Below are 104,786 nucleotides of genomic sequence, written 5' to 3' on the forward strand. Positions count from 1 at the left end.
CCACGGCCGTGACCCTGGTCGTCGGCGGCTGCTCGCATGGCGCGAGCACGACCGCCGGCCCGTGGCCCCCGGATCCCGGGCGCGGGCCGTGCGCCGTGGCCAAGCAGACCGACGTGCCCGCGACCATGCGGGACGGCACCGTCCTGCGCGCCGACGTCTACCGCCCGAGCACGTCGGAGAGCGTGCCGGTGATTCTGATGCGCACCCAGTACGGCAAGGACGGCGCGCAGGCCGGCACCCGCTACCAGCCCCCGGACTGGTTCGCGTCGCACTGCTACCTCGTCGTCGTGCAGGACATCCGCGGCCAGGGCGCCTCCGGCGGCACGTTCAGCGAGTTCACCCACGACCAGGCCGACGGCTACGACTCCGTCGAATGGGCGGCGGCGCTGCCGGGGTCGAACGGCAAGGTCGGCATGTACGGCTCGTCCTACGTCGGCGCGACGCAGTGGCTGGCCGCCGTGACCGCGCCGCCGCACCTCGTCACGATCGTGCCGGCGAACACCGCGTCGGACTACTACGACGGCTGGACCTACGAGGGCGGCGAGTTCCGGCTCGCCTTCGTGCTGCCGTGGGCCATGGAATCGATCGCCACCACCGCCGCTCAGAACCGCGGCGACCAGGCGACCGTCCACGAACTTGCTTCTGCGGTAAGGGATCCCACCCGGTGGTTGGACTTCCGACCGTTCAAGGACCTGCCGCCGATGCAGCCCGACAACCCCGCGGTGGCGCCCTGGTACTTCGACTGGATCCGGCATTCGACGAGGGACGACTTCTGGAAGCAGGTCAGCATCCGCGACCGCTACCCGTCGGTGCGCGTGCCGGTGATGCACTTCGAGGGCTGGTATGACGCCTTCCTCGCCGGCGGCGTGGAGAACTTCGCCGGAATGGTGGCCCACGGCGCGACCGCCGACGCCCGGGCGAACCAGCGGCTGATCATCGGCCCGTGGGATCACGTCGACTGGGGCCGACCCGACTCGGAGCCCGCTCCGATGCTGAAGTCGATCGGCGCGGTCGCCAACAGCCCGGTCAACGAGCTGATGCTCGACTGGTACGACCACTTCCTCAAGGGCAAGGACAACGCAGTCGGGGGCACGCCCCGAGTGGACTACTTCCTGATGGGCGCCAACGTCTGGAAGACCGCGACGAATTGGCCACTGCCGCAAACCCGTCCGACGACGTACTACCTGTCCGGGGCGGGAGGCTCGGACCGCACGGGGGAGTTGCGTGACGCCGCCCCCGGCGCCGAGGCTCCCGACGTCTACACCTACGACCCGCGCTTCCCTGCGCCCAGTCTGGGTGGGCACTCCTGCTGTGGAGCGCAATCCGGACCGCAGGGACCCTACGACCAAACCCCGGTCGAACAGCGATCCGACGTGCTGGTCTACAGCAGCCCGCCGTTGTCGCGCGACGTCGAGGTGACGGGAGCGGCGACGGTCGACCTGTGGGCCCAATCATCGGTTGCCGACACCGATTTCACCGCCAAGCTGACGGTGGTCAAGCCCGACGGCACGGTCGTCAACCTCAACGACGGGATTCTGCGGACGTCCTTCCGCGACTCGTTGTCGAACCCGACTCCGGTGCCGCCGAACCAGCCGACGAGGTACCGGATCCAGATCTGGCCCACCAGTTACCAATACCGCGCCGGGGACCGGATCAGGGTGGAGATCTCCAGCAGCGACTATCCCCAATTCGCACCCAACCCCAACACCGGTGAGCCGTTCGGCCAGAGTGCCGCCACGGTGGTGGCCACGCAGACGATCCTGCACGACGCCGCCCATCCGTCGAGCATCACGCTGCCGGTGATCCCGGCGGGCTGATCGCCTACAGCGTGGGCGCCAGCCCGAACTTCTCGAACAGCAGGCCGTCCTGCGCGTGGAACGCCACCACGTGCGACACCCTGCCGGCCCGAACGCTCAGCACGTGCAGCTGAAATGCCTCGTGGGCGCCGGTCTCGCGGTTGAGCATGTACAGCGCGGCCGCGGGCTGGCCGTTGGCGGTGGTGGCGACGAACCGCATGTCGCCGGCGCCCTGCGCGGGACAGTGCACCGTCGACAGCGTGACGATGTCGGCCGGACCCCGATACCAGCCGTCGAAGGGGGGCATCTCGAAGATCGCGTCCTCGGTGAACAGCTGCACCAGCTGATCCATGTCGTAGGTCTCGAAGGCGTTGACGTACTTGGCCAGCATCTCCCGAGCCTCCGGCGACTCCGGCGGGGCGATGTCGTCGTCCTGGCTCGGTGAAATCTCGTCGAGCTGCGCGCGGGCCCGTTGCAGCAGGCTGTTGACCGCCGCGGTGGAGGCGCCGATGGCCTCGCCGACCTCGGCGGCCTTCCACTGCAGCACCTCGCGCAGCAGCAGGACCGCACGCTGGCGGGCCGAGAGGTGTTGCAGCGCAGCGATGAACGCCAACCTCACCGAGTCGCGGGAGGCCACGATGACCGACGGGTCCGACGGATGCTCGTCCGGGGCATCCGGCAGCGGTTGCAGCCAGGTGACCTCGGGATGTTCGGCGATGTCGGCCGTGGGATCGGCGTTGGGGGCGCCCAGACCGCTGGGCAGCGGGCGACGCTGCCGTCCGTCGAGCGCGGTCAGGCACGTGTTGGTGGCGATGCGGTAGAGCCACGTGCGGATCGACGAGCGGCCCTCGAACCCGTCGTAGGACTTCCACGCGCGCAGGTAGGTCTCCTGCACCAGGTCCTCGGAGTCGTGAAGAGACCCGGTCATGCGGTAGCAGTGCGCAAGAAGCTCCCGCCGGTACCGCTGGGCGTCGGCGAGGAAGGCGTCCTTGGAATCAAATGTCTCGGCGACCACACTCACGAACCAGAGCCTACCGAGGGGGTGTGACGAGCGACACCGTCGTCGTCTGAACCGTTCAGCGGGGCCCGCTAGTCTCCCCTGATGGCCACAACCCGCAGCGAACGCAGCTTCGACGGTGTCGGCGGCATTCGGATCGTCTACGACGTGTGGACGCCCAACACCGAGCCGCTCGGCGTGGTGATCCTGTGCCACGGTTTCGGCGAACACGCCCGGCGCTACGACCACGTCGCGCAGCGATTCGGCGAGGGCGGTCTGATCACCTACGCCCTCGACCAGCGCGGACACGGTCGCTCCGGCGGCAAGCGCGTCTTCCTCAAGAACATCTCCGAGTACACCGACGACTTCCACCATCTGGTGGGCATCGCCACCGCGGCTCATCCCGAGCTCAAGCGCGTGGTCCTCGGCCACAGCATGGGCGGCGGTGTCGTGTTCACCTACGGCGTCGAGCATCCCGACGACTACGCCGCGATGGTGCTCTCGGGGCCCGCCGTGTACGCCCAGGACGGAGTGTCCCCGGTGATGACCATCCTGGCGAAGGTGGTCGGCAGCGTCCTGCCCGGACTGCCGGTGGAGGAGCTCCCCGCCGACGCGGTGTCCCGCGACCCCGACGTCGTCGCCGCCTACGAGGCCGATCCGTTGGTGCACCACGGCAAGCTCCCGGCGGGCATCGCCAAGGCGCTGATCGGCGTCGGCGAGACCATGCCGCAGCGCGCGGCGTCGCTGACCGCACCGCTGCTGGTGGTGCACGGCGGGCAGGACAAGCTGGTCTCGGTCGGCGGCAGCCGTCGACTGGTCGAGTGCGTCGGCTCGACCGACGTGAACTTGAAGGTGTACCCCGAGCTCTACCACGAAGTCTTCAACGAGCCGGAGCGTGCGGTGGTGCTCGACGACGTGGTGTCCTGGATCGAGGTCCACCTGTGAGAGCGCTCCTCGGCGTGCTGGCCGCACTGTTCCTCGTCGTGGGGTGCTCCTCCTCCTCCGGCGGCGACGGCGCAGCGCCGGCGCCGCGACAGGGCTGGGTCGAGGACGACGTCGACTTCACCGCCGACGGGCTGACCGTCTACGGCACCTACCGTCACCTCGCGGACGCTCCGCCCGGGCCGGCGGCGCTGCTGATCTCGGAGAGCGGAAACACCGACCGCAACGGCGACAACGCGGTGGCCGGACCGGTCGGCAACATGCGACAGTTGGCGGAATACCTGTCCGGCAAGGGAATCAGCACGCTTCGGTACGACAAGGTGGGCACCGGCAAGACGGGGCTCGGGCCGTACGCGGCACGCCCGGCCGACGTCGGCAGCGCGGTCTACGACCTGGGTGCCAAGGCCGCCGTCCGCTACCTCGCGGGCCAACCGGGCACCGACAAGGCGCACCTGTCGGTGTACGCCCTCGGCGAGGGCACGGTCCACGCCATGTCGCTGGCGAACGACGCGGCTCCGGACGCCCCGAAGATCCACTCGCTCGGTCTGTTTCAACCGTTGGCGGGCCGTTACCTCGACATCATCACCGGACGCGTCCGCACCGGGCTCGACGCCGACGTCGCGGCCGGAGCCAAGACGCGCCAGCAGGCCGACGCGGTGCTCGCGACGTGGGACGCCGCCGTGGTCGAGGCGCGCACCAAGCGCACCGCGCCCGCGCAGATGCCCGAGGGGCTCGGTGCCGTGCTGAATCCCTCCAACGTCGGAGCGGTCGTCGAAGCCGACCTGATCGATCCGCTGGTGTCGGCCGCCGCCCTGCCCGCGGGCATGCCGGTGCTGGCCACCTGCTCGGACTCCGACAGCCAGGCCACCTGCGCCGCCGAGCAGCCGCTGTTCGACGCGCTCGCCCACACCGCGCTGACCGCGGTGCGGCTCACCGGTGTGAACCACGTGCTGCGCGACGACCCAAGCGACAACGTCGGGAACTACTCCAAGAAGGACCCGCTCTCGCCTCAGCTGGTGACCGCCCTGGACGGCTTCGTCGGCAAGTAGTGACTAGACTTCGGCCATGACCAGAACCGTGGTTGCCCAGGCGTACGGCGGGCCCGAAGTCCTTGCGCTGCAAGACATCGAGCTGCCCGACCTGACCGAGGGGCAGGTGCTCGTCGACGTCCGGGCGGCGGGTACCAACCCGTTCGACGTCAAGTCCTACAGCGGCGACATGGGCGACGACCCCGCGAGGTTGCCCCTGCCGGTCGGCCTGGAGGTGGCGGGTGTCGTCGCTGCGACCACGCCGGGCGCCGCCGGATACACCGGACCACTGACAGTCGGCGACGAGGTGATCGTCACCAACATCAACGGCGGATACGCCGACCAGGTCGTCGCGAACGCCGCTGACGTGGGCCACAAGCCCGACAACCTCGCCTTCGAGCAGGCGGCGGGGCTGCTCCTGGCCGGCGAGACGGCGTGGCACCTGTTGACCAACACCCGGGTGGGGACGGGCGACACCGTGCTCGTCCACGGCGCCAGCGGTGGCGTCGGGCTGATGGCGGTGCAGCTCGCGGTCGCCCGCGGCGCGCGGGTGATCGCCACCGCCAGCCCCGGCAAGCACGATCAGCTGCGGGAACACGGCGCGGAACCGGTCGCCTACGGCGACGGGTTGGCCGACCGCGTCCGGGCGATCGGGCCGGTCGACGCCGCGCTCGACCTGGTCGGCACCGACGAGGCCCTCGACACGTCGGTGGAGCTCGTCGCCGACCGCTCCCGGATCGCGACGATCGCCGGTTTCGCCCGGGCGGGGGAACTCGGAATCGCGGTGCTGACCGGTGCCGACGGTGGTCAGGCGATCCGCGACGCCGCCAGGCCCGAACTAATCGAGCTGGCGGCGTCGGGGCGGCTTCGGGTCACCGTCGACCGGGTGTATCCGCTCGCCGAGGCGGCGGAGGCGCACCGGTATCTGCTGGCCGGCCACGCCCGCGGAAAAGTCGTACTGGTCCCCTAGCGTGACCTTCCATGAGTGACGACAAGATGCTGGCGCGCATCGCAGCCCTTCTGCGCCAAGCCGAGAACACCGACAACCCGCACGAAGCCGAAGCCTTCATGTCGGCCGCGCAGCGGCTCGCGACCACCACGTCGATCGACCTGGCGGTGGCCAGGGCGCACTCGGCGACGCGCACCGCCGCACAGACGCCCGTCCAGCGCACCATCACCATCGGCGAGGCCGGCAGCAAGGGCTTGCGCACCTACGTCCAGCTGTTCGTCGCGATCGCGATGGCCAACGACGTGAAGTGCGACGTCGCGTCCAACTCGACGTTCGTCTACGCCTACGGCTTCGCCGAGGACATCGACGCCACCCACGCGCTCTACGCCAGCCTGGTGGTGCAGATGGTGAAGGCGTCGGACGCCTACATCGCCACCGGTGACCACAAGCCCACCCCGACCATCACCGCCCGGTTGAACTTTCACCTGGCGTTCGGCGGGCGCGTCGGACAGCGGCTGGCCGAAGCCCGCGAGGAGGCCAGGCAGGCGGCCACCACCGGTCGCGACCAGCAGCCGGGAACCGCGGTAGCCTTGCGCAACAAGGACATCGAACTGAAGAGCTTCTACCGCTCGGCGTCGAAGGCGCGGGGTACCTGGCGTGCCACCAGTGCCTCGGCGGGTTATTCGTCGGCGGCCCGGCGGGCCGGGGACCGGGCGGGTCGACGGGCCCGGCTGGGCCCGAGCACCGAGCTCGCCGGGGCGCGAAAGCCCTTGGACCGGTAGGGGATCGGTGCCGCGCGACTCTCAGCGCTCCAAGGTCTACGCCGCCGAGCAGTTCGTGCGGACCCTCTTCGACCGCGCTGCCGAGCGGGGCGTCCGGGCCGTCGACTTCTTCGGCGCCCAGCTGACTCTGCCGCCGGAGGCGCGGTTCGCCTCGACGGACTCGGTGCGGGACTACGTCGACGAGGTGATGGCCCTGCCGTCGGTGCGGTCGCGGTGGCCCGCCGCCGAACCGCTGACGGTCCGTGCGCGCCGCGGAGTGACCGCCGCGCACTACGAGTACGACGGCGGTGTCGCGACCATCGCGGTCCCCGACCGGCAGAGCACGTGGGCGCTGCGGGAACTGGTGGTCCTGCACGAGGTGGCCCACCACCTGTGTCGATGCGAACCGCCGCACGGCCCCGACTTCGTCGCCGCGCTCTGTGACCTGACGGAGACGGTGATGGGCCCGGAGGTCGGGCACGTGCTGAGGGTGACGTACGCCAAGGAAGGCGTACGGTAGCCAGCCATGACCGAACCCGACCCGCGCGCCCTCGACGCGATGTACGGCGAGTTGTTGCACACCGAGGACGCCGCGCTGGCCGCCGCGCGCGAGAGTGCCGTCGCCGCAGGCATGCCCGCGATCGAAGTGTCCGCCCAGCACGCCAAGCTGTTGACCCTGCTGGCGACCGTCTCCCGCGCCACCCGGGTGCTCGAGATCGGCACCCTCGCCGGCTACAGCACGATCGCCCTGGCGCGCGGCGTCGGGCCGGCCGGGCGCGTCGTCACGTTGGAGTACGAGCCCCGGCACGCCGAGGTGGCCAGGGGCAACCTGGCCGCCGCGGGCGTCGACGACCGGGTGGAGATCGTCGTCGGTGCCGCGCTGGACACGCTGCCGACGCTCGCCGAGCGGGGTGAGCGCTTCGACATGTTCTTCGTCGACGCCGACAAGGAGAACAACGTGGCGTACGTGAACTGGGCGGTCGAGTTGGCCACCCCCGGCGCGGTGCTCGTCGTCGACAACATCGCCCGCTTCGGCCGGGTGCTCGACCCTGCGCCCGACGACCGTCAGGCGCAGACCGTGCGCGACATGTTCGCGATGATGGGCGAGCACCCCCGACTGGACACCGCCGCCATCCAGACGGTGGGTACCAAGGGTTGGGACGGGTTCGCCGTCGCCGTCATCCGACCCTGAGCCCGGTTTGAGTCGGGCGTCTGACGTTCTTCCCGCAACGCCGCGCGCACCGGCGGGGTTCTTGTAGCGTCGAAACGTGCCGCCTCGGAGGAGGACACGCAGCATCGCGCCCGTGACCGTCCTGGTCACGCTCCTCTTCGTGGCCGCGGCCGCCCTGCGGGGATACGTGCCAGGGGCCGACGTCGGTCCCCGCCGGCCGTCGGGCGACAACCCGGTCACCTCTGCCGTCGTCGTCGGACTGCTGATGGCCTCGGTGGCCGTCGTCGCGGTTGCGGTCGTCGCCCAGTTGCGCAACCGCGGCATCACCCCGACCCGGGTGGCGAGCCGACCGGACTGGCTGCGCGGTGACCGGCGGCGCCCGTCGTGGCGGGTGGCGCTGATTGCGGTCGGGGTGATCGTCGGCTGGCTCCTGCTGTCGACTCTGTTGGGCCGGCTGGGCCCGGGTCTGGGGGACGACGCCGACGGTGCGGGTGCGGCGCCGACCGCGACCGACGCCGCGCAGCACGCCACGGATGCGGGCGGGGCCACGCCGGCCACGCCACTGCCCCCTGACCCGGGGACGGGCCTGTTGGGCTACTTCTACGCCGCGACTGCCGTCTTCGTCGTCGTGCTGGTGATCGGAACGATCGTCGCGGCGCGCCGGCGTGGTCCGCTGCCGCCGAGCGCCGCCGACGTCGTCCGCCCCGACGGTGGCGTCGACGCCGGCTCTCAATCCCTCGCTCTCGCAGCCGAAGTCGGGCTCGCCGAAGTCGAGGACCTCAGCCGGGAACCGCGCAAGGCGATCATCGCCTGTTACGCCGCGATGGAACGCCAGCTGTCGCTGCTGCCCGACGCCGCGCCGCGTGACTTCGACACCGCATCGGAGGTGCTGGCCCGCGCCGTCGACCATCACGCCCTGGCCCCAGACAGCGCCACCCAGCTGGTCGACCTCTTCGAGGAGGCCCGCTTCAGCCCGCACGTCATGAACGAGGGCCACCGCGACGCGGCGGTCGCGGTCCTCACCCAGGTGTTGGACGAGCTTCGGAGCCGGGTGTGACCAGGATCGGCGTGGTGGCGATCGTGGTGGTGCTCGGCGTCCAAGTGCTGGCATTGGCCCATCCCGACCGGCACGTCGCGCTGTGGATGGGCGCGGCCGCCGCCACGGTCGCGCTGCTGACGGTGCGCTGGTTGGCGGTGCGCGACGGTGGGTCGGCGGTCGACGACTCCCGGGCCCGCGACCCGGCCGAGACGTTGCGTCGCTGGCGGTCGAAGACCGAGATCATGATCGCCCGGGCCGACTCCACCCGTTCGGACTGGGACAAGTATTTGCGGCCCATGCTCGCGCGGCAGTTCGAGCTGGCCACCGGGGCGCGAAAGGGCAAGGACCCGAGGATCTTTCGCGCGACGGCCATTGCGCTGTTTGGCGAGCAGCTGTGGGTGTGGGTGGATCCCGACAACGTGTCCCGCACCGGCGTGGAGGAACCGGGGCCCGGCCGCGCGGTCCTCGACGACGTGCTTCGGCGACTGGAGGGAATGTGAGCCTGCCGGTGACCACCACCGCCGCCCGCTGCGAGGCGGTGCTCGACGAGATCCAGCGCGTCGTCGTGGGCCGACGACCCGCGCTGACACTGATCCAGACGGCGCTGCTGGCGCGTGGGCACGTCCTCATCGAAGACCTTCCCGGCCTTGGCAAGACGCTCATCGCGCGGTGCTTCGCCGCGGCGCTCGGGCTGGAGTTCACCCGGGTGCAGTTCACGCCAGACCTGCTGCCCGCCGACCTGCTGGGGTCGACGATCTACGACATGCAGTCGGGGCGGTTCGAGTTCCGCCCCGGCCCGATCTTCAGCAACCTCCTGCTGGCCGACGAGATCAACCGGACGCCGCCCAAGACGCAGGCCGCGCTGCTGGAGGCGATGGCCGAACGTCAGGTGAGCGTCGACGGGATCACCCACCACCTGCCGGATCCCTTCATCGTGCTGGCCACCGACAACCCCATCGAATACGAGGGCACCTACCCGCTGCCGGAGGCGCAGCTCGACCGGTTCACCATCAGGCTGGAGCTGCGCTACCTGACCGAGCGGGACGAGGCCGCGATGCTGCGGCGCCGGCTGGACCGTGGGTCGGCCGAACCCGCCGTCGCCCAGATCGTCGACGCGGCAGACCTTCTCGCCATGCGGGAGTCGGTCGAACAGGTCACCGTGCACGACGACGTACTGCAGTACGTGGTGTCGCTGGCGACGGCCAGCCGCCAGCACCCCCAGGTGGCGGTCGGTGCGAGCCCGCGCGCCGAACTGGACCTCGTTCAGCTGGCCCGCGCCCGGGCGTTGCTCCTGGGCCGCGACTACGTGATCCCCGAGGACGTCAAGGCGTTGGCCGTGCCCGCCATGGCGCACCGGATCAGCCTGCGTCCCGAGATGTGGGTTCGGCAGGTGCGTACTTCGGACGTCGTGGAGGAACTGCTGCGTCGGCTGCCGGTGCCGAGGACCCGCGGGGCGACGTGATCGAGACGCGCTCGCTTGACGTCGAATTGCGTTGGCGGGCATCGTCGCTCGCGCTGTCGCTGGCGTCGTGCGCGGCAGTGGCGCTGGCGGTGGCCCTGATCGGGTCGCGGTGGCAGCTCGTGGTGTTCGCCGCCCCCCTGATCGGTGTACTGGTGTCACTGCGGTGGCAGCGACCGGTGCCGACGGTTCGGGTGCACGCCGAACCAGGCCTGCTGCGCTGCTTCGAGAACGAGGAGGTCCGCCTCGAACTGTGGGCGAGCGCCGACGACGGGTCGCCGGTGCACCTGACCGTCGACGCGGCCGCGGGTGCGGCGCTCGAGGTGACCCGCCGACCGACGGGCCGGTTCGAGATCGTGACCTCGGCGCCGCGGTGGGGCCGGTACCCGGTGACCGTTCGGGTGCACGTCGCCGGCCGGGGCGGCCTGCTCGCCGGATCCCCCACGGCCGGGCGCGTGGCGGTCGCGGAGGTGTTCGTATTTCCCGTCGCCCCAGCACAATCCACCGCACTGCCCCGGACCGAACTGCTGGACCGCCTCGGCACCCATCTGACCCGGCACGTCGGCAGAGGTGTCGAATACGGCGGCATTCGGGCCTACGTCCCCGGCGACCAACTGCGCACCGTCAACTGGCCGGTCAGCGCTCGCCGCGGCAGTCTGCACGTCACCGAGCGGCTGAGCGAGCGCGCCACCGACGTCGTCGTGCTCGTCGACGGCTACGACCAGCCGCCGGGACCCGCCACCGAGGCGACCGAGCGCACGATGCGCGGCGCCGTGCAGGTGGTGCAGAGCGCGCTGCGCAACGGGGACCGGGCGGGCGTCGTCGCACTGGGCGGGCGGACCCGGTGGCTGAGCGCCGACATCGGCCGTCGCCAGTTCTACCGCGTCCTCGACGCGATCCTCGGAGCGGGCGCCGGCCATGAGACCACCCCCGGCACGCTGGCGCCGCGGGCCGCGATGCCGCCGGGTGCCGTCGTCGTGGCGTTCTCGACCCTGCTCGACACCGACTTCGCCCTTGCGCTGATCGACCTGTGCCGCCGGGGCCACGTCGTGGTGGCCGTCGACGTGCTCGACGGCGCGCCCTTCGAAGATCTCGACGACCCGCTGATCGCCCGAATGTGGTCGATGCAACGGGCTTTCATGTACCGGGACATGCGGACCATCGGCGTCGACGTCGTCGGATGGTCGACGGACGGCACCCTCGACCAAGTGATGGGCCTGGTGCCGAGGCGCCGCAAGCGCGCGGCGGCGAGGAGATGACGTGACGCGCCTGCTGTCCCTGGCCTTCGGTCTGCTGATGGTGGCCGCAGGCACCGTCGAGAGTGCCGGGCCCGCACTCGTCCTGGCGGCGGTGGCCGTCGTCGCGCTGGTGGTGGGTCTGTTGATCCGGCTCGCGGCGACGCTTGCGGTAGTGGCCGTCGCCGGGGCGCTGGCCCTCTCGGAGCCGTCCCCGGTGGTGGCGGCGATCGCAGGCCTGGCGGCGAGCGCGTACCTCGTGGTCCGGCACGCGGAGGGGACCGGCGCCGCGTGGGTCCTGACCGCGCCGACGGTGTTGGGCGCGCTCGGCCTGACCGCGGTGACGGTGCTCGGCGCGACCGTTCCGTTCGCTCTGCCGTGGGTGCCGCTGGTCGCACCGCTGGCCGTGGTCGCCGCGTACGTGATCGTGCTCGACCGGTACGCCGGGGATCCGGGACGGGGTAGCCCGCTACGCTGACCAACCCATGACAGGTGTCAAGCCCGACCGACCCAGCTGGATGGCCCGCCTCCTGGACTTCGAACGCGACGGCGACGTGTTCGTCGCCCCGCAGCCGCCGGCCGGGCCGGGCACCCGACTCTTCGGCGGGCTGATCGCCGCCCAGTCGCTGGCCGCCGCGGGGGCGACCGTCGAGCCGGACAAGCATCCGCAGTCGCTGCACCTGTACTTCGTGCGCGGCGGCGAATACGGCGTCGACGTCGAACTGAACGTCGTCCGCACCCGGGACGGGCGATCGTTCGACACCCGGCAGGTCACCGCCGTGCAGCACGGCAAGACCATCCTCGAGATGATCGCGTCGTTCCACCGGCCCGAGGACGGTGCGGACTGGCATCCGACGCCGCCGTCCGGTCTGGACTTCGAGGCGGCCGTCCCCAAGACGCCGGACCTGGGGTTCGCGGGTCGATTCGAGATGCGGGTGCGGCCCGACGACGACTCGCCGTTCGCGGTGCCGCCGTTCTGGATCCGCACCAAGGCCCGCATCGACGACTCGCCGCTGGTCCAGGCGTGCGCGCTGACGTTCATGTCCGACTTCGGCCCGGTTCCGGTGGCGCGGCCCCCTGGCGCACCGATCGGCGCCGACGTCGGCTACGCCGCGAGCCTGGACCACGCGGTGTGGTTCCACCGCCCGTTCCTGCCGCACGAGTGGCACCGCTACGAGGTCCGGTCGCTCAACAACAGTGACTCCCGCGGCCTGGTCGTCGGCTCGATGTACGACGGTGCCGGCGCGCTGGTCGCGAGCACCACGCAGGAGGCGTTGTGGCGCCTCTGAGGGCGCGATCGGCCGGGCTGGGACACTGTGGGGTGTGACCACACCAGGCCCTCCCGGCACACCGAGCGCGCCGGCGGCACCCCCGACCTGTTACCGCCACCCCGACCGGTCGACCTACGTCAGCTGCGCGCGGTGCCAGCGCTACATCTGCCCTGACTGCATGGGGTCGGCGGCGGTCGGGCACCAGTGCCCCAACTGCGTCGACGACGGTGCCAAGTCGGTGCGCAAGCCCAGGGGCAACCTCGGCGTCAAGCCCGTCGTGACCTACGCGCTGATCGCCGCCAACGTGGTGATGTTCGTCCTGCAGATGGCGGTGCCGGGGCTGCAGCAGGCGTTGTTCCTCTGGCCCGGGGGAGTGGTGGCCTACGACGAGTACTACCGGCTGCTGACCTCGGCGTTCCTGCACGACGGACCCACGCACATCCTGTTCAACATGTGGGCCCTGTGGGTCATCGGCCCCGCGCTCGAGCGGTGGCTGGGGCGCACCAGCTTCGTCGCCCTGTACTTCTTGAGCGCGCTGGGCGGATCGGTTCTGGTGTTCCTGCTGACGCCGGTCAACGTGCCGACGCTGGGCGCCTCCGGCGCGATCTTCGGCCTGTTCGGCGCCACGTTGGCGCTGTCGCGGAAGCTGAACTTCGACATGCGCTGGATCGCCGGGCTGATCGTCGTCAACCTGGTCATCACGTTCGTCGTGCCGGGGATCAGCTGGCAGGGACACGTCGGCGGCCTGCTGACCGGCGCGGCGCTGGGCGCGGTGTACGCCTACGCGCCGCGCCAGAACCGCATGCTGATCGAGACGGCGGTGTCGGTGGCGCTGCTCGCGGTGTTCGCCGCGCTGGTGTGGTGGCGGGCGTCGAGCCTCTTGGCTGGCGTCGGATAGTTAGGGCGTGCCGCCGCAGCGGTTCTTGAGGTCGACCAGGGGCTGACGGATCCCGGTGATGTCGTTCTTGGTGTCCGGGTGGGCGTTCAGGTAGTCCTGCATCTGCGTGTGCACCTGGTCCTTCGACAGCCCCTCGAGGCTGGTGACGAACCAGTTGTAGTCGGGGTGGGTGAACAGATATGCCGAGGTCGACGCGTCGACGCCGGCGCGGACGCCCTCGAGGTCGGCGGCGCTGCAGTTGGGCGGGTTCAAGGCGGGGTCCTCGTTGGCGAACGCGGACGGCAGCGTCCCGAGCAACGTGGTGCCGATCAGCCCGCCGGCGAGGAGTGCTCCGCCGGTGAGGCGACGCGCGAGGCGTCCGGAGGACGACGGGGCGGGGGAACCGGTAACGGACATGATCATGCTCCTTATGTGTGTGCGCACTGAGTTTGCCGTGGCGTAAGCCACCTTGCATGTCTTACGAGTCAATTCACAGGCTATTCGCTCATCCCCCACAGCCCCCAAGCGGGTGGTTCACATGTCCCCATGCGTCACCGTTCCCGGAACCCGTTGATAACGAGCCGATTACACCGCGCGTGGGCGGCGCGGCGTGGCGTTTTCGCGCTGCTAGCTTGCGCTGAACGGGTAACTCGAACAGATGGGATCCAGCCGTGTTGGCGACGATCGTTGGTGGGCTACGACGCCGATGGGCGCGGCGACTGGCCGTGTCCGCATTCCTCGTCGCGATGATGCCGGGCGTGGTGGGCCCGGTGGGACTGGTGCCGACGGCGTCGGCGTTCTCCCGTGAGGGACTTCCGGTGGAGGGACTTCAGGTGCCGTCGGCGGCGATGGGCCGCAACATCCTGGTCCAGTTCCAGGGCGGCGGCCCGCACGCCGTCTACCTCCTCGACGGTCTGCGCGCTCAGGACGACTTCAGCGGCTGGGACATCAACACCCCCGCGTTCGAGTGGTTCTACCAATCCGGGCTGTCGGTCGTCATGCCCGTCGGCGGGCAGTCCAGCTTCTACAGCGACTGGTACCAGCCGGCCAAGGGCAGCAACGGCACGTCGACCTACAAGTGGGAGACGTTCCTGACCCAGGAGCTGCCGGCGTACCTGGCTGCCAACAAGGGCATCTCGCCGACGGGCAACGCGGTGGTCGGGCTGTCGATGTCGGGTGGTGCTGCGCTGAACCTGGCGGCGTTCTACCCGACGCAGTTCATCTTCGCCGCGTCGCTGTCGGGCTTCTTGAACCCGTCGGCGGGTCTGTGGCCGACCATGATCGGCTTCGCCATGAAGGACGCGGGCGGATACAACGCCACCGACATGTGGGGCGTGTCCAGCGATCCGGCCTGGCGGCGCAACGATCCGATGGTGAACCTGCCGACGCTGGTGGCCAACAACACCGCCATCTGGATCTACTGCGGCAACGGCCGGACCTCCGATCTGGACTCCGCGGGCGACTTCGGCGTGCAGTACAGCGCACAGTTCCTGGAGAACATCACCATCAACACCAACAAGGACTTCCAGAAGCAGTACCTGGCCCTCGGCGGCCGCAACGCCGTGTTCAACTTCCCCAACGACGGCACCCACAGCTGGGGTTACTGGGGCGCTCAACTGCAGGCCATGAAGCCCGACCTGCTCAGGGTGCTCGGCGTCGGCGTGGCGCCCCCGCCGCCGCCTCCGGCCCCGCCTGCCGGGTAGAACCCGTCCGGGTCGGGTAGAAGTGACGCATGGCCAGCGTCGACGTATCGGTTAAGTCCCAGCTCGCACCCGACAAGGCGTGGAAGTTGGCGTCCGATCTCGGCCGCTTCGACGAGTGGCTGACGATCTTCGGCGGGTGGCGCAGTCCCGTGCCGGAGGTGATCGAGAAGGGCACCACGGTGTCCTCGCTGATCAAGGTGAAGGGCTTCCGCAACACCATCCACTGGGAGGTGACCAACTACGACGAGCCCCACCGCATCGAGATGTGCGGCCGCGGGTTCGGCGGCGTCCAGATCTCCCTGCGCACCGACATCAGTGACAACCAGCCCGGCACGACGTTCCACCTCGTTGCCGACCTGAGCGGCGCGGTACTCAACGGTCCGGTCGGCGCACTGGTCGCGCGGGTGATCAAGGGAGACGTCAAGCGGTCGGTGGAGAACTTGGCGAGCCTGCAGTAGCGGTCAGTCCTCGCGGAAGGTGACGTTGTCGGACAGTGGGCTGCGCGGCACGTCGAGCGTGTTGGCCGGGAAGTCCGGGTCCGGGTAGCCGATCGACATCCCGCACAGGATCCGCATGTCCTCGGCGATGCCGAGTTGATCGCGGATCACCTCCGGATAGCCCGCGATCGACACCTGCACGCAACTGCCGATGCCTCGCGCGGTCAGTGCCAGCATGAAGTTCTGCAGGAACATGCCGACCCCGAGGGCGTCGGCGTACCCCAGGTCGTGGTGCATGCAGACGACGGCCCCGAGCGGCGCCCGGAAGAACTCCCAATTCCTCAGCACCGCAACCCTTCTGGCGGCGGCGTCGTGCCGGGCGACGCCCATCGTGCCGTACAGGATGGCGCCGAGGTCGCGCCGGAAGTGGCTGAACTCCTCCGGCAGCGGCGGCACCTTGGGGTCACCCTTGGCCGCCTCGTCGAGAAGGGCCTCGACCAGCCGGTCGCGGGCAGGCCCGGAGTTGAACACCACGCGCCACGGCTGGATGTTCGAGTTGGAGGGGGCCCGCACGGCGAGTTCGAGCGCTTCGATCACCAGGTCCCTTGGTACGGGCTCGTCCCGCAGGAACAGTCGGGTCGAGCGACGGGCGCGAATGGTGTCTTCGAGGTCGTACATCGGTCTCCCTAGATCGTGGCGACGCCAAGTCCATGGTCGACATGGTGCGCCACGAAGTCCGTCCCGGCCGGAGGATCGGCGATGTGACGCGCCAGTCCGGGCCCGGCGGGTGGCGACGGACGTCACGTTGTGAAGTGCGCCACCGTCGATAGCCTGGTGGCAAGGACATCGTCGAGGCATCCACCAGGGAGCAGGACATGGCAATTCGGGTACTGCCCTACGTCACCGTCGAGGTCGACGACCACCTCCGCCGCCGGGTGCGATACGCCGCCGAGCGATTGCGGATCAACGTCCGGTCCCATCTGCTGAGCGCGGCCGACGACGTCGACGCCGCGGGCGACAAGGTCCGGGGTTTGTGCGACGCGGCGGTCAGTCGCGTCGACGAGGTCGTGGCGAGGGTCGGCGACAGAATCGATCCCGCTGCACGTCAGAGCGCTGACGAGGGCTCTCGGGTCGAAGCGGGTTAGCGACACCTCTACGGTGTAGTGACGGGGTAGGTCACATCGCCAAAGAAGGGTGTCGAGGACGTTGTTGGGCCATGGGCTGGTCGTCCTCTTCGCGCTGTGCTCGGCCGTGTGCATGGCCGTCGGCATCGTGGTGCGCCAGCGTGCCACCATGGACCTGCCCGCCGATCAGAGCGTCAGCACGCGCATGTTTGCCACCCTGCTTCGACGACCGCTGTGGTGGGTGGGCACCGGGGTGGCGGTCGCCGGCTACGTGTTCCAGGCGCTCGCACTGGTCAAGGGTTCGCTGATCGTCGTCCAACCGCTTCTGGTGTCGGCCTTGCTGTTTGCCCTGCCGCTGAGCGCACGGCTGGCCGGCCGCCGCGTCACCCGTCGGGAATGGCTGTGGGCGGCGCTGCTGACGGTGTCGCTGGCCTTCTTCGTCCTGCTCGCCCGCCCCGGACCGCCGGACCGGCCGGCACCGCTGGTGATCTCGGCCGCGGTGTCCCTCGGCTGCGTCGTGCTGATCGCCGCCTGCATCCTGATTGCCCGGCGGATGGAGGGCGCGCGCCGGGCGGTGCTGTTCGCCGTGGGCGTCGGCGTGCTGTTCGGGGCGGTCGCCGTCGTCACCAAGTACGTGATGCACCTGCTCGACGAGCGGGGGGCCGCCGGATTGCTGGCCACCCCTGCGCCGTACGCGTTGGTCGCGCTCGGCATCATCGCGACCCTGTTGCAGCAGTCCGCCTTCCACGCCGGCGCGCTCCAGACGTCGGTGCCCGCGATGCTCGTGCTCGAGCCCATCGTGGCCGTGGCTCTCGGCGCGGTGCTGCTCGGTGAGGAACTCGACGTGAGCGGCTATCAGCTCATCGCGTTGGCCCTCGCCGTCGGCGCCATGACCGCGGCGACCTTCTCACTGGGGCGCGGTGAGGGCGCCTACGCCGCCGAACTGGAGATCGAGGCCGCCCGCGCGGGGCCCGAGCAGGTCAGGCCCGCGTCGAGGTGATGTAGGTGACGCCGTTCATGGTGGGGCCGTCGTCGTCGCTCTCCGGGATCGCGTCGAAACCGTGCGTCGCCAACAGCTGACCCATCGGCGTGCCCACCGACGTCCAGCCGCGGGCGTCGAGGTAGTCGCCCACGTCGTTGCGCTCGCCGACGAAGGTGAGGTCGCTGAAGTCGAGGTCGAAGCCGTGCTCACGCCACTTGGCCGTGGACTCGCGCATCCGCTCGCGCGCCTCCTCGGAGTCGAACGCGGCGGTGTCCGGCACGGCCTCGCTGCCCAGCCGGCTGCCCGGCGCGCTGAGTGAGGTGACGGCGTCGAGCAGACGGTCCTGCGCCTCGGGGGGCAGGTAGCCGTAGAGCCCCTCGGCGATCCACGCCGAGGGCTGGCTGGCGTCGAAGCCGGCCGCCTGCAGCGCGGCGGGCCAGTCGTCACGCAGGTCGACGGCCACCGTGCGAAGGTCGGCCTTGGGCGCCGCGCCGAGCCCGGCCAGCGTCGTCGTCTTGAACTCGATGACGGCCGGCTGGTCGATCTCGTAGACGGTCATCCCCGCGGGCCAGTCCAGCCGGTACGCGCGGGCGTCCAGGCCGGAGGCCAGGATCACGGCCTGCCGGATGCCGGCGGCGGCGGCGTCGGCGAAGAACCCGTCGAAGTACCGCGTGCGGGCAGCCATCGCGGCGGGCATCTGTGCCAAGCCCCAACTCGTGCCGCCCGTGTCCACGTCGGTGGAGGACAGCTCGCCGCTGGCCCAGCGGGTGAGGAAGTCGACGCCGACCGCGCGCACCAACGGCTCAGCGAACGGGTCGTCGATCGCGCCGTCGCGGGCGGCAATTGCCCTGGCCGCGGCCACCATCGTCGCGGTGGTACCCACGCTGGTGGCCAGGTCCCAGGTGTCGTCTTCGGTGCGAGTCATCGCCAACCTCTCGAATTGATTATTTAGTCAGTGTAACGACTAGCCCCAAACATGGTCTTCCTCACAGGAAACTGCCAGGTCAGGCATTTGGGGCATATCTTTAGTTTTGCTAACGTTGTACGCATCGAGTCAGGCAACGGAGCCTGCCGAATCAGGTACTTCAACCGTACGTAGTCATTTCTAGGGGTCTTCCATGTCGAACAACAGCCGCGAAGCGCGCCTCGAGCGCCGCATCGCCGACCTGTACGCCGACGACGAGCAGTTCGCCGCCGCAAAGCCAGATAGCGCCGTCAGCGAGGCCGCCGGTCGACCCGACCTCCGCCTCTCCGACGTCGTCCGCACCGTGATGGAGGGCTACGCCGACCGGCCTGCGCTGGGCCAGCGCGCCGTCGAGTACGTCACCGAGGCCGGCCGCACCACCGCGACGCTGGCGCCGCACTTCGAGACCGTCAGCTACGGCCAGCTCTGGGAGCGCGTCCAGGCGTTCGGCGCCGCGCTGCAGCACCAGCCCGTCGAACCCGGCGACCGGATCGCCATCCTCGGCTTCACCAGCGTCGACTACACCGTCGTCGACACCGGCGCCTCGCAGCTGGGCGCGGTCTCCGTGCCGCTGCAGACCAGCGCGCCGCAGACCCAGCTGCAGCCGATCGTCGCGGAGACCGAACCCGTCGTGATCGCCTCCAGCGTCGACTACCTCGACGACGCGGTGGAGCTCGTCCTCACCGCCCCGACCCCGCCCGCCCGCCTGGTCGTGTTCGACTTCCAGCCGCAGGTCGACGACCAGCGCGAGGCGCTCGACGCGGCCAAGGCCCGCCTGCAGGACACCTCCGTGGTCGTCGAGACCATGGCCGAGCTGCTGAGCCGCGGTCAGACGCTGCCGGCACCCCGCTCGGTCGTCGGCGAGGGCGACGACCCGCTCGCGCTGCTCGTCTACACCTCCGGCAGCACCGGCGCCCCCAAGGGCGCGATGTACCCGGAGAGCAAGGTCGCCAACATGTGGCGCGCCGCCGCCAACGCCCACTGGGACGAGAACCAGGGCGTCCTCCCCGCGATCACGCTGGCCTTCCTGCCGATGAGCCACGTCATGGGCCGCGGCATCCTCTACGGCACCATCGCCAGCGGCGGCACCGTCTACTTCGCCGCCCGCAGTGACCTGTCGACCCTGCTGCAGGACCTCGCCCTGGTTCGGCCCACGCAGCTGAACTTCGTCCCGCGGATCTGGGACATGCTCTACCAGGAGTACGTCAGCCAGGCCGATCGCGGCGCCGACATGGCGGAACTGCGCCAAAGCCTGCTCGGCGGGCGGTACGTCAGCGCCATCACCGGCTCGGCGCCCATCTCGCCCGAGCTGAGGGCATGGGTCGAGGAGTTCCTCGACATGCACCTCGTGGAGGGCTACGGCTCGACCGAGGCCGGCGCCGTCTTCGTCGACGGCGTGATCCGGCGCCCACCGGTGGTCGACTACAAGCTGGTCGACGTTCCCGAGCTGGGCTACTACGGCACCGACGTGCCGCACCCGCGCGGTGAGCTGCTGGTCAAGTCCGACCAGCTCTTCCCCGGTTACTACAAGCGCCCCGAGGTCACGGCCGAGGTGTTCGACGCCGACGGCTACTACCGGACCGGTGACATCGTCGCCGACCTGGGCCCCGACCAGGTGCAGTACCTGGACCGCCGCAACAACGTGATCAAGCTGGCCCAGGGCGAGTTCGTCACCGTGTCCAAGCTCGAGGCCGCGTACACCGACAGCCCCCTGGTGCGCCAGATCTACATCTACGGCAACAGCGCCCGGCCCTACCTGCTGGCCGTGGTCGTGCCCACCGAAGACGCTCAATCTCGTTACGATGCAGACGAACTGAAGTCCGCCATCAGTGCCTCGCTCAAGGAGGCCGCGCGCACGGCGGGCCTGCAGTCCTACGAGGTTCCTCGCGACTTCCTCGTCGAGACCACCCCCTTCACCCTGGAGAACGGCCTGCTGACCGGCATTCGCAAGCTGGCCTGGCCGCGGTTGAAGGAGCGCTACGGTGCCGAGCTCGAGCAGCTGTACGCCGACCTGGCCGACGGGCAGGAAGGCGAGCTGAGGGCGCTGCGGCAGAGCGGCGCCGACCGGCCCGTCCTCGAGACCGTCAGCCGGGCCGCGAGCGCGCTGCTCGGTGCGGCCGCCGCCGACGTTCAGGCCGACGCGCAGTTCACCGATCTCGGTGGAGACTCGTTGTCCGCCTTGACCTTCGCGAACCTGCTGCACGACATCTTCGGCGTCGACGTGCCCGTCGGCGTGATCGTCAGCCCGGCCAGCGACCTCGCGTCCATCGCCGCCTACATAGAGGCGCAGCGCGCGGGCGGGTCCAAGCGGCCCACCTACGACGCGATCCACGGTCGTGACGCCACCGTGGTGCGCGCCGCCGACCTGACGCTGGACAAGTTCGTCGACGCCGAGACACTGGCCGCCGCCACGTCGTTGCCCGGCCCCAGTTCCGAGGTGCGCACCGTGTTGCTCACGGGCGCAACGGGATTCCTGGGCCGCTACCTCGCCTTGGAGTGGCTGGAGCGGATGGACCTGGTCGACGGCAAGGTCATCTGCCTCGTCCGCGCCAAGGACGACGCCGCCGCACGCGCCCGGCTCGACGCGACGTTCGACAGCGGTGATCCGAAGCTGCTGGAGCACTACCGCACGATGGCCGCCGACCACCTCGAGGTGCTCGCCGGTGACAAGGGCGAAGCCAACCTCGGCCTCGACGACGCCACCTGGCAGCGGCTGGCCGACACCGTCGACCTGATCGTCGACCCGGCGGCACTGGTCAACCACGTCCTGCCGTACAGCCAGCTGTTCGCGCCGAACGTGCTTGGCACCGCGGAACTCATCCGCATCGCGCTCACCACGAAGATCAAGCCGTTCGTCTACGTGTCCACGATCGCGGTGGGTGCGGGCATCAACCCGGCCGACAACAACGAGGACGCCGACGTCCGCGTCGTCAGCGCCACCCGCGCGGTCGACGACGGCTACGCCAACGGGTACGGCAACAGCAAGTGGGGCGGCGAAGTGCTGCTCCGCGAGGCCAACGAGCACTACGGCCTGCCCGCGTCGGTGTTCCGCTGCGACATGATCCTGGCCGACACCACCTACACCGGTCAGCTCAACCTGCCGGACATGTTCACCCGCATGATGCTGAGCCTGGTGGCGACGGGCGTTGCGCCGCAGTCGTTCTACCAGCTGGGCGCCGACGGTGGTCGCCAGCGGGCGCACTACGACGGGTTGCCGGTCGAGTTCATCGCCGAGGCGATCTCGACGATCGGTGCGAACGTCACCACCGGGTTCGAGACCTTCCACGTGATGAACCCGTACGACGACGGCATCGGCATGGACGAGTTCGTCGACTGGCTGATCGAGGCCGGGTACCCGATCCGTCGCATCGAGGACTACGGCGACTGGCTGCAGCGCTTCGAGACCACGCTGCGGAGCCTGCCCGAGAAGCAGCGCAACGCGTCACTGCTGCCGCTGCTGCACAACTACCAGTCTCCGGAACATCCGGTCAACGGTTCGATCGCCCCGACCGACAGGTTCCGGGCGGCGGTGCAAGAGGCAAAGATCGGACCCGACAAGGACATTCCGCACATCTCGGCGCCGGTGATCGTCAAGTACGTCACGGACCTGAAGTCACTGGGCCTGCTCTGAGTTCGAGTTCCTCCCCCGTCGAGTGTGCCGTGGGATCGCGATTCGACGACGAATCCCGATCCCACGGCACTTTCGACGTCGTGGGAGGGGTGGGGCTCAGGGGTTGATGGTGTTCTCGCCGACCTGGCGTCCCCAGACGTAGTCGACGGCCAGCGGCTGACCCAACTCGAGGTGGTTGTACGGCGCGATCGACGCGCCGGTGTCCATCACCAGATACGGCATCGGCCACAGGTCCCTGGTCACCGGTTGCCAGCATCCCGGCCGACCCTCGGGACCGCCGCGGGCGTTCACCCGCGGCAGGTTGTCGGGGTAGACGTAGGGATTGCCGGGGCCGACGAGCTCGTCGCGCAGCTTCAGTGAGAAGCCGTTGCCGCCGCCGAACTCCGAGAACGCCGGCTCGACGTCGTGATAATTGCGGATGGTGCAGAACAATTCGGGGCTGTACTCGTCGAGCAGCGCGCTGGTGGGCACCAGGTCGGCGACCCCGCGAACCAGATACGGGGCGCCCTTCTCGACGACGTCGGCGGCGGTGTTGCCGAAGCCGACCGCCGCCATCAAGGCCGCGTCGAGGTCGTCGCGGCGCTCGTTGAGCGTGCGCGCGGTGGTGACCGCACCCGCCAGGCTGTCGAATAGGTCTGGCGCGCTGGCGGAGTAGACGTCGGCGAGGTCGGCCAGATTCCGGGTGTCCTCGTGCACGCGTGGCAGCAGCGGGTTGACGTCGGCCAGGATCACGTTGCCGTTCTCGACGGACTCGCCGAAGCGGGTCCCCAGCCCGCTCAACGCCTGCGCGGTGGCGGTGAGCGTCTGGTTCAGCTTCACCGGGTCGACGTGCTGGGTCACCGCCACCACCGTCTCGAACAGGGTGTTGAACTCGGTGCTCGTATTCGTCGAGCGGATCGGCGTGCCCGCGCTCACTCGCTCGGCCACGGGCGTGGCGGGTGAGGACAGCGCAATGTACTTGTTGCCGAACACCGTCGACGCCTTGATCTCCGCGTCCACGTTGGCCGGCAGCAGCTCGACGTCGCCGGGGGCGACGTCGAGGGCGATGCTGGCCATCGTCGCCCCGTCGACGGTCACCGCGTCGACCGTCCCGACGCGACCGATCTCGACGCCGTTGAAGGTCACCTTCGACCCCGGATCCATCGACAGACCCGAACGCGGAGAGAGCAGCGTCAGCTGGGTGGTGTCGGAGAAGACGCCGCGGAATTGGCACCACACCAAGACGAGTACGACGCCGACGACGAGGAAGAGCACGGCCGCCGACGTCTTGACCGGAGGGTCGTGGCGCCAATGCCGGAAGCGGGGCTCCAGTGCGGCCACGGGCGAGCGCATCCCCAGCTCCCTTCGGACCGTCGGCTCCCGGACGGTGCGACGGCAGAAGTGTCCCAACCGGTTGGTGGGGGTGCAAGCATTGCGCCGTAAATGCGGCGCTGATCACGTCACGCGCCAGATCATGGCCTAGGACACAGTGTTCGGCGGTTCCCCGTTAGAAGTTGCCGAAGCCGATCAGGCTGTGCACCTGCGGAAGGGTCGCGATGGTCGCGAAACCCGGTGCGGCCGCGCAGACCGCGGGAATCGCATTGAGCACCTGCATCGCGGTGGCGACGTTCGCCGAGTTGACGTGCTCGATCATCGAGGCGTCCCGTTCGAAGCTCGCCAGGGACAGGAAGTGCGCCCGCATCGAGGGTTCGCCCTCGATGGTGAGCGTCCACCCGTGTTGCGGCTTTGGCCAGTGCCCGGGGTACTCGTTGCCGACGGTCCACAGCGTCTCGATCTCGACCAGTGGCCGACCCTCGCGGCGGCCCACCCAGTTCCACCGCTGACCCCCGGTGGTGCCTGCCCGCAACACGTGGTCGAAGATCTCGTGGTCGCGCTTGGCGGCGACGGCGTCGACGGTCGCCGTCACCTCGTCGATTCCGGCATGCAGTGCGTCGGCCAGCAGCCACACCTGTTCGGTGAAGATCGAACTGTTGAACGCCAGGAAGTCGTTTGCCGTCGCGGAGATTTCGTCGACCGGATGGCCGAAGCGCATGTTGTCGAACGTGATCGCCGTGCTGTCGTACCCCGACCAGTCGGCCCGCTCCTGCAGCTTGATCTTCTCGATCGTCCGGCTCATGCCCGACAGCGCCAACGGCAGAGCGCCCGAGAGGTTGCCGGGGTTGAGGCCGCACCCGTGCACACTGGTGCCACCCTGCAAGCAGGCGGCCAGGACGCGGTCGCGGTCCCGGAGGCGAATGCGGTTGGGGTGGAACAGAAACGCCGTCGTCACGACGTTCTTGCCACTCGCCAGGATCGAGCACACCTCGGCGATCGAGGTCAGCCTCGGGGTGTACACCACGCAGTCCGCCTCGATGGCCAGGGCGCGGTCGTGATCCCGCGTGGCGACCACTCCGACGGGCTCGCGACCAATCAGGGTGCCGGCGTCGACGCCGTCCTTGTCCTCGGAATGAACCTTGACGCCCACCAATTCGAGGCCGGTGCGAGGATCGAGGATCGTCGCCAGCGCCTCCTTGCCGACCGCGCCGGTGCCCCATTGGATGATGCGTAGTGCCATCCGATCACAGTGGCACGTCGGCCCGGGGCACGTCGAGGTTTCGACGACCGGCCGCAGGTCGTTCAGGCATGCCACGACGACCAGCGCGTCACCGTCACGGTGACCACCGGACCGTCGAGCGCGACCCGTTCGTACTGGGCGTACTTCCGACGCAGCGCGGCATAGCCGACGGCCATCTGCTCGCCGCTCTCGTGCACCGTCGCCAGCCCGTCGGCCCGGACCCACCACAGCTGCGCCCAGTCGTCGTCGTAGTGCTCGACCAGCAGGCTCACCCGGGGATTGGCGGCGATGTTCGCCAGCCGGCGCAGGCGCTGCGTCGACTTCCGCTTCGCGTCCACGGCGGTGTACAGCGTCGTCTCGTCTCCGGCGGTCCGCACCGTGAACACGATGGGCACCAGGTGCGGCGCACCGTCCTCGCCGACCGTGGCGAGCACCGCCACCGGCGCGCTCGCAAACCGTGTGACGGCGTCGAAGTCGCTCACCGCGAGGGCATTTGGGGTCTCACGCTCATCGGCGAGCGGGTGACGTTGATCTCGGGCTTCTTGGGCGGCCGGGTCGGCTGACGCGCGATCACCGGCGCCCGCTCGATCTCCGAGGCCGACGGTGGTGGCGGGGGCGGTGGTGGTGGCGGTGGGGGAGGGGGCACCTCGGCCTCGCTGGTGGCGGTCGGGGTGCTCGACGTCGTCGGTGCGACCGAGGTCTGCTCGACGGGCGCGGTGTTCTCGCCAACGGACCCTTGAAAGGCCAGCAGGACCACCGAGACCACCAGGGCGACGGCCGCCACGGACACCGCGGCGACGACGACGGCCGTGTGCCCGGTGCGGTACCACGGCGCCGGGGCGGGCTTGAAGTTCCAGGTGCTCGCGTCGAACGCGTTGAACGTCTGTTCCTCCGCCGCGGTCGGCGGAGGGGGTTCGACCCACTCGACCCGGGGCTCGGGATCCTCGACGTAGTCCTCGGCCGGCTGGTCGAAGAGGTATCCGAATCCGGGATCCTCCGGTACGTCCGGCTCGGCGGCTTCGGACGGCGGGTAGGCCAAGCGATCCGTGTCGACTGCCTCGTCGACCGGATCGTCCAACCTGGCCTCCCCCGAGGCCTCGCCGTCCGCCACCCCACGATGTTAGGCGGCGACCAGCAGTTATGGATGACCGGATGCCAAATTGGTCCGGCGCGTCGAAGATCCCTCCACGACGGGAGAGAGACGGCCGAGAACGGCTGCCGACCTGCGGGCCCAACGGTAAGGTCCCCCCTGATCGATAGTTCGACGTGGTTCGTTCACCGTCGCGACCAGGCGTGGTCACCTCAACGCCACCGTCGCGCATCCCGCCCATAAGAAGGTTCGCGAATGAAGAAAATGCGGCTCGCCGCCAGCGCCCTGGTCCTCGTCGTCGCGGGCGGCCTCGTCGCGTGCGCACCACCGGAGTCAAAGGACAAGGGCGAGAAGACCTCCTCCGGCGTCAACTCGAGTGAGGCGACCTCGGCCGCCGACTTCGGTGGCGAGAACATGTCGGGACTGATCGACGCCGCGAAGAAGGAAGGCGAGCTCAACGTCATCGCCCTGCCGCCGGATTGGGCGAACTACGGCGCCATCATCAAGGCGTTCGGTGACAAGTACGGCATCAAGGTCAACTCCGCCCAGCCCGACGCCGCCAGCCAGGACGAGATCAACGCCGCGACCCAGCAGAAGGGCAAGTCGACCGCCCCGGACGTCTTCGACCTCGGACAAGCCGTCGCGTTGGCCAACACCGCGATGTTCGCGCCGTACAAGGTGGCGAAGTTCGACGAGATCGGTGCGGAGATGAAGGCGCCCGACGGCACCTGGGTCAACGACTACGGCGGCTACGTGTCCATCGGCTACGACTCGGCCAAGGTGCCGGAGATCAAGAACGTCGACGACCTTCTCGGCCCCGACTTCAAGGGCAAGGTCGCGCTCAACGGCGATCCGACGCAGGCCGGCGCGGCGTTCTCCGGCGTCATGATGGTTGCGCTGAGCCAGGGTGGGTCGCCCGACGACGTCGCCCCCGGCGTGACGTTCTTCGGCAAGCTCAAGCAGGCAGGCAACTTCCTGCCCGTCGACCCGACGCCCGCCACCATCGAGTCCGGCCAGACGCCGGTTGTCATCGACTGGGACTACCTCAACGTCGCGGAGACCAAGAAGCTGCCGTCGTGGAAGGTGATCGTCCCGCCCAACGCCGCGCTCGCGGGCTACTACTACCAGGCGATCAACAAGGACGCTCCGCATCCCGCGGCGGCCCGGCTGTGGCAGGAGTTCCTCTACAGCGACGAAGGGCAGAACCTCTATCTGCAGGGCAGTGCGCGTCCGGTGCGGGCCGACAGCATGGTCACCGCGGGCACGATCGACCTGACCGCCTACCGGGCGCTGCCGCCGGTCGACGGATCGGCGGTCTTCGTGACGCAGCAGCAGAGTGACGCCGCGAAGAAGTACCTGGAAGCCAACTGGGCCAAGGCGATCGGCTGATCGCCCTGGCCAAGATCCGCAGTCGCCTCGTCGACTCCCTGCCACTGCTGCCGTTCTTCGCGGTGGTGGGGATCTTCCTCATCGTCCCGACGGTCACCGTCATCACCAGCGCGGTGATCGACGACGGCAGGTTCTCGCTCGCCCGGCTGAGCGCGCTGTTCTCCGAGACGGCGCTGACCGCGCTCGGCAGAAGCGTGTTCCTCTCGGGCAGCACCGCGGTGCTCGGCGCCGTGTTCGGTGCGCTGCTCGCGTGGCTGATCGTGTCGCGGCCCGCCTCGTCGATGATCCGCCGCGGTGTCATCTCGCTGTGCAGCGTGCTGGCCCAATTCGGCGGTGTGGCACTGGCATTCGCGTTCCTCGCGACGATCGGGCTGAACGGCGTTCTCACGCTGTGGGTTCAGCAGCACTTCGGCTGGAACCTGGCCGGCTCCGGATGGCTGTACGGGCTTCCGGGGCTGGTGCTGGTGTACACCTACTTTCAGATTCCGTTGATGGTCATCGTGTTCCTGCCCGCCCTCGAGGGCCTGCGGGAACAGTGGCGGGAAGCCGCCGTCAGCCTTGGTGCGTCGACCTGGCAGTACTGGCGGCAGGTCGCCGTGCCGCTGCTGACCCCGGCGTTCCTCGGTGCGGTGCTTCTGTTGTTCGCCAACGCCTTTGCCGCCTACGCGACGGCCGCGGCGCTCGTCAGCCAGGGCAGTCCGATCGTGCCGCTGCTGATCCGCGCCGCGCTCACCAGCGAGGTGGTGCTTGGTCAGTCGGGCTTCGCCTACGCGTTGGCTCTGGAGATGATCGTCGTCGTGGCCCTGGTGATGGGGGCCTACAGCCTGCTGGTCCGGCGCACGTCGAGGTGGCTGCGATGAGGTGGCTGCGATGAGCACCCGCGTGGCCAAGGGTGCGCTGTGGGTGGCGTTCGGGTTGTTCTTCCTCTTCCCGCTGTACGCGATGGCCGACTTCTCCACGCGCAATCTGCTCAAGGGTGGGCGCACGATGGCGGCCTGGGCCAACCTCGTCACCGACGAGGCGCTCTACCAGTCGATCATCACGTCGCTTCTGCTCGCGGTGCTGACCGTGGTGGTGATGCTGATCCTGTTGGTGCCCACCATGATCTGGGTCCGGCTGCGCACGCCGTGGGCCAAGGGCGTCGTCGAATTCCTGTGCCTGCTGCCGCTCACCATCCCGGCGCTGGTGGTCGTCGTCGGCCTGAAGAACGTCTACCTGTGGGTGACGTACTTCTTCGGCGAGTCCGCGTTGACCCTGACCTTCGTCTACGTCGTGGTGGTGCTGCCGTTCTCCTACCGGTCGATCGACGCCGCGCTGTCGGCGATCGACCTCGGCACGCTGTCGGAGGCCGCGCGGTCGCTGGGGGCGGGGTGGACGACCACCATCGCGCGCGTCGTCGTCCCCAACATCTGGTCGGGTGTGCTGTCCGCGGCGTTCATCTCGGTGGCCGTGGTGCTCGGCGAGTACACCATCGCGTCACTGTCGGGCTATCAGACCCTGCCCATCCAGATCGTCGCGCTCGGCAAGACCGACGGCCCCACCTCGGTGGCGGCGTCGTTGGCCACGTTGCTGTTCGGTTTCGTTCTGCTTCTTGCACTTTCACTGGTCACCCGACGGAGGCGTCACGCATGAGCACCACTGGCGGCGGGGTGGCGGTCGAGCTGACCGACCTCACCCGAACCTACGGCAGCGTGAAGGCGCTCGACGGTCTGAACCTGAAGATGGAGCCCGGCGAGTTCGTCGCGCTGCTCGGCCCCTCGGGATGCGGCAAGACCACTGCGCTGCGCATCCTCGCCGGGCTCGACAAGGCCACCTCCGGCACGGTCACCGTCGACGGCCGCGACCTGACCTCGGTGCCCGCCAACAAGCGGGACATGGGGATGGTGTTTCAGGCCTACAGCCTGTTCCCGCACCTCACCGCGGCGGAGAACGTCGAGTTCGGGCTCAAGATGCGAGGCAGTGCGAAGGGCGAAAGAGCCACGCGCGCAGCGGAGATGCTCGAGCTCGTCGGCCTGTCGGAGCACACCCACAAGTACGCCTCGGAGATGTCGGGCGGTCAGCAGCAACGGGTCGCGTTGGCGCGTGCGCTGGCGATCCGCCCGCGGGTCCTGCTGCTCGACGAGCCGCTGTCCGCGCTCGACGCGAAGGTGCGCACTCAGCTCCGCGACGAGATCCGCCGGGTGCAACTGGAGGTCGGGACGACGACGCTGTTCGTCACCCACGACCAGGAGGAAGCCCTCGCCGTCGCCGACCGCGTTGGTGTGATGAGCAAGGGCCGCCTCGAGCAGCTCGCGCCACCCGCGGAGGTGTACGCGAACCCCGCCACGCCGTTCGTCGCGGAGTTCGTCGGCCTGAACAACCGCGTGCCCGCCCGGGTTTCGGATGGCCGAGCCAGCGTCTTCGGCGCCGAGCTGCCCACGCTGACGGGCTCGATCACCTCCGGGGCGGGGACGGCGATGGTGCGGCCGGAGTCGGTCACGGTCACCGCCGACGAGTCCGGAGCGGAGACGGTGCGGTCGGTGGCGTTCCTCGGTCCGATCTCACGCGTGTACGTCGAGCTGGCCGACGGCGCCGTCGTGCACGCTCAGCTGAGCAGCTCACAGGCGAGGGAGTTCAGCCCCGGGCAGCGGGTCGCCGTGGGGGTTGCGCCCACCGACGTGCTGGTCGTGCCCGCTGCGGGCTAGACGTCCCCTCGAGTGTGGGTGTCGTGCACGCAATTTCGAGACTTCGCGTACGCGACCCCCACAGTCGCCCGTGACTCAGACGTCCTTGACCGGCTCGATGCCCAGGTCGCGATAGGTGACCAGCGCCGCGAACGGCACGTTGCGACGGGCGAATCTGCCCGCCGCCACGTCGCCACGGTCGACCATCGGGATGACGCCGCTGACGACGGCGCCCGCCGCGACGACCCGGTCGAACGCGATCTCGGTGGAGCCGCCGGTGCTGATGACGTCGTCGACCAGCAGGACGCGCATGCCCGGCTCGATGCGGGTGCCCTCGATCCACTGTTCGCGGCCGCGCTGCTTCTGCTCCTTGCGGACCGAGAACCAGGCCTTGCCGGTCACCATCGCGATGCCGTGCGCGAGGGGATCGGCGCCCATGGTCAGCCCGCCGACGGCGTCGTACTCGATGCCGGTCTGCGTGGCGAGGTCGGCGACCGCGCGGCTGACGACGGTGAGTCGCTCACCGGTGTCGATCGCGAACTTGCCGTCGATGTAGTCGTGGCTCAGCTGGCCGCTGGCCAGCTTGAAGGGTTCGTCGCGACGTTCGTAGCCGCGGGTGCGGATGAGGTCGAAGGCGGCTTGCCAGGTCTCGGGGCGGTCGGACACGCACCGATCGTAGGGCAGGTCAGCCTTCTCGCGCCCGCCGCGTCAGTTCCACCGTGGCCGCCCGCAACTGGTCGGGGGAGTCGAGGCGTTCGGCGAAGCCGACGCGCGGGTACGCCACGCCGCGGTCGGTGGTCACCTTGAGGTCGAGCCCGTAGCGGTCGACGCCCGTGCAGGTGGCCGCCGTGGTGTCCGGGTAGCCGCCGAGCGTCCTGGCCATGGCGGCCAGGGCTTCGGCGTGGTCGGCGTTGAGGTGTTCGACGGCGCCCGCGGCGATCGCCTGCACCGGGTCGGGTTCGGCCGTCGCGTAGTCGGGCCCGGCGGCGGAGTCCATGCGCCCGTACCCGCCGACCCAGCGCACCCGGTCGACCCGCAGCACCCACAGCGTGAAGTCGCTGTAGTCGACGTAATACTTCGCCGCGGGAACGGCGTCGAGGTGGGCCTGGCGGGCGGCTGCCTGTTCGTCCCCGACTGGCCGCTCGACGACGCCGGCCAGGGTGATGCGGGAGTTGGCGAGCGGATCGGTGTCGGTGGCGGCGGCGACGATCGCGATGCTGGCCCGCGGATCGCCGGCGAGGTTGCGGCCGTGCTCGGCGAGGTTGGAGACGCACAGCACGGGCGCTCCGCCGAGCAGTCCGTAGGTGACGAACGACGCCCACGGGTCACCCGTGGCCGTCAGCGAGGCCAGGGTGCCGGTGTTGGTCGACGCCGCGATCGTGCGGGCCTCCTCGGCGGCCGACGGTCGGGTGGTGTGCACCGCCGCGGCCAAGGGGGGCGGAATCGACGGGGCGTCGCCAGGATCGCCGTGGTCGCGCAAGGTATCACCGGATGCCACGTCCGCACCCTACCGTCGCGCGGGCCGGGGTTTGCCGACGACGGGGTGCCTGCTGGTTCGCTGGCCGGGGCCGGCCGTCCAAAGATCGACGTCACAGGGGTCTCGTGTGCAACAATCAGGTGGTGGTATTTCACCAGCTCAGACGTTAAATTTAGCTGAAAAGAGAGCGTTGTGCCGAACGCTGTGCTCCGAGTGTCGCGAGCCGTCGCCGCGCTGATTGCAGCGTTGCTGATGAGCTCTATCGGCATGGGTGTGGCGGGCGCGGATCCCGACGACGGCGGCACCCCCACCGACCCCGGCACGGGCGGCGAGACTCCTCCTTCGAGCGAACCCGAGCCGACCACGGGCATTCCGCCGGCCGGGACCCCCGCGACCCGGCCGCCAAGCATCTTCGACATCCCGCAGACGATTGCCACGCAGCTGCGCGACATGTTCGGCAAACCACTAAGCATCTTCGGCAACGGCCGGGTTCCCGGGACCCTGACGGTGCCCGACACCGCGGCCGGTGGTGCGTCCACCGGGCGCAAGCGCGACAAGCCGACGACCGGTGAGCTTGACTCACGGCCGGACCCGGCGCCGCCCGACGTCGTCTCGCCGGCGACCCGCCGCAGCGGGAGCACGGTCGAGGTGGCGCTTCCGTTGACGCCGCCGATCACCGTCCCGGTGCCGTCCGTCCCCGTGCCCGGCTACGAGAACGTGCGGTGGTCGCTCAACCTGACCGACCCGTACGCGGCCTTCACGTCGGTCGGGCAGACGTTGAACACGGTGAACTCGTTGCTGAAGGACGCCTACGCGCCGTACGACCCGTTCCGCCCGCCGCCACCGGCCCCGACGCCGGCCCCGACGTTCCGCATCATGCAGGAGGAGCCGTCCGTCGTCGACGCCGGCGACGGGACCGGTGCCACGGTCCCGCTGTCGACCGGGTCCTCCGGTCTGCCGGTGCTGCAGGCGCCGGTGGTGGTGCCGCAGATCCGGGTCCCGACGCCACGGCCGATCAGCGGGTCGGCGCCCGCGGGCGTCCGGGTGCTCGCGGTCGGCTCGGCTGGCGTGCGGGCGCCCGCGGTCAAGGGTTCGGTGGCGCAGACGGGATCGATCCCGACCGACCGGTTGCCGCCGGCATCCGCCTCGTCGGCGACGGGCGCCCCCGCCCCACGGCAGGGCTACCCGCGCTACCTGCGCACGGCCCGCGCCAACGAGCTGGCGATGGTCGCGATCCCGGGGCTCGCCGGCCTGCTGGCCCTCACGTTCGGTGGCGGAGTGATCGGATACCGCCAGGCCAATTCCGGGCGCTACCTGCGCACCGACGCCGCCCGCTTCCTGACTTGAGCTTCCGGGCTGATTCAAGCGCACCGGCCGTGGGTAGCTTTGAAGACTGATGACTGAGGCGATGAACCTTCCGTTCGACCAGTGGCTCCCAACCCAGCGGTGGTACGCCGGGCGTGGCCGCCAACTCTCCGAGGTGCGGACGGGCGAGGTGGTCCCGCTGCGGGGCGATCTCGACCTCGTGCTCCTCGACGTCGAGTTCACCGACGGCACGTCGCACCGCTACCAGCAGCTGGTGCGCTGGGACGGCGGAGCGGACGGGCCGGGCGCCGCGACCATCGGCACGTCGGGCGTGCACACCGGTTACGACGCGCTCTACGACCCCGACGCGGCCAAGTTCCTGCTGACGCTGGTCGACGAGTCCGCCACCGTCGGCCCGCTGCGCTTCGTGAAGGAGCCGGACGTCGAGCTGCCGTTGCACCTCGACGGCCGCGTCATCGGTGCCGAGCAGAGCAACACCAGCGTGGTCTTCGGCGACGCCGCGATGTTCAAGGTGTTCCGTCGCGTCACCCCCGGCGTCAACCCGGACATCGAGCTGAACCGCGAGCTGGCCCGCGCGGGCAATCCGCACGTCGCGCGGCTGCTCGGGTCGTTCGAGACGACCTTCGACGGGGAGTCGTACTCGCTGGGCATGGTCACCGAGTTCGCCGCCAACTCCTCGGAGGGCTGGGACATGGCCACCGCCAGCACCCGAGACCTGGCCTCCGGGGGAGCCGACTTCGCCGAGGAGTCCTATCGCCTGGGGGAGGCCGTCGCCTCCGTGCACCGGACGCTGGCCATGACGCTGGGGACCGAGCAGCAGCCGTTTCCCGTCGAGGCCCTGCTGGAGCGCCTGAACTCCGTTGCCGCGATGGTGCCCGCCGTCGAGCAGTACCGGGACGCGGTCGAGGAGCGGTATCGGAAACTCGCCGGGGAGTCGCAGACCGTGCAACGCGTGCACGGCGACCTGCACCTCGGGCAGGTGCTGCGCACGCCGGAGCGCTGGTTGGTGATCGACTTCGAGGGTGAGCCGGGGCAACCGCTCGAGGAACGCCGCCGGCCGGATTCGGCGTTGCGGGACGTCGCCGGCGTGCTGCGGTCCTATGAGTACGCGGCCTACCAGCGGCTGGTCGACGGGTCCGCGAAGAACGACGAACTGGCCGCGCGGGCCACCGCATGGGTGGATCGCAACTGCGCGTCGTTCTGCGACGGGTACGCCGCCGCGGCGGGTACCGACCCGCGGGACTCCGGCGGAACGCTTGCCGCCTACGAACTCGACAAGGCGGTCTACGAGGCCGGCTACGAGGCCAGGTACCGCCCGGACTGGCTGCCCATCCCGATGGCGTCGATCGCCCGGTTGGTGGGCAGCGGGTAGCCGTTAGGCCAGGGCCGCGACGGCTGCCTGCGCAGGCTTCGGCGACCAGTCCGTCCGGTACAGCCCGAAGGTGTCGTCGGGGTTGCCGCTGCCGGTGTTGCGGTCGCGGGTCGTGTAGACGTAGGCCGGTCCGGCATACGGGAGGGTGCGCCACTTGGCGAGGAAGTCCGTGAGGTACGCCGCCTGGGTCGCCTCGTCCACGCTGGAGGTCGGCTCACCGTATTCGGTGGCCCAGATCTTCTTGCCACCGTCGCCGTTGGACGCCATCCGGTCGTGGATCGCGCCGACCTGCAGGAGCGGGGAGTTGGGCAGGTCGCCGCCGGCGGAGAACATCGTCGTGTACTGGTACGGGTGGAAGGACAGCGCGTCGAAGGAGCCCTTCGCGCCGGCGGCGTACATCTGGTCGACGAACGTCACCGGGTCCATCGTCAGGGCGAAGAACGACACCACGGAGCCGACGACGCCGCCGACGACGAGCGCCGACGGGTCGGCGCCCTTGATCTTCGGGTACGCCGCCTTGAGCAGGTCGGCGTAGACGGCCGGTTCGGGTCCCTGGGGGCCGGACGTCCACGACATCGCCGCGTTCGGCTCGTTCCAGATCTCGTAGGCGCCGACGCGGCCGCGGAAGTGGCTGGCCGCCGCGGCGGCGAAGTCGCCGTAGGTACCGACAGACGCCGGGGGGCTGGAGACGGCGGCCAGCCCGGGTGCGACGGCCCACCCCGGCGACGACACCAGCGTGCCGAGCACCGACATCCCGCGGGCGTTGGCGGCGTTCACGATCAGGTCGGTCTGGCCGAAGTCGAACTGCCCGGGGTTGGGCTCCATGCCCGCCCACGGCATCATCACGCGCACGTTGCGGACGCCGGTGGCCGTCATGAGGTCGAAGGTCCGGTTCACGTCGTCGGGTGACATGCCGTAGATGTCGGAGTCGGAGATGCCGACGGTGCGCGACGAGGTGTTGATGGACGCCGTCTCGACGAACGGAATGGTTCGCGACGTGGGTTGCCACGCCGTCGCGGCAGTCGCCGACACTGCGGCGACGGTCGCCATCGCAGCGACGATCTTCAAGACGTTGCGCACACTGTCCCCCATCTCAGGCCGAGGCTCGGCGAGTCGAACCTAGCAAGAAGCTCCGTACGAGGAGTTTCGTCCGTCACCGGTGGCCGCGTTACCGGGTGTTTCCCGGCGACGTTCGGCAGCAGTCTCACCGCTGCTTCACAGGTTGGCCGAATGTCGGAATGCCTCACTGTCAGGTGTGACGTTCGCGCCGGGGACCGTGGTCGACCCCCCGACCCGCCCCATCCCCGAGCGGGAGCCAGACCGGGTTCGGCTCGTCACCGGGGAGCGGGTCCGCCTCGGCCTCCTCCTGGCCGGCACCGCCGTCCTCTACCTGTGGAACGTCACGATCAACGGGATGGCCAACCAGTACTACGCCGCGGCCGCGCAGGCCGGCTCCGGAAACTGGGAGGCGTTGCTGTTCGGCTCGCTGGACGCCCACAACTTCATCACCGTCGACAAGCCGCCGCTGTCGCAGTGGGTAATGGGACTCTCGGGTCAGGTGTTCGGCTTCAGCAGTGCCAGCATGCTGGTCCCGCAGGCGCTGATGGCGGTCGGCGCCGTCGCCCTGCTGTACGGCGCGGTCCGCCGGCTCGGCGGACCGGGCGCGGGCCTGCTCGCCGGTGCGGCGCTCGCGGTGACGCCGGTGGCGGTGCTCATGTTCCGCTTCAACGACCCCGACGCCGCGATGGTCCTTCTGATGACGGCAGCGGCCTACTGCACCGTGCGCGCGCTGGAGCGCGGGTCGGCCGGATGGTTGGCCGGCGCGGGGGTGGCTCTGGGCTTCGCGTTCCTGGCCAAGATGCTCGAGGGTGCCATGGTGATGCCGGCGCTGGTCGCCGCCTACCTGGTCGCCGCGCCGATTCGCCTGCGCGCCCGACTGCTGCACCTGCTGGGCTCGGCCGCGGCGTTCCTGCTCTCGGCCGGCTGGTTCGTGGTGCTGACGATGCTGTGGCCCGCGTCGTCGCGGCCCTACATCGCCGGGTCGACGGACAACGACTTCATGAACCTGGTGCTCGGATACAACGGTCTGGCAAGGGTTTTGGGGCGTGATCGCCAGGGCGGGAGCATGTTCGACGGCGGGCACGTCGGGGTCGCCGTCCTGGGCGGCGTTGGCGGTCACCCGCAGGGCCTCGGGCGGCTGGTGTCCGGTGAGTTCGGCTTCGAGATCGGTTGGCTGGTGCCCGGTGCGGTGCTGGCAACGGTGCTGACGGTGGTACTGCGGGGCAGGGCGCCGAGGACCGATCCGGTGCGCGCCGGCGCGGTGCTGTTCGGTGGGTGGTTCTTGGTCGACGGCCTGGTGCTCAGCTTCATGCACGGCACCGTCCACCCGTACTACAGCCTTTCGATCGCGCCGCCCGTCGCGGCGATCTTCGCGATCGGGGTGTGCCAGGCCTGGTCGCGACGCGAAATGCCATGGAGCCGAGCCGCACTCGCTGCACTGCTGCTGGCGGCCGGGCTCTGGGGCTGGTGGCGGCTCGGCGGGGGAGCGGTGTCGTCGTCGGCGTTGCGGTGGGCCGTCCTGGGCGCGACGACGCTCGCGTCGACGGCCCTGCTGTGGTCGTGGACCTCCGGTGGTCGGATCGGTCGGCGGTACGTCGCGCCCGCTCTGCTGACCGTGGCGTTGACCGCGGCGCTCGGCGGGCCCGCCGCCTACGCGGTCGCGACAGTCGCCGCGCCCCATCAGGGCATCGGGCCGTCGGTCGGCCGCCCGGGGACGGGGTTCGGCGGCGGCCGCACGATGGGCAACCCGCGCCTCGACGCGCTTCTCGAGGAGACCGACACACCGTGGTCGGCGGCGGTGGACCGGTCGACGTCGGCCGCCGGGCTGGAATTGGCAACGGGGACGGCGGTAATGGCGATCGGCGGCTTCTCGGGCACCGACCCCACTCCGACGTTGCAGCAATTCCAGGACGACGTGGCCAACCACCGGGTGGCGTATTACCTCGCGCCGCCGGGTTCGGGCCGCATGCCCTCCGCCGTCACGAACGGCAAGCGGGATCACGGGGCCGCGGACGTCGGCTCACGGGCGCACTCCGACATCCTGCAGTGGGTCCGCGACCACTTCCCCGCCACCACCGTCGGCGGGGTCACGGCCTACGACCTGCTGGCGCGGCGGCCGGGCCCTACCTGACCAGGCGCCGCAACAGCGACGACGCGGTGAACACCCCCAGCGCCGCGGCGACCAGAAGAACGCCGACGTCGAGCAGGGTGTTGCCGGGCATGCCGATGAGCAGCGCCCGCAGCGCGTTGACCTCGTAGCTCAGCGGATTCACCGCCGAGAGCCAGCGCAGCCACTGGGGCATCACCTCGACCGGGTACAGCGCGTTGGACGCGAAGAACAACGGCATCGTGATGGCCTGGCCGATGCCCATCAGCCGGTCTCGGTTGCGCACCAGGCCCGCCAGCGTCATCGACAGACACGCGAAGAACGCCGACCCGAGCACCACCACGGCCATCGCCCCGAGGATGCGAATGGGATTGGCGGTCAGGTGAATTCCCATCAGATAGGCGATCACCATGACGCCGACCACCTGCGCGACCGACCGCACGCCCGCCGCGAACGCCTTGCCGGTGATGAGGGCCGACGCGGGCGCGGGGGTGACCATCAGCTTCGCAAGGATGCCGGCGTCGCGGTCCCACACGATCTGAATGCCGTAGAAGATGGAGATGAACAGCGCCGACTGGGCGATGATGCCGGGGGCCAGGAAGGCCAGGTACGGTACGCCCCCGGTGTCGATGACGTGCAGCCTCGAGAACGTCTGCCCGAAGATCAGCAGCCACAGGGCGGGCTGCACCATGCGGGTCACCAGTTCGCTGCGGTCGTGGCTGAGCTTCTGCAACTCGACGAGTGCGAAGGCTCCCATGCGGCGCAGCAGTCCGCCCGCCCGTCGCACGCCGCGCGGCGCCCTGATCAGCTCAACTGGCACGGCGCGCAGCCCTTCTGCTGGAGCGGATTTCGTTCAAGCCGCGCTTGGCGGCATCCTCGGTCAAGTCGGATCCGGCGTAGTGACGGAACACGTCTTCGAGCGTCGGGTCGGGGGACGCGTCGGAGCTCAGCGCGGACTTGAGGTCGTGTGGCGACCCGACGGCCTGCAGCACGCCGTGGTGCATGAGCGCGACGCGGTCGCACAGCGCGTCGGCCTCCTCCATGTAGTGGGTGGTCAGCAGCACCGTCATGCCGTACTCCTCCTGCATGTCGGCCACCTGCGACCAAACGCCGTCGCGCGCAATGGGATCCAGTCCGACCGTCGGCTCGTCGAGGATCAGCAGCGACGGCCGGTTCACCAGTGCCTGGGCGAGTTCCAGTCGGCGCACCATGCCCCCGGAGTACGTGCCGGCGAGATTCTCGGCGACGTCCAGCAGCTGCATGGCCGCCAGCGCCTCGTCGACGCGGGCTCGGCGCTGTCTGCGGGGGACGTCGTAGAGCCGGGCGAACAGGTCGACGTTCTGTCGACCTGTCAGGGCGGATTCGATCGAGAGTTGTTGCGGCACATAGCCGAGGTTGTGTCGGATGTCCATGGTGTCGCGGCGGGCGTCGAGCCCGAAGATGCGTACCTCACCCTGCTGGACGGGGGTGAGCGTGGTGAGCACCCGCACCACCGATGTCTTGCCGGCGCCGTTGGGGCCCAGCAGGCCCAGCGTCTCGCCGGCGTGGACCTCGAGGGTCACGTCGTCGACCGCGGTGAAGTCGCCGTAGCGGTGGGTCAGATTTCGGCACTCGACGGCCGGTGTGGTGGTCATGCTTCCTCCTCGTGCAGCAGACGGGTGACCTCGGCCAGTACCGCCAGGCCGTCCTGAAGACGGTCGCGCTGACCGGCGTCCAAGCGCGCCAGCACGGCGCCGAGGGCGGCCCGCCGGCCGGCGCGGGATTCGTCGGCGACCCGTTGGGCCGACTCGGTGAGGCGCAGGCGGCCGACGCGCCTGTCGTCGGGGTCGACGGTGCGCACGAGCAATCCGTCGGCGCAGAGCCGCGAGACCAGGGTGGACGCGGTGTTGGGGGCGAGCCCGAGCTCGGTGGCGGCGTGCCGCACGGAGATGTCGGGCTGGCGACCGACCAGCCGGAGTAATTCGGCCTGCGACTCGGGGAGTCCGGATCCGATCCGCGGTCCCCCGCCGGAGCGGCGGACCTGGCGACGAAAGCGGCCCGCGGTCGAGAGCAGTTCGGCCGCGAGGTCGGTGCTGGTGCGCATCCCGCCACAATACCTCTGTCGCAGAGGTAACTACCGACGGGAGGGTTTACCCGCATCGGACGTCGGGAAGAATGGCGGCATGTCCACATCCGATTTCGACGACTTCCCGCTGTCGCAGTCCGAAGAACTCGACTCCGACGAGATCCGCAACGACGACGGCGACGAGGTCGCCGATCCACCCGAGCGGTGGATCGAGGCCAAGGACGACGAGACCCTCGACGAGCGGTTGTCCGACGAGGTGCCCGACGTGACGGCCGAACTCGACGACGAGGACGACGACGACGCGACGGACGCCCACGACTCCGACGCCGGCGGCGGGCTCGAGCTGGTCGCCGACGACGAACTCGACCGGCTCGACACGCAGCGGCACGGCAGCGAGCAGGGTCAGATCGACGGCACGCCCGAGGACGGCACCTCCTTCTTCGACATCGTCGAGTAGGGGGCGAGTAGCCGCGTCCCCCGATGGCCCGCGTCACGGCGGGCCATCGGGGATGCGTCTAGTCCGAGTCCTCGGAGCGTTCCTCCGCGGCTTGCAGCACCATCACCGAGCGGGCCTCCACGCTCACCGAGGCGGCCGCCGACACCGGCCTCGACCCCTCCATGACGGCGCCCTCGACCGTGTAGATCACCGGCTGCCACGCGGTGCCGAATTCGCTTGGCGGAAGGGTGAAGTCGATGGGCTCGTGGTGGGCGTTGAAGCACATCACGAACGAATCGTCGGTCACCCGCTGGCCACGCGGATCGAGGTCGGGAATGCCCTGCCCGTTCAGGTAGACGGTGATGGACTTGCCGAAGCCGGAATCCCAGTCCTCGTCACTCATCTCCGACCCGTCGGGTGCGAACCACGAGATGTCCGGCAGGCGCTCGGACCCGCGCACGCGGACCGGACGCCCGTCGAAGAACCGCCGCCTGCGGAAGATCGGATGCGCCGCCCGAAGTGCGGCCACCGACTGGGTGAACTCGATCAAGCTCTGATCGGCCGTGCTCCAGTCGATCCAGGTGATCTCGTTGTCCTGGCAGTACCCGTTGTTGTTGCCGCCCTGTGTGCGGCCCAACTCGTCGCCGTGACAGATCATCGGAACGCCCTGGGACAGGATGTTCGTCGTCAGGAAGTTGCGCACCTGTTGGGCCCGCAACGCGAGGATCTCCGGGTCGTCGGTCTCACCCTCGACGCCGCAGTTCCAGGAACTGTTGTTGCTCTCGCCGTCGTTGTTGCCCTCGCCGTTGGCCTCGTTGTGCTTTTCGTTGTAGGACACCAGGTCCCGCAGCGTGAACCCGTCGTGGGCGGTGACGAAGTTGATCGACGCGACCGGCCGGCGGGCGGTGTGCTCGTAGAGGTCGGCAGACCCGGTGAGCCGCGACGCGAACTCGCCGAGGCTGGCGTCCTCCCCGCGCCAGAAGTCGCGGACGGTGTCGCGGTACTTGCCGTTCCACTCGGTCCACTGCGGAGGGAAGTTGCCCACCTGGTAACCGCCGGGGCCGACGTCCCATGGCTCGGCGATGAGCTTCACCTGGCTGACCGTCGGGTCCTGCTGGACGAGTTCGAAGAACGTCGAGAGCTTGTCGACGTCGTAGAACTCGCGGGCCAGCGTGGAGGCGAGGTCGAAACGGAAGCCGTCGACGTGCATCTCGGTCACCCAGTACCGCAGCGAGTCCATGATCAGCTGCAGGGCGTGCGGATGCCCGGCGTTGAGGCTGTTGCCGGTGCCGGTGTAATCCATGTAGTAGCGCTTGTCGTCGTCGACGAGCCGGTAGTACGCCGCGTTGTCGATGCCACGCATCGACAGGGTGGGCCCCATGTGGTTGCCCTCGGCGGTGTGGTTGTAGACCACGTCGAGGATGACCTCGATGTTCGCCTCGTGCAGGGCGCGCACCATGGCCTTGAACTCCTGGACCTGACCGCCGGGCGTCGCGCTGGCGCCGTACTTGGAATCCGGTGCGAAGAAGCCGATGGTGTTGTAGCCCCAGTAGTTGCTCAAGCCCTTGTCGATGAGGGTGGAGTCGTTGGCGAAGTGATGCACCGGCATCAGCTCGATCGCCGTGATCCCCAGCTCCTTGAGGTGGTCGATGATCGCCGGGTGGGCGATCGCGGCGTACGTGCCGCGGCTGCGCTCCGGGATGTCGGGATGCGTCTCGGTCAGGCCCTTGACGTGGGCCTCGTAGATGATCGAGTCGGCGTACTCGTGCTGCGGCGGCCGGTCGGTGCCCCAGTCGAAGAATGGGTTGATCACGACGGACTTGGGCATGCTGGCCGCCGAGTCGTCGTCGTTGCGGCTGTCGGGGTCGCCGAAGTCGTAGGAGAACAGCGACTGATCCCACTGGAAGGTGCCGTCGATGGCCTTCGCGTACGGGTCGAGCAGCAGCTTGTTCGGGTTGCAGCGCTGCCCGGACGGCGGATCGTACGGGCCGTGCACGCGGTAGCCGTAGCGCTGGCCTGGCTCGACGTCGGGCACGAAGCCGTGCCAGATGTAGCCGTCGACCTCGGGCAGCTTCAGCCGGGTCTCGACGCCGTCGGCGTCGAACAAGCACAGCTCGACGAACTCCGCGGCCTCGCTGAAGACGGCGAAGTTGCTGCCGGAGCCGTCGTAGCTGGCGCCCAGGGGATAGGCCTTTCCTGGCCACATCTCCCACTGCATCTGGTCCTTGGAAGGGGAGTCGGGCTGGGACGCCGGAATGACGGCGGGCGTCGCGGTGTCCTTGGAACTGGTGGCGGGCGAGCTGGGTGAGGCCAAAGTGCACACTCCGTGTCGGGTGAAGATTGAACAAGGCGACGATACGGTGCGATCGGCCGCGGGAGCATGGCGGGCGAGACGCACGGATGTGAGGTATGCCGGTTGGCTACCGGGGGATGATCTGCCCGTTTACCGGGGTGGGCAAACCGACGGTGGGCGCCCGTGTGGTCACGGTCACCCGGGATCGGTCACGCGATGACGACGCCGGCGGACCGCAGCGACTCGACGGCCGCCGCGGTCGTCGTCGGCGACACCCCCGCGGTGAGGTCGACCAGAACCCGGGTGCTGAACCCGGCCGCGACCGCGTCGGCGGCGGTGGCCTTGACGCAGTAGTCGGTGGCGATCCCGACCACGTCCACGGCGTCGACGTCGTGGTCGCGCAGCCAGTCGGCGAGCGAGGTGCCGTGGTCGCAGTGGAACCCCTCGAAGCCGCTGTACGCCGCCGAGTAGTGACCCTTGTGGAAGACGTCCTCGAACGCCGACGGGTCGAGCCCGTCGTGGAACTCGGCACCGGGCGAGCCCGCGACGCAGTGCGGTGGCCAGGTGTCGCGGAAGTCGGGGTCCTCGGAGAAGTGCGCGCCGGGGTCGACGTGGTAGTCCATCGTGGCGACGACGTGGTCGTAGTCGTGCCCGGCCAGCAGCTCGGTGATCCGCCGCGCCACCTCGGCCCCGCCCTCGACGGCCAGCGAACCGCCCTCGCAGAAGTCCTTCTGTACGTCCACGACGATCAGCGCGCGCATGGCCCCAGTATCCCCGATCAGCCGCCGAACAGCAGGTACAGCCCGGTGAACGTGTAGCCGACCATCACCAGCATCATGGCGAGCTGTCCCGTCACCTGGTGCCGCTTGGGCAGCAGGCGCAAGGCGCGGTCGTGCGCGGCGATCACGCCCGCGACGTGTCCGCCGACCACGAAGGCGACCTTCAGCGTCGCCAGCACCGATGGGTGCGCCGAGAGGAAGTAGTACGGCTGGACGTCGGGGAGTCCGATGAGCCGCAGCACCGTCTGCTGGCCTCGTTCGACGAGGTAGGTCAGATAGTGCGCGAACACGTACCCGATGACGATCGGGATCAGCGAGTGCGCCATCAGCCCGGGCAGTTCGCGTCGGCGCTGGGCGTCCACGCCGCCGGTCGCGCGGGCCGCCAACCAGAACGTGGTCGCCACCACCCCGGCGAAGAGCAGGAGGCCTGCGGTGCGGACGAGGACGGCGACCGCGGGCGTGCTGCCCGACGCGTCGTCGACGAGGTTGCGCCACTGCGGCATCGCCGAGAAGCTGTCGAACGCCGTCGACCCCAGCAGAATGGCCAGCACCGCGACCGTGCCCGGCCGCACCGGCATCGACGGCAGATGGTCGAAGGGGTTGCCGATCGCGATGCGCCCGTCGGCGTTGCGCCGCACCGGTGACAGGCGCGAGGCCACCACGCCGTACACCTCGAACGGGTCGGCGCGCGCGTTCCACCTGGTGCCGAACGCGCACGCACCCGCGAACGTCACCACCACGTAGACCAGCAGCCACACCTTCACCGCCACGAGTGATCCCGGGTCCGGGCTGGCGAGTTCGAGCCACACGAAGGCGAACAGCCCGACGGCGCCCGGCCAGTAGCCCAACCACTCCGGGTACGTCAGCGGCGGGGGGCGGCGCGCCGGCGGCAGCAGGCGGTAGAGGGTGCGCACCGGCGACAGCGCCCGCCACACCGGGCCGATCGTCAGCGACACCGCCACCAACCCGACCCACATCAGCACGTAGAAGACGCCGGGCAGCGCGTTGTCACCGTCCTGCGGGCCGACCACCGCGGCCGCCGTCACCCACGCCGCCAGCAGCAGCCCCACGATCGCCACGGTCCGGCGCGTCGCCGATGCGTCGCCGACCGTCGTCACCCACTGCGGAAGCGGGCGGCCGGGGGTGGCGGCGTCGAATCGCGGCTTCTTCCATGCCAACACCACCACGGCGAAGGTGAAGGTCAGTGCCCACGCCGCGCCGATCAACGCATAGGTGTAGGGGATCGGCAGATCGTTGGAGCCGCCCAGGCCGTGCGCGAGGATCACTGCACGGCGATGGAGGCGATCGTGCGATTCAGCTCGTGCAGTTCGACGTCGACCTTGCCCGGCACGGTGACGGTGAACTGGAACGACTGACCGGACTTCGGCTCGACGGCGAAGGTGTGCTCCGGGTTCGAGTGGACGTGCAGTTGGTCGGCTGCGTCGCTGTCGACCCGCACCACGATGGGGTCGCCCACCTTGGCCTGAAGCTGTTCGTTGGTGGGGGTTACCTTGCCGTCCTTGATGGTCACGTCGACCACCACCTGCTCCGGCGGTGCCTGCTGGTCCGACATCTGCGGGGCGGCACCCGAATTCGAGCTGACGGGCGCGTTGCTCGCGGTGTCACCTGATTCGTTGGATCCGCCACATCCGGCAAGCAAGAGCGCGGTGGTGGCGGCCAGGGCGGCGAGTGTCGTCTGCGTGTTCACGGTGTCCCATCCTGGTCGGCGGTGGCTGAAGGTCCGCTGTGGGTGGCTTCCTCGTCCTCCTCGTCGGCCAGGCGACGGTCTCGCCGCGCCACCCAGATGACCACGGCGACCACCAGGATCGCCGGCGCGAACGCCGGAATGGCAAGCAGCGCAGAGTGATCGGCAAGGATCACCACGTCGGGCGATCGGCTCATGCCTGCGCTGACGGCTCGAACTCGGCCTTGCTCTCGGTCGGCTCGTTCTTGTTGAGTCTGCCTGCGCCCCAAGTGAGTCCGGCGATCATCATCAGGGTGCCGACGAGCACGACCAGGCAGCCGATCAGCCAGAGCGCCTGCGGCGTATCGGGGTTGCGCTCCCGCTGCAGGATGGTGATCTCCGAGACGAACGGCCGCGTCATCTGCGCCTCGGCGGGCACCTCGGGCGCTCCGATGCCGGGATCGCCGTGCAGGTAGATGGGCACCGCGGTCATCGTGCGACCGTCGTGGACGCGCAGCAGCGTCTTCCACTGGCCGGAGACCGGCATCGGCGCGGTCGAGCGGTAGTGCCCCGGGCCGACCTTCTCGAGGTGGTCGACGAAGATGCCCCGCTGGTTGGCGAGACCGCCCTGCCAGCCCAGCACCGACACCCAGTTGGGGTCCTCGCTGATCAGGTCCGGCGGGTTGATCCGGATGTCGGCGGTGGCCATGCGCTGATCGCCGATGCTGGGCGCCTCGGTCATGGTGAAGGAGGCGGTCGCGTTCTGCGGGACGTCGTATCGCAGACCGTTCGCGGTGGCACCTGCGATGGCGATGACCGCCAGCGTGACGACGCCGATGCCGATCGCGCGGCTGGGCAGCTTCTGGTTGGTCAGCACCATGCCGACCATCGCGCCGCACACGCCGACCAGCGCGGCCACCGGCACGGCCATGGCCAGCGCCTCGGGCCACATGCTGGTCGGCCAGGAGTACCGGTAGACGGCGTCGATCCAGAACGACTCCAGCCACAGCCCGACGGTCGCGACGCCGATGCCGGCGACGAGACCGAACAGCATGGGCTTCCTGATCAGCGGGGTCAGCGCGATCACCTCGACCACCACGGCAGCGCCCAGGTAGAGGGCGAACCAGTTGATCGGGGCGCCGAGGACGGGCCCGACGATGAGCGCGACCAGTCCGCGCAGTGCGACCGCCAGGATCGCCGCGACGACGGCCGCCCCACGGCCGAGCATGATCCTGGCGGACACCAGGGCGAAGGCGCCTGCGGCGGCGATGAGCATCGGCTCGAACACCTGACGGAACTGCATGACGCCGAAGTCGAACTCGATCTGGTACACCGACAGGCCGATGACGATGCCGCCGAATGCCAGGTACTGGATGAACTTGATGCCGGGACCGTCCTTCGGCTTGTCCTCTCCGACGGCGCGGCGGCCCTCGTGCTCGAGGAACAGTGCGGTCAACGTGGAGAAGCCGGCGCCGCCGATCAGCATGAGGTGAGTGGGCCCCCAGAGCGTGACGTCCTGGCCGAAGATGCGGTGCCAGACGTCGTCGAGCGGGAACCCGATCAGCGCATACAGGCCACAGCCGGCCATCAGGATGCCGCCGACCGGGGCGTACCAGTGCCGGGTGATGCGGACGGCGGACGGTCCTGGCTTGTCGTAGGGCAGCACGCAGGCCAGGCAGCCGGCCACGAAGAGGATGAACAGCCCGAACAGGATGAAGTAGTGCGCGGGATTCGCCAGGGGGCCGGGGTCACGTCCCTTTCCGATGTGGAGGCTGACGTCCCAGATGAAGCCGAAGAGCGCCGTGATGATGGTCGTGATGAACAACGCGATGGGCAGCGCCACCCACGCCGGCCGGTTGAACTTGCGGCCCGCCCATTCGCCGAGATCGTGCAGCCAGGTGATCTTGCGCATCCGGTGCTGGTAGCCGATCCAGAGCAGCGCGGCGCCGACGACGACGCTGGCCACCGACAGGCCGATGACCTCGTTGAGGGCGGCGCCGCCGCCCTCGGTTCCCTGCGCGAGATACGAGAACGACTGCACTGTCATCTCCCCCTGTCGAGTGGTACGGACGACGGAACCCTACCCATCGGTAATGTTGCCAGACCCGCCGAGGCGATACCAGGGGTACCGCAAACCTCGGTCGTCATTTCTTCCTCGGGGGCTTGAGCACCTTCATCGCGAGGTTCATCACCGGCGCCGGCACGCGGTCGCGCGCTTCCAGGGCCCGGTTCGCCGCCCTGGTCCTGGCCGGGGTGCCGCGGCCGAACCAGGCGTTGAGCGGCCCGCCCGTCGGTTCCAGGTCGACGTGCATCGGGGGCCTGCCGTCGGCGGCGCCCAGCGCGTTGGAGATGACCATCCGCTGGATCTCGCTGGTGCCCTCGAAGATCGTGTACAGCTTGGCATCGCGGTACCACTTCTCGACCGGGTGGTCCTTGATGTAGCCGTATCCGCCCATGGTCTGGATCGCCCGCTCGGTGGTCTTGACCGCGAGTTCGGTGGCGGCGAGCTTGGCCATCGATCCCTCGCCACGTTCGAACGGCACGCCCGTCGCCGCCATCCAGGAGGCCCGCCAGGTCAGCAACCGCGCCGCGTCGAGCTGGGTCGCCAGGTCGGCCAGCGGGAAGGCGATGCCCTGGTTGTCGATGATCGGGGCGCCGAACGCTTCGCGGTCGTTGGCGTAGCGCGTCGCGTATTCGAGTGCGGCCCTGCTGATTCCGAGCGCCTGGGCGGCGACCATCGGCCGGGTCTGCTCGAGCGCGCCGAGCGTGGCGGACCCGGAGTGCTTGCCGCCTTCGACGGCCTCGCGGGCCTTGGCCAGCTTGTGTTCGAGCTTCTCGTGGCCGCCCAGCAGGTTGGCGGCGGGCACGCGGACGCCGGTGAACTTCAGCTCCGCGGTGTGCGACGCGCGGCACCCCAGCTTGTCGAGCTTGCGGACCATCTCCAGGCCCGGCGTGCCGCCGGGCACGATGAACAGCGCCTGCCCCTTGTGCCCGAGGTCGGGGTCGACGTTGGCGTTGACGACGTGGACGTCGGCGATGCCGCCGTTGCCGATCCACATCTTGTGGCCGTCGATGATCCAGTCGTCACCGTCCCGGCGGGCGGTGGTGCGCAGGTTGCGCACGTCGCTGCCGCCCTCGGGTTCGGAGATGGCCAACGCGGCCAGCTTCAGGTCGCCGGGACCGCCGAAGCACTGCGGCGCCCACTCCAGCATCTGCTCCGGCGAGGCGGCCTGCCCGATCGCGGAGAGGGCGAGCGCGGGCATCACGACGGCGAGGCCGATGCCCGCACACCCCCAAAAGATCTCCTCCATGAACATCGGCAGCGACAGGCCGGTGGGGTCGCCGATGAGGTCGCGGTAGAACAGCGGACTGTAGAAGCCCCGTTGCGCGGCCTCCTCGAGCACGGGCCACGGAAACTCCTGGCGGGCGTCGTACTCGGCGGCCACCGGGCGGATCACCTGGTCGGCGAACTCGTGGGCGCGCTTGGCCAGGTCGTGCTGCGCGATGGTGGGGGTGAGATCGAAGCTCATGCGGGCCGCCCTTCGGTATACATGTGTTCACTGATACCCACTCCTGCGGCGCCGGAATCGCGCCGATCGGCCTAGCCTCGACGGGGTGAGGCCTGTCGTTCCGCGCCTCCGTCAGCGCGACGGGGTGACCTGCGGGCCCACCGTCGCCGTCGTGGCGGGAGCGTTGCTGGACCCCGACTACCGCGCCAAACTGGCGGACCCGGCCTGGTCGGACGCCGAGCAGGGCAGGGTGCACGCGGCGGCGAATCGACTCTGGCCGCGGGCGCTGGGAACCACGCCGTGCGGCCTGGCGAAGGTGATCAGCCGTCGCAGCGTCGGGCACCGGGTCCGGTACGGCTGGCGGCTGGCGCGACCCGGGGACGCCCTCGCCGACGTGCGGCGCGCGGTGCGGGCGGGGTGGCCGGTCGCCATGCTGATCGGCACCCTGATTCCGCGGCACTGGGTGCTCCTCGTCGACTGCGACGACGCGGGGTTCGACTGCTACGAGCCGTCCTCGGGCGCGGTGCGGCGGGTGCCGAGGGAGGCCGTCTCCGGTGCGCGGCTTCACCTACTCGGCTTCCCGCGGGCTTTCGCGTTCGTGCTTCCGCGTTCGAACATATGATCGAATCATGGGCGAGCTCCAGTCGATCGGCTACCACGGTCAGCCGGTGCAGCAGGCGTTCCGCCGCGTCGACCCGCCCACGCCCGTCCTGGTCGACCTCGCGGCCGTCTTCCCCCGCGAACCGCACCGGACGGGCGGCTACAACCCCGCCGGTCTGCAGATGCACGCGATCGTCGAGGGCCGGCTCAGCTGCTGGGGGCTGTGCGAGCAGGGTTTTTGGTGGGGCTTGGTCACCTACGACATCGCCTACGGCCCCAGTCGGAAGTCCGTCACCCATTGGATTCCGTCCTGGACGTTGAAGCGCAAGCCGGACCACCGTCCGTAAGCTGCAGGGATGGCTCGCAAGTTCGCTACCGCCGACCGGGTGGACCGCACGGCACTGCTCGACTTCGTGCGGCCCAGACATCACATGGTGCTGACCACGTTCCGGTCGGACGGTTCGTTGCAAAGTTCGCCGGTGACCGGCGGGGTCGACGACGCGGGCCGGATCGTGGTCGCGAGCTACCCCCGGCGGGCCAAGTCGGTGAACGTCCGCCGCGATCCGCGGGCCAGCGTGACGGTGCTCTCCGAGGACTTCAACGGCCCATACGTACAGGTTGACGGGGACGCAGAAGTCATCGATCTGCCCGATGCGGTCGAACCGTTGGTCGAGTACTTCCGCGCGATTGCCGGCGAGCACTCCGACTGGGACGAGTACCGCCAGGCCATGGTCGACCAGGGGAAGTGCCTGATCAGGGTCACGCCGGTGCGGTGGGGGCCGGTGGCCACCGGCGGATTTCCGCCGGCGTGAGTCGGGTGTGCGCGATCGCCGCACATGGCCGCGTTGCGGCAGCTAGCCGGTCAAACTATAGTCTGGACACATGTCCAGAGCGCAGATTCCGACTCTGGCCGCGGTGAACTAGACATGCGGATTGCCCTTCTGTCGTATCGAAGCAAGACGCATTGTGGTGGGCAGGGCGTGTACGTCCGTCATCTGAGTCGCGGTCTCGTAGAACTTGGCCACGAGGTCGAGGTGTTCTCCGGGCAGCCATATCCGGAGGGTCTCGACCCGCGGGTGCGCCTGACCAAGGTGCCGAGCCTCGACCTCTACCGGGAACCCGATCCGTTCCGTGTCCCGCACGTCAGCGAGCTCCACGACCGCATCGACCTGCTCGAACTCTTCACCACGTGGACGGCGGGCTTTCCCGAGCCCAAGACGTTCTGCCTGCGCGTCGCCCGCATCCTCGCCGATCGGCGCGACGAGTTCGACGTGGTCCACGACAACCAGAGCCTGGGCGACGCCCTGCTGAAGGTGGCGAAGCTGGGACTGCCGCTGGTGGCCACGGTGCACCACCCGATCACCCGGGACCGCCTCGTCGACGTCGCCGCCGCGAAGTGGTGGCGCAAGCCGCTGGTCAAGCGGTGGTACGCCTTCGCCGAGATGCAGAAGGAGGTGGCCCGCAACATCCCGGAGCTGCTGACCGTCTCGTCCTCCTCGGCCGTCGACATCGCCGACGACTTCGACGTCGACCCCGCCCAGCTGCACGTGGTGCCGCTCGGGGTCAACACCGAGTTGTTCCGGCCGAGCGAGAACCGGGTGCGCAACCGCATCATCGCGATCGCGAGCGCCGACGTTCCGCTCAAGGGCGTCAGCCATCTGCTGCATGCGGTCTCGCGGCTGCGGGTCGAGCGGGACCTCGACGTTCAACTGGTGTCGAAGCTGGAGCCCAACGGGCCCACCGAGAAGCTGATCGCCGAACTCGGCATCTCCGACATCGTGCACAGCTCCAGCGGTTTGAGCGACAACGAATTGGCGGACCTGCTCGCCTCGGCCGAGGTCGCCTGCATTCCCTCGCTGTACGAAGGCTTTTCGCTACCCGCCGTCGAGGCGATGGCGAGCGGTACGCCGATCGTCGCCAGTCGCGCAGGTGCGCTGCCGGAGGTCGTCGGCGAGGACGGCGTGTGCGCCCGCCTGGTCCGCCCCGGCGACGTCGACGACTTGACCAGAGTGCTTGGTGAATTGCTCGACTCCCCACTGGAGTTGCGCAGGCTCGGCGCCAACGGCCGCACGCGTGCCGTCGACGTCTTTAGTTGGGAATCGGTGGCCGCACAGACGGTCTCGGTGTACGAACGCGCGATGGAACGGGTGAAGACATGTTGACCGTCGACTTCGACAGGTTGGGCGTAGGTGCGGGCAGCAGCCTGATCGACGTGGGATGCGGCGCTGGCCGGCATTCGTTCGAGGCGTTCCGTCGGGGGGCCGACGTCGTCGCCTTCGACCAGGACGTCGCCGAGCTGAACAACGTCGACGCGATCCTTCAGGCGATGCAACAGCAGGGCGAGGCGCCCGCGTCGGCGAAGGCCGAGGCCGTCAAGGGTGACGCGCTGGACCTGCCGTACGACGACGGCACCTTCGACTTCGTGATCGCCTCGGAGATCCTGGAGCACGTCCCGCAGGACGACGCGGCGATCGACGAGTTGGTCCGCGTGCTCAAACCCGGTGGGCGACTTGCCGTTACGGTGCCGCGCTGGCTGCCCGAGAAGGTGTGCTGGGCGCTGTCGGACGAGTATCACGCCAACGAGGGCGGGCACATCCGCATCTACCGGGCCGACGAACTGCAGGGCAAGGTCACCGCCAGGGGCCTGCGGTTCGACCACCGGCATCACGCGCACGCGCTGCACTCGCCGTTCTGGTGGTTGAAGTGCGCCGTCGGCGTGGACAAGCCGGACAATCCCCTCGTCACGACGTATCACAAGATGTTGGTGTGGGACATGATGTCTCGGCCGTGGCTGACCCGCAACGCGGAGTCGCTGCTCAACCCGCTGATCGGTAAGAGCGTCGCTCTATACTTCGAAAAGCCGGCGGCCTGATCCATGCGGCGTCACGAGATTCCTGGGGTGCCAGGCGTTCTGACGCCGGAACAGTGCCGTCAAACGGCGGCGTCCATCGCCGCCACGCAGGAGCCCTCCGGTGCGCTGCCGTGGTTCGTCGGCGGACACACCGATCCGTGGGACCACGTCGAGAACGCGATGGCGTTGACCGTCGCCGGAATGTGGGAGCCCGCGCGGGCGGCCTTCGACTGGTGCCGTGACGTACAGCGCGCCGACGGTTCGATGCCGATCCAGATGCGCAACGGCGTCCTCGAAGACGGCAACAGCGACAGCAACTTCTGCGCCTACGTCGCCACCGGCGTGTGGCACCACGTGCTGGTCACCGGTGACCGCAGCTTTGCCCAGGCCATGTGGCCGGTGGTGCGGGCAGCCGTCGACTTCGTTCTCACGATGCAGCTCGACGGCGGCGAGATCGCTTGGGCGGCAAGCCCGTCGGGCATCCTGCCGGAGGCGTTGCTCACCGGTTGCGCCAGCATCCACCACAGCATCAGGTGCGCGCTGGCGCTGGCGAACTACCTCGGCGAATCGCAGCCCGAGTGGGAGCTGGCCGTCGGCAGCCTGGGACATGCGATCGTCGAGCACCCCGAGGCGTTCAACCTCAAGGACGACCACGCGATGGAGTGGTACTACCCGGTGCTGGGTGGGGCCCTGCGCGGAGACGCCGCACGGGCGCGCATCGACCAGCGGTGGGACCGGTTCGTCGTGGACGGACTCGGCATTCGCTGCGTGGACCACCGGCCGTGGGTGACGGGCGCCGAAACCTGCGAACTCGTGATGGCGCTGGACGCCATCGGCGAATCAGCCAGGGCGCACGAACAATTCGCCGCCATGCACCACCTCCGCGAGGAGGACGGCTCGTACTGGACGGGCCTGGTGTTCACCGACGGCAAGCGCTGGCCGGTCGAGCGCACCACGTGGACCGGCGCCGCCGTGATCCTTGCGGCCGACGCGCTGTCGTCGACGACGGCGGGCAGCGGAATCTTCCGCGGCGCGGACCTTCCCAGCGGTCTGGTGGGCGACTTCGATTGCGCCTGCGCGACGTCCGGTCGCTGACCTCCGGCGTTCACCCGATGTAGCCGTAGTGGTGGAACCTGTTCCCGCCGCTGCGCTTGGCGCGGTACATCGCCTTGTCGGCGACCCCGACGAGGTAGTGCACCATCGACTCGTGCTGACGGGCGGACACGTCGTCGAGCCGTGCGCACGCGGTGCCGACGCTGGCGGTGACGGGCACGGGTAGGTCGGCGATGGCGTCGCAGATCCGTTGGGCCAGCGGCGTCGCGTCACCCGTGGCGGACGTGTCGGCGACGACGAACTCCTCTCCGCCGCTGCGCGCGATGATCGCCGTCTCGCAGGTGCTCGCCCGCAGCGCGTTGGCCACGGCGACCAGCACCCGGTCGCCGGCCAGATGGCCGTGCCGGTCGTTGATCGACTTGAAGTCGTCCAGGTCGACCACGGCGACCAGGAGGAACATGTCCGTTGCGGGCGTGGCCAGCAGCAGGCTCATCGTCTCGAGCTGAAACGAGCGCCGATTGCACAGGTTGGTCAACGGATCCAGGTCGGCCCGCACCAGGTCGTTGGCCAACGCCCGGATGAGGACCTGAATGGCGAGCGGCAGGGCGATGTTCACCTGCAGCACCAGGAACAGGTCCACCGCCGCGAGGGCGACGTGTCCGTCCGAGGCCATCTGGACCGCCGCGGTCGTGGCGACGACCGCGGCGACGGCGAAGTTGTAGACGACGTACTTCGAGGTCAGGAAGAACGCGATGTAGGCGCCGCTGGTCGCGAAGGCGATGCAGCCGACGAGTGTGGACACCGGCTCTGGGTAGGCCAGGCACGCGAGGGCGATCGAGGTGTTGGTCACCAATGCGAACGCGACCGACTGCGCGGGGCTCGGCCATCGCACCGACCACAGGATCGCCCCGGCCACACCGCCGGCGAAGGCCATCCACGTCATCGCCACCGGAAGCGGGTCACGCGGACCGCCCGACCCCAGCAGCAGAGCCACCAGGCACAGCGAGAGCGACGCCGAGATCACGGTCATCATGAGGCGGGTGGCCCGGCTGATGCCGCGGGCGTGAATGTAGCCGCTCAACCAGTCGTAGTGGCTGGGTTGCCGCCACCAGCGCCCGAATGCAGCCACGTCCGCCCTCCATGCCGGTGAGCAAATTATGCCTGACCGTCATTTTGGCCGGGCATGGATTGACTCCATCGCTCAACGGACCACCAATGGTCGAGGTTCCAATACCGCTGGTTCCCAGACGGCATCGGTAGGGTCATCGCCAGGGCAACCTCGGACTTCGCCCGCACCGGCAGCAAGGAGCCCGCCATGGACGTAGCTCGCGACCACGACCGCTGGGCGTTGCACACGTGTGCCCGCCGCGGGCACGTCACCTACGCACCCGACGACGACGTCCTGGCCGACAGGCTGAGCGGAACCACCGGTCTCGGCGAGGTGTGGCGCTGCCTGCGCTGCGGCGACTTCGTTCCCGGGCCGCCCCACGGGCGCGGGCCCACCGAGGATGCTCCGCTCGTCATCCGCGGCAAGGCACTCCGGCAGGCGCTCATCCTGCGGGCGCTCGCGGTGGAACGCTGGATCCGCGCGGTGCTCATCGCGCTCGCGGCATGGGCGGTGTGGACGTTTCACGGCGCCCGCGGATCGATCCAGGCCGCGCTGGACCGGGATCTCCCGCTGCTGCGCAACTCCGGCATCAAGGTCGACCAGATGACCGCGATCCACGAGCTGGAGCGGGCGCTGGCGGCTCGACCGTCCACCCTGGTGCTGGTGAGCCTCGCGCTGGTCGCCTATGCCCTGTTGGAGTTCGTCGAGGGCGTCGGCCTGTGGCTGCTCACCCGATGGGGTGAGTACTTCGCGGTGATCGCGACGTCGGTGTTCCTGCCGTTGGAGGTGTACGACCTGGTGTCGAAGGGCATCGCGCCGACCCGGGTGGCGGCGTTCGCGATCAACGTGGCCGCGGTGGTCTACCTGCTGGTCTCGAAACGGCTGTTCGGCCTCCGCGGTGGGCGCCAGGCCTACGACCGGGAACGGCGCGGTGAGCAGCTCCTGGACGTCGAGCGTGCCGCCGTGCGGTCTGCCTAGAGCGCGTCGCCCGGCGTGCCGGAGAGGCGTTCCAGCACCCGCATCGAGCCGATCGCGGAGACCTCGCGGAACGCGCCGGTGTCCAGTGCCCGCCGGTACACGCGGTACGGGGCTTGGCCGCCGTCGTTCGGATCGGGGAACACGTCGTGGATCACCAGCGCCCCGCCGACTGCGACCCACCGCGCCCAGCCGTCGAAGTCCTGCTGGGCGGCGGCGTCGGTGTGCCCGCCGTCGATGAACAGCAGCTGCAGGGGAGTTCGCCACGATCGTGCGACGAGCGAGGACTTGCCGACGACGGCGACGACGTGGTCGTCCAACCCGGCGGCGTCGAGCGTGTGGCGCAGCGTCGGCAGGGTGTCGAAGAGTCCCGTCACCTCGTCGACCATGGAGGTGTCGTGGTACTCCCAGCCTGGCTGGTGCTCCTCGGAACCGTGGTGGTGGTCGATCGTGTAGAGCACTCCGCCGGTCTGCTGCGCCGCGGCGCCGAGCATCACCGTCGACTTGCCGCAGTACGTGCCGATCTCGACGCCCGTTCCGTCGCCCAGGTAGGTGACCGCCGCGTCGTAGAGCGCGCGGCCCTCGTCGGCGGGCATGAACCCGATGACCTGCTCGGCGAGTGAGAAGAGGCGGGCCGCGGCGGGCGGCAGGGTGGTCTCGGTGGTGCTCATGACGGCCAACTTACCGTTGCTGGTCACGGGGAGTTGTAGTAGCGTCCAGACACGTGTCCGATCCGGCCTTGGAGTCGACTCGGCGCCGTCTGACCGCCAAGCAAGCCGAGACAGTGGACCGGCTCGGCCGAGCCGCGGTCGACCTCCTCAACCGGGACGGATTCGCCGCCCTCACCGTACGGCGCGTGGCGGCCGAGGCGGGTGTCGGCGCGGCCACGGCGTACACCTACTTCTCCTCCAAGGAGCACCTCGTCGCCGAGGTGTTTTGGCGCCGGCTCACCGGCGCCCCACCGGTACCGCACGAGTCCGACGACCGCGCCACCCGCGTGGTCGACGTGCTGCAGCACATCGCACTGCTGGTCGCCGACGAGCCAGAATTCGCGGGCGCGGTGACCAGCGCCCTGCTCGGCAAGGACCCGGACGTCGAGGCGCTCCGACAGCGGATCGGGGTCGACATCAGGGCGCGGTTGACGGCGGCGCTGGGCCCGCAGGTCGACGAGGACGTCATCGACTCGTTGGAGATGTTGTACTCGGGCGCGCTGGTGCGGGCCGGCATGGGCTACGCGTCCTACGAGTGGATCGCGAAGCGACTCGAGAAGTCGGCGCGCCTCATCCTCGGCTGACCGGCAGCCCGAGGATGGCCCGGGCGGCGGTGACGGCGGGCTCGACGATGCCCCGCACGTCGTGGCCGTCCTCGACCAGCAGTGCCGTCAACTCTCGGAGCCCGCCGAGCAGGATGAGCGCGAGCGGTCGGGAGATGGGCGCCAGACCGGCTGCGGCGAATCCCGGGCTGTTGCTGATCGCGACGAGCATGTCCGTGAGGTGTTGCATCGCAACGCGATTCAGGGGGCGGGCGAGATCGCCGAGGGCGGGCGCCTCGCGAATCCAACTCAGGGTGATGGCGGGCCGGGATTCGATGTGGTCGACGTAGGCTCCGACGGCGGCGGCGATCTGCACCTCGGGCGTGGCCGCACCGTCGACGGCCGCGGTGATCCCGGCGATCAGGTCGTCGTTGTTGGCGGCCAACAACTCGACGAAGCACTCCTCCTTGCTGGCGAACTCGTCGTAGAAGGTCCGCTTGGAGGTCTTGGCGCCCCGCACGACGTCGGCGACGGTCGTCGCGCGGTAGCCGCGTTCGGCGATCGACTCGGCGAGACCGTCCAGAAGCCGGCGGCGGAACGCGGTCGAGCCGGTCGACGAGGTGTCGTCGACCGTGGTTGCCGCGGTGCTCACCTCGACCCACCTCCGACCTTGCGCACATCCGGTACTAGGCGGTACCGTACTACACCAACCCCGGTACGGCGCGGTACCGCAACAGTTTGGGAGTCCTCAGTGAGCGAAGCCACCATCGAAGCGACGCCATCGGTCGACGCCGCCCCGGAGATCACGCTGCCGCCCAGTCCGCGGTTGCCGAAGTTCGTGCAGGCGCTCGGATTCATCGCGTCGCGGCGCCGGATGGTCGACGTCATGTCACGCCGTCACGGTGACGTGTTCACCCTGCGGGTCCCGGTGTTCGGCAACATGGTGACCGTCGCCGATCCCCAGATCGCCAAGCAGCTGTTCGCGGCGAACACCGACGACGTGGGCAACATCCAGCCCAACCTCAGCCGCATCCTCGGTTCGGGATCGGTGTTCGCCCTCGACGGCTCCGAGCACAAGCGCCGCCGCAAGCTGCTGACCCCGCCGTTTCACGGCAAGAGCATCAAGAACTACGAGGTCATCTTCGAAGAGGAGACCCTGCGCGAAGCGGCGTCCTGGCCCGACGGTCGGGAGTTCGAATCCCTCGAGCCGATGATGCGCATCACGCTCAACGCCATCCTTCGCGCCGTCTTCGGCGCCGACGGTGAGCAACTCGACGAGCTGCGGCGCATCATTCCGCCCTGGGTGACCCTGGGTTCCCGGCTGGCCGTGCTGCCCGCCCCGTCCCGCACCTACGGACGCCTCACCCCGTGGGGCCGGCTCGCCGCCTACCGCCGCCAGTACGACGCGGTCGTCGAGCGACTGATCGACACGGTCAAGGCCGACCCCAACTTCGACAACCGCGACGACGTGCTGACACTGCTGTTGCGCAGCACCTACGAAGACGGCTCGGCGATGTCGAGGCGCGACATCGGCGACGAGTTGCTGACACTGCTCGCCGCTGGGCACGAGACCACGGCGTCGACCCTGTCGTGGGTCGTGGAGCGAGTGAGCAGGCACCCTCGGGTGCTCGACGAGTTGGTCGCCGAGGCGCGCACCGACGGCAACGAGTACCGCCAGGCCGTGATCCTCGAGACGCAGCGGGCGCGCACCATCATCGACTTCGCCGGGCGGCACGTGTACGCGCCGACGTTCCAGCTCGGCGACTGGGTGATTCCACGGGGGTACTCGATCTTCGTCGCGATCCAGCACATCCACGAACGCACCGAGGACTTCGCGTCTCCGGAACGGTTCGACCCGCAGCGCTTCGTGGGCAAGCGTCCGTCGACGTTTGCGTTCCTGCCCTACGGCGGCGGCACCCGCCGGTGCGTCGGCGCGGCGTTCGCCAACGTCGAGATGGACGTCGTCCTCCGCACCGTGTTGCGGCACTTCGAGATCGAGACGACCACCGCGCCCGACGAGAAGGTCCATTCGCGCGGCGTCGCCTACACGCCGAAGAGGGGTGGCCGCGTCGTCACGAGACGACGGACCACCCCCCTCGCGTAGCCTGCGAAAACGTCCTACTGCGAGGCGGTTTCGCGCTTCGGCAGCTTCCAGCCCGCCCGCGGGAAGTGGCAGGTGTACCCGTTGGGGTACTTCTCCAGGTAGTCCTGGTGTTCCGGCTCGGCCTGCCAGAACTCGACCGCCGGGGTGACCTCGGTGACGACCTTGCCGGGCCACAGGCCGGAGGCCTCCACGTCGGCGATCGTGTCCAGCGCCACGGCCTTCTGCTCGTCGTCGGCGTAGAAGATCGCCGACCGATAGCTGCTGCCGACGTCGTTGCCTTGGCGGTCCTTCGTCGTCGGATCGTGGATCTGGAAGAAGAACTCCAGCAGCGCGCGGTAGTCGGTCTGGCTGGGGTCGTATTCGATCTCGATGGCCTCGGCGTGACCGGGGTGCTTGCGGTAGGTGGGATGGTCGTTCTGTCCGCCGGTGTAACCCACCCTGGTCGACACCACGCCGGGTTGCTTGCGGATCAGATCCTGCATGCCCCAGAAGCAGCCGCCTGCGAGGATCGCCTTCTTGGTCGTCATGCCCGTGCCTCCTTGAAGAGTGTCGTGTACTCGCCGTAGCCCTCTGCGTCGAGGTCGTCGAGATGGATGAATCTCAGCGAAGCGGAGTTGATGCAGTAACGCAACCCTCCCGCTTCGCGGGGGCCGTCCTTGAACACGTGCCCGAGGTGGCTGTCGCCGTGGGCCGAGCGGACCTCGGTGCGCACCATCAGATGGCTGAAGTCGCGCTTGGAGAGCACGTTGGCCTCGTCGATGGGCTTGGTGAAGCTGGGCCAGCCCGATCCGCTCTCGAACTTGTCGGTCGAGGCGAACAGCGGCTCACCGGACACCACGTCCACGTAGATACCGGGTTCGTGGTTGTCCCAGTACTCCCCGGTGAACGGCCGCTCGGTGCCGTTCTTCTGCGTCACCTGGTACTGCTCGGGTGACAGGGCGTTCACCGCCGCGGGGTTCTTGTCGTAGGTCTTGGGATTGGAAGCGGTCACAGATCCTCCTTGGGTCGCACTCGTATAACCCTCCGGGCCGCTCGGAAGTTCCTCGACAAATGGCAATAGAACGTGTTCTAGTTCTGGTTGTGACGGGTACCACCTTCAGCCGCGCCGAGCTCGTCGAGGCGTTCGCCGGATTCGAAGCCACGGTCGCCAGGGCCGCCGAGACCAGGGACTGGGATCCCTGGGTTGACCAGTACACCGACGACGTCACCTACGTGGAACACGCCGCGGGCACGATGCACGGCCGCGAGCAGGTCCGGCCGTGGATCTGGAAGACGATGGAGAACTTCCCCGGCAGCTACATGACGTCGTTTCCGTCGCTGTGGACGGTCGTGGACGAAGAGCGGGGTCGGGTGATCTGCGAGCTCGACAACCCGATGCGCGACCCCGGCGACGGCATGATCATCAGCGCCACCAACATCTCGATCGTCACCTATGCCGGCGACGGAAAGTGGTGCCGACAGGAGGACGTCTACAACCCCCTGCGCTTCGTCGCGGCCACGGTGAAGTGGTGCCGCAAGGCCGAGGAGCTGGGCACGCTGCCCGACGAGGCGGCGGCGTGGATGACGACGTTCGGCGGGCGCTCGTGACCGCGCTCGTCATCGGGGCCAACGGCTATCTCGGCTCGCACGTCACCCGGCAGTTGGTCGCCGACGGCCACGACGTTCGCGCCATGGTGCGGGCCGGGGCCAACACCGTCGGCATCGACGACCTCGAGGTCGCGCGCGTCGTCGGCGACATCTGGGACGACGCCGCGCTGCACGAGGCCATGCTCGGCTGTGACGTCGTCTACTACTGCGTCGTCGACACCCGCGGTTGGCTGAGGGACCCGGCGCCGCTGTTCCGCACCAACGTCGACGGCACCCGCAACGTGCTCGAGGTCGCGTGCCGGCCGGACGTCGCCGCGAGCCTGCGGCGCTTCGTCTTCACCAGCAGCTACGCCACGGTGGGCCGCAAGCGCGGCCGCGTCGCGACCGAGGACGACGTCATCTCCGACCGGAACCTGACGCCGTACGTCCGGTCGCGGGTGCAGGCCGAGAACCTCGTCATGGGCTACGTCCGCGACCGCGGCCTTCCCGCCGTCGCCATGTGCGTGTCCACCACCTACGGTGCCGGCGACTGGGGCCGCACCCCGCACGGCGCCATCATCGCGGGCGCCGCCTTCGGCAAGCTGCCGTTCGTGTTGAGCGGCGTCGAATTGGAGGCCGTCGGAATCGACGACGCCGCAAGCGCTTTGATCCTGGCAGCGGAGAAGGGGCGCGTCGGGCAGCGCTACCTGATTTCGGAGAAGATGATCAGCAACGCCGACGTGGTGCGCATCGCCGCCGAGGCCGCTGGTGTGCCGGCACCCACCCGGTCGATCCCGTTGGCCCTGTCGTGGGCCATGGCCGTGCTCGGCAGCGCGAAGGCGCGTCTCAGGGGTACCGACGAGAAGTTGTCGATCGACTCGCTGCGCCTGATGCGGGCCGAGGCACCCGTCGACTGCGCCAAGGCTAGGCGTGAACTCGGTTGGGAGCCACGGCCGGTGGAGGAGTCGATCCGCGAGGCCGCCCGGTTCTGGGTCGGCCTGCGGGAGGCCAAGAAGCGCAGCACGCAGACGGGGTGACGCCCGCGGTCACGCCTCGAGTCGGCGGCGTACGTCCGAGAGCCGCTGCCGCAGTTCGGCTTCGGTGAGGATGCCACGGGCCAGCAGCGAGTGGGCCAGGGAGACCAGCTGATTCTCCGGATACGGCAGGTCGGAGTACTCCGTCGCCGACAGCGCGTCCTCCTCGTCGCGGCGCTCCTGAAAACTCGGCACCGACGTGTCGCACGCCGCGTGGTCCAGCGCGTCGCACAACCCGTCCAGGCTGGTCTTCCACGGCGGCACGGGGTTCTCGACGCCGTACTTGGCCGCCACCTTCGGCCACACCTGATCGGGGTCGACCATGGCCCGCAGCACCTCGCCGTCGACGTCGGCCATCGTCACTCACCCACCGGGTGCATCGCGGCGCGGGTGGCGGTGACGACGTTGGTGGTCACGCCGGGCTTGGGCAGTGCGACGCCGATCAGGCAGTCGCGGGTGATGATCTCGGTCAGCTGATCCTCGGTCCACCCGTCGGTGCCCTCCGGGCGCACGGGCATCACCATGAAGCGGTGTTTCTGGTTGGAGTCCTGCACCCGCACCTCGATGTCGTCGCCCAGGTAGAGCCCGAACTCGGAGAGCACCTGGCGGGGCCAACGGACCAGTCGCCGACGATAATTGGGCGTGCGGTACCACTCCGGGGAGTTGCCCAGGATCGGTCGCGGGTAGCACGAACACAGGGCGCACACGATCACGTGGTGCAGCGTCGGGGTGTCGGCGAGGATCTGAAATGCGGTGAAGTCACTGGGCGTGCCGAAGCCCGTCGGTTCCAGCCAGTCGACGCCGACCTCCTTGCTCGCCGTCATGGGCTCGGTCACCGCGAGTCGTTCGAAGTCGGGGTCGAGCCAGGCGCGGGCGACCAACCGCGCCGCCGGGGTCGGGCCGATCTGCTCGGCGAACTCGGTGAACAGCCGGTGTTCGGCGGCGGTGAAGATGCCCTTCTCGATGCAGAGCTCGCGCAGCGCGATCTCCAGCACCTCGAAGTCGGTGACCTCGTCGACCATCGGCTTCACCGTACGGTCGTGGTCGTGGTCGTGGTCGTGGTCGTGGTCGTGGTCGTGGTCGTGGTCGTGGTCGGTCATGTCGGTCCGTTCAGTTGGCGGCGCGCAGCCAGCGTTCGGGGATCTCGGTACGCAGCGTGTCGGTGGGCGGTCCGTTGAAGTCGTCCCACAGCTCGGCCATGGTGAACTGCACGACGTAGAACCACTCCGGCTTGGCGTCGGGGATGTCCCAGGTCTCGTCTTCGGCGGCGGGGCTCTCGTACGCGACGGCGGCGATCTCACCGGTGGCGCCGCGCACGTATTCCGGTGTGCGCGTGTAGAACAGCACGGGCAGCTCCCGCACCAACACCCGGTCGCCCACCGCGAACTTCGGGGTGCCCGCCCTGCCCGCGTAGACCTGCGGGTCGCCCTTGCCCTGGGCGTGCACGACGTGGGTGTTGCGCGGGATCCCAGCCCCGTCGCCCTCGAACCTGGGCTGCGCCCGGAGGGTCTTGCCGGCCAGCCCGTCCGCGTAGCGCTGCTGGACCTCGGCCATCCGCTCGGTGAGTTCGGTCAGGCCGACCAGGTGCTTCTCGACCAGCACGCGGGCCACCGACAGCAGCCACCGGCCGTAGTAGGGAAAGCCGAGATACACCGCCCGCTGGACGTCCACGTTGCCGATGCGACGCCGCGCCTCGGACAACCAAATGCCGCGCCAGGCAAGCACTTCGCACATGACGTAGGTCATGTGCTCCCAGTACTCGTAGTCCTTGTTCTCGTACTTCATCGGAGCATCGGGCTCGCCGCCGACGTCGTGGACGGGCTTCATGTACGCCACGAACCGGGCATGGTCGAGCAGGTCCGGGGTGGGCGCGTCGGGCAGTTCGGGATAGGAGGACTTGAGCCTCGCGACCAGGTCGAGTTGGGTGGCGCGTTCAGCCGCAGTGCTCATGGCCGTTCCTCCGCGGTCGACGTGCCGTCGGCGTCGACGCCGACTCCCTGCTGGTCGGAGGCTAGCATCGGCGCGTTTGCTGGTCGGCCTTTTCGCGCCATCGGTCCTGACTTCTCCTACCGGTTGTCGGGCCGCTCCTGCTCGGTCGTACGGGCACTCGTGTTGGCACGAGGCAGCATGGGGGCATGACGATCACCTTCATCACCGGAGCCAACAAGGGCCTTGGCTACGAGACGGCCCGTCGGCTCGTCGAGCAGGGTCACACCGTGCTGCTGGGAGCCCGTGATCGGGAACTGGGCCGCGCCGCGGCCGACGCCCTCGGTGCCCGCTTCGTCCAGGTCGACGTCACCGACGACGCCTCGGTGGCCGCGGCGGCCAAGGACGTGGAGGAGCACGAGGGATCGGTCGACGTGCTCATCAACAACGCAGGCGTCGCCGGTCCGTACGCCGACGCCGCCGATCTGACGGCCACGGACTTTCACGCCGTGTTCGACGTCAACGTGCTCGGGGTGGTCCGGACGACCACCGCCTTCCTCCCGTTGCTGCGACGCTCGTCGGACCCGGTGATCGTCAACGTCGGCAGCGGAATGGGATCACTGGAACTCACCCATGACCCGTCGCGTGCCGAGTCGTCGATGGTGGCCCCCGCATACACGGCCTCGAAGGCTGCGCTCACCATGTTGACGACCCAGTATGCCAAGGCGTTCAAGGACATTCGGATCAACGTCGCCGACCCCGGCTACACCGCGACGGACCTGAACGCGAACTCCGGGCCACAGACCGTCACCGAGGGCACCGACGCCGTCGTCGCGCTCGCCACGGAGGGTCCCGGCCACGGCTCGGGGCGGTTCGTCGACCGCCACGGCGAGACCTCCTGGGGCTGATCACGCGTTGGTCGTCCGCGCTCCGAGCACCGGTTGCCGTCGGTGACCGCCGTCGAACCCGGGAGCCCAGGGCCACCGGCCCCGGCCGTCGGCCCACACCAGCTGCATCGCGCGGACGTCGTAGCCCTCGATCGCGACGGCGATGCCCATGTGCGCATCCGGATGCTCGACGTCGACCACCTCCAGGCGAGTGTCGGCCGGCAGCACGAGCTGATCGCCGGGCACCGCTCGAAGACCGGCGGTCATCCGCTTGGCGAACGTGTTCAGCAGCCAGCCGGCTTGTTTGGTGGGCAGGCCGGTGACCAGGAGCTCCGGCAGACCGCGATCGTGCAGCCCGATCGTGTAGGAGAGGGGCCTGCGGTCGCTTTCGACGTGCTGCACGGCCCAGCCGTGCGCCACGATCGTCTCGCGAATCAGCGCGAGGTAGTCGTCCAGGGTCTTGTCGGGATGGTCGCATTGCCAGCACATGGCGTGTCTGCCCTTCTGTCGGTTCGTACCGCGAGCGTGTCTCGCAGCACCGACGGAAGGCGGGGCAGAAACCTTTGGGGCAGTGGTTCATCCACAGTCGTGAAGTGATCCACAGGGGACGCGCGGCGTGCTACCCCATCCGCCCCGCGTCGACCACCCGGATCACCGCCGTGCCCTCCTCGTCGGAGGCCTCCAGGTCGACTTCGACGTCGAAGCCCCAATCCCGGTCGCCGGCAGGGTCGTCCAGGATCTGCCGCACGTCCCACCGGCCGGGCTGGCGGTCGACGATCAGCAGGGCGGGGCCACGGGCGTCGGCGCCGGTGCCGACGGAATCGTGCTCCTCGAAGTACTCGGCACCCACCTCCGCCCAGCGTTCGGTGGTCCACCCGGCGTCCCCGTCGAGCTGGCCGAGGTCGTACCAGCGCCGGCGCGCGAAGAGTTCTACCCGCCGGAACAGCGCGTTGCGGACCATCGCGGTGAAGGCGCGCTCGTTGCCGGTCAGCGGGCGGGGTCGGGCCGGCACCGCCACCGGGGCGTCCAGCGGCTGGTCTGGACTGGTGAGCTGCTCCCACTCGTCGAGCAGGCTCGAATCCACTTGGCGGACGAGCTCACCCAGCCATTCGACGACGTCGGTGACCTCCTCGGTGCGGGCCGAGGCGGGCACACCCGACCGCAGTGCCTTGAACGCGTCGGAGAGGTAGCGCAGCACGGCGCCCTCGGAGCGGGTCAACGCGTAGACGCTGACGAACTCCCGGAACGTGAAGGCCCGCTCCCACATCTCGCGCACGATCGACTTCGGCGACAGCTGACCGTCGGCGGCCCACGGGTTGCTCTGCAGGTACACGTCGAAGACGTGCCCGAGCACGTCCTCGAGCGGCTTGGGATAGGTCACGTCGTCGAGCAGCGCGATCCGCTCGTCGTACTCGATGCCCTCGGCCTTCATCGCGGCGACGGCCTCGCCCCTGGCCTTCTTCAGTTGCGCCGACAGGATCTGGCGGGGATCCTCCAGCGTCGCCTCGATCACCGAAACCACGTCCAGCGCATAGGTATCCGAGGCGGGGTCGAGCACGTCGATGGCGGCGAGGGCGAACGTCGACAGCGGCTGGTTCAGGGCGAAGTCGGGTGGCAGGTCGACGGTCAGCCGGTAACGCCGTCCGTCCGGCTCGGGCTCGGGGAGCCGTTCCAGTACCCCGGCCTGCAGCAGCGACCTGGCGATGCCGACCGCCTCCCGGATGTGCTTGAGCTGTCGCTTGCGCGGCTCGTGGTTGTCGGTGAGCAGGCGCCGCATCGCGACGAACGGGTCGCCGGGGCGGTCGACGACGTCGAGGATCATCGCCGTCGACACCCGCATGTTGCTCGTCAACGGCTCGGGGGAGGCCTCCACCAGGCGCGTCATCGTCTTCTCGCTCCACGGCACCATGCCCTCGGGCACCTTGCGGCGCACCAACTTTCGACGCTTCTTCGGATCGTCGGCGACCTTGGCGAACTGCTTGAGATTTTCGACCTCGTGCTCGGGCGCCTCGACCACGACGGTGCCCGCGGTGTCGTAACCGGCCCGCCCGGCGCGGCCCGCGATCTGGTGGAACTCGCGGGCGTTGAGCAACCGGGTGCGGGTGCCGTCGTACTTCGACAGCGCCGAGAACACGACCGTGCGGATCGGCACGTTGATGCCGACGCCGAGCGTGTCGGTGCCGCAGATGACCTTGAGTAGACCGGCTTGGGCCAGCTGTTCGACCAGTCGCCGGTACTTCGGCAGCATGCCGGCGTGGTGGACGCCGATGCCGTGCCGGACCAACCGCGACAGCGTCGTGCCGAAGGCCGACGAAAAGCGAAAGGCACCAATCAGTTCGGCGATGGCCGCCTTCTCCTCCTTGGTGCTGACGTTGACGCTCATCAGCGCCTGCGCTCGCTCCAGGGCCGAGGCCTGGGTGAAGTGCACGACGTAGACCGGAGCCTGCTTCGTGTCGAGCAGGTCCTGGATCGTCTCGTGCATCGGGGTGGTCGCGTAGTAGTAGTGCAGCGGCACGGGCCGTTCGGCGTTGGCGACCAGCGCGGTCGTCCGGCCGGTACGACGGGTCAGGTCGTCGCGCAGGAACGTGACGTCGCCCAGGGTGGCCGACATCAGCAGGAATTGCGCCCTTGGCAATTCGAGCAGCGGGACCTGCCAGGCCCACCCCCGGTCGGGGTCGCCGTAGAAGTGGAACTCGTCCATGACCACCAACCCGATGTCGGCGTCGGCGCCCTCCCGCAGGGCGGTGTTGGCCAACACCTCGGCGGTGCACGCGATGATCGGCGCGCCGGCGTTGACCGAGGCGTCGCCGGTCAGCATTCCGACGTTGGCTGCCCCGAACACGTCGCACAGCGCGAAGAACTTCTCGCTGACCAGTGCCTTGATGGGTGCGGTGTAGAAGCTGCGCGTCCCCGCCGCGAGCGCCGCGTACAGCGCGCCGGTCGCGACGAGCGACTTGCCCGAGCCGGTCGGGGTGGCCAGGATGACGTTCGCGCCGCTGACCAACTCGATCAGCGCTTCCTCCTGTGCCGGGTACAGCACGGTGCCGCTCGCCTCGGCCCAGGCGGCGAACGAGGCGAACAGTTCGTCGGGATCGGTGCCCTTGGCGCGCAGCGTGGACAGGTCGCCAGGGTCGGGCAGCAGGGCAGGGGCGGTGGTCATCGTGGGTCCAGCCTGCCCGACCGACCGGCGTTGGAGTAATTCCGTCGAGACCGGGGCATCCCCCTCACCATGTCCAGGCGAAACGAGTACACCGGCGACACGTGCGTCTGTGGACGTCCCACCTACTACCGGGTGGTGCAGGTGGGCGACCGTCCGGAGTCCCGGCGTGGACCGTCCTGCTGGCACGACGGCTGCGCGCAAGTCGACGGCTGGCAGGATCGTGGCTAGCCACTGAGTGCTCTGTCAGACTCTCGGGGTGCCTCCCGTCAACGGTCACGTCTCCCACTGGTTCGACAAGATCCCGTCGCCGCGCACGGCGCTGCCCGGGGATCGGGACGCCGACGTGTGCATCGTCGGCGCCGGGTTCACCGGGCTGTGGACCGCCTACTACCTCAAGCGCGCCGACCCGTCGCTGCGCGTCACCGTCCTGGAGGCGCGGTTCGCGGGCTTCGGCGCGTCGGGCCGCAACGGTGGCTGGCTGTCGGCGATGGCCCCCGGTGATCGGCACGAGCTTGCCCGCGAGCGTGGCCGCGACGCGGTCGTGGCCTGGCAGCGGGCGCTCGTCGAGGCGGTCGACGAAGTGGTCGACGTCGCCAGGCGCGAGGGCGTCGACGCGGGCATCGTCAAGGGCGGCACCCTGCAGATCGCCCGCAACGCCGCCCAGGCCCGGCGGCTCGCCGAACGGCGCGCCGAGGAAAGCAGCTGGGGGTTCACCGACTTCACCGAGTTGACGACGGCCGAAGCGGCGCAACGGGTTCGGTTCTCTCGCGTGGTCGCGGCCCATCACACGCCGCACTGTGCCCGCATCCAGCCGGCTGCGCTGGCCCGCGGTTTGGCCGACGTCGTGGAACGCCTGGGCGTCGACGTCTACGAAATGTCTCCGGTGACGGAGATCGCCGCCGGCCGCGCCACCACGCCGACTGGCACCGTCCGGGCACCCGTCGTCCTACGCGCCACCGAGGGCTTCACGGCGGGGTTGCCGGGGCTGAAGCGTCGCTGGCTGCCGATGAACAGTTCGTTGATCGCCACCGAGCCGATCGGTCCGGACGTGTGGGAGTCCATCGGGTGGGACGGCCGCGAGACGGTCGGGGACATGGCGCACGGATTCTTCTACGCCCAGCGCACGGCCGACGACCGCATCGCCATCGGTGGTCGCAGCGTGCCCTACCGGTACGCGTCGCGGACCGACGTCGACGGTCGCGTGCCGCAGCGCACCATCCGGGAGCTGACCGCCGTGTTGCACGACGTCCTGCCCCAGGTGCGCAACGTCCCGATCGCCCACGGGTGGTGTGGGGTGCTGGCGGTTCCGCGGGACTGGTCGGCCGGCGTCGACTTCGACAGGACGACCGGGCTCGGCTGGGCGGGCGGCTACGTCGGGCACGGCGTCACCGCGACCAACCTCGCCGGGCGGACGCTGGCGGATCTGGTGCTCGGTGAGAAGACGCCGCGAACGGAGCTGGCCTGGGTGGGACATCGATCGAAGAACTGGGAGCCCGAGCCGTTGCGCTGGCTCGGCGTCCGCAGCCTCTACCTCGCCTACAAGGCCGCCGACCGGCACGAGTTCGGCGGCCGCGCCACGACGTCGCCGATCGCGTCGGTCGCCGACCGGATCAGCCGCAAGCCCTAAGTCCCCTCCGCTCGGGCCTTCAGCCGCTGCAGCGTCAGCTCGATGTTCTTCTCGTTGGCCGACGTGCGGTCGGAGACCCCCGTCGCGATGCCCGCGGGCTTGCGGAACCAGCCCGGCCGCCGGTCCCAGGTCTGCTCGGTGACCCGGCAGCCGCCGTCGACCGGTTCGATGTCGTAGCGCCAGTGCGCCACGGGGACCACCATGCTCTTGACGTCGAAGGCGAACACCCGGCCGGGCTCGGCGTGGGTGACGGTGCACGTGGTGGTCCACGACTTGCCGCCGTTGGCGTTGCGCCCCTTGAACACCGCACCGGGCGCCGCGCCGTCCCCGCGGTGCCACTGCATCGCATGGGCCTCCTCGGCGAGCGTGGCCATCGTCGGGAGGTCGGTGATGAGGGCGTACACGTCGGCGCAGCTGGCCGCGATCGTCACCGACGCCTGCGCCGAGGGTTCGTTCATGGCGCGATGGTAACGAGCGGGCTCGGAAACAAGGCCGGGTCGGCCAACGTTGGTTCGAAGATGACCGAACGAACCGTCCTTGAGCCCACCGCAGAGCACCCCATCACCGTCACGCCGACCGGCAAGCACGTCGTCGTCCGCGTGAACGGCGAGGTCGTCGCCGAGACCGACGCCGCGCTGACCCTGCAGGAGTCGACCTACCCGGCCGTGCAATACGTCCCCCTGGCCGACGTGTCGCCCTCGGCGCTGACGCGCAGCGATACCACCACCTACTGCCCGTACAAGGGCGAGGCGAACTACTACCACCTCAGCGCCGCCGGCAGCACCGTCGACGACGCGATCTGGACCTACGAGCAGCCGTACCCCGCCGTGGGTGCCATCGCAGGTCACGTGGCGTTCTACGCAGACAAGGCCGACGTCGCGGTCGGATAATCTTTGGCGGTGTCGAGTCACGCCAGCGTCACCTTCGAGAGGCCCGCGAGCCCCTCGATGACGCTGTCCCCGCAGCGTCGCGGCCCGGGTGACCCCTGTTACCAGCTGGTCGACGGGGCGATCTGGAAGACCAGCCTGCTGCCCAGTGGGCCGGTGACCGCGCGCATCGTGACGTCGTCGCGCACGACCGTCGACTGCGAGGCGTGGGGCGCCGGTGCCCCCGAGTTCCTCGACCGGCTGCCGGCGCTGTTGGGCGTGGACGACGACGCGACCGGGTTCGCTCCGGAGGAACCGACGATTGCGGTGGCCCACCGGCGGGTCCCGCACCTACGCCTCGGCCGCACGAACCAGGTGTTGGAGGCGCTCGTCCCCGCCGTGCTCGAACAGCGGGTGGCGGGCAAGGACGCGTTCCGGGCCTGGCGGCTGCTGGTGACGAAGTTCGGGTCGCCCGCGCCCGGCCCCGCTCCCGAGCGCATGCGCGTGCCCCCGCCGGCCGACGTGTGGCGGCGCATCCCGTCGTGGGAGTTTCATCTCGCCAACGTCGACCCGGGACGCGCGCGCACGCTGGTGGGGTGTGCGCAGCGGGCTGACGCGTTGGAGCGCCTGTCGAAACGTCCGTCGGAGGACGCCAGGACCGCATTGATGACGCTGCCGGGAGTGGGGATCTGGACGGCCGCCGAGGTCGCCCAACGGGCGTGGGGCGACGCCGACGCGTTGTCCGTCGGCGACTACCACCTGTCCAACGTCGTGGGGTCGACGTTGCTCGGTCACCGGATCGACGACGAGGAAATGCTCGTACTCCTGGAACCACTTCGGCCCCACCGTTTTCGGGCCGTGCGGCTGCTGGAGGTCAGCGGGCTGGCACGCAATCCCCGCTTCGGGGCGCGAATGGCGATCCCGAATCTGCGCGCGCTCTAGTCACCCAGCCGGGCGGCCACCCATTCGACGAGCGGCCGGGCCGCCCGCCAGTCCGCGCGCACCGCGTCGACGAACTCCGGCGTGTGGATGATCGGTTCGAAGCCGTACTCCTTGGTGACGGTCAGCGAACGATGCCGCAGCAGGTCGATGCGGGGATGGTCGGCGTCGAACCCGCGCGGTGAGGTCTTCAGACGGTCGCCGCCGACGGTGAAGCCGGCCCGGGTCAGCTTTGCCAGGATCTTGCCCAGCTGGTCGCCGGTGAGGTCGTTGACGATCGACGCCCGGATCCTGGCCAGGTCACCCGAGCTGGCGTCGTAGAACCCCGCCCCGGTGCGCACCCCGCGGGCGGCGATCTCCACGTACCAGCCGCAGGCGGGGCCTGCCCCGACGTAGGCACCCTGGTGGGTCTTGTAGGGCGTCTTGTCCTTGGCGAACCTGACGTCGCGAAACGGACGGAAGACCTTCGCGGTGCCGAACTCGGGTTCCAGGGCGGTGACCAGTGCGGAGGTCGGCGCCTTCACGCACGTCAGGTAGACGTCCTTGTGGGCCTCCCAGAACGACTTGGTGTTGTCGATCTCCAAGTCGTCGTAGAAGTCGAGGGCGGCTTCTGGAAAACCCGTGAATCCGGGCGCCGACTCGGTCATGTGGCGAGCGTAGCGATCCGATCTTGCAGCGCCATGGGGGTGTAACCCTCCGCGGAGGCGGGTAGGTGTCTTGGTAAGCGCGAGAAAGGGAGATACAACGCATGGCAGGATTCACGATTCCAGGAATGTCGGACAAGGCCGCCGGCGAAGTCGCCGACCTGCTGCAGAAGCAGCTGAGCACCTACAACGACCTTCACCTCACGTTGAAGCACGTGCACTGGAACGTCGTGGGCCCGAACTTCATCGGCGTCCACGAGATGATCGACCCGCAGGTCGAGTTGGTTCGGGGCTACGCCGACGAGGCCGCCGAGCGCATCGCCACCCTTGGTGCCTCACCGCAGGGCACGCCGGGCGCCATCATCAAGGACCGCACGTGGGACGACTACTCCGTGGGTCGCGACACCGTTCTGGCGCACCTGGCCGCCCTCGACCTGGTGTACACCGGGGTCAACGAAGACACCCGCAAGGCCATCCACACGCTCGAGGACCTCGATCCGGTGTCGCAGGACATGCTGATCGGCCACGCCGCAGAACTCGAGAAGTTCCAGTGGTTCGTTCGTGCACACCTGGAGAACGCGGGCGGCGATCTGGCCAACCAGGGCGCGTCCACCGAGAAGGGCGCCGCGCAGAAGACGAAGAAGAAGTAAGTCTTCGGTTAAGCAAATAGCCGCGAGCGGGCCCGCATCCCCATGGGATGCGGGCCCGAGTCGTGCGTCGACCTAGTTCACCTCCTCCAGTGCGTCGTCGCGGACCGGGCGGTCGGCGAGTTCCTCGTTGCGGCCGAACAGAAGTGGGTACGCGGCGCCGGCGATCGCCGCGCCCACCAGTGGTGCCAGCCAGAACAGCCACAGTTGTGCCGGTGCGCCTGCCCCGTTGAAGAACGCGACCGCCGTGGACCGCGCCGGGTTGACCGACGTGTTCGAAATGGGGATCGAGATCAGGTGGATCAACGTGAGCGTCAGCCCAATTGCCAAGCCGGCAAATCCCTTCGGCGCTCGATCGTCGGTAGAGCCGAGGATGACGAGCAGGAACAACGCCGTCAGGACCACCTCGGTGACCAGCACCGCCACCATCGAATAGCCACCGGGGGAGTGATCGCCGAATCCGTTGGCGGCCATGTTGCCCTCGGCCGTCCAGCCGGCCTTGCCCGAGGCGATCACGTAGATGACGCCGCCGGCCACCGCGCCGCCGACGACCTGCGTCAGCCAGTAGGCGGGCAGCGCCTTCCACTCGACGCGCTTGGCGATGGCCGCCCCCAGCGTCACGGCCGGGTTGAAGTGCCCTCCGGAGACGGTGCCAAATGCGTACACGCCGGTCAGGACCGTCAGCCCGAACGCCAGGGAGACACCGAGGAATCCGATGCCCAGTGCGGTGCCGTCGCCGGAGGGGAACTTCGCGGCGAACACCGCGCTACCGCAACCCCCGAGAACGAGCCAGAACGTTCCGATGAACTCTGCTGCCAGGCGATGCCACATGGTGGGTGTGGTCATGGAAGTGTCCTCCCTCGGCGGCGCGCCGTTGCGCCACCAATGGTTCGAGGGTCCCACGCGGCCAAACACTTTCGGAACGGTCGTTGCCGAAACTTGTCCCGATGGTGACCGGACCAGCCGTCACCCGTCCGGTTCGGCTGACGTCGCGTCGCCGCATAGGGTGATCGGCAGCGGGGGCGCTGCGATCCTCGACACGGATCTGCGACGTCTCCGGATGTGGCGGGGCCGTGCCGCACGGTATCCGTGGCGGCGGTGTCCGCGGTCGGTACCCCCGACGTTGCACCGCGTCACCGCTGCGTGTCGCAAAGTCGTTGGCGGACAGTGAGAATCGAGTGTTCCGCGCCGAGGCGGCCGATCGTCGGCGCGTCCATGCGCCGCCGGCGCGGCGTGCGCACCCCTCCGGGGCGCTTCGGGACCGCGTCCGACGGCGAAAAATCAATTGCCAGCAAATTGCCAAGATTAAATTGCTGCAGGCAGGCGCTATTGCGAATAGTCATGGCAAACTAGGGCGCGTTGGGCGCGGCGGGCGCCATGTTTGGCCCAGGCGGCACCGACTGCCTCACCGGCTCACCGCAACAACGGATTTCGTCGTCTCGCCGCCGCGCCGGGCGTCACGTCCCCACATCGGTGCAGCTCGATCGTTAGGCTTGACTAAGTTGGCATGTCAGGCGGGGTTTGTCATATCGTTTCCTCATTCGTGGCGAGTGGGAAGTCCCGTCGTTCAGTGCTGCACGTAGCTCGACCCATCGCCCGCCGGCAACAGCCGTCGCTGACGGCTGTCAGCATCAGGCTTCCGTGAAGGTGTGAAGGGCAGGTGGGAATGGCGCCCAGCGACCATGGCTCGAGGCAGGGAGGCCGCAAGCAGGGCCTCTACAACCCGGCCTACGAGCACGATTCCTGCGGCGTGGCGATGGTGGCCGACATGCACGGCCGTCGCAGCCGCGACATCGTCGACAAGGCCATCACGGCCCTGTTGAACATGGAGCACCGCGGCGCCCAGGGCGCCGAGCCCAACACCGGTGACGGCGCAGGCATCCTCCTGCAGGTTCCGGACGACTTCCTCCGTGCCGTCGTCGACTTCCAGCTGCCCGAGGCGGGCAGCTACGCCACCGGCATGGCGTTCCTGCCGCAGTCGTCCCGAGACGCCGCGGCGGCTTGCGAATCGGTGGAGAAGATCATCGAGGCCGAGGGCCTCACCGTCCTGGGCTGGCGTGACGTGCCCACCGACGACTCCTCCCTCGGCGCGCTGGCCCGCGACGCGATGCCGACGTTCCGTCAGGTGTTCATCGGCGGCGCCTCCGGGATGGTCCTCGAGCGACGCGCCTACGTGGTGCGCAAGCGCGCCGAGCACGAGCTGGGCACCAAGGGCCCGGGCCAGGACGGCCCCGGCCGCGAAACCGTGTACTTCCCAAGCCTTTCGGGCCAGACGTTCGCCTACAAGGGAATGCTCACCACCCCGCAGCTCAAGGCGTTCTACCTGGACCTGCAGGACGAGCGGCTGACCAGTGCGCTGGGCATCGTGCACTCCCGCTTCTCGACCAACACCTTCCCGTCCTGGCCGCTGGCGCACCCGTTCCGCCGCGTCGCCCACAACGGCGAGATCAACACCGTCACCGGCAACGAGAACTGGATGCGGGCCCGCGAGGCGCTCATCAAGACCGACGTCTTCGGCTCGCACGCCGACGTCGACAAGATCTTCCCCGTCTGCACCCCCGGGGCCTCGGACACCGCGCGGTTCGACGAGGTCCTCGAGCTGCTCCACCTCGGCGGACGCAGCCTGCCCCACGCCATGCTGATGATGATTCCCGAGGCGTGGGAGCGGCACGAAAGCATGGATCCCGCGCGTCGCGCGTTCTACGAGTACCACTCCTCGCTCATGGAGCCGTGGGACGGCCCGGCGTCGGTGTGCTTCACCGACGGCACCGTGATCGGTGCCGTGCTCGACCGCAACGGTCTGCGGCCGTCGCGCATCTGGGTCACCGAGGACGGCCTCGTCGTCCTGGCGTCCGAGGCCGGCGTGCTGAACCTCGATCCGTCGTCGGTGGTGCAGAAGATGCGCCTGCAGCCCGGCCGGATGTTCCTGGTCGACACCGCGCAGGGCCGCATCGTCTCCGACGAAGAGGTCAAGGCCGAGCTGGCCGCCGAGAAGCCGTATCAGGAATGGCTCGACGCGGGCCTGTTCCACCTCGGCGACCTGCCGCCCGGGGACTACGTGCGCATGCCGCACCACCGCGTCGTGCTGCGGCAGCAGGCCTTCGGCTTCACCTACGAGGAACTCAACCTCCTGGTCGCACCGATGGCACGCAGCGGCGCCGAAGCGATCGGCTCCATGGGCACCGACACCCCGGTTGCCGTGCTCTCGGCTCGGCCGCGGATGCTCTACGACTACTTCCATCAGCTGTTCGCCCAGGTGACGAACCCGCCGCTGGACGCCATCCGCGAAGAGGTGGTGACCAGCCTGCAGGGCACCGTCGGCCCCGAGGGCGATCTACTCAACCCGACCGCCGACTCCTGTCGTCAGATCGTGCTGACCAACCCGATCCTGCGCAACGCCGAGCTGTCGAAGCTGATCTGCGTCGACCCCGACCACGAGATCCGCGGCCACAAGCACGGCCTGCGCGCGGCGGTCATCCGCTGTCTCTACCCGGTCGCCCGTGGTGGCCAGGGCCTGAAGGAAGCTCTCGACGACGTGCGGGCGAAGGTGTCGGCGGCCATCCGCGACGGCGCGCGCATCATCGTGCTGTCCGACCGCGAGTCCAACGAATCGCTCGCGCCCATCCCGTCGCTGCTGAGCGTCTCGGCCGTCCACCACCACCTGGTGCGCGACCGGACCCGCACCCAGGTCGGTCTCGTCGTCGAAACCGGCGATGCCCGCGAGGTGCACCACATGGCCGCCCTGTGCGGGTTCGGCGCGGCTGCGATCAACCCGTACATGGCGTTCGAGTCCATCGAGGACATGGTCGACCGTGGCCTCATCACCGGCATCACCAGTGATCAGGCCAAGGCCAACTACACGAAGGCCGCGGGCAAGGGCGTGCTGAAGGTGATGTCCAAGATGGGCATCTCCACCCTGGCGTCCTACACCGGTGCCCAGCTGTTCCAGGCCATCGGCATCAGCCAGCAGGTGCTCGACGACTACTTCACCGGTCTGCACTGTCCCGTCGGCGGAATCGACCTCGAGGACATCGCCGCCGACGTCGCGTCGCGGCACGCCCTGGCCTACCTGGACCGCCCCGACGAGCGCGCGCATCGCGAGCTCGAAGTCGGCGGCGAATACCAGTGGCGGCGTGAGGGCGAGTACCACCTCTTCAACCCCGACACCGTGTTCAAGCTGCAGCACGCGACCCGCACCGGCCAGTACGCGATCTTCAAGGAGTACACCAAGCTGGTCGACGACCAGAGCGCGCGCTTCGCGTCGCTGCGTGGGCTGCTGAAGTTCCGGGACGACGTCAGGCCGCCGGTGCCGCTCGACGAGGTCGAGCCCGTCTCGGAGATCGTGAAGCGATTCTCCACCGGTGCAATGAGTTACGGCTCGATCTCCGCGGAGGCGCACGAGACGCTGGCCATCGCGATGAATCGCCTCGGCGGGCGCTCCAACTCCGGTGAGGGCGGCGAGTCCGTCGACCGCTTCGACCACGACGCCAACGGCGACTGGCGGCGCAGCGCGGTCAAGCAGGTGGCGTCCGGCCGGTTCGGCGTGACCAGCCATTACCTGACCAACTGCACCGACATCCAGATCAAGATGGCTCAAGGAGCGAAACCCGGTGAGGGCGGCCAACTTCCGGGTCACAAGGTGTACCCGTGGGTTGCCGAGGTGCGCCACTCGACGCCGGGCGTCGGGCTGATCTCCCCGCCGCCGCACCACGACATCTACTCGATCGAGGATCTTGCGCAGCTGATCCACGACCTGAAGAACGCCAACCCCAGTGCCAGGGTGCACGTGAAACTGGTGTCCGAGAACGGTGTCGGCACCGTCGCGGCCGGTGTCTCCAAGGCCCATGCCGACGTGGTGCTGATCTCCGGCCACGACGGCGGCACCGGTGCCACCCCGCTCACGTCGCAGAAGCACGCCGGCGCCCCGTGGGAGTTGGGGCTCGCCGAGACACAGCAGACGTTGCTGCTCAACGGTCTTCGCGACCGGATCGTCGTCCAGGTGGACGGCCAGCTCAAGACGGGACGCGACGTCGTCGTCGCCGCGCTGCTCGGTGGCGAGGAGTTCGGCTTCGCGACCGCTCCGCTGGTGGTGGCCGGGTGCATCATGATGCGCGTGTGTCACCTCGACACCTGCCCGGTCGGCGTCGCCACCCAGAACCCGCTGCTGCGCGAGCGGTTCAACGGCAAGCCCGAGTTCGTCGAGAACTTCTTCCGGTTCATCGCCGAAGAAGTGCGTGAGCTCATGGCGCAGTTGGGCTTCCGTACCGTCAACGAGATGGTCGGGCAGGTCGGCACACTGGACACCCAGGAGGCGGCCGCGCACTGGAAGGCCCACAAGCTGGACCTGTCGCCGGTGCTGCTCGAACCCGAGTCGGCGTTCATGAACCAGGACCTCTACTGCAGCTCGCGGCAGGACCACGGGCTCGACAAGGCCCTCGACCAGCAGTTGATCGCGCAGAGCCGCGAAGCCCTCGACACCGGCTCTGCGGTCAAGTTCCGGACCACCATCGCCAACGTCAACCGCACGGTCGGCACCATGCTGGGACACGAGCTGACCAAGGTGCATGGCGGACAAGGGCTTCCGGACGGCACCATCGACATCACGTTCGACGGGTCGGCGGGCAACAGCTTCGGCGCGTTCCTGCCGAAGGGCATCACGCTGCGCGTCTACGGCGACGCCAACGACTACGTCGGCAAGGGTCTGTCCGGCGGGCGCATCGCGGTGCGACCGTCGGAGAATGCGCCCGCCGACTTCGTCGCCGAGGAGAACATCATCGCGGGCAACGTGATCCTGTTCGGCGCGACCAGCGGGCAGGCGTTCCTGCGCGGACAGGTCGGCGAGCGCTTCGCGGTCCGCAACTCGGGCGCCCATGCGGTGGTCGAGGGCGTCGGCGACCACGGCTGCGAGTACATGACCGGTGGCAAGGTGGCGATCCTCGGACCCACCGGCCGCAACTTCGCCGCGGGAATGTCCGGCGGCATGGCCTACGTCTACGACCTGCACGGCACGCTGTCCGACAACCTCAACGACGAGATGGTGGAGCTCGAGCGATTGGACGACGACGACGTCGAGTGGTTGCAGGCGATGCTCGTCGCGCACGTCGACGCCACCGATTCGGCCGTCGGCCAACGGGTTCTGTCGGATTGGGAGACTCAACTGAAGCACTTCGTGAAGGTCATGCCGCGCGACTACCGGTCGGTGTTGACCGCGATCGCCGAAGCCGAGCGCAACGGCGAGGACGTCAACACCGCGATCATGGCGGCGGCTCGTGGCTGACCCGCGCGGCTTCCTCAAGCACACCCACCGCGAGACGCCGCAGCGTCGTCCCGTCCCGCTGCGCCTCCGCGACTGGAACGAGGTCTACGAGGACTTCCCCCACGACGTGCTGCAGGACCAGGCCGCCAGGTGCATGGACTGCGGTATCCCGTTCTGCCACAACGGTTGTCCCTTGGGCAACCTGATCCCCGAGTGGAACGACCTGGTCTACAAGGACCGGTGGCACGACGCCATCGAGCGGCTGCACGCCACCAACAACTTCCCGGAGTTCACCGGGCGGCTGTGTCCGGCCCCGTGCGAGGCGTCGTGCGTGCTCGGCATCAACCAGGATCCGGTGACCATCAAGCAGGTCGAGGTCGAGATCATCGACAACGCCTTCGACGAGGGATGGGTGCTTCCCCTTCCGCCGCACCGTCTGACCAACAAGAAGGTCGCGGTGGTCGGGTCGGGACCCGCGGGTCTGGCTGCGGCACAGCAGCTGACGCGGGCCGGCCATCAGGTGACGGTGTTCGAGCGTGCCGACCGCGTCGGTGGTCTGCTGCGCTACGGCATCCCCGAGTTCAAGATGGAGAAGCGCCACATCGACCGCCGTCTGGAGCAGATGGTGGCCGAGGGCACGACGTTCCGCACCGGGGTCAACGTCGGCGTCGACCTCACCGCGGCACAACTGCGGTTGAACTACGACGCCGTGGTGCTGTCCGGCGGTGCGACCGACTGGCGCGACCTGCCGATCCCCGGCCGTGAACTCGACGGCATCCACCAGGCGATGGAGTACCTGCCCTGGGCCAACCGGGTGCAGAACGGCGACCCGGTGGTCGGCGAGGACGGCGAGCCGCCGATCACCGCCAAGGACAAGAAGGTCGTCATCATCGGCGGCGGCGACACCGGTGCCGACTGCCTCGGCACGTCGCACCGCCAAGGTGCGGCCAGCGTGCACCAGTTCGAGATCATGCCGCGGCCTCCCGAGGAGCGCGCCGACTCGACGCCGTGGCCGACCTACCCCCTCATGTATCGGGTCGCCTCGGCACACGAAGAGGGCGGCGAGCGGGTGTTCTCGGTCAACACCGAGGAGTTCATCGGCGTCGACGGGCACGTGACCGCGCTCAAGGTGCACGAGGTCGAGATGCGCGACGGCAAGTTCGCCAAGCTCGACGGCAGCGACTTCGAGCTGGAGGCCGACCTGGTCCTGCTGGCGATGGGCTTCGTCGGTCCCGAGAAGTCGGGTCTGCTGACCGATCTACGGGTCGAGCTGACCGACCGCGGCAACGTCAAGCGTGACGACGACTTCCAGACCTCGGTACCCGGCGTGTTCGTCGCCGGTGACATGGGGCGTGGGCAGTCGCTGATCGTGTGGGCCATCGCCGAGGGCCGGGCCGCCGCCGCCGGCGTGGACAACTACCTCATGGGTCGCACGGCACTCCCGGCGCCGATCAAGCCCACGGCCGCCCCCCAGCGCTAGCCAACCCGGCGTCAGCGAGCCTCAGTAACCACTCCAGTCACACCAGAAACATCCGATCTTTCGTCGGCGCGTCCTCTGGTGTTAGCCAGATCACAGGTGTCTAATGATTCTCGGGGTTCGTGCACTAGTGTGAGCCCACGGTGAAGCAAGACGACCGCAGGAGTAACACCGTGTACATCAATCCGATTGCCCGCTCGCGAATGGGCCGTATGGCCTGGTCACTGTTCCGCCATCCCGTCCGCAGCCGCGACTTTCCGGCCAAGCACGAGCGCCTGGTGACAGCCGCCGAACTCGTGCGATACGGCGTCTGACTCAGCCCCATCGCGTCGGAGTCGAGGCGCGAAAGTTTGCTTAGGCAACATATCTACCTGGCCGTCAGTAAGCGCTACAGCGCGATGCGTTCCCGGGTTGGGTGCGCGTCTCCGGTCGTCGCGTCGAAGAAGTAGGTGCGCTCCGGCGGCATCGACAACCCAATGCGCGTGCCCGCATCCAGCGACGTACCCGCCGGCGCCTGCACGACCACCCTGGTGTCGTCGCCCACGATGGCGGTGACCAGGGCGTGGCTGCCCAACGGCTCGACGAAGTCGACGCGCGCGGGCACCATGCCGTCGGCCATGGTCGTGCGCACCTCGAGGTGTTCGGGCCGCACGCCGACCGTCACCGGGCCGTCGGGGGTCGCCGCCGCGGTGATCGCCGCGTCCCCCACGTGGAGCGTGCCGTGGCGCACGACACCGGGCATCAGGTTCATCGGCGGACTGCCCATGAACGCCGCGACGAAGGTGTTGGCCGGCCGGTTGTAGATGTCGTCGGTGGTGCCGATCTGCTGCACCTCGCCACGGGACATGACGCACAGCCGGTCCCCGAGGGTCATCGCCTCGACCTGGTCGTGGGTGACGTAGATGGAGGTGACGGGCAGCTCTCGGTGCAGTCGCTTGAGATCTCCACGCACCTGGTTGCGTAGCTTCGCGTCCAGATTCGACAGTGGTTCGTCAAGCAGGAACGCCTGCGGCTTGCGTACCAGGGCACGCCCCATCGCGACCCGTTGGCGCTGTCCGCCCGACAGCTGACCGGGCTTGCGGTCGAGGAGCTCGTCGATCTCCAACAGGGCGGCCGTCTCGCGCACCCGCCGTTCGACCTCGTCCCTCGGGGTCCGGCGTTGCCGCAGCCCGTACGCCAGGTTGCGGTACACCGTCATGTGCGGATAGAGCGCGTAGTTCTGGAACACCATGGCGATGTCACGCTCGCCGGGGGCCAGGCCGTTGACCACCGAACCCCCGATCCTGATCTCACCCGAGGTGGGCTTGTCCAGGCCCGCCAACAGTCGCAGCGCGGTGCTCTTGCCGCACCCCGACGGCCCGACCAGGATGAGGAACTCGCCGTCGCCGACGGTGAGGTTCAGGTTCTTGAGGGCGACGGTGCCACCGGCGTACTTCCGGGTGACGTCTCGAAACTCGACTTCTGCCAACGTAATCCCCTCAACCCTTGATTCCGGTACTGGCGACCGATTGGACGAAGTATCTCTGCGCGCCGATGAACACCAGCAGCATCGGCAGCAAGCTCATCACGTTCGCCGCCATCAACAGTGGCCACTTGACCCGGTGGGCGCCCTGGAAGTAGCTCAGCCCCAACGGAATCGTCATCTGGTCCTGGGAGGTGATGACGATCAACGGCCACAGGAAGTCGTTCCACGAGGTCAGCACCGTCAGCGCCGCCAGGGTGGACATCGCAGGCAGCGACAGCGGCAGCACGATCTTGAATAGGACGCCGAGCCGCGACGTGCCGTCCACCCGGGCGGCCTCCTCGAGTTCGACCGGCACGGTCTGAAAGAACTGGCGCAGGAAGAAGATGCCGAACGCGGTCGCCAGGTTGGGCAGCATCAACGCCCCGATGTGGTCGATGCCGAGACCGGCCCAGACGTTGTCCCCGAACCACTTCACGATGAGGAACACCGGGATCATCGTCACCTGGAACGGCACCATGAGCGTCGCCATCAGCGTCACGAACAGCGCGCCGCGACCGAGGAAGCGGATGCGGGCGAAGGCGTATCCCGCGAGGCTACAGACCACCAGGTTGCTGATCAGCACCACGACCGTGACCATCGCGCTGTTGAGGAAGAAGTGGCCGAATGGCGCTGCCGCCCAGGCCTCGGTGTAGTTCGCGAACCGCGGCCGCTCGGGCAGCAGCACCGGTGGGAAGTGGTTGGTCTCGCTCTCGGTCTCCAGGGACGTGACGAGCATCCACAGCAGCGGCAGGATCAACACGAAGGTCATCGGGATGAGCACCAGATGCCAGGGGCTGAACGGCAGCCGGAACCCGCGCTCGCGCCGCGGTGAGGGCGCCTCGCGGGCAACGGTTTCGGTCGGGGCTGACTCGGTGGTCGTCATCAGTTCTGCACGTGCTTCCGTGCGAGCCGGAACTGGACGGCCGTGATGAGCAGGATCACGACGAACAGCGCGTAGGCCATGGCCGCGGCATAGCCGGCGTCGAAGTGCACGAAGGCGCGGTCCCACAGGTAGTAGACGATCACGGTGGTCGCCCGCAGTGGGCCGCCGCGGGTGGTGGCGTAGACCTCGTCGAACAGTTGCAGCGCGTTGATGGTCAGCCACACCAGCAGGAACAGGTTCGCCGGACCCAACAGCGGCACGGTGATGGTGCGGAAGCGGGTGAACGCACTGGCACCGTCGATCATCGCCGCCTCGTGCAACTCGGCCGGAACACCCTGCAGCGCAGCGAGATAGACGATGACCGAGAAGCCGGTCCACCCCCAGATCGTCATCGCCACGATGACGAACAGGGCCTGTGACGGCGACGCCAGGAAGGGCTGCGAGGAGATGCCGACCGCGTTGAGTCCGGCGTTGACCAGACCGTAGTCACGGTCGGTGAGCCACAGGAAGATGATGCCCTGCGAGATCGTGGAGACCGCCATGGTGATGTAGGCGGCCGTCCGGTAGACGGAGATGAAGCGCACCGACCTGTTCATCGCCGCGGCGACGAACAGACCGACGAGCATGGTGCCGGGCACGAACAGCGCGGTGTAGACGATGGTGTGCTTGATCGCCTCGACGAAGACGGGGTCCTCGGCGAGCTTGCGGTAGTTCGCCAGCCCGACCCACGGCGTCTGTGGACGCAGCAGGTCGGACTGCTGGAACGACAACTGCAGTGACATCAGCACCGGCAGCAGGCCGAAGATTCCGATCAGCACCGCCGCGGGGCTGGCAAGGGCCCAGCCCGCCGCGGTGTCGGTGCGGCTCAGTCGTCCCAGCAGTGACGGCATGCGTTCTCCCGTCTACTTCTCGGCCAGGGCCGTGTCGGCGGCCGTGGCGGCGGAATTCAGGGCGTCCGCCGGCTGCTCCTTGCCGAGCATGACGGACACGATGGCCTGCCCGAGAGCCTCGGAGACGTCGGGGTACTGACCAACCGTAGGCCTCACCTTCTTCACGTTGGCGAGGTTCTCGACGAATGTTCCCGTGCCCGGCACGTTTTCGTTGAGCTTGGTGAGCACCGACTGGTCCTGGCCCACCGAGGTGCGGATGGGCAGGTCACCGGTGCCCAGCGAGAACGCCTTGACCTGCTCGGGTGCGGACAGCCACTTCACGAAGTCGACGGCCGCCTTCTTCTTGGCGTCGCCGTTGTCGAACACGACCCAGTTGTCCGGGCCTGCGATGGTCTGGTGGCCACCGCTCGAGCCGGCGAACGTGGGCATCACCTGCACGCCGTAGGAGATGTCGGACAGCTGGCTCAGATCCCACGGGCCGGTGATCAGCATGGCGACCTTGCCGCTGTTCATCAGCTTCGGCCCGTTCTCGTTGGTGGTGTCGAGGTACACCGACTTGTCGGTCACGGCCATCTGCTGCAGCACGGTCAGCGCCTTGACGCCCTCGGGGGAGTTGAACGCCGCCTTCGTGTTGTCGGAGTTGAGGATGTCGCCGCCGGCCTCCCAGAGCATCGGGAGGTAGTGCCAGGTGGTGTCCTCGCTGCCGTCGGCGGGGATCAGCCAGCCGTACTGACCCTTGCTCGGATCGGTGAGCTTGGCGGCGGCGGCCCGGAAGTCGTCCCACGTCCAGTCCTTCGTCGGGGGCGCCACCCCGGCGTCGGCGAAGAGCTTCTCGTTGTAGACGATCGCGAGGTTGTCCACCAGCGCCGGCACGCCGACGACCTTGTCGCCCACCGTCGCCGCTTCGCGCTCGGCCGGATAGAAGTCGTCCCACTTCCAGTCGGGGTTCTTCACCTCGTCGGCCATGTCCACGACCTGTGGGATCTGGGCGATGTTCGGCGACCACGACCCGAACATGTAGGCGACGTCCGGTGCGCTGCCGCCGCGCACCGCGGTCAGGACCTTCTGCAGCACCAGGTCGTTGCTGGAGTACAGCTCGCTGACCTTCACGTCGGGATGATCCTTGTTGTACTGGGCGATCAGCCCCTTGAAGACCTCGCCCTCGGTGTCCTGGTATCCGTGCCACACCGCGATCTCCGTCGGACCCGACGGCGACGAGCCACCGCCACCGCACGCGGTGAGAACGAAGGCGAGGATGGCGACCAACGCGATGCAGAGCCGAGATCGGATCATTTGGGACACTCCTTGTTGGGTTCTCATGGCGTGAGCGTGGTGCGGAGCGGTTCGGGCAGCAGATCACCGTGCGCGACGGTCAAGTCGTCGCACAGCCTCCAGATTTCGTCCACGGTCAGCGTGGCCGCGGTGTTCGGGTCGACCATGGCGGCGGCGCGCACCAACCGAGGATCGCCGTCGACGGCGGCCCGGACCGCGAGTTCGACCGGACCCAGGAAGTTGCGGTTGAGCGCGGCGCACTGCGGCGGCAGGTCGCCCACCCGCGTCGGGTGCGCACCGAGGGCGTCCAGCAGGGTGGGCACCTCCACGGCCAGCCCGTCGGGCAGGTTGGTGATCAGGCCGTCGTTGGCGACGTTGGCGGAGATGACCCGCGGCTGGCCCGTCTCGAAGGAGTGGATCACCTGGGGCGCGTACTCCGTCGACTCGGTGTCGATCCCCAACGTCGACCCGGCGGCCAATTCGGAACGCACCCTGGCATATTCGGCCAAGTTGGCCTCACTGATGCGGACATAGGCGCCGACGTCGAGGCGAAGCCGGTCGACTTCCTCGGGGTGGCGCAGGTACCACGGGACGTACTCGCTGGAGTGCTCGCTGGTCTCGGTGGGGTAGTAGCCGAGCCTGCGGTACATGTCCACCCGAACCCGCCTGCGCAGCTCGGGGTCGGTGGCGATGCGTTGGTCCAGAAGGGGATACAGGCTCTGGCCGCCGCGTTCCCAGCGCAGCACCCACGCCTGGTGGTTCACGCCGGCCGACCAGTACGACACCTCGTCGAACGGCACGTCGACGAGCTCGCACAGCCCGACCATCGTCCAGTACACGGAGTGGCACAACCCCAGCACCTTCAGCTTGGGGGCAACCTGACGCAGGTAGGTCACGTTCATCGCCATGGGGTTGGTGTAGTTCAGCAGCCACGCGTCGGGGCACACCTCCAGCATGTCCTCGGCGATGCCCGCCAGCACGGGGAAGGTCCGCAGTCCGCGGAAGATGCCGCCGATGCCGATGGTGTCGCCGATGGTCTGATGCAGGGCGTACTTCTCGGGAATGTCGAAGTCCCGCACGGTCGCGTCGTGCATGCCGACCTGGATCACGTTGATCACGTAGTCGGCACCGGCCAGTGCCCGGCGACGGTCGGCGACGGCCACCACCTCCGGATGCGCGCCCGCGGCTTCGGCGGTCGCGTTGGCGATGGCCTCGGCGGTCCGGAGGCGCTCGTCGTCGATGTCGTGCAGCACCACCCGGACCGAACCGAGTTCGGGGAACGAGAACACGTCGCCGAGGAGTTCGCGGGTGAACTCGACGCTGCCTGCGCCGATGATGACGATGGTGGGCTTCATCGGTGATCCCTGGCGACCGAAGGCTCCAGGACGGCCGCCGTGGGAGCTTCGCCACGTCGTTCGTCGGCGTAGACCATCAACGTCGAACCCACCAGCGCCAGAACGATTCCGATCGCGCCGTACGGAGTCGGCAAGGTCTGGTAGGCGACCAGCGAGATGATGACGGTGAGCGCGGGGGCGAGCGCGTTCGTGGTGGGGGCGACGATGGAGGCCTTGCCACGAGCGAGGGCCATCAAGAGGAAGAGTGCACCGATGGCGTTGAGCACCTGGGTGCCTGCTGTCAACGCGGGTGCCTGCCAGGGGAAGTCGGTGGGGATCCCGCCGAGGGAGAACAGGGCGACCGGGATCAGGAGCAGACCGCTGATGGTCATCCAGCCGAACGTGGTGGCCTCGTTGACGCCGATCGTCGCGGTCTTGCGCATGAAGTACGCCTGCACGCCCCACGCCACGCAGATCACGATGGCCAGCAGCAGCCACGGCCCCGACGAACCCTCGGAGTCACCGCCGGTGATGGTGAACAGCACGATGGCCGCCAGCGCCATCACCAGACCGACGACGGCGAGCGGCGCGATGCGCTCGCGGAGGAGCACCATCGCCATTACGACGGTGATGGCCGGGGAGATCGAGATGATCGGGAAGATGAGGTAGGCGGGGCCCATGGTCAGCGCTTGGAAGAGCGCGAGCTGGCCGCCCGCGCCGGTGAGCCCGATCAGCAAGCCGTAGATCGTGGCGGCGGGGCGTTTGTCCCACCGTTGGCCGCGCAGGATGACGGCCGCCGGGATGATCATGGTCAACGCCCAGATGCTGTAGATCATCTCGTCGGGATAGCCGTACTTGGTCGCGGGCAGAGCGGAGAATGCCCCCCACACGCCCCAGAACAGGACGAGGAGTGTCGCGTAGAAGATCCAGCTACGGGTGTGCCCGGTATTCGGGTTCGTGGTCATGGCGTTCTCACTTCGTCGAAGGTCGTTGCGTTGACGGACAATTGGCGTACCGCGTCGCTGCTCAGCGGCTCGCCCCGATGTTTGGCGGCGTACAGCGCGGCGCCGAGTGCGGGATCGAGCAGCGGACGCCGCAGGTCGTAGTTGGCGGGCTGACCCTCCAGCGCTGTCACGAAGAGCGCGCGGAAGCCGTCGTCGGAGAACATTCCGCCGGAGTACGACACCGGCACGGTCTCCCCGTCGGCGAAGCCGACCAACGTACGGGTGGTGTCGATCAACGTGACGAGCTCGTCCACGGCGGCGACGAGGATCTTCGCCGCCACCGGATCGTCCTCGCGGGCGGCCTGGCAGACCGTCGTGGCGAGCGCGGCGATGGAGGTGCGGTTGCCACCCCAGGTGTCGATCACCAGGCTGACGAGGTCGAGGTCACCGGCGAGCGCCAGCCGATCCGTGAGGAGGGCGTAGAGCGGGCCACGGCTCGACCGGCCGTCACTCATTCGGCTGAAGGCGTTCAATCCCTGTGTGGCAACCCAATACGCCGATCCCTCGTCGCCGAACAACTCACCCCAGCCGCCGACCCGGTGGCCCGTGCCCTGGCGCTCCCCGTAGGTCATGGAACCCGTGCCGCTGATGACGTTGATGCCGTCTTCGCCGGCCAACGACCCAGCCCACCCGCAGACCATGTCGTTGTCGCAGCTGTACCGGTCGTGGCCGAGGACCTTGCCGGGCACCGCGTCGAGCTTCTCGACGTCGGCGCTGGCCTCGCCGTAGCCAGGGAGGCCGAAGAAGGCCGCCGTGATGTCCGACGACTCGATGCCCGCTTGCGCGCAGACATCCGTGACACCCTGTGCCAGAGCGCTTTCCACCACGTCGAAGTTGGAGTTGAAGTAGTAGGACGGCGGCGCGGTGGCGCGCGCCAGAATCGTGCCGTCGGAGGCGATGAGGGCGAAGGCGGTCTTGGACCCTCCGCCGTCGACGCCGAGATAGTTAGGCATGGGTGGCGCCGCCCGTCATCGGATGGATGGTCACGCCCTTGACGACGCGGCTGACCTCGCCGGACGGGAACGGGTTGTCCGGCGTCTTGCGGTACTCCAGGGAGGTGAACAGCGCGACATACTGAGCGAACACCAGATAGGGCAGCGCGACGAGCGCGTCGTCCAGGCCGCCGAGGCCCGGAAGCACCAGGGACGGGCCAAGTTCGGCCGGAATGGGCTCGGTGCTGAGCACGGTGACGGCGTCTTGGCCGAGCTGGTTGCGGATTTCGGCGACGATGTCGAGGTCGTAGAGCCGCGTGTGCGGATCGGTCGAGACGTAGACCACGACGAGTGTGTCGGCGTCCAACACCGACTTCGGTCCATGGCGGAACCCCAGCGGCGAGTCGAAGTAGGTCACCACCTCGCCGGCCGTCAGCTCCAGCAATTTGAGGGCCGACTCGCGGGCCAGGCCCTCGAGGGGTCCGCTGCCGAGGTAGACGAACCGCTGCTTCTTGGTCTGGGCCAGTGCCCGGACGTCGCCTTGCTGGTCGACCACGTGCTGGGCCGCCGCGGCGAGGGCCTCGACGTCACCGGGAGTGGCAGGTCCGAGCATCAGCAAGCAGGACAACAACATCGAGGTCAGGCTCGACGTCATCGCAAAGCCGACGTCGTTGGTGCGTTCCGGCATGTAGACGACCAGCGAGTTCGCCCGGCCGACGTGCTCGCGTCCCAGCTTGCCGTCGCGGTCGCAGGTGAGCACGAGATGCCAGACCTCGTCGACCAATTCGTCGGCCAACGCGGTGGTCGCCAGGCTCTCGGGGCTGTTGCCCGAGCGGCCGAACGACACCATCAGGGTGGGGGTGTGGCGTTCCAGGAAGTCGAGGGGCCCCGCGACGATGTCGGTCGTCGGGATGGCCTCGACGCGGCGACCCAGGTGGCGGCGCAGGGCTGGGGCGGCGATCTCGCCGGCGAACGCCGAACTGCCGGCCCCGGTCAGGATGATGCGCAGATCTGGCCGGGCGACGAGCTCGGCGAGGAACGCGGCGGCGTCCTCGTCGGTGCGCCCGGCAACCTCGCGCCAGGCGTCGGGCTGCTGCCCGATCTCGAGAATGGTTGCGCCGCCGTCTTCTTGGGCGGGAATCGTGGTCATTGGGCTGCTCCAGGGGTCATGCACGCGCGTGCGTACGGTCGGATGGCGTCGCGGATCCGGTCGATCACGAGAGCCTGCGGGATGGGTTCGAGTTGGCCGGCCCGAATGCGCTCGTACTGACCGGGCAGGAATTGGCTGATCAAGGGCAAGGGGATTCCCGTGCGGTCCAGGTTCTCCAGCAGGGTGCGCCGGGCCGCGTCGACCTCGGGGTCTGCCCAGTAGTAACGCAGGCGATCGCTGTAGCTGTACCGACGGGCCGTCCGCTGCGCACGTGGCTCACCCTCGTAGTAGCCCTCCCAATACCTGGGTTCGGCCAGCATGCGGCGCTCGACGACCTCGACCAGGTTCGACCGTGAGGTGCGCGGCACCAGCTCCGCCTCGATCATCGCCAGGGCGAACAACGCCTCCCGCATCGCGAACGTCAGGCCCGGCCCGACCTTGAGGATCGCCCAGTGGTCCTCGACGAGTTCCCGAAGCTGTTCGGGGCGTTGGTAATCGGTGGAGTGAGCCTCGAAGACGAGGTTGGCCTCGGTGTCGAGGACAGTGCGCAGTTCCGCGGTCGCCTCGCGTTGGTAGTCCAACACGTTGACGTGGTCGAACTCGACGCCGGGTTGCACCACCAGCGCGACGACACGGGGCCAGACGTCGTCGAGGCCGACCTCGGCGAACGCCGAGCGGTGGGCGTCGACGGTGCGTCGTGCCCGGTCGGCGGGTGTCGGGGTGAGGTGGTCGAGTGTCTCGTGCGCGCCGCCGGGGACGGGTACCTCGGTGCCGATGACGTACACCGGCCCCGATGACCCGATGCGGTGCGCGGTGTCCTCGGCGATGCGCATCAGTCGTGCCGACCGGCTGGCGACGACCTCGTCGGCGAGCACGTCGGGATCGTCTGCGCACGACATGCTGCAGTCCAGGTGAATCTTGGTGTAACCCGCCTCGACGTAGGCGGCGATCAGGACGTCGGCCTTCTCCATTGCGGCAGAGGAGGATTCGCGTTGCCAGCGGTTGGGTCCAAGGTGGTCGCCGCCGAGGACGACGCGATCCCTGGCGAAGCCCTGGTCGTCGGCGACGCGCAGCACCAGGTCGCGGAACTCGGCGGGGCGCAGCCCCGTGTAGCCGCCGTACTGGTCGACCTGGTTCGACGTGGCCTCGATGAGCACGTAGCCGTCGTCGGCGGCAGCCTGCACCATGGCGGCCTCCACCACGGTGGGGTGAGCCGAGCAGACGGAGTAGACGCCGACCGGGCGGCCGGCCTTGTGCTGGGCGACGGTCTCGGCCAGCCAGTCGACGCGGCGCAGGGTGTCGGTCATCGGGTGCCACCGTTCGCCACGGGCCGCCGCGTCACGGCATGGCAGAGTTCGGCGACCGTGTCGGCGATTGCCGCGCGCCCGTCGGCCAGCGCTCGGCGCGGGTCGTTCGCCGTGGGATTCGCCGTGAGTGACTCGCGCAGCGCCCCGGTGTAGGCGAGGTTCAGCGCGGTTCCGACGTTCACCTTGCGGATGCCGGCATCGGTGGCCAGGCGGAGCTGGTCGTCGGACACCCCGGAGGAGCCGTGCAGTACGAGGGGCACCGAGACCGCCGCGGCGAGCCGGCGGATCAGCTCGACGTCGAGTTCGGCGTCGCGGGTGGTCATCGCGTGCGAGCTGCCGACCGCGACGGCGAGACCGTCGACCCCGGTGGCCTCGGCGAAGGCCGCCGCCTCCGCGGGGTCGGTGCGGACCCCGAAGTCGTGCGCGCCGCCCTTGCCGCCGACCGCGCCCAATTCGGCCTCGACCCACAGACCGGCGCGGTGACCGTGCTCGGCGAAGGCGTGTGTCCGTTCGACGTTGTCGCCGTAGGACAGGTGCGCGGCGTCGACCATGATCGAGGTGACGCCGAGAGCGGCCGCGGAATCGATGGCCTCGGCGATCAATGCGACGTCCTGGAAGTGGTCGAGGTGGATCGCCAACGGGGCGGTCGACTGCGCGGCGATGCGGGCACACGCCGACACCAAGGGGGCCATGCGACCGCCGTGGAACCGGACGGTGTTCTCGCTGACCTGCAGCAAGGCGGGTACACCGGCCCGTTCGACGCCTGTGGCGATGCCCTCGGCGTGCTCGACGGTGACGACGTTGAACGCCAGGACGGCGGTCCCGGCGGTGGTGGCCGAGGCGACGAGGTCGGCGGTGGCGGCCAGGCTCACTGGCTCACTCGCTGATGGGGGTGTGACGTGCGGAACATCTACCGATCATGGGAAGCTCGCTCAAAGCGCGCAATACAAGCGGGCAAAACGATCAGGAAAACTGATTGTGCGCGTCCTGCCCGGAGGAGTGTTCAGCGATGTCGATCAAGCGCACTGACCGGATGCGCGAAGTGTTGTCCCTCCTGCGGGATCGCGGCGAGGTGGCGTCACAGGTGCTGTGCAGCGAGCTGAAGGTGTCGGTGGCGACGCTGCGTCGCGACCTCAACGAGCTCGAGGAGCAGGGGTTGCTCGTCCGGACCCATGGTGGCGCGCGGGCCCTCGACCCGAGCGGCAGCGAGATCCCGGTGCGGCTGCGCGACCATCGGATGGTCGCCATCAAGCGACGGATCGCCCATCGCGCCGCCGCGCTGGTGCCGGCGGGCCCGCAGGCCGTCGCGCTCACCGGCGGCATCACGACGGGGGAGGTGGCCAGGTCGCTCAAGGGTCGCCCGAACATGACCATCGTCACCAACTCGCTGACGATCGCCGCCGACTGTGCCGTCGACGCGCACATGAAGGTGATCGCCACCGGCGGGTTGGTGCGGGCGAATACCCTTGAGGCCGTTGGCCCGATGTCCGAACACGCGTTCCAGGTGATCACCGTCGGCACCGCCGTTCTCGGCGCCGACGGCATGTCCGCCGAGATTGGCGCGACCACCTACGACGAGGCCGAGGCGCGCACCGCGATCGCGATGGCCGCGAACGCGCAACGCGTCGTCGTCGCCGTCGACGGATCCAAGATCGGGAAGGTGACGCTGGCGAAGATGGTGCCGCTGAGCGACATTCATCATCTGGTCACCGACTCGACCGCGAATCCCCAACAGCTGGAACGCATTGCGGCCGCGGGCGTGCACGTCCACGTCGTCGCGATCGACGACGACGCGTGAGGTCACCCCTTAGGGCGTCTTGAGCAGTCCCGAGTCGCGGATGGCCTCGGCCAGCGGTTCCAGGACGGCCGGGTCGTAGGGCGGTGGCAGGTAGATGATCGCCAGGTCGAGACCCTCGGCGCCCAACGCGACGCAATCCTCCACCACGGCTTGGTAGTTGCGGTCCTCGCCGAGGCGGACGTGCGCCGAGAGGGTGATCTCCTTCGGGTCGCGCCCGATGTCCTTGCAACGGGCCGCGAGCACGTCACGCTTCTGGGCGAATTCCGCCGGCGTCCCGCCGACGAAGTTCCAGTGGTCGGCGTACTTGGCGGTGAGCGGAAGGGTCCGCTTCTCGCCGCTGCCGCCGATGCAGATCGGGGGATGCGGCTGCTGAGGACCCTTGGGCTCGTTGCGGGCGTCCTTGAGCTGGTAGTACTTGCCGTCGAAGGTCGTCGACTCCTTGGTCAGCAGGCTGGTGAGGACCTCACAGGCCTCCTCGAAGCGGTCGAAGCGCTCCTTGATGGTGCCCAGCTCGATGCCGTAGGCGCCGGATTCCTCCTCGTTCCAGCCCGCACCGATGCCGAGTTCGAGGCGTCCGTTGGAGATGACGTCGAGCGCGGAGGCCATGTTGGCCAACACGGCGGGATGGCGGTAGTGGATGCCGGTGACCAGCACGCCGACCCGCAGCCGTTTGGTGGCCTGCGCCAGCGCCGTCAGAGTGATCCAGCCCTCCAGGCAGGGGCCGGTGGAGTCGGAGAAGATCGGATAGAAGTGGTCGAAGGTCCAGCCGGACTCGAAGACGTCGATGTCGTCGGCCGTCTGCCAGATGGGCAGCATTTCCGACCACGTGGTGTTTTGGGGGGATGTCTTGAAGGCGAATCGCACTCAACCAACCCTAGACCCGCAACCTGTCGGGCGTCGACGAGTTTCTGGTCCGGCGCGGGTCGGTATGGACATGAACGACAAGACCCTCTTGGTTTCGAAGGCCTGCGCGCGGACCACCGACGTCCTCGCCGGCGTAACGGACGACCAGCTCGACCGAGCCACTCCGTGCGAGAAGCTGAGGCTGCGCGAGGTGGTGGCGCACCTGGGTGGGCTCGGCGCGGCATTCGCCGCGTCCGCGCGCAAGGACGTCGGCGAGCTCACCGACAGTCCACCGGGCGACGGCGGCTACCAGCTGGAGGCCGACTGGCGGTCCCGCTACCCGGCCAACCTGGCGCTGCTCGCCGACGCGTGGGGTGACCCGGGCGCGTGGGACGGCATGACCCGCGTCGGCGGCGTCGACCTGCCAGGCGAGGTGTGCGGCATGGTCGGGCTGACCGAGGTCGTGGTGCACGGGTGGGACGTGGCCGTGGCCACCGGCCAGGGGTACGAGGTCGACGACGACGTGGCCGAGGCGGTGCGCGAACACCTGGCCAGCTTCACCGCGGCCGGTCCCGTGGAGGGACTGTTCGACGCGGCGGTCGACATCGGTTCGGACGCAACGGCATTGGCGCGTGCTGTCGCGCTGAGTGGTCGGGATCCCCGGGTCTGGGCGTAGTCAGGTAACCCTGCTCGGCTCGCGTCAACCGCACGGGGCTGGGGGCCAATGCACCCTGAACCTTGACATCACCGGTGATAGCCGGTCGCCGGACGGCTATCGAGGCGCGACGAGTGACGTCAATTCGTTTCCGTCGTCGGATAGTTGAATGAGCGACGTGTCGATTCGCCAGACGTCTCGGAACGAGCCGAACGGAGACTCGATCGTCCAGAGAACGTCGCACGTCGCGAGGTCCACGGCCTTCGTGACCAGTCCGACATTCGGGGTGTCGGATTGGAAGATCGCCACCTTGCCGTCAGTGGCAATGTAACTGGACAGGGTGACTTTGCAGGCCTTCCCCTTGGAACCCGTGGTGAGGTCGTATTGCTGGGGGTCGTGGTCCATGGATTGTCCGTCGGCGAACAGCGTGGTCCCAATGAGCAGCGCGGTATCGCCGGGGGTGAAGCGAAAGATGTCGGCCAGCTTTTCGCCGGCAGGGCTGAAAACGACCGATTCGGGGGCCGACTCGACGATCGGAATGTCCATCGATGTGGTGGAGAGGAAGCTCGAAACATCGGCACGGCCCAGTTTCCTGCCGACGTCGTCGAAGAACTCGATACCGTCTGGAATCGATTTCCTTTGCGAATCCACCACTTCGACCGCGAACCCGCCTGGATACACCACGGCTGACAATGGTCTTAGGCCAGCGTCGAGTTCTGGGGAGACGACTTTGCCGTCCACGAGGGAGAAGACGGTGGTTTGGTCGCCACCTGCATCTTGGGCGGCAAGAGCGGTGGGCGCCACGTTGGTCGCTCCTGACAGCCTCTTCATGACCTGACCCTTGCCCGGCACGAACCACGTGGTCTCGGCGTGCGGGCCGATCCCGAACACGCCCTGCCCAGTTGTCTGCGCCACTGCGTAGGACCCGGCTTGAGTGACGCGAAGGGCACCCGATGACGTTCGGAGATCGGTTGGGCCGGTGAACGTCACGACGCCCGAGCGAGTGTCGACCACCCAGGCGGTTCCGCCCTGGTCGCCGTCGCGAAGGCACAGCACGGCGTCGGGTCCGTTGAGGAAGCACGATGGGGAAGTCGTCGCGGCGTCGAGTCGTACCGGCGCGAAGAGACGCCCGCCCGTATGTGCATCGATCCCGATCAGCCACCACTGGCTGCCCGCGGCGTCGGGAGTCCGTGCGAGCAGGAACCCACGCGGTCCTAGATCGCCGACGAGGGGTTGCGACCACGTGGCGTCGGGGCTCGAGGCGAACGTACTTCCTGGTGGCAGACCGACGTCGCCGACGCGTGCCGTCCAGCCGGGAACGGGCCGAACGTCCATGCGCGAGGCGAGAAATGTTTGAGGTGGCGGCTGCCAGTTGGAATTCGTTGTGTCACTGGGGGTGTGGCCGCTATCGCCGTGCGCATGGAGGACCGCTCCCACGGCCACCAACGCTACGGCGGCGAACCCAACCCGTAGGGAGCGCACACGGCGACGCATCTGCTTACTCAACCAGTCCTATTGCGGCGCAACTAGTGACGCCAATTCGGTTCCGGTGTCAGACAGCCGGACCAAAGTGTCACCGGTCCTGACCAGTCTGCCGAGGGAGCCCGCGGGTCGTGGTATCGACCAGGCGAGACGACACGTGGCGAGATCGTACGCCTGCGCCAGGTCATCGGACTTCGGATTGAGCGGCGCTCGCACGGCCACGGACCCGTCGCTGCCGAGATAGCCGCCGAAGTCGATGTCGCACGGCTTACCCGGGTCGCCGGTTCGAAGGTCATACGGCTGGCTGTGGTGGACCGCCCCACCGCTCTTCGTCACCCAGAGAGTTGACCCGATGAGTTGAATGCCGCCGGCTTGCTCGCGCGGAAGGTCGAGCAACCTCGCCCCATCTGGGGCGTAGATCCCCCAACGGTCGTCGTCGAAAACCGCCGTCAGATTGGCCGTGGTACCGACCACCTGATTTCCGCCAACGTCCGCCGTCTTACGCCCCGCGTCATCGAACAACTGCACGGCAGGTAACCCGCCGCTGGAAGCGACCTCGGCGGCGAAACCTGCGTCGAAGAAGCGGACGCTGCGCACCAAGGCATCAGGAGGAGTGTCCGGGTGAATGATCTTCCCGTCGGTCATTGCGAAGAGGTCGCCGCCCAACCCCTCGCCCCGACTCTGAAAGGCAACGCCGCCATTGTGTGAGGCGACGACGCCAACGCCCCCGACGAACCACGTCGGCGCCGCATCCGGGCCTACACCGTAGACGCCTTCACGTTCAGTCTGCGCAACGAGATAGTCGCCCAATTGTCGGGGCCTCAGCTTGCTGGAGTAGAGGTCAAGGTCGGTCCGACCCATGTACGTGAGCATGCCGGTATCTCCGTCCACGACCCACGCGGTTGCCGCTGCGGAATCCTCGGCGACGCACACCACGGCTCGACCGTTGGCGAAGCAGCTCGGTGGGCGCTGGCCCGCATTCAGCGCAACTGGCGGGAACAGCCGGTGCCCGTCGCGCGCGTCCACTCCCGCAAGCCACCACTGTGGGTCGGTCGCGCCAGAGGTCGCCAGCACATAAGTGCGAGAGTCGGATGTCGTGATGATTGGACCTGGCGCAGTTGAATCACCAGAAGTGGTGAACCTCGCATCGGACGGCAGACCGAGGCTGTTGACGCTGGCCTTCCAGCCGGGAACCGGCTCGACCCCCATCGGTGACAGAAGGCTCTGCGGTGGAGGCTGCCAGTGCCGCCGCGTCCATTGATCCTTGCCGCCGCCGATCAGCCACCATCCAGCGCCGCCGGTGACGGCGACTACGACGACCGTCAACGTCGCGGCGATGAGCGGCCAGCGTCGGCGCCGCGTCCGGAACGGCGCGGCCACGACGGATGTCGCAGGGTCACGCCACTGGGGTTGGTCGTTCACGCGGACCAGTCGTCGTTCGCGTATCGGGTGGCGAATACGTGCGCCTTGTGGGCCAGAACCGCGTCGGGGGACGGGAGGCCGAGTTCACGTTCGAGGAAACCGAGTGTCGAGGTGCGGTCATGACCAAGACGCTGAAGTAGCGCCGACGCCAACAAGTGCTGGCCGGCCCTTGCATTTTGCGTAGCAAGGCCCGCGATGACGGAGATTTCCTCGCTTAGCTGACTTTCGGGCATGTCGACTACTTCTGGGGCGAGTTCGACGTGCACTGGCTGGCCGTTGGCCAATGCCGTAACCGAGACCGTGCCGCGGGGGTTGGTAACGGTGAACAGCATCTCCTGTGGCTCGCCGGTTTCATCGTCCTGTCCCGATGGGCTGTCATCTTGAGCCGAAGGCGAATTCCAGTCGTCTTGATCCTCATCGTCGTCCCACGATGACGATCTTGGACCAGTCACTCACACCCCACACGCATCGATGTCTCCACTGGTGCTCGCGTCGGTGTCGTCATAGGAGTTGGCGGCTGCCGTCAGTTTCTCCGCTAGCTCGTTGGAGACACGGACGAGCGCCCCGCCCGCGGTCCGGCGAGCGGTCTCAGCCGATGAAACGGCGACATTCGTTGCCGTGCAAACGATCCCGTGGGTATCCCACATGCTCCGACCGGGATCGACGATGGAACGGTTTGCCCCGGTGATCTGGTCGACTGCAGTCTGCTGCACTGTCATCAGGTGCCGGACGTGGTCCGTCAGGACACTCAGGTTCTTGTCTGAGTCGGTCGTCATGGGGTTCCGTTCGTGCGGGCTGGCGGCGGCGCGCTCGAGCCGTAGGGGGTGGCGGGGACGGACGGGGGCGGTACTTCAGGACCCGGCACGGTGTAGGGCGTGCCCGGCAGTGAGCGGGAGGGCGGGCGAGTCCCCTCGTCGGCGCCGGGCAGCGGGGTCGCGTCGTCGGGAAGGGCCAGCGGGTGCTCGTCGTCTGGCAAGGAAAAGATGTCGCAACCGCCGGCTGGGTTCCCCGACGTATCGCGGCCGGGCGCGTCGTACTTGGAGATGTGTTGATTGATGTTGAAGGCGTTCTCGATACTGTTCTTGACGAGAACACCGATCGTGGCATTGACAGTCGCCATGGCGCCCGCGGCTGCGGCGACGTCGAGAGCGAACTTGATTGCAGCGGACGGCGGAGTCGCGTTCATCCAACACGTCGCGAGGTCGTAGTCGGTCAGGTTCTGCGAGGTTTCGTCAAGGGTGGTCCGAGTTCGTGAGACCTGGCCGGCCTCCGTGTCGATGATCTTCGCAATCTCCAGATCCGCGACCTGCACGTCTGATGCGCACCGGCGGTGGGAGGCGTTTACCGCGTTGTAGATCTGCGAGGCAGTGCCGTCCCAACGGTCGCTGTGGGGTTCGGCCTTGATGAGGGTGTCGACGACCGTCTCCAGCCGTCCACTGGATTCGCGGAACTCGTCGCCGGTGCAGGGGTCTCCAGCTCCGGTGGACTTCTTGAGCAGGTCAATGGCCAGTTGGGCAGCGGAGAGAACCTTCGATTCCGCGAGCTTGACGACCGTGCTGTTGGAGAGTGCTCCTGAAACGGGTCCCATGCTGACACCCAGACTGGTCAAACCCTGGGCGATGTCGTTGGCGTCGCCCACGACCTTTCGACCGTCGTTCAGCGCCGAATGGAGATCGCCGGAAGCTACGTCGCCGACGAAGTTCGGCACGTCGGTCCATGCGCTGCGGACGCCGTTGACGAGGTCGACCGGCGTCGCCGTCTCGACGACGTCCAGCACCTTCCCCAGTTCGTCCAGCAGACTCAACGCAACCCCCTCCAGGCCCGTGAAAATCGTAACAGCGAAGCGCGAGGGGACCTGACGGCAAAATCGTCCCCGCTCAAGGGCACACTGGACTCGTGGACCCAGTCGCAGCGCTGCGCCAGATCGCGTATTACAAGGACCGTGCCCGTGAGGACTCCCGGCGGGTAATGGCCTACCGCAAGGCCGCCGACGTCGTCGAGGGTCTCGACGACGCGCAGCGCGCCAAGCACGGCAACGCCGACAGTTGGCAGTCGCTGCCCGGCGTCGGGCCCAAGACCGCGGCCGTCATCGCGCAGGCCTGGGCCGGGCGCGAACCCGACGTGTTGGTCGAATTGCGCTCCAACGCACAGGATCTCGGCGGCGGCGAGATTCGGGCGGCGCTCAAGGGCGACCTGCACCTGCACTCCAACTGGTCGGACGGCTCGGCGCCGATCTCGGAGATGATGGCCGCCGCGAAGGCGCTCGGCCACGAGTACTGTGCATTGACCGACCACTCGCCGCGCCTGACCGTCGCCAACGGCCTGTCCGCAGACCGGCTGCGCGAGCAGCTCGACGTCATCGACGAACTGCGAGAGACGTTCGCGCCCATGCGAATTCTGACCGGCATCGAGGTCGACATCCTCGACGACGGCACCCTCGACCAGGACGACGACCTGCTCGCGCGGCTCGACGTCGTCGTGGCCAGCGTGCACTCGAAGCTGAAGATGGACTCCGCGTCGATGACCCGTCGCATGGTCCGAGCGGTATCGGGCGGGCAGGCCGACGTCCTGGGTCACTGCACCGGCCGGCTGGTCGAGGGCGGCCGCGGGCTCAGGGCGGAGTCGACGTTCGACGCCGAGAAGGTGTTCACCGCCTGCCGCGACCACGGCACCGCCGTCGAGATCAACTCCCGGCCCGAACGCCGGGACCCACCCACCCGGTTGCTCACCATGGCCCTGGAGATCGGCTGCGACTTCTCGATCGACACCGACGCCCATGCACCCGGTCAACTGGACTTCCTCGGTTACGGCGCCCAACGGGCCCTGGACAACGGCGTTCCCGTCGACCGGATCGTCAACACCTGGCCGGTGGAGAAGCTGCTGGCCTGGACCACGGCGGGTTAGTCCGGCAGCATCGGCATCTCGAGTCCGGGATCCCGGCCGACCAGCACGCCCCGCGTCACCGAGGCGTTGCCGAACCTCCGGCGAACCTCGTCCATCGCCGAGTCGACGGCCAACAGGTGCTCGGGCGTACCGGCTGGCCGGCGGCCCGCGTCGGATGTCTCGAACGGCAGTTCCAGCTCAAGCTGCTGGGCGCCCTCGCGGTCGATGTTGGACACCGCGAAGCCGACCAGCGTCAACCCTCGTTCGGCGATCAGCGGGGCGGCGGACGACACCAAACCTCTTGCCGCGCAGAGGATGGCGTCGGTCGACGCGGTGGCCCGTGGCAAGGTGTGGGATCGGGTGACCCGGCTGAAGTCGTTGAACCGCAGACGCAGCACGACGGTGCGGCCGGTGCGGTCCGATCGGCGCATCCGTCGCGTGATGCGGTCCACCAGATTGACGACCACGGCGTCGATCTCGCTGTGCGACATGCTGTTTCCCGCTCGACCCAGCGCGCGTTGCGCTCCGACCGAACGCCGTCGGACGCCCGTGACCACCCGGCGTCGGTCGACGTTGTGCGACAGCGCGAACAGTTGACGGCCCATCGCGCCGCCGACGATCGACCCGAGCATGGACTCGCTCAACTCCGCCACGTCGGCAACGGTGTGGATCCCGTGGGCGTGCAGCTTGTCGGAGGTCTTGGCGCCGACGCCCCAGAGTCGCCGTACGGGCAAGGGGTGCAGGAACTCCAACTCGCGGTCGGGTGGCACCAGCAGCAGCCCGTCGGGTTTGCCCTCCTGGCTGGCCACCTTGGCGAGGAACTTGGTTCGCGCGATGCCGACCGTGATCGGCAGGCCGACCTGGTCGCGCACCTGCTCGCGGAGCCGGGCCCCGATCTGCACCGGGGTGCCCGACACCCGCAGCAACCCACTGACGTCGAGGAACGCCTCGTCGACCGACAGCGGTTCGACCAGCGGAGTGGTGTCGTGGAAGACCTCGAACACCGCGGCGCTGGCGTCGGTGTAGGCCGCCATGCGGGGTGGCACCACGATGGCGTGCGGGCAGAGTTGCTTGGCCTGGCGCCCGCCCATCGCGGTCTTCACGCCGTATGCCTTGGCCTCGTAGCTGGCGGCCAGCACCACCCCGCCGCCGACGATCACCGGCTTCCCGCGCAGCGACGGGTCGTCGCGCTGTTCGACGGAGGCGTAGAAGGAGTCGAGGTCGGCGTGCAGGATCGTTGCCTGGCCCACTCCTCGATCCCGCCCGTCGGACACGAACACATGTTCGCATGGACGTCCGACCAACGGAATGGGCTCGACGAGACATAAGCGTTGGCGCCGACACGCCGACGCTGACCGCCGTGGGTTATGTCTCGTCGCGTGAGCGGGCTGGCTGGGCCCGACGAGGGCTACTGGTTGTCGCCGTAGATGCTGGTCAGCCAGATGTGGGCCAGGGTGTCGACGACGCGGTCCTGGGCGACGGAGCCGGGCTCGGCGACCAGCGTCGCGGTCATGGTTCGCTCGTTCATCATGTTGAGGGACGTGGCGAGGTCGTGCGCGTCGATGGTGGTGGGTGCGGCGCCGCGGGCTCGTTCGGCTTCGATCAGTGCGGCGGTCTGGTCGATCCACTTCTGCATGAACGCCGACCACACGGCTCGGAAGTCGGGGCTGCTCGCCAGGGCCTCGGTGCCCGCGCGTGCCACCACGCTGTGCGAGCCGAACGCGGTGAAGAAGGTGCGGATCCCCTCGCGGAAGGCTCGTCGCGGATCGGCCGGCAGGTGCTGTGTGGCCCCGTCGAAGCCGGTGTCGGCCCGCTGGATGAGCGGGTCGATCAGCGCCAGCAACACCGCGTCCTTGGACGGAAAGTAGAAATAGAACGTCGGTCGCGAGAGCCCGGCGCCCTTGGCCAGGTCGTCGACGGAGATGTCGGCGAACTTCTTGTCTTCGAGCAGTCGCTCGGCCGTCGCGAGAATGGCTGCCTCGCGCTCGTCACCCGACGGGCGCGTTGCGCGGCGTCCCCGTCCGGATCGGGCCGTGCTGGCAGTGGTCATGGGGGTTACTTTACTGCATGTCGAATTATTCAACAGGGTGTTGACCGACTCGACACCCTGTTGATAACGTGTCGCCATGATTGAACACCTCGACGTCCTGATCGTCGGCGCCGGCATCTCCGGCATCAGCGCGGCCTGGCATCTGCAGGACCGCTCGCCGTCGAAGACCTACGCGATCCTCGAACGCCGCGAGAACATGGGCGGCACGTGGGACCTGTTCAAGTACCCCGGCATTCGCTCGGACTCGGACATGTTCACCCTCGGCTTCCGGTTCAAGCCGTGGACGTCGGCCAAGGCGATCGCCGACGGCCCGTCGATCCTGTCCTACATCAAGGACGCCGCCGCCGAGAACGGCATCGACAAGAACATCCGCTACCGCCACCGCGTGGTGGCCGCCGACTGGTCCGACGCCGAAAACCGCTGGACCGTCACCGTCGACACCGGCGACGACGAGATCACCATGACGTGCTCGTTCTTCTTCGCCACCACCGGTTACTACAACTACGACGAGGGCTACTCGCCGGAATTCCCCGGATCCGCCGACTTCGCCGGCACGATCGTGCACCCCCAGCACTGGCCGGAGGACCTCGACTACGCCGGCAAGAAGATCGTCGTCATCGGCAGTGGCGCGACCGCGATCACCCTGATCCCCGCGCTGGTCAACAGCGGCGCCGGGCACGTGACCATGCTGCAGCGCTCCCCGTCCTACGTCGGTTCGCTGCCGGACGTCGACCCGGTCGCCGTCGCCGCGAACAAGTACCTTCCCGAGAACCTGGCCCACGTGGTCAACCGCTGGAAGGCGATCATCTTCAGCACCGCGCAGTACCAGCTGGCCCGCAAGTTCCCGAACTACATGCGCAAGACGCTGATGACCATGGCCAAGCGCCGGCTACCCGAGGGCTACGACGTCGAGAAGCACTTCGGCCCGAGCTACAACCCGTGGGACCAGCGACTCTGCCTGGCCCCCAACGGCGACCTGTTCAAGACCATTCGCAAGGGCAACGCCGACGTCGTCACCGACACGATCGACACCTTCGTTCCGGAGGGCATCAAGCTCACCTCCGGTGAGGTGCTGGACGCCGACGTCATCGTCACCGCAACGGGTTTGAACATGCAGCTGCTGGGCGGCCTCAAGCCCACCCTGAACGGTGAGCCGATCGACCTGACGTCGTTGATGACCTACAAGGGCCTGATGTTCTCCGGCATCCCCAACTTCGCCATCACCTTCGGATACACCAACGCGTCGTGGACGCTCAAGGCGGACCTGGTCTCCGAATTCGTCTGCCGGGTGCTGAACTACATGGACGACAACGGTTTCGACCGCGTCGTGCCCGAGCACCCCGGTTCTTCGGTCGGCGAACTGCCCTTCATGGACTTCGCGCCGGGTTACTTCCTGCGGGCGATCGACCAGCTGCCGAAGTCGGGCTCGCGGGCGCCGTGGCGGCTCAAGCAGAACTACCTGCTCGACCTCCGGCTGATCCGTCAGGGCAAGGTCGACGACGAGGCCCTGCACTTCACCAAACATCGTGCGGCCGTGGGGGTTTAGCCCTCACACCCAGCAGACGCGAACGCCCCTCATCCGAACGGGATGGGGGGCGTTTTCGACTCGCAGGGCGACTAGGGCGCGGCGACGACCACGATTCCGTCGTCGTCGCAGTAGGCGATCTCCCCGGGGGTGAACGTCACGCCGCCGAAGGTGACCGCGACGTCGCGCTGGCCCTCTCCGGTCTTGGTGCCCTTGCGCGGATTGGTGCCGAGGGCCTTGATGCCGAGGTTCATCGTGCGCAACGCGGCGGCGTCGCGGACCGCGCCGTGGACGATCACTCCCGCCCAGCCGTTGTCGACGGCGAGACCGGCGATCACGTCGCCGACCAACGCCGTGTGCAGCGACCCCTCCCCGTCGACCACCAGGACGCCACCGTGCCCCGGCTCGGACAGGATGGACTTCAGCAGTGCGTTGTCCTGAAAGCACCGCACGGTGGTGACGGGTCCGGCGAACGTCGTCGTGCCACCGAGGTTCTGCAGTTGCAGATCGCAGCTGCGGACGTCGGGGTAGATCTCGTCGACGAGGTCGGCGGTGGCGCGGGGTTCGATGGTCACGGCTCGATGCTAGGTCAGTCGTCGTCGGAGCTGCGACGCGCCAGCAACACGACCAGGAGCGCCAGTGCGCCGGCCGCCACGGCGACGACCAGCGGCAGTCGGGACGATTCCGGCCCAGGCAGCGGAATGGGTGTCGGAGCGCTGGCGACCGTCGACTTCGCTTGCGCGGCAGCCTCCTTCGCCGGCGAGATCGGTTCCGGCGGTGCCGGCGGAGCAGGCGGGGAGGGCGCCGCCGCGACGGGCGGCGGGGGCGTCGGTGCGGCCGCCGCAGCCGGTGGCGGAGGTGGTGGTGTCGTCGCCTTCTTCGCCGGCGCCTTCTTGGCGGGCGCGGCTTTCTTGGCGGGCGCCTTCTTCGCCGGCGCCTTCTTGGCGGCCTTGGCTGGCGGCGTCTTGGCCGGTGCCTTCTCGGGTGCCTTCGGGGCCTGGTCGGCGACAGCGTCCGGCGATCGGTCGTCGGGCGTCTGGCCCTGTCGATCCTGCTCGTCGGCCATAGGGGCTGCTCCTTTGCGGTCTTGCGTCACAGCGTCGGCGTGCGATGGGTCATCGGCAGCGGTGACCATCATGCCAGTTGGCGATTTTGCCTAACCGGTCACGGCCAGCGCGGCTGCCAGCGTCAGGGCGATGGCCATCACCGCCAGCTCGGTCCGGGACTTGCGTCGCGACACGTCGACGGTGACGCGGTGCGACCGCGCTGCCGGCAGCCAACCAGCCCGATTGCGGGCCGCCAGCACCACCAGGACGACCGTGACTACCAGCTTGGCCGCCAGCACCCGGCCGTACGGGGTTCCGTACAGGTCGGTCGGGGACTGCAGCGTCCCGAACGCGCCCACCACGCCGAACACCAGCAGCACCACCACGCACCAGAACGACATCTGGGAGAACCGCGGCAGCACCCTGGCCCACTGGCCGCGGTGGGTCACCACCAGCACCAGTGCGGCGAGCGCGCCGCACCACAAAGCGGCTGCCAACGCGTGCACTGCCACCGCCATCCCTCCCAGCGGACTCTCGGACAGGTGGCCGACCAGGCTGCGGCCCGCGACCCCGATGGCCGCCGCGCCGACGGCGATCACGCCCGTGGTCGACGACGGCCGGGTGCGTCCCGGCGCGGCGAGGGCGAGCGCGCACACCACCAGCGCCGCGGTCAGGCAGACCAGGCCGGCCCGCCCCACCGCGGTGTCGGTGGCGAACACCACGGTGGTGCGCACGCCGACCCGGGCCGCGGACGCGCCCGCCGCCTCGGCCGCGCCGACGAAGAGCCGGACCAGTTCGGCGATCGCCCACAACGCCGACACCACGACGAGAGGTCGCGCCGCGCGGGCGGCCAACTCGTCGCGGTGGCGCTCGACGTCGACCGCCGGCACGACGACCAGGCCGAGCGTCACCACCGCCGCAAGGTCGCAGACCGCGCGCACCACACTCGACGTGGGCGAATTCTGCGGATGCGCCGCCGCCCACGCGACCCCGGCGGCGCCCCCCACGCACAGGGCGCCGAGGAGCGCCGCCCGAAGTCGACTCACGCGCGCCGCCGCACCGCCAGCCAGGCCCCCGCGCCGAGGATGACCGCCGCCAGCGCCACGAACGGCCACACCGGCATCCCGTCCGACTCGTCCGACGTCCCCCCGACCTTCGGGCCGGGGGAGCCGGTTCCGGCGACCGTCAGGGTGAACGACCACGCCCCGCTCACCACGTGGCCGTCGGCCGAGGTGACGCGGTAGTTGACGGTGTAGCTACCGGTCGGACCCAGTGGCAGCAACGCGACACTGGCGACGGGACCCGCGATCTGCACGTCTCCCGTCGACCAGAGGTTGCCGTCCGGCCCCACGACCGTCATGGCCGCGAAGTCGGTCTGCAACCGCTCGTTGAACGTCGCGCTGACCCGTGCCGGTCCACTTCCGACGAAGCTGTCGGGCGCCGGATCGGCCGCCACGCGGATGGCGTGGGCGGACGCGACGCCCGCCCCGGCGAGCGCGAGTGTCGCGAGCGCCATCCCGATCAGGGCTGTTGCCGTCAACCTGCGGATCACGTCCGGCGGCGTCCGGTGAGCGCGACGACGACCCCCACGGCGGCGAGCACCAGCGCGCCGCCGGCCAACCACCGCGCGGTGTCGTCGGGACGCGCGGCGGCCGGTTCGGCGGC

The 104,786-nt window shown here is 68.8% G+C and carries 107 protein-coding genes; 50 read left to right on the top strand and 57 right to left on the bottom strand.

Going from position 1 to position 104,786, the window contains the following annotated elements:
• Positions 1–125: 125 nt before the first annotated feature.
• Positions 126–1,817 carry a CocE/NonD family hydrolase gene (locus H7J06_RS14660; RefSeq protein WP_275079441.1) on the top strand — a complete coding sequence of 564 codons (1,692 nt, stop codon included), beginning with the start codon at positions 126–128 and terminating at the stop codon, positions 1,815–1,817.
• Positions 1,818–1,821: 4 nt separating this feature from the next.
• Here the strand turns inward: H7J06_RS14660 and H7J06_RS14665 are convergent, their stop codons facing one another.
• Complete coding sequence (locus H7J06_RS14665; protein ID WP_264039625.1) at positions 1,822–2,817, bottom strand: sigma-70 family RNA polymerase sigma factor; 996 nt, start codon at positions 2,815–2,817, stop codon at positions 1,822–1,824.
• Between the two features lie 81 nt (positions 2,818–2,898).
• Here H7J06_RS14665 and H7J06_RS14670 point away from each other — a divergent pair, with 81 nt between their 5' ends.
• The 13 genes from H7J06_RS14670 (at position 2,899) to H7J06_RS14730 (ending at position 13,546) form a co-directional block, all read left to right on the top strand.
• Positions 2,899–3,738 (top strand): alpha/beta hydrolase, encoded by an 840-nt coding sequence (locus tag H7J06_RS14670; RefSeq protein ID WP_264039626.1) that lies wholly within the window; start codon positions 2,899–2,901, stop codon positions 3,736–3,738.
• Entirely contained in the window at positions 3,735–4,784 is a 1,050-nt protein-coding gene (locus H7J06_RS14675; RefSeq protein WP_372515308.1) for an alpha/beta hydrolase family protein, read from the top strand. Before H7J06_RS14670 ends, H7J06_RS14675 begins: the two co-directional genes overlap by 4 nt.
• Before the next feature lie 16 nt (positions 4,785–4,800).
• Complete coding sequence (locus H7J06_RS14680) at positions 4,801–5,733, top strand: NADP-dependent oxidoreductase (RefSeq protein WP_264039627.1); 933 nt, start codon at positions 4,801–4,803, stop codon at positions 5,731–5,733.
• A gap of 11 nt (positions 5,734–5,744) precedes the next feature.
• The gene (locus H7J06_RS14685) at positions 5,745–6,494 is read left to right on the top strand and encodes a DUF2786 domain-containing protein (RefSeq protein WP_264039628.1); all 750 of its coding nucleotides are present in this window, start codon (positions 5,745–5,747) and stop codon (positions 6,492–6,494) included.
• A gap of 7 nt (positions 6,495–6,501) precedes the next feature.
• Positions 6,502–6,993, top strand: a complete 492-nt coding sequence (locus H7J06_RS14690) for a TIGR04338 family metallohydrolase (protein WP_264039629.1) — start codon at positions 6,502–6,504, stop codon at positions 6,991–6,993.
• Between the two features lie 6 nt (positions 6,994–6,999).
• Complete coding sequence (locus H7J06_RS14695; RefSeq protein WP_264039630.1) at positions 7,000–7,665, top strand: O-methyltransferase; 666 nt, start codon at positions 7,000–7,002, stop codon at positions 7,663–7,665.
• Between the two features lie 112 nt (positions 7,666–7,777).
• Positions 7,778–8,701 carry a DUF4129 domain-containing protein gene (locus H7J06_RS14700; protein WP_264039632.1) on the top strand — a complete coding sequence of 308 codons (924 nt, stop codon included), beginning with the start codon at positions 7,778–7,780 and terminating at the stop codon, positions 8,699–8,701.
• Positions 8,698–9,183 carry a hypothetical protein gene (locus H7J06_RS14705; protein ID WP_264039633.1) on the top strand — a complete coding sequence of 162 codons (486 nt, stop codon included), beginning with the start codon at positions 8,698–8,700 and terminating at the stop codon, positions 9,181–9,183. Before H7J06_RS14700 ends, H7J06_RS14705 begins: the two co-directional genes overlap by 4 nt.
• Positions 9,180–10,145: an AAA family ATPase gene (locus H7J06_RS14710; protein WP_264039634.1), complete on the top strand. Its 966-nt coding sequence runs from the start codon at positions 9,180–9,182 to the stop codon at positions 10,143–10,145. The genes H7J06_RS14705 and H7J06_RS14710 overlap by 4 nt, the downstream gene beginning before the upstream one ends.
• Positions 10,142–11,401, top strand: a complete 1,260-nt coding sequence (locus H7J06_RS14715) for a DUF58 domain-containing protein (protein ID WP_264039635.1) — start codon at positions 10,142–10,144, stop codon at positions 11,399–11,401. Before H7J06_RS14710 ends, H7J06_RS14715 begins: the two co-directional genes overlap by 4 nt.
• Position 11,402: 1 nt before the next feature.
• Positions 11,403–11,855 (top strand): hypothetical protein, encoded by a 453-nt coding sequence (locus tag H7J06_RS14720; RefSeq protein ID WP_264039636.1) that lies wholly within the window; start codon positions 11,403–11,405, stop codon positions 11,853–11,855.
• 7 nt (positions 11,856–11,862) lie between these two features.
• On the top strand, positions 11,863–12,666 hold the full coding sequence (locus H7J06_RS14725) for an acyl-CoA thioesterase (protein ID WP_264039637.1): 804 nt from the start codon (positions 11,863–11,865) through the stop codon (positions 12,664–12,666).
• Between the two features lie 34 nt (positions 12,667–12,700).
• On the top strand, positions 12,701–13,546 hold the full coding sequence (locus H7J06_RS14730) for a rhomboid family intramembrane serine protease (RefSeq protein ID WP_264039638.1): 846 nt from the start codon (positions 12,701–12,703) through the stop codon (positions 13,544–13,546).
• On the opposite strand, the gene H7J06_RS14735 is transcribed toward H7J06_RS14730, so the two are convergent.
• Entirely contained in the window at positions 13,547–13,942 is a 396-nt protein-coding gene (locus H7J06_RS14735) for a heme-binding protein (protein ID WP_264039639.1), read from the bottom strand.
• A 329-nt stretch (positions 13,943–14,271) separates the two neighbouring features.
• Between H7J06_RS14735 and H7J06_RS14740 the strand changes: the two genes are divergently transcribed.
• On the top strand, positions 14,272–15,228 hold the full coding sequence (locus H7J06_RS14740) for an esterase family protein (RefSeq protein WP_264039772.1): 957 nt from the start codon (positions 14,272–14,274) through the stop codon (positions 15,226–15,228).
• Positions 15,229–15,257: 29 nt separating this feature from the next.
• Complete coding sequence (locus tag H7J06_RS14745; RefSeq protein WP_264039640.1) at positions 15,258–15,686, top strand: type II toxin-antitoxin system Rv0910 family toxin; 429 nt, start codon at positions 15,258–15,260, stop codon at positions 15,684–15,686.
• Positions 15,687–15,689: 3 nt separating this feature from the next.
• On the opposite strand, the gene H7J06_RS14750 is transcribed toward H7J06_RS14745, so the two are convergent.
• On the bottom strand, positions 15,690–16,343 hold the full coding sequence (locus H7J06_RS14750; protein ID WP_264039641.1) for a nitroreductase: 654 nt from the start codon (positions 16,341–16,343) through the stop codon (positions 15,690–15,692).
• 197 nt (positions 16,344–16,540) lie between these two features.
• On the opposite strand from H7J06_RS14750, the gene H7J06_RS14755 reads away from it, so the two are divergent.
• Complete coding sequence (locus H7J06_RS14755) at positions 16,541–16,810, top strand: hypothetical protein (RefSeq protein WP_264039643.1); 270 nt, start codon at positions 16,541–16,543, stop codon at positions 16,808–16,810.
• A 61-nt stretch (positions 16,811–16,871) separates the two neighbouring features.
• Positions 16,872–17,789, top strand: a complete 918-nt coding sequence (locus tag H7J06_RS14760; RefSeq protein WP_264039644.1) for a DMT family transporter — start codon at positions 16,872–16,874, stop codon at positions 17,787–17,789.
• Here the strand turns inward: H7J06_RS14760 and H7J06_RS14765 are convergent.
• Positions 17,770–18,696: an SAM-dependent methyltransferase gene (locus tag H7J06_RS14765; protein ID WP_264039645.1), complete on the bottom strand. Its 927-nt coding sequence runs from the start codon at positions 18,694–18,696 to the stop codon at positions 17,770–17,772. The genes H7J06_RS14760 and H7J06_RS14765 overlap by 20 nt on opposite strands.
• A 193-nt stretch (positions 18,697–18,889) precedes the next feature.
• Between H7J06_RS14765 and car the strand changes: the two genes are divergently transcribed.
• The gene (gene car / locus H7J06_RS14770; protein ID WP_264039646.1) at positions 18,890–22,366 is read left to right on the top strand and encodes a carboxylic acid reductase; all 3,477 of its coding nucleotides are present in this window, start codon (positions 18,890–18,892) and stop codon (positions 22,364–22,366) included.
• Between the two features lie 96 nt (positions 22,367–22,462).
• Here car and H7J06_RS14775 read toward each other — a convergent pair whose 3' ends face one another.
• The 4 genes from H7J06_RS14775 to H7J06_RS14790 all read right to left on the bottom strand — a co-directional run bounded on the left by H7J06_RS14775 (position 22,463) and on the right by H7J06_RS14790 (position 26,031).
• Positions 22,463–23,698: an MCE family protein gene (locus tag H7J06_RS14775; RefSeq protein ID WP_264039647.1), complete on the bottom strand. Its 1,236-nt coding sequence runs from the start codon at positions 23,696–23,698 to the stop codon at positions 22,463–22,465.
• A 154-nt stretch (positions 23,699–23,852) separates the two neighbouring features.
• The gene (locus tag H7J06_RS14780) at positions 23,853–24,920 is read right to left on the bottom strand and encodes an NAD(P)H-dependent amine dehydrogenase family protein (protein ID WP_264039648.1); all 1,068 of its coding nucleotides are present in this window, start codon (positions 24,918–24,920) and stop codon (positions 23,853–23,855) included.
• A gap of 62 nt (positions 24,921–24,982) precedes the next feature.
• Entirely contained in the window at positions 24,983–25,402 is a 420-nt protein-coding gene (locus H7J06_RS14785) for a TIGR03668 family PPOX class F420-dependent oxidoreductase (RefSeq protein ID WP_264039650.1), read from the bottom strand.
• Positions 25,399–26,031, bottom strand: a complete 633-nt coding sequence (locus H7J06_RS14790; RefSeq protein WP_264039651.1) for a hypothetical protein — start codon at positions 26,029–26,031, stop codon at positions 25,399–25,401. The genes H7J06_RS14785 and H7J06_RS14790 overlap by 4 nt, the downstream gene beginning before the upstream one ends.
• 234 nt (positions 26,032–26,265) lie before the next feature.
• Here H7J06_RS14790 and H7J06_RS14795 point away from each other — a divergent pair, with 234 nt between their 5' ends.
• Genes H7J06_RS14795 through H7J06_RS14810 form a run of 4 tightly spaced genes read left to right on the top strand, consistent with a single transcriptional unit; the run spans position 26,266 to position 30,083 of the window.
• A complete protein-coding gene (locus H7J06_RS14795; RefSeq protein WP_264039652.1) occupies positions 26,266–27,399 on the top strand; it encodes an ABC transporter substrate-binding protein in 1,134 nt (377 codons plus the stop codon).
• Positions 27,400–27,404: 5 nt separating this feature from the next.
• Entirely contained in the window at positions 27,405–28,259 is an 855-nt protein-coding gene (locus tag H7J06_RS14800; RefSeq protein WP_264039773.1) for an ABC transporter permease, read from the top strand.
• Between the two features lie 10 nt (positions 28,260–28,269).
• The gene (locus tag H7J06_RS14805) at positions 28,270–29,031 is read left to right on the top strand and encodes an ABC transporter permease (RefSeq protein ID WP_264039653.1); all 762 of its coding nucleotides are present in this window, start codon (positions 28,270–28,272) and stop codon (positions 29,029–29,031) included.
• Positions 29,028–30,083, top strand: coding sequence for an ABC transporter ATP-binding protein (locus H7J06_RS14810; RefSeq protein ID WP_264039654.1), 1,056 nt, complete (start codon positions 29,028–29,030; stop codon positions 30,081–30,083). The genes H7J06_RS14805 and H7J06_RS14810 overlap by 4 nt, the downstream gene beginning before the upstream one ends.
• A gap of 75 nt (positions 30,084–30,158) precedes the next feature.
• Here H7J06_RS14810 and H7J06_RS14815 read toward each other — a convergent pair whose 3' ends face one another.
• Together H7J06_RS14815 and H7J06_RS14820 are read right to left on the bottom strand one after the other, a co-directional pair.
• Positions 30,159–30,728 (bottom strand): orotate phosphoribosyltransferase, encoded by a 570-nt coding sequence (locus H7J06_RS14815; RefSeq protein ID WP_264039655.1) that lies wholly within the window; start codon positions 30,726–30,728, stop codon positions 30,159–30,161.
• Between the two features lie 19 nt (positions 30,729–30,747).
• Positions 30,748–31,560 carry a HugZ family pyridoxamine 5'-phosphate oxidase gene (locus tag H7J06_RS14820; RefSeq protein WP_264039656.1) on the bottom strand — a complete coding sequence of 271 codons (813 nt, stop codon included), beginning with the start codon at positions 31,558–31,560 and terminating at the stop codon, positions 30,748–30,750.
• Between the two features lie 171 nt (positions 31,561–31,731).
• On the opposite strand from H7J06_RS14820, the gene H7J06_RS14825 reads away from it, so the two are divergent.
• Both H7J06_RS14825 and H7J06_RS14830 read left to right on the top strand, forming a co-directional pair.
• Positions 31,732–32,886 (top strand): hypothetical protein, encoded by a 1,155-nt coding sequence (locus H7J06_RS14825; RefSeq protein WP_264039658.1) that lies wholly within the window; start codon positions 31,732–31,734, stop codon positions 32,884–32,886.
• Between the two features lie 61 nt (positions 32,887–32,947).
• Complete coding sequence (locus H7J06_RS14830; protein ID WP_264039774.1) at positions 32,948–34,237, top strand: maltokinase N-terminal cap-like domain-containing protein; 1,290 nt, start codon at positions 32,948–32,950, stop codon at positions 34,235–34,237.
• A 3-nt stretch (positions 34,238–34,240) separates the two neighbouring features.
• On the opposite strand, the gene H7J06_RS14835 is transcribed toward H7J06_RS14830, so the two are convergent.
• On the bottom strand, positions 34,241–35,317 hold the full coding sequence (locus H7J06_RS14835) for a cellulase family glycosylhydrolase (RefSeq protein WP_264039659.1): 1,077 nt from the start codon (positions 35,315–35,317) through the stop codon (positions 34,241–34,243).
• Between the two features lie 175 nt (positions 35,318–35,492).
• Here H7J06_RS14835 and H7J06_RS14840 point away from each other — a divergent pair, with 175 nt between their 5' ends.
• Positions 35,493–37,427, top strand: a complete 1,935-nt coding sequence (locus H7J06_RS14840) for a glycosyltransferase family 39 protein (RefSeq protein ID WP_264039660.1) — start codon at positions 35,493–35,495, stop codon at positions 37,425–37,427.
• Here the strand turns inward: H7J06_RS14840 and H7J06_RS14845 are convergent.
• Genes H7J06_RS14845 through H7J06_RS14855 form a run of 3 tightly spaced genes read right to left on the bottom strand, consistent with a single transcriptional unit; the run spans position 37,420 to position 39,486 of the window.
• On the bottom strand, positions 37,420–38,160 hold the full coding sequence (locus tag H7J06_RS14845) for an ABC transporter permease (RefSeq protein ID WP_264039775.1): 741 nt from the start codon (positions 38,158–38,160) through the stop codon (positions 37,420–37,422). The two genes, H7J06_RS14840 and H7J06_RS14845, sit on opposite strands and share 8 nt — an antisense overlap.
• A 52-nt stretch (positions 38,161–38,212) precedes the next feature.
• Complete coding sequence (locus H7J06_RS14850; protein ID WP_264039661.1) at positions 38,213–39,037, bottom strand: ATP-binding cassette domain-containing protein; 825 nt, start codon at positions 39,035–39,037, stop codon at positions 38,213–38,215.
• A complete protein-coding gene (locus tag H7J06_RS14855) occupies positions 39,034–39,486 on the bottom strand; it encodes a MarR family winged helix-turn-helix transcriptional regulator (RefSeq protein ID WP_264039662.1) in 453 nt (150 codons plus the stop codon). The genes H7J06_RS14850 and H7J06_RS14855 overlap by 4 nt, the downstream gene beginning before the upstream one ends.
• Before the next feature lie 79 nt (positions 39,487–39,565).
• Here H7J06_RS14855 and H7J06_RS14860 point away from each other — a divergent pair, with 79 nt between their 5' ends.
• Complete coding sequence (locus H7J06_RS14860) at positions 39,566–39,925, top strand: hypothetical protein (protein WP_264039663.1); 360 nt, start codon at positions 39,566–39,568, stop codon at positions 39,923–39,925.
• A gap of 58 nt (positions 39,926–39,983) precedes the next feature.
• On the opposite strand, the gene glgX is transcribed toward H7J06_RS14860, so the two are convergent.
• The 7 genes from glgX to H7J06_RS14895 form a co-directional block, all read right to left on the bottom strand.
• Positions 39,984–42,122 carry a glycogen debranching protein GlgX gene (gene glgX, locus H7J06_RS14865; protein ID WP_264039776.1) on the bottom strand — a complete coding sequence of 713 codons (2,139 nt, stop codon included), beginning with the start codon at positions 42,120–42,122 and terminating at the stop codon, positions 39,984–39,986.
• A gap of 284 nt (positions 42,123–42,406) precedes the next feature.
• Entirely contained in the window at positions 42,407–42,958 is a 552-nt protein-coding gene (locus H7J06_RS14870; RefSeq protein ID WP_264039664.1) for an isochorismatase family protein, read from the bottom strand.
• Positions 42,959–42,975: 17 nt separating this feature from the next.
• Positions 42,976–44,262, bottom strand: a complete 1,287-nt coding sequence (locus H7J06_RS14875) for a hypothetical protein (protein ID WP_264039666.1) — start codon at positions 44,260–44,262, stop codon at positions 42,976–42,978.
• On the bottom strand, positions 44,259–44,684 hold the full coding sequence (locus H7J06_RS14880; protein WP_264039667.1) for a hypothetical protein: 426 nt from the start codon (positions 44,682–44,684) through the stop codon (positions 44,259–44,261). Before H7J06_RS14880 ends, H7J06_RS14875 begins: the two co-directional genes overlap by 4 nt.
• Complete coding sequence (locus H7J06_RS14885; protein WP_264039668.1) at positions 44,681–44,878, bottom strand: hypothetical protein; 198 nt, start codon at positions 44,876–44,878, stop codon at positions 44,681–44,683. Before H7J06_RS14885 ends, H7J06_RS14880 begins: the two co-directional genes overlap by 4 nt.
• The gene (locus tag H7J06_RS14890; protein WP_372515309.1) at positions 44,875–46,701 is read right to left on the bottom strand and encodes a hypothetical protein; all 1,827 of its coding nucleotides are present in this window, start codon (positions 46,699–46,701) and stop codon (positions 44,875–44,877) included. The genes H7J06_RS14885 and H7J06_RS14890 overlap by 4 nt, the downstream gene beginning before the upstream one ends.
• 103 nt (positions 46,702–46,804) lie before the next feature.
• Positions 46,805–48,190: an acyl-CoA dehydrogenase family protein gene (locus tag H7J06_RS14895; RefSeq protein WP_264039670.1), complete on the bottom strand. Its 1,386-nt coding sequence runs from the start codon at positions 48,188–48,190 to the stop codon at positions 46,805–46,807.
• 85 nt (positions 48,191–48,275) lie between these two features.
• Between H7J06_RS14895 and H7J06_RS14900 the strand changes: the two genes are divergently transcribed.
• The 6 genes from H7J06_RS14900 to mmpH all read left to right on the top strand — a co-directional run bounded on the left by H7J06_RS14900 (position 48,276) and on the right by mmpH (position 52,715).
• Entirely contained in the window at positions 48,276–48,791 is a 516-nt protein-coding gene (locus H7J06_RS14900) for a hypothetical protein (protein ID WP_264039671.1), read from the top strand.
• Positions 48,792–48,798: 7 nt separating this feature from the next.
• Positions 48,799–49,116, top strand: coding sequence for a hypothetical protein (locus tag H7J06_RS14905; RefSeq protein ID WP_264039672.1), 318 nt, complete (start codon positions 48,799–48,801; stop codon positions 49,114–49,116).
• Positions 49,117–49,125: 9 nt separating this feature from the next.
• A complete protein-coding gene (locus H7J06_RS14910) occupies positions 49,126–49,581 on the top strand; it encodes a PPOX class F420-dependent oxidoreductase (RefSeq protein ID WP_264039674.1) in 456 nt (151 codons plus the stop codon).
• 114 nt (positions 49,582–49,695) lie between these two features.
• On the top strand, positions 49,696–50,931 hold the full coding sequence (manT, locus tag H7J06_RS14915; RefSeq protein ID WP_264039675.1) for an MMP alpha-(1->4)-mannosyltransferase: 1,236 nt from the start codon (positions 49,696–49,698) through the stop codon (positions 50,929–50,931).
• Positions 50,925–51,641 carry a class I SAM-dependent methyltransferase gene (locus H7J06_RS14920; RefSeq protein ID WP_264039676.1) on the top strand — a complete coding sequence of 239 codons (717 nt, stop codon included), beginning with the start codon at positions 50,925–50,927 and terminating at the stop codon, positions 51,639–51,641. The genes manT and H7J06_RS14920 overlap by 7 nt, the downstream gene beginning before the upstream one ends.
• Before the next feature lie 3 nt (positions 51,642–51,644).
• Entirely contained in the window at positions 51,645–52,715 is a 1,071-nt protein-coding gene (mmpH, locus tag H7J06_RS14925; protein ID WP_264039677.1) for an MMP endo-(1,4)-3-O-methyl-alpha-D-mannosidase, read from the top strand.
• Positions 52,716–52,725: 10 nt separating this feature from the next.
• Here the strand turns inward: mmpH and H7J06_RS14930 are convergent, their stop codons facing one another.
• On the bottom strand, positions 52,726–53,802 hold the full coding sequence (locus tag H7J06_RS14930) for a GGDEF domain-containing protein (protein ID WP_264039678.1): 1,077 nt from the start codon (positions 53,800–53,802) through the stop codon (positions 52,726–52,728).
• 186 nt (positions 53,803–53,988) lie between these two features.
• On the opposite strand from H7J06_RS14930, the gene H7J06_RS14935 reads away from it, so the two are divergent.
• Positions 53,989–54,759: a DUF2127 domain-containing protein gene (locus H7J06_RS14935; RefSeq protein WP_264039679.1), complete on the top strand. Its 771-nt coding sequence runs from the start codon at positions 53,989–53,991 to the stop codon at positions 54,757–54,759.
• Here H7J06_RS14935 and H7J06_RS14940 read toward each other — a convergent pair.
• Entirely contained in the window at positions 54,756–55,427 is a 672-nt protein-coding gene (locus tag H7J06_RS14940; protein ID WP_264039680.1) for a class I SAM-dependent methyltransferase, read from the bottom strand. The two genes, H7J06_RS14935 and H7J06_RS14940, sit on opposite strands and share 4 nt — an antisense overlap.
• Positions 55,428–55,480: 53 nt before the next feature.
• Between H7J06_RS14940 and H7J06_RS14945 the strand changes: the two genes are divergently transcribed.
• Positions 55,481–56,050 carry a TetR/AcrR family transcriptional regulator gene (locus tag H7J06_RS14945; RefSeq protein ID WP_264039682.1) on the top strand — a complete coding sequence of 190 codons (570 nt, stop codon included), beginning with the start codon at positions 55,481–55,483 and terminating at the stop codon, positions 56,048–56,050.
• On the opposite strand, the gene H7J06_RS14950 is transcribed toward H7J06_RS14945, so the two are convergent.
• A complete protein-coding gene (locus H7J06_RS14950; protein ID WP_264039683.1) occupies positions 56,037–56,660 on the bottom strand; it encodes a TetR/AcrR family transcriptional regulator in 624 nt (207 codons plus the stop codon). The two genes, H7J06_RS14945 and H7J06_RS14950, sit on opposite strands and share 14 nt — an antisense overlap.
• Before the next feature lie 99 nt (positions 56,661–56,759).
• Here H7J06_RS14950 and H7J06_RS14955 point away from each other — a divergent pair, with 99 nt between their 5' ends.
• Positions 56,760–58,112, top strand: a complete 1,353-nt coding sequence (locus tag H7J06_RS14955) for a cytochrome P450 (protein ID WP_264039684.1) — start codon at positions 56,760–56,762, stop codon at positions 58,110–58,112.
• Between the two features lie 14 nt (positions 58,113–58,126).
• Here H7J06_RS14955 and msrA read toward each other — a convergent pair whose 3' ends face one another.
• Together msrA and msrB are read right to left on the bottom strand one after the other, a co-directional pair.
• On the bottom strand, positions 58,127–58,639 hold the full coding sequence (msrA, locus tag H7J06_RS14960; RefSeq protein WP_264039685.1) for a peptide-methionine (S)-S-oxide reductase MsrA: 513 nt from the start codon (positions 58,637–58,639) through the stop codon (positions 58,127–58,129).
• Positions 58,636–59,103 carry a peptide-methionine (R)-S-oxide reductase MsrB gene (gene msrB, locus H7J06_RS14965; protein ID WP_264039686.1) on the bottom strand — a complete coding sequence of 156 codons (468 nt, stop codon included), beginning with the start codon at positions 59,101–59,103 and terminating at the stop codon, positions 58,636–58,638. The genes msrA and msrB overlap by 4 nt, the downstream gene beginning before the upstream one ends.
• 89 nt (positions 59,104–59,192) lie before the next feature.
• On the opposite strand from msrB, the gene H7J06_RS14970 reads away from it, so the two are divergent.
• Positions 59,193–59,699 carry a nuclear transport factor 2 family protein gene (locus H7J06_RS14970; RefSeq protein WP_264039687.1) on the top strand — a complete coding sequence of 169 codons (507 nt, stop codon included), beginning with the start codon at positions 59,193–59,195 and terminating at the stop codon, positions 59,697–59,699.
• On the top strand, positions 59,696–60,715 hold the full coding sequence (locus H7J06_RS14975; RefSeq protein WP_264039777.1) for an NAD-dependent epimerase/dehydratase family protein: 1,020 nt from the start codon (positions 59,696–59,698) through the stop codon (positions 60,713–60,715). Before H7J06_RS14970 ends, H7J06_RS14975 begins: the two co-directional genes overlap by 4 nt.
• Positions 60,716–60,724: 9 nt before the next feature.
• On the opposite strand, the gene H7J06_RS14980 is transcribed toward H7J06_RS14975, so the two are convergent.
• From H7J06_RS14980 to H7J06_RS14990, 3 genes are read right to left on the bottom strand one after another with little or no spacing between them, the layout of a single operon-like run.
• Positions 60,725–61,069 carry a thiocyanate hydrolase gene (locus H7J06_RS14980; RefSeq protein ID WP_264039688.1) on the bottom strand — a complete coding sequence of 115 codons (345 nt, stop codon included), beginning with the start codon at positions 61,067–61,069 and terminating at the stop codon, positions 60,725–60,727.
• A 2-nt stretch (positions 61,070–61,071) separates the two neighbouring features.
• Positions 61,072–61,812, bottom strand: a complete 741-nt coding sequence (gene scnC, locus H7J06_RS14985; protein ID WP_264039689.1) for a thiocyanate hydrolase subunit gamma — start codon at positions 61,810–61,812, stop codon at positions 61,072–61,074.
• A 10-nt stretch (positions 61,813–61,822) separates the two neighbouring features.
• Complete coding sequence (locus H7J06_RS14990) at positions 61,823–62,662, bottom strand: SH3-like domain-containing protein (protein WP_264039690.1); 840 nt, start codon at positions 62,660–62,662, stop codon at positions 61,823–61,825.
• A gap of 185 nt (positions 62,663–62,847) precedes the next feature.
• Between H7J06_RS14990 and H7J06_RS14995 the strand changes: the two genes are divergently transcribed.
• Positions 62,848–63,546: an SDR family NAD(P)-dependent oxidoreductase gene (locus H7J06_RS14995; protein WP_264039691.1), complete on the top strand. Its 699-nt coding sequence runs from the start codon at positions 62,848–62,850 to the stop codon at positions 63,544–63,546.
• On the opposite strand, the gene H7J06_RS15000 is transcribed toward H7J06_RS14995, so the two are convergent.
• Together H7J06_RS15000 and H7J06_RS15005 are read right to left on the bottom strand one after the other, a co-directional pair.
• The gene (locus tag H7J06_RS15000; RefSeq protein WP_264039692.1) at positions 63,547–64,014 is read right to left on the bottom strand and encodes a DUF4262 domain-containing protein; all 468 of its coding nucleotides are present in this window, start codon (positions 64,012–64,014) and stop codon (positions 63,547–63,549) included. It abuts the gene before it with no gap.
• Between the two features lie 130 nt (positions 64,015–64,144).
• Positions 64,145–66,685: a DEAD/DEAH box helicase gene (locus H7J06_RS15005; RefSeq protein WP_264039693.1), complete on the bottom strand. Its 2,541-nt coding sequence runs from the start codon at positions 66,683–66,685 to the stop codon at positions 64,145–64,147.
• Between the two features lie 256 nt (positions 66,686–66,941).
• On the opposite strand from H7J06_RS15005, the gene H7J06_RS15010 reads away from it, so the two are divergent.
• Positions 66,942–68,312: an NAD(P)/FAD-dependent oxidoreductase gene (locus tag H7J06_RS15010; protein ID WP_264039694.1), complete on the top strand. Its 1,371-nt coding sequence runs from the start codon at positions 66,942–66,944 to the stop codon at positions 68,310–68,312.
• Here H7J06_RS15010 and H7J06_RS15015 read toward each other — a convergent pair.
• Entirely contained in the window at positions 68,309–68,770 is a 462-nt protein-coding gene (locus H7J06_RS15015) for an SRPBCC family protein (RefSeq protein WP_264039695.1), read from the bottom strand. The two genes, H7J06_RS15010 and H7J06_RS15015, sit on opposite strands and share 4 nt — an antisense overlap.
• Positions 68,771–68,830: 60 nt before the next feature.
• On the opposite strand from H7J06_RS15015, the gene H7J06_RS15020 reads away from it, so the two are divergent.
• A complete protein-coding gene (locus H7J06_RS15020; RefSeq protein WP_264039696.1) occupies positions 68,831–69,202 on the top strand; it encodes a DUF427 domain-containing protein in 372 nt (123 codons plus the stop codon).
• Between the two features lie 57 nt (positions 69,203–69,259).
• Positions 69,260–70,120 (top strand): DNA-3-methyladenine glycosylase family protein, encoded by an 861-nt coding sequence (locus tag H7J06_RS15025; protein WP_264039778.1) that lies wholly within the window; start codon positions 69,260–69,262, stop codon positions 70,118–70,120.
• On the opposite strand, the gene H7J06_RS15030 is transcribed toward H7J06_RS15025, so the two are convergent.
• Positions 70,117–70,764: a DUF2461 domain-containing protein gene (locus H7J06_RS15030; RefSeq protein WP_264039697.1), complete on the bottom strand. Its 648-nt coding sequence runs from the start codon at positions 70,762–70,764 to the stop codon at positions 70,117–70,119. The genes H7J06_RS15025 and H7J06_RS15030 overlap by 4 nt on opposite strands.
• Positions 70,765–70,865: 101 nt before the next feature.
• Between H7J06_RS15030 and H7J06_RS15035 the strand changes: the two genes are divergently transcribed.
• Positions 70,866–71,411: a Dps family protein gene (locus H7J06_RS15035; protein ID WP_264039699.1), complete on the top strand. Its 546-nt coding sequence runs from the start codon at positions 70,866–70,868 to the stop codon at positions 71,409–71,411.
• Positions 71,412–71,483: 72 nt separating this feature from the next.
• Here the strand turns inward: H7J06_RS15035 and aqpZ are convergent, their stop codons facing one another.
• The gene (gene aqpZ, locus H7J06_RS15040; protein WP_264039700.1) at positions 71,484–72,254 is read right to left on the bottom strand and encodes an aquaporin Z; all 771 of its coding nucleotides are present in this window, start codon (positions 72,252–72,254) and stop codon (positions 71,484–71,486) included.
• A gap of 287 nt (positions 72,255–72,541) precedes the next feature.
• Positions 72,542–72,751, bottom strand: a complete 210-nt coding sequence (locus tag H7J06_RS15045; RefSeq protein ID WP_264039701.1) for a hypothetical protein — start codon at positions 72,749–72,751, stop codon at positions 72,542–72,544.
• A 323-nt stretch (positions 72,752–73,074) separates the two neighbouring features.
• Here H7J06_RS15045 and gltB point away from each other — a divergent pair, with 323 nt between their 5' ends.
• The 3 genes from gltB to H7J06_RS15060 all read left to right on the top strand — a co-directional run bounded on the left by gltB (position 73,075) and on the right by H7J06_RS15060 (position 79,455).
• Positions 73,075–77,685, top strand: coding sequence for a glutamate synthase large subunit (gene gltB / locus H7J06_RS15050; protein ID WP_264039702.1), 4,611 nt, complete (start codon positions 73,075–73,077; stop codon positions 77,683–77,685).
• A complete protein-coding gene (locus H7J06_RS15055) occupies positions 77,678–79,144 on the top strand; it encodes a glutamate synthase subunit beta (RefSeq protein WP_264039703.1) in 1,467 nt (488 codons plus the stop codon). Before gltB ends, H7J06_RS15055 begins: the two co-directional genes overlap by 8 nt.
• A gap of 140 nt (positions 79,145–79,284) precedes the next feature.
• Complete coding sequence (locus H7J06_RS15060; protein WP_264039780.1) at positions 79,285–79,455, top strand: hypothetical protein; 171 nt, start codon at positions 79,285–79,287, stop codon at positions 79,453–79,455.
• A gap of 74 nt (positions 79,456–79,529) precedes the next feature.
• On the opposite strand, the gene H7J06_RS15065 is transcribed toward H7J06_RS15060, so the two are convergent.
• From H7J06_RS15065 to H7J06_RS15110, 10 genes are read right to left on the bottom strand one after another with little or no spacing between them, the layout of a single operon-like run.
• The gene (locus tag H7J06_RS15065) at positions 79,530–80,609 is read right to left on the bottom strand and encodes an ABC transporter ATP-binding protein (protein ID WP_264039704.1); all 1,080 of its coding nucleotides are present in this window, start codon (positions 80,607–80,609) and stop codon (positions 79,530–79,532) included.
• A 10-nt stretch (positions 80,610–80,619) separates the two neighbouring features.
• On the bottom strand, positions 80,620–81,528 hold the full coding sequence (locus H7J06_RS15070) for a carbohydrate ABC transporter permease (protein ID WP_264039705.1): 909 nt from the start codon (positions 81,526–81,528) through the stop codon (positions 80,620–80,622).
• A complete protein-coding gene (locus H7J06_RS15075) occupies positions 81,528–82,418 on the bottom strand; it encodes a carbohydrate ABC transporter permease (RefSeq protein WP_149479918.1) in 891 nt (296 codons plus the stop codon). The genes H7J06_RS15070 and H7J06_RS15075 overlap by 1 nt, the downstream gene beginning before the upstream one ends.
• A 12-nt stretch (positions 82,419–82,430) precedes the next feature.
• Positions 82,431–83,711: an ABC transporter substrate-binding protein gene (locus tag H7J06_RS15080; RefSeq protein WP_264039707.1), complete on the bottom strand. Its 1,281-nt coding sequence runs from the start codon at positions 83,709–83,711 to the stop codon at positions 82,431–82,433.
• Between the two features lie 23 nt (positions 83,712–83,734).
• A complete protein-coding gene (melA, locus tag H7J06_RS15085; RefSeq protein WP_264039708.1) occupies positions 83,735–85,045 on the bottom strand; it encodes an alpha-galactosidase in 1,311 nt (436 codons plus the stop codon).
• Complete coding sequence (locus H7J06_RS15090; RefSeq protein ID WP_264039709.1) at positions 85,042–85,989, bottom strand: DMT family transporter; 948 nt, start codon at positions 85,987–85,989, stop codon at positions 85,042–85,044. Before H7J06_RS15090 ends, melA begins: the two co-directional genes overlap by 4 nt.
• Complete coding sequence (locus H7J06_RS15095; protein WP_264039710.1) at positions 85,986–86,981, bottom strand: N-acetylglucosamine kinase; 996 nt, start codon at positions 86,979–86,981, stop codon at positions 85,986–85,988. Before H7J06_RS15095 ends, H7J06_RS15090 begins: the two co-directional genes overlap by 4 nt.
• Complete coding sequence (locus H7J06_RS15100) at positions 86,974–88,110, bottom strand: SIS domain-containing protein (protein ID WP_264039711.1); 1,137 nt, start codon at positions 88,108–88,110, stop codon at positions 86,974–86,976. The genes H7J06_RS15095 and H7J06_RS15100 overlap by 8 nt, the downstream gene beginning before the upstream one ends.
• Entirely contained in the window at positions 88,107–89,417 is a 1,311-nt protein-coding gene (locus tag H7J06_RS15105; protein ID WP_264039712.1) for a D-tagatose-bisphosphate aldolase, class II, non-catalytic subunit, read from the bottom strand. Before H7J06_RS15105 ends, H7J06_RS15100 begins: the two co-directional genes overlap by 4 nt.
• Positions 89,414–90,289 (bottom strand): class II fructose-bisphosphate aldolase, encoded by an 876-nt coding sequence (locus tag H7J06_RS15110; RefSeq protein ID WP_264039713.1) that lies wholly within the window; start codon positions 90,287–90,289, stop codon positions 89,414–89,416. The genes H7J06_RS15105 and H7J06_RS15110 overlap by 4 nt, the downstream gene beginning before the upstream one ends.
• Positions 90,290–90,426: 137 nt before the next feature.
• Between H7J06_RS15110 and H7J06_RS15115 the strand changes: the two genes are divergently transcribed.
• Entirely contained in the window at positions 90,427–91,215 is a 789-nt protein-coding gene (locus tag H7J06_RS15115) for a DeoR/GlpR family DNA-binding transcription regulator (protein WP_264039715.1), read from the top strand.
• A 9-nt stretch (positions 91,216–91,224) separates the two neighbouring features.
• Here H7J06_RS15115 and H7J06_RS15120 read toward each other — a convergent pair whose 3' ends face one another.
• Positions 91,225–92,079 carry an LLM class F420-dependent oxidoreductase gene (locus tag H7J06_RS15120; RefSeq protein ID WP_264039716.1) on the bottom strand — a complete coding sequence of 285 codons (855 nt, stop codon included), beginning with the start codon at positions 92,077–92,079 and terminating at the stop codon, positions 91,225–91,227.
• Positions 92,080–92,149: 70 nt separating this feature from the next.
• Between H7J06_RS15120 and H7J06_RS15125 the strand changes: the two genes are divergently transcribed.
• A complete protein-coding gene (locus H7J06_RS15125; protein WP_264039717.1) occupies positions 92,150–92,734 on the top strand; it encodes a TIGR03086 family metal-binding protein in 585 nt (194 codons plus the stop codon).
• A gap of 96 nt (positions 92,735–92,830) precedes the next feature.
• Here the strand turns inward: H7J06_RS15125 and H7J06_RS15130 are convergent, their stop codons facing one another.
• From H7J06_RS15130 to H7J06_RS15150, 5 genes are all read right to left on the bottom strand, one after another.
• Complete coding sequence (locus H7J06_RS15130) at positions 92,831–94,207, bottom strand: 9-bladed beta-propeller domain-containing protein (RefSeq protein ID WP_488199444.1); 1,377 nt, start codon at positions 94,205–94,207, stop codon at positions 92,831–92,833.
• An 18-nt stretch (positions 94,208–94,225) separates the two neighbouring features.
• Positions 94,226–95,521: a 9-bladed beta-propeller domain-containing protein gene (locus H7J06_RS15135; RefSeq protein WP_264039719.1), complete on the bottom strand. Its 1,296-nt coding sequence runs from the start codon at positions 95,519–95,521 to the stop codon at positions 94,226–94,228.
• Between the two features lie 92 nt (positions 95,522–95,613).
• On the bottom strand, positions 95,614–96,069 hold the full coding sequence (locus H7J06_RS15140; protein WP_264039720.1) for a YbaB/EbfC family nucleoid-associated protein: 456 nt from the start codon (positions 96,067–96,069) through the stop codon (positions 95,614–95,616).
• A complete protein-coding gene (locus tag H7J06_RS15145) occupies positions 96,070–96,393 on the bottom strand; it encodes an ESX-1 secretion-associated protein (protein ID WP_264039721.1) in 324 nt (107 codons plus the stop codon).
• Positions 96,390–97,325, bottom strand: a complete 936-nt coding sequence (locus tag H7J06_RS15150; protein ID WP_264039722.1) for an EspA/EspE family type VII secretion system effector — start codon at positions 97,323–97,325, stop codon at positions 96,390–96,392. Before H7J06_RS15150 ends, H7J06_RS15145 begins: the two co-directional genes overlap by 4 nt.
• A gap of 188 nt (positions 97,326–97,513) precedes the next feature.
• Here H7J06_RS15150 and H7J06_RS15155 point away from each other — a divergent pair, with 188 nt between their 5' ends.
• The gene (locus H7J06_RS15155; protein WP_264039724.1) at positions 97,514–98,521 is read left to right on the top strand and encodes a PHP domain-containing protein; all 1,008 of its coding nucleotides are present in this window, start codon (positions 97,514–97,516) and stop codon (positions 98,519–98,521) included.
• On the opposite strand, the gene dinB is transcribed toward H7J06_RS15155, so the two are convergent.
• Positions 98,518–99,780: a DNA polymerase IV gene (gene dinB / locus H7J06_RS15160; protein ID WP_264039725.1), complete on the bottom strand. Its 1,263-nt coding sequence runs from the start codon at positions 99,778–99,780 to the stop codon at positions 98,518–98,520. The two genes, H7J06_RS15155 and dinB, sit on opposite strands and share 4 nt — an antisense overlap.
• Positions 99,781–99,908: 128 nt before the next feature.
• Complete coding sequence (locus H7J06_RS15165; RefSeq protein ID WP_264039726.1) at positions 99,909–100,550, bottom strand: TetR/AcrR family transcriptional regulator; 642 nt, start codon at positions 100,548–100,550, stop codon at positions 99,909–99,911.
• A 76-nt stretch (positions 100,551–100,626) separates the two neighbouring features.
• On the opposite strand from H7J06_RS15165, the gene H7J06_RS15170 reads away from it, so the two are divergent.
• Entirely contained in the window at positions 100,627–102,096 is a 1,470-nt protein-coding gene (locus H7J06_RS15170; RefSeq protein ID WP_264039727.1) for a flavin-containing monooxygenase, read from the top strand.
• A gap of 71 nt (positions 102,097–102,167) precedes the next feature.
• Here H7J06_RS15170 and rraA read toward each other — a convergent pair whose 3' ends face one another.
• The 4 genes from rraA to H7J06_RS15190 form a co-directional block, all read right to left on the bottom strand.
• The gene (rraA, locus tag H7J06_RS15175) at positions 102,168–102,650 is read right to left on the bottom strand and encodes a ribonuclease E activity regulator RraA (protein WP_264039728.1); all 483 of its coding nucleotides are present in this window, start codon (positions 102,648–102,650) and stop codon (positions 102,168–102,170) included.
• 14 nt (positions 102,651–102,664) lie between these two features.
• Complete coding sequence (locus H7J06_RS15180; protein WP_264039730.1) at positions 102,665–103,141, bottom strand: hypothetical protein; 477 nt, start codon at positions 103,139–103,141, stop codon at positions 102,665–102,667.
• 90 nt (positions 103,142–103,231) lie between these two features.
• Complete coding sequence (locus H7J06_RS15185) at positions 103,232–104,167, bottom strand: CopD family protein (RefSeq protein ID WP_264039731.1); 936 nt, start codon at positions 104,165–104,167, stop codon at positions 103,232–103,234.
• Positions 104,164–104,670 (bottom strand): copper resistance CopC family protein, encoded by a 507-nt coding sequence (locus H7J06_RS15190; RefSeq protein ID WP_372515315.1) that lies wholly within the window; start codon positions 104,668–104,670, stop codon positions 104,164–104,166. Before H7J06_RS15190 ends, H7J06_RS15185 begins: the two co-directional genes overlap by 4 nt.
• Between the last annotated feature and the right edge of the window lie 116 nt (positions 104,671–104,786).

The sequence above is a fragment of the Mycolicibacterium hodleri genome (assembly GCF_025822245.1).
Taxonomy (GTDB): Bacteria; Actinomycetota; Actinomycetes; order Mycobacteriales; family Mycobacteriaceae; genus Mycobacterium; species Mycobacterium hodleri.

Bases quoted from the DNA above. Each gene is read 5' to 3' on its own strand.
- H7J06_RS14660 (WP_275079441.1), top strand. From the start codon at position 126: ATGCGGGACGGCACCGTCCTGCGCGCCGACGTCTACCGCCCGAGCACG.
- H7J06_RS14670 (WP_264039626.1), top strand. From the start codon at position 2,899: ATGGCCACAACCCGCAGCGAACGCAGCTTCGACGGTGTCGGCGGCATT.
- H7J06_RS14680 (WP_264039627.1), top strand. From the start codon at position 4,801: ATGACCAGAACCGTGGTTGCCCAGGCGTACGGCGGGCCCGAAGTCCTT.
- H7J06_RS14685 (WP_264039628.1), top strand. From the start codon at position 5,745: ATGAGTGACGACAAGATGCTGGCGCGCATCGCAGCCCTTCTGCGCCAA.
- H7J06_RS14695 (WP_264039630.1), top strand. From the start codon at position 7,000: ATGACCGAACCCGACCCGCGCGCCCTCGACGCGATGTACGGCGAGTTG.
- H7J06_RS14725 (WP_264039637.1), top strand. From the start codon at position 11,863: ATGACAGGTGTCAAGCCCGACCGACCCAGCTGGATGGCCCGCCTCCTG.
- H7J06_RS14735 (WP_264039639.1), bottom strand. From the start codon at position 13,942: ATGTCCGTTACCGGTTCCCCCGCCCCGTCGTCCTCCGGACGCCTCGCG.
- H7J06_RS14740 (WP_264039772.1), top strand. From the start codon at position 14,272: ATGATGCCGGGCGTGGTGGGCCCGGTGGGACTGGTGCCGACGGCGTCG.
- H7J06_RS14745 (WP_264039640.1), top strand. From the start codon at position 15,258: ATGGCCAGCGTCGACGTATCGGTTAAGTCCCAGCTCGCACCCGACAAG.
- H7J06_RS14750 (WP_264039641.1), bottom strand. From the start codon at position 16,343: ATGTACGACCTCGAAGACACCATTCGCGCCCGTCGCTCGACCCGACTG.
- H7J06_RS14755 (WP_264039643.1), top strand. From the start codon at position 16,541: ATGGCAATTCGGGTACTGCCCTACGTCACCGTCGAGGTCGACGACCAC.
- H7J06_RS14765 (WP_264039645.1), bottom strand. From the start codon at position 18,696: ATGACTCGCACCGAAGACGACACCTGGGACCTGGCCACCAGCGTGGGT.
- car (WP_264039646.1), top strand. From the start codon at position 18,890: ATGTCGAACAACAGCCGCGAAGCGCGCCTCGAGCGCCGCATCGCCGAC.
- H7J06_RS14775 (WP_264039647.1), bottom strand. From the start codon at position 23,698: ATGCGCTCGCCCGTGGCCGCACTGGAGCCCCGCTTCCGGCATTGGCGC.
- H7J06_RS14780 (WP_264039648.1), bottom strand. From the start codon at position 24,920: ATGGCACTACGCATCATCCAATGGGGCACCGGCGCGGTCGGCAAGGAG.
- H7J06_RS14795 (WP_264039652.1), top strand. From the start codon at position 26,266: ATGAAGAAAATGCGGCTCGCCGCCAGCGCCCTGGTCCTCGTCGTCGCG.
- H7J06_RS14805 (WP_264039653.1), top strand. From the start codon at position 28,270: ATGAGCACCCGCGTGGCCAAGGGTGCGCTGTGGGTGGCGTTCGGGTTG.
- H7J06_RS14810 (WP_264039654.1), top strand. From the start codon at position 29,028: ATGAGCACCACTGGCGGCGGGGTGGCGGTCGAGCTGACCGACCTCACC.
- H7J06_RS14830 (WP_264039774.1), top strand. From the start codon at position 32,948: ATGAACCTTCCGTTCGACCAGTGGCTCCCAACCCAGCGGTGGTACGCC.
- H7J06_RS14845 (WP_264039775.1), bottom strand. From the start codon at position 38,160: ATGGGAGCCTTCGCACTCGTCGAGTTGCAGAAGCTCAGCCACGACCGC.
- H7J06_RS14850 (WP_264039661.1), bottom strand. From the start codon at position 39,037: ATGACCACCACACCGGCCGTCGAGTGCCGAAATCTGACCCACCGCTAC.
- H7J06_RS14855 (WP_264039662.1), bottom strand. From the start codon at position 39,486: ATGCGCACCAGCACCGACCTCGCGGCCGAACTGCTCTCGACCGCGGGC.
- H7J06_RS14860 (WP_264039663.1), top strand. From the start codon at position 39,566: ATGTCCACATCCGATTTCGACGACTTCCCGCTGTCGCAGTCCGAAGAA.
- glgX (WP_264039776.1), bottom strand. From the start codon at position 42,122: ATGCAGTGGGAGATGTGGCCAGGAAAGGCCTATCCCCTGGGCGCCAGC.
- H7J06_RS14870 (WP_264039664.1), bottom strand. From the start codon at position 42,958: ATGCGCGCGCTGATCGTCGTGGACGTACAGAAGGACTTCTGCGAGGGC.
- H7J06_RS14885 (WP_264039668.1), bottom strand. From the start codon at position 44,878: ATGAGCCGATCGCCCGACGTGGTGATCCTTGCCGATCACTCTGCGCTG.
- H7J06_RS14895 (WP_264039670.1), bottom strand. From the start codon at position 48,190: ATGAGCTTCGATCTCACCCCCACCATCGCGCAGCACGACCTGGCCAAG.
- H7J06_RS14905 (WP_264039672.1), top strand. From the start codon at position 48,799: ATGGGCGAGCTCCAGTCGATCGGCTACCACGGTCAGCCGGTGCAGCAG.
- H7J06_RS14910 (WP_264039674.1), top strand. From the start codon at position 49,126: ATGGCTCGCAAGTTCGCTACCGCCGACCGGGTGGACCGCACGGCACTG.
- manT (WP_264039675.1), top strand. From the start codon at position 49,696: ATGCGGATTGCCCTTCTGTCGTATCGAAGCAAGACGCATTGTGGTGGG.
- H7J06_RS14920 (WP_264039676.1), top strand. From the start codon at position 50,925: ATGTTGACCGTCGACTTCGACAGGTTGGGCGTAGGTGCGGGCAGCAGC.
- mmpH (WP_264039677.1), top strand. From the start codon at position 51,645: ATGCGGCGTCACGAGATTCCTGGGGTGCCAGGCGTTCTGACGCCGGAA.
- H7J06_RS14935 (WP_264039679.1), top strand. From the start codon at position 53,989: ATGGACGTAGCTCGCGACCACGACCGCTGGGCGTTGCACACGTGTGCC.
- H7J06_RS14940 (WP_264039680.1), bottom strand. From the start codon at position 55,427: ATGAGCACCACCGAGACCACCCTGCCGCCCGCCGCGGCCCGCCTCTTC.
- msrA (WP_264039685.1), bottom strand. From the start codon at position 58,639: ATGACGACCAAGAAGGCGATCCTCGCAGGCGGCTGCTTCTGGGGCATG.
- H7J06_RS14980 (WP_264039688.1), bottom strand. From the start codon at position 61,069: ATGGCCGACGTCGACGGCGAGGTGCTGCGGGCCATGGTCGACCCCGAT.
- scnC (WP_264039689.1), bottom strand. From the start codon at position 61,812: ATGACCGACCACGACCACGACCACGACCACGACCACGACCACGACCAC.
- H7J06_RS14990 (WP_264039690.1), bottom strand. From the start codon at position 62,662: ATGAGCACTGCGGCTGAACGCGCCACCCAACTCGACCTGGTCGCGAGG.
- H7J06_RS14995 (WP_264039691.1), top strand. From the start codon at position 62,848: ATGACGATCACCTTCATCACCGGAGCCAACAAGGGCCTTGGCTACGAG.
- H7J06_RS15000 (WP_264039692.1), bottom strand. From the start codon at position 64,014: ATGTGCTGGCAATGCGACCATCCCGACAAGACCCTGGACGACTACCTC.
- H7J06_RS15005 (WP_264039693.1), bottom strand. From the start codon at position 66,685: ATGACCACCGCCCCTGCCCTGCTGCCCGACCCTGGCGACCTGTCCACG.
- H7J06_RS15015 (WP_264039695.1), bottom strand. From the start codon at position 68,770: ATGAACGAACCCTCGGCGCAGGCGTCGGTGACGATCGCGGCCAGCTGC.
- H7J06_RS15020 (WP_264039696.1), top strand. From the start codon at position 68,831: ATGACCGAACGAACCGTCCTTGAGCCCACCGCAGAGCACCCCATCACC.
- H7J06_RS15025 (WP_264039778.1), top strand. From the start codon at position 69,260: ATGACGCTGTCCCCGCAGCGTCGCGGCCCGGGTGACCCCTGTTACCAG.
- H7J06_RS15030 (WP_264039697.1), bottom strand. From the start codon at position 70,764: ATGACCGAGTCGGCGCCCGGATTCACGGGTTTTCCAGAAGCCGCCCTC.
- H7J06_RS15035 (WP_264039699.1), top strand. From the start codon at position 70,866: ATGGCAGGATTCACGATTCCAGGAATGTCGGACAAGGCCGCCGGCGAA.
- aqpZ (WP_264039700.1), bottom strand. From the start codon at position 72,254: ATGACCACACCCACCATGTGGCATCGCCTGGCAGCAGAGTTCATCGGA.
- H7J06_RS15045 (WP_264039701.1), bottom strand. From the start codon at position 72,751: ATGACTATTCGCAATAGCGCCTGCCTGCAGCAATTTAATCTTGGCAAT.
- gltB (WP_264039702.1), top strand. From the start codon at position 73,075: ATGGCGCCCAGCGACCATGGCTCGAGGCAGGGAGGCCGCAAGCAGGGC.
- H7J06_RS15070 (WP_264039705.1), bottom strand. From the start codon at position 81,528: ATGACGACCACCGAGTCAGCCCCGACCGAAACCGTTGCCCGCGAGGCG.
- H7J06_RS15075 (WP_149479918.1), bottom strand. From the start codon at position 82,418: ATGCCGTCACTGCTGGGACGACTGAGCCGCACCGACACCGCGGCGGGC.
- H7J06_RS15080 (WP_264039707.1), bottom strand. From the start codon at position 83,711: ATGATCCGATCTCGGCTCTGCATCGCGTTGGTCGCCATCCTCGCCTTC.
- melA (WP_264039708.1), bottom strand. From the start codon at position 85,045: ATGAAGCCCACCATCGTCATCATCGGCGCAGGCAGCGTCGAGTTCACC.
- H7J06_RS15090 (WP_264039709.1), bottom strand. From the start codon at position 85,989: ATGACCACGAACCCGAATACCGGGCACACCCGTAGCTGGATCTTCTAC.
- H7J06_RS15095 (WP_264039710.1), bottom strand. From the start codon at position 86,981: ATGCCTAACTATCTCGGCGTCGACGGCGGAGGGTCCAAGACCGCCTTC.
- H7J06_RS15100 (WP_264039711.1), bottom strand. From the start codon at position 88,110: ATGACCACGATTCCCGCCCAAGAAGACGGCGGCGCAACCATTCTCGAG.
- H7J06_RS15105 (WP_264039712.1), bottom strand. From the start codon at position 89,417: ATGACCGACACCCTGCGCCGCGTCGACTGGCTGGCCGAGACCGTCGCC.
- H7J06_RS15115 (WP_264039715.1), top strand. From the start codon at position 90,427: ATGTCGATCAAGCGCACTGACCGGATGCGCGAAGTGTTGTCCCTCCTG.
- H7J06_RS15125 (WP_264039717.1), top strand. From the start codon at position 92,150: ATGAACGACAAGACCCTCTTGGTTTCGAAGGCCTGCGCGCGGACCACC.
- H7J06_RS15130 (WP_488199444.1), bottom strand. From the start codon at position 94,207: ATGCGTCGCCGTGTGCGCTCCCTACGGGTTGGGTTCGCCGCCGTAGCG.
- H7J06_RS15145 (WP_264039721.1), bottom strand. From the start codon at position 96,393: ATGACGACCGACTCAGACAAGAACCTGAGTGTCCTGACGGACCACGTC.
- H7J06_RS15165 (WP_264039726.1), bottom strand. From the start codon at position 100,550: ATGACCACTGCCAGCACGGCCCGATCCGGACGGGGACGCCGCGCAACG.
- H7J06_RS15170 (WP_264039727.1), top strand. From the start codon at position 100,627: ATGATTGAACACCTCGACGTCCTGATCGTCGGCGCCGGCATCTCCGGC.
- H7J06_RS15180 (WP_264039730.1), bottom strand. From the start codon at position 103,141: ATGGCCGACGAGCAGGATCGACAGGGCCAGACGCCCGACGACCGATCG.